At 42.3% G+C, this 115,343-nt stretch carries 107 protein-coding genes and 1 riboswitch (2 of these 108 running past the window's edge); of the genes, 36 read left to right on the forward strand and 71 right to left on the reverse strand.

Annotated features, from left to right (window positions below; all coding sequences use genetic code 11):
* The 6 genes in view from J0656_RS08790 to J0656_RS08815 are tightly spaced (at most 10 nt apart) and all read right to left on the reverse strand, a layout consistent with a single transcriptional unit that may run on beyond the window.
* Nucleotides 1-27 carry the 5' portion of a YdeI/OmpD-associated family protein gene (locus tag J0656_RS08790; protein WP_207032952.1) on the reverse strand. 543 nt of this gene lie to the left of the window's left edge, so 27 of the gene's 570 nt are visible here — the first part of the coding sequence; its start codon is at nt 25-27; its stop codon lies beyond the left edge, outside the window.
* Nucleotide 28: 1 nt separating this feature from the next.
* Nucleotides 29-1,642, reverse strand: coding sequence for a M1 family metallopeptidase (locus J0656_RS08795; protein WP_207032953.1), 1,614 nt, complete (start codon nt 1,640-1,642; stop codon nt 29-31).
* A 10-nt stretch (nt 1,643-1,652) separates the two neighbouring features.
* Nucleotides 1,653-2,984 (reverse strand): M28 family metallopeptidase, encoded by a 1,332-nt coding sequence (locus tag J0656_RS08800; protein WP_207032954.1) that lies wholly within the window; start codon nt 2,982-2,984, stop codon nt 1,653-1,655.
* Nucleotide 2,985: 1 nt separating this feature from the next.
* Entirely contained in the window at nt 2,986-3,603 is a 618-nt protein-coding gene (locus tag J0656_RS08805) for a TMEM175 family protein (protein ID WP_207032955.1), read from the reverse strand.
* A gap of 5 nt (nt 3,604-3,608) precedes the next feature.
* Entirely contained in the window at nt 3,609-5,132 is a 1,524-nt protein-coding gene (locus J0656_RS08810) for a nuclear transport factor 2 family protein (RefSeq protein WP_207032956.1), read from the reverse strand.
* Entirely contained in the window at nt 5,129-7,339 is a 2,211-nt protein-coding gene (locus J0656_RS08815) for a bifunctional alpha,alpha-trehalose-phosphate synthase (UDP-forming)/trehalose-phosphatase (protein WP_207032957.1), read from the reverse strand. Before J0656_RS08815 ends, J0656_RS08810 begins: the two co-directional genes overlap by 4 nt.
* A 103-nt stretch (nt 7,340-7,442) precedes the next feature.
* Between J0656_RS08815 and J0656_RS08820 the strand changes: the two genes are divergently transcribed.
* Complete coding sequence (locus tag J0656_RS08820; protein WP_207032958.1) at nt 7,443-9,242, forward strand: glycoside hydrolase family 15 protein; 1,800 nt, start codon at nt 7,443-7,445, stop codon at nt 9,240-9,242.
* Nucleotides 9,243-9,422: 180 nt separating this feature from the next.
* Here the strand turns inward: J0656_RS08820 and J0656_RS08825 are convergent, their stop codons facing one another.
* The 8 genes from J0656_RS08825 to purL form a co-directional block, all read right to left on the reverse strand.
* Nucleotides 9,423-11,234 carry an acyl-CoA dehydrogenase FadE gene (locus tag J0656_RS08825; RefSeq protein WP_207032960.1) on the reverse strand — a complete coding sequence of 604 codons (1,812 nt, stop codon included), beginning with the start codon at nt 11,232-11,234 and terminating at the stop codon, nt 9,423-9,425.
* Nucleotides 11,235-11,273: 39 nt separating this feature from the next.
* Nucleotides 11,274-11,630 (reverse strand): four helix bundle protein, encoded by a 357-nt coding sequence (locus tag J0656_RS08830; protein ID WP_207032962.1) that lies wholly within the window; start codon nt 11,628-11,630, stop codon nt 11,274-11,276.
* Between the two features lie 33 nt (nt 11,631-11,663).
* Complete coding sequence (locus tag J0656_RS08835) at nt 11,664-12,854, reverse strand: acetyl-CoA C-acyltransferase (RefSeq protein ID WP_207032964.1); 1,191 nt, start codon at nt 12,852-12,854, stop codon at nt 11,664-11,666.
* Nucleotides 12,855-12,932: 78 nt separating this feature from the next.
* Nucleotides 12,933-15,338 (reverse strand): 3-hydroxyacyl-CoA dehydrogenase/enoyl-CoA hydratase family protein, encoded by a 2,406-nt coding sequence (locus J0656_RS08840; protein WP_207032966.1) that lies wholly within the window; start codon nt 15,336-15,338, stop codon nt 12,933-12,935.
* Nucleotides 15,339-15,353: 15 nt separating this feature from the next.
* Nucleotides 15,354-15,803 carry a MarR family winged helix-turn-helix transcriptional regulator gene (locus J0656_RS08845; RefSeq protein ID WP_207032968.1) on the reverse strand — a complete coding sequence of 150 codons (450 nt, stop codon included), beginning with the start codon at nt 15,801-15,803 and terminating at the stop codon, nt 15,354-15,356.
* A 122-nt stretch (nt 15,804-15,925) separates the two neighbouring features.
* Complete coding sequence (locus J0656_RS08850; RefSeq protein WP_207032970.1) at nt 15,926-17,695, reverse strand: AMP-dependent synthetase/ligase; 1,770 nt, start codon at nt 17,693-17,695, stop codon at nt 15,926-15,928.
* 92 nt (nt 17,696-17,787) lie between these two features.
* Nucleotides 17,788-18,243: a GNAT family N-acetyltransferase gene (locus J0656_RS08855; RefSeq protein WP_207032978.1), complete on the reverse strand. Its 456-nt coding sequence runs from the start codon at nt 18,241-18,243 to the stop codon at nt 17,788-17,790.
* 1 nt (nt 18,244) lies between these two features.
* Nucleotides 18,245-21,913 (reverse strand): phosphoribosylformylglycinamidine synthase, encoded by a 3,669-nt coding sequence (purL, locus tag J0656_RS08860; protein ID WP_207032980.1) that lies wholly within the window; start codon nt 21,911-21,913, stop codon nt 18,245-18,247.
* A gap of 236 nt (nt 21,914-22,149) precedes the next feature.
* Between purL and J0656_RS08865 the strand changes: the two genes are divergently transcribed.
* Nucleotides 22,150-23,742, forward strand: coding sequence for an amidohydrolase (locus tag J0656_RS08865; RefSeq protein WP_207032982.1), 1,593 nt, complete (start codon nt 22,150-22,152; stop codon nt 23,740-23,742).
* 211 nt (nt 23,743-23,953) lie between these two features.
* Here J0656_RS08865 and J0656_RS08870 read toward each other — a convergent pair whose 3' ends face one another.
* From J0656_RS08870 to J0656_RS08880, 3 genes are all read right to left on the reverse strand, one after another.
* A complete protein-coding gene (locus J0656_RS08870) occupies nt 23,954-24,856 on the reverse strand; it encodes a helix-turn-helix domain-containing protein (RefSeq protein WP_176620306.1) in 903 nt (300 codons plus the stop codon).
* 53 nt (nt 24,857-24,909) lie between these two features.
* Nucleotides 24,910-25,752 (reverse strand): SDR family NAD(P)-dependent oxidoreductase, encoded by an 843-nt coding sequence (locus tag J0656_RS08875; RefSeq protein WP_176620305.1) that lies wholly within the window; start codon nt 25,750-25,752, stop codon nt 24,910-24,912.
* Between the two features lie 122 nt (nt 25,753-25,874).
* Complete coding sequence (locus J0656_RS08880) at nt 25,875-27,086, reverse strand: RsmB/NOP family class I SAM-dependent RNA methyltransferase (RefSeq protein WP_207033323.1); 1,212 nt, start codon at nt 27,084-27,086, stop codon at nt 25,875-25,877.
* 59 nt (nt 27,087-27,145) lie between these two features.
* Here J0656_RS08880 and J0656_RS08885 point away from each other — a divergent pair, with 59 nt between their 5' ends.
* On the forward strand, nt 27,146-28,177 hold the full coding sequence (locus tag J0656_RS08885) for a WD40/YVTN/BNR-like repeat-containing protein (RefSeq protein ID WP_207032983.1): 1,032 nt from the start codon (nt 27,146-27,148) through the stop codon (nt 28,175-28,177).
* Between the two features lie 43 nt (nt 28,178-28,220).
* Here the strand turns inward: J0656_RS08885 and J0656_RS08890 are convergent, their stop codons facing one another.
* The 4 genes from J0656_RS08890 to J0656_RS08905 are packed head-to-tail and all read right to left on the reverse strand — an operon-like array spanning nt 28,221 to nt 33,326.
* On the reverse strand, nt 28,221-30,047 hold the full coding sequence (locus tag J0656_RS08890; RefSeq protein ID WP_207032984.1) for an ABC transporter ATP-binding protein: 1,827 nt from the start codon (nt 30,045-30,047) through the stop codon (nt 28,221-28,223).
* 3 nt (nt 30,048-30,050) lie between these two features.
* Complete coding sequence (locus J0656_RS08895) at nt 30,051-31,757, reverse strand: phospho-sugar mutase (protein ID WP_207032985.1); 1,707 nt, start codon at nt 31,755-31,757, stop codon at nt 30,051-30,053.
* A 57-nt stretch (nt 31,758-31,814) separates the two neighbouring features.
* On the reverse strand, nt 31,815-32,762 hold the full coding sequence (locus J0656_RS08900; protein WP_207032986.1) for a glycosyltransferase family 2 protein: 948 nt from the start codon (nt 32,760-32,762) through the stop codon (nt 31,815-31,817).
* A 42-nt stretch (nt 32,763-32,804) separates the two neighbouring features.
* The gene (locus tag J0656_RS08905; RefSeq protein ID WP_207032987.1) at nt 32,805-33,326 is read right to left on the reverse strand and encodes a DUF4199 domain-containing protein; all 522 of its coding nucleotides are present in this window, start codon (nt 33,324-33,326) and stop codon (nt 32,805-32,807) included.
* A 160-nt stretch (nt 33,327-33,486) separates the two neighbouring features.
* On the opposite strand from J0656_RS08905, the gene J0656_RS08910 reads away from it, so the two are divergent.
* Entirely contained in the window at nt 33,487-33,759 is a 273-nt protein-coding gene (locus J0656_RS08910) for a type B 50S ribosomal protein L31 (protein WP_207032991.1), read from the forward strand.
* A gap of 81 nt (nt 33,760-33,840) precedes the next feature.
* Nucleotides 33,841-35,019 carry a GlmU family protein gene (locus J0656_RS08915; RefSeq protein WP_207032993.1) on the forward strand — a complete coding sequence of 393 codons (1,179 nt, stop codon included), beginning with the start codon at nt 33,841-33,843 and terminating at the stop codon, nt 35,017-35,019.
* A 61-nt stretch (nt 35,020-35,080) separates the two neighbouring features.
* Here J0656_RS08915 and J0656_RS08920 read toward each other — a convergent pair whose 3' ends face one another.
* From J0656_RS08920 to J0656_RS08960, 10 genes are all read right to left on the reverse strand, one after another.
* A complete protein-coding gene (locus tag J0656_RS08920) occupies nt 35,081-36,370 on the reverse strand; it encodes an amidohydrolase family protein (RefSeq protein WP_207032994.1) in 1,290 nt (429 codons plus the stop codon).
* Between the two features lie 245 nt (nt 36,371-36,615).
* A complete protein-coding gene (locus tag J0656_RS08925) occupies nt 36,616-37,362 on the reverse strand; it encodes a DUF6090 family protein (RefSeq protein WP_207033344.1) in 747 nt (248 codons plus the stop codon).
* 106 nt (nt 37,363-37,468) lie between these two features.
* Nucleotides 37,469-39,514, reverse strand: a complete 2,046-nt coding sequence (locus J0656_RS08930; RefSeq protein ID WP_207032995.1) for an amidohydrolase family protein — start codon at nt 39,512-39,514, stop codon at nt 37,469-37,471.
* Nucleotides 39,515-39,711: 197 nt separating this feature from the next.
* Entirely contained in the window at nt 39,712-40,539 is an 828-nt protein-coding gene (gene ygiD, locus J0656_RS08935; RefSeq protein ID WP_207032996.1) for a 4,5-DOPA-extradiol-dioxygenase, read from the reverse strand.
* 103 nt (nt 40,540-40,642) lie between these two features.
* The gene (locus J0656_RS08940) at nt 40,643-41,467 is read right to left on the reverse strand and encodes a helix-turn-helix domain-containing protein (RefSeq protein ID WP_207032997.1); all 825 of its coding nucleotides are present in this window, start codon (nt 41,465-41,467) and stop codon (nt 40,643-40,645) included.
* 68 nt (nt 41,468-41,535) lie between these two features.
* On the reverse strand, nt 41,536-41,670 hold the full coding sequence (locus J0656_RS20295; protein ID WP_262897073.1) for a hypothetical protein: 135 nt from the start codon (nt 41,668-41,670) through the stop codon (nt 41,536-41,538).
* An 8-nt stretch (nt 41,671-41,678) separates the two neighbouring features.
* Nucleotides 41,679-41,882 carry a hypothetical protein gene (locus J0656_RS08945; protein WP_207032998.1) on the reverse strand — a complete coding sequence of 68 codons (204 nt, stop codon included), beginning with the start codon at nt 41,880-41,882 and terminating at the stop codon, nt 41,679-41,681.
* Nucleotides 41,848-42,192, reverse strand: coding sequence for a hypothetical protein (locus J0656_RS08950; protein ID WP_207032999.1), 345 nt, complete (start codon nt 42,190-42,192; stop codon nt 41,848-41,850). The genes J0656_RS08945 and J0656_RS08950 overlap by 35 nt, the downstream gene beginning before the upstream one ends.
* A complete protein-coding gene (locus J0656_RS08955; protein WP_207033000.1) occupies nt 42,170-42,568 on the reverse strand; it encodes a hypothetical protein in 399 nt (132 codons plus the stop codon). The genes J0656_RS08950 and J0656_RS08955 overlap by 23 nt, the downstream gene beginning before the upstream one ends.
* A 285-nt stretch (nt 42,569-42,853) precedes the next feature.
* On the reverse strand, nt 42,854-44,152 hold the full coding sequence (locus J0656_RS08960; RefSeq protein ID WP_207033002.1) for an alpha-L-fucosidase: 1,299 nt from the start codon (nt 44,150-44,152) through the stop codon (nt 42,854-42,856).
* 301 nt (nt 44,153-44,453) lie between these two features.
* Here J0656_RS08960 and mtaB point away from each other — a divergent pair, with 301 nt between their 5' ends.
* Nucleotides 44,454-45,782 (forward strand): tRNA (N(6)-L-threonylcarbamoyladenosine(37)-C(2))-methylthiotransferase MtaB, encoded by a 1,329-nt coding sequence (gene mtaB, locus J0656_RS08965; RefSeq protein WP_207033003.1) that lies wholly within the window; start codon nt 44,454-44,456, stop codon nt 45,780-45,782.
* Nucleotides 45,783-45,833: 51 nt separating this feature from the next.
* Here mtaB and J0656_RS08970 read toward each other — a convergent pair whose 3' ends face one another.
* Nucleotides 45,834-46,127, reverse strand: a complete 294-nt coding sequence (locus tag J0656_RS08970) for a GNAT family N-acetyltransferase (RefSeq protein ID WP_207033004.1) — start codon at nt 46,125-46,127, stop codon at nt 45,834-45,836.
* A gap of 166 nt (nt 46,128-46,293) precedes the next feature.
* On the opposite strand from J0656_RS08970, the gene J0656_RS08975 reads away from it, so the two are divergent.
* Both J0656_RS08975 and J0656_RS08980 read left to right on the forward strand, forming a co-directional pair.
* Complete coding sequence (locus tag J0656_RS08975; RefSeq protein ID WP_207033005.1) at nt 46,294-46,956, forward strand: alpha/beta hydrolase; 663 nt, start codon at nt 46,294-46,296, stop codon at nt 46,954-46,956.
* 48 nt (nt 46,957-47,004) lie between these two features.
* A complete protein-coding gene (locus J0656_RS08980) occupies nt 47,005-47,973 on the forward strand; it encodes a lytic transglycosylase domain-containing protein (protein ID WP_207033006.1) in 969 nt (322 codons plus the stop codon).
* Between the two features lie 15 nt (nt 47,974-47,988).
* Here the strand turns inward: J0656_RS08980 and J0656_RS08985 are convergent, their stop codons facing one another.
* The 4 genes from J0656_RS08985 to J0656_RS09000 all read right to left on the reverse strand — a co-directional run bounded on the left by J0656_RS08985 (nt 47,989) and on the right by J0656_RS09000 (nt 50,488).
* Nucleotides 47,989-48,609: a hypothetical protein gene (locus J0656_RS08985; RefSeq protein WP_207033007.1), complete on the reverse strand. Its 621-nt coding sequence runs from the start codon at nt 48,607-48,609 to the stop codon at nt 47,989-47,991.
* A 227-nt stretch (nt 48,610-48,836) separates the two neighbouring features.
* Nucleotides 48,837-49,388 (reverse strand): peptidoglycan DD-metalloendopeptidase family protein, encoded by a 552-nt coding sequence (locus tag J0656_RS08990; RefSeq protein ID WP_207033008.1) that lies wholly within the window; start codon nt 49,386-49,388, stop codon nt 48,837-48,839.
* 242 nt (nt 49,389-49,630) lie between these two features.
* Nucleotides 49,631-50,155, reverse strand: coding sequence for a permease prefix domain 2-containing transporter (locus J0656_RS20145; RefSeq protein WP_237688898.1), 525 nt, complete (start codon nt 50,153-50,155; stop codon nt 49,631-49,633).
* Nucleotides 50,156-50,158: 3 nt separating this feature from the next.
* Nucleotides 50,159-50,488, reverse strand: a complete 330-nt coding sequence (locus tag J0656_RS09000) for a PadR family transcriptional regulator (RefSeq protein ID WP_207033009.1) — start codon at nt 50,486-50,488, stop codon at nt 50,159-50,161.
* A gap of 412 nt (nt 50,489-50,900) precedes the next feature.
* Between J0656_RS09000 and J0656_RS09005 the strand changes: the two genes are divergently transcribed.
* Nucleotides 50,901-51,956: an IS110 family RNA-guided transposase gene (locus J0656_RS09005; protein WP_207033010.1), complete on the forward strand. Its 1,056-nt coding sequence runs from the start codon at nt 50,901-50,903 to the stop codon at nt 51,954-51,956.
* Nucleotides 51,957-52,264: 308 nt separating this feature from the next.
* Here J0656_RS09005 and J0656_RS09010 read toward each other — a convergent pair whose 3' ends face one another.
* Together J0656_RS09010 and J0656_RS09015 are read right to left on the reverse strand one after the other, a co-directional pair.
* Nucleotides 52,265-53,161: an alpha/beta fold hydrolase gene (locus tag J0656_RS09010; protein WP_237688899.1), complete on the reverse strand. Its 897-nt coding sequence runs from the start codon at nt 53,159-53,161 to the stop codon at nt 52,265-52,267.
* A 192-nt stretch (nt 53,162-53,353) separates the two neighbouring features.
* On the reverse strand, nt 53,354-53,869 hold the full coding sequence (locus tag J0656_RS09015) for a DUF2892 domain-containing protein (protein WP_207033012.1): 516 nt from the start codon (nt 53,867-53,869) through the stop codon (nt 53,354-53,356).
* 167 nt (nt 53,870-54,036) lie between these two features.
* On the opposite strand from J0656_RS09015, the gene rpmH reads away from it, so the two are divergent.
* Both rpmH and carB read left to right on the forward strand, forming a co-directional pair.
* Nucleotides 54,037-54,195 carry a 50S ribosomal protein L34 gene (rpmH, locus tag J0656_RS09020; protein ID WP_072882462.1) on the forward strand — a complete coding sequence of 53 codons (159 nt, stop codon included), beginning with the start codon at nt 54,037-54,039 and terminating at the stop codon, nt 54,193-54,195.
* A 95-nt stretch (nt 54,196-54,290) separates the two neighbouring features.
* Nucleotides 54,291-57,143 (forward strand): carbamoyl-phosphate synthase large subunit, encoded by a 2,853-nt coding sequence (carB, locus tag J0656_RS09025; RefSeq protein ID WP_207033014.1) that lies wholly within the window; start codon nt 54,291-54,293, stop codon nt 57,141-57,143.
* Nucleotides 57,144-57,184: 41 nt separating this feature from the next.
* Here the strand turns inward: carB and J0656_RS09030 are convergent, their stop codons facing one another.
* The 3 genes from J0656_RS09030 to J0656_RS09040 all read right to left on the reverse strand — a co-directional run bounded on the left by J0656_RS09030 (nt 57,185) and on the right by J0656_RS09040 (nt 58,976).
* Entirely contained in the window at nt 57,185-57,772 is a 588-nt protein-coding gene (locus J0656_RS09030) for a hypothetical protein (RefSeq protein WP_207033015.1), read from the reverse strand.
* Nucleotides 57,773-57,885: 113 nt separating this feature from the next.
* Entirely contained in the window at nt 57,886-58,326 is a 441-nt protein-coding gene (locus J0656_RS09035; RefSeq protein WP_207033017.1) for a carboxymuconolactone decarboxylase family protein, read from the reverse strand.
* Between the two features lie 65 nt (nt 58,327-58,391).
* Complete coding sequence (locus J0656_RS09040; protein WP_237688900.1) at nt 58,392-58,976, reverse strand: Crp/Fnr family transcriptional regulator; 585 nt, start codon at nt 58,974-58,976, stop codon at nt 58,392-58,394.
* Nucleotides 58,977-59,222: 246 nt separating this feature from the next.
* On the opposite strand from J0656_RS09040, the gene J0656_RS09045 reads away from it, so the two are divergent.
* The 4 genes from J0656_RS09045 to J0656_RS09060 all read left to right on the forward strand — a co-directional run bounded on the left by J0656_RS09045 (nt 59,223) and on the right by J0656_RS09060 (nt 65,558).
* On the forward strand, nt 59,223-59,624 hold the full coding sequence (locus J0656_RS09045) for a hypothetical protein (protein ID WP_207033019.1): 402 nt from the start codon (nt 59,223-59,225) through the stop codon (nt 59,622-59,624).
* 141 nt (nt 59,625-59,765) lie between these two features.
* Nucleotides 59,766-60,848 carry an efflux RND transporter periplasmic adaptor subunit gene (locus tag J0656_RS09050; RefSeq protein ID WP_207033021.1) on the forward strand — a complete coding sequence of 361 codons (1,083 nt, stop codon included), beginning with the start codon at nt 59,766-59,768 and terminating at the stop codon, nt 60,846-60,848.
* Nucleotides 60,849-60,868: 20 nt separating this feature from the next.
* Complete coding sequence (locus J0656_RS09055) at nt 60,869-64,141, forward strand: efflux RND transporter permease subunit (RefSeq protein WP_207033023.1); 3,273 nt, start codon at nt 60,869-60,871, stop codon at nt 64,139-64,141.
* Nucleotides 64,131-65,558, forward strand: a complete 1,428-nt coding sequence (locus J0656_RS09060; protein ID WP_237688901.1) for a TolC family protein — start codon at nt 64,131-64,133, stop codon at nt 65,556-65,558. Before J0656_RS09055 ends, J0656_RS09060 begins: the two co-directional genes overlap by 11 nt.
* A gap of 99 nt (nt 65,559-65,657) precedes the next feature.
* Here J0656_RS09060 and J0656_RS09065 read toward each other — a convergent pair whose 3' ends face one another.
* The 10 genes from J0656_RS09065 to gndA form a co-directional block, all read right to left on the reverse strand.
* A complete protein-coding gene (locus J0656_RS09065) occupies nt 65,658-66,755 on the reverse strand; it encodes a serine hydrolase domain-containing protein (RefSeq protein ID WP_207033027.1) in 1,098 nt (365 codons plus the stop codon).
* A gap of 16 nt (nt 66,756-66,771) precedes the next feature.
* Entirely contained in the window at nt 66,772-67,692 is a 921-nt protein-coding gene (locus J0656_RS09070; RefSeq protein WP_207033028.1) for an amidohydrolase family protein, read from the reverse strand.
* 11 nt (nt 67,693-67,703) lie between these two features.
* Nucleotides 67,704-68,537: a helix-turn-helix domain-containing protein gene (locus J0656_RS09075; protein ID WP_207033029.1), complete on the reverse strand. Its 834-nt coding sequence runs from the start codon at nt 68,535-68,537 to the stop codon at nt 67,704-67,706.
* Between the two features lie 13 nt (nt 68,538-68,550).
* The gene (locus J0656_RS09080) at nt 68,551-69,081 is read right to left on the reverse strand and encodes a YybH family protein (RefSeq protein ID WP_207033030.1); all 531 of its coding nucleotides are present in this window, start codon (nt 69,079-69,081) and stop codon (nt 68,551-68,553) included.
* A 29-nt stretch (nt 69,082-69,110) separates the two neighbouring features.
* Nucleotides 69,111-70,145, reverse strand: coding sequence for an amidohydrolase family protein (locus J0656_RS09085; protein ID WP_207033031.1), 1,035 nt, complete (start codon nt 70,143-70,145; stop codon nt 69,111-69,113).
* 30 nt (nt 70,146-70,175) lie between these two features.
* Nucleotides 70,176-70,664: a YybH family protein gene (locus tag J0656_RS09090; protein ID WP_207033032.1), complete on the reverse strand. Its 489-nt coding sequence runs from the start codon at nt 70,662-70,664 to the stop codon at nt 70,176-70,178.
* A 10-nt stretch (nt 70,665-70,674) separates the two neighbouring features.
* Entirely contained in the window at nt 70,675-72,705 is a 2,031-nt protein-coding gene (locus J0656_RS09095) for a S9 family peptidase (RefSeq protein WP_207033033.1), read from the reverse strand.
* A gap of 75 nt (nt 72,706-72,780) precedes the next feature.
* On the reverse strand, nt 72,781-73,635 hold the full coding sequence (locus tag J0656_RS09100; protein ID WP_207033034.1) for a ChaN family lipoprotein: 855 nt from the start codon (nt 73,633-73,635) through the stop codon (nt 72,781-72,783).
* Nucleotides 73,632-74,147 carry a DinB family protein gene (locus J0656_RS09105; RefSeq protein ID WP_207033036.1) on the reverse strand — a complete coding sequence of 172 codons (516 nt, stop codon included), beginning with the start codon at nt 74,145-74,147 and terminating at the stop codon, nt 73,632-73,634. Before J0656_RS09105 ends, J0656_RS09100 begins: the two co-directional genes overlap by 4 nt.
* A 17-nt stretch (nt 74,148-74,164) precedes the next feature.
* Nucleotides 74,165-75,574, reverse strand: coding sequence for an NADP-dependent phosphogluconate dehydrogenase (gene gndA, locus J0656_RS09110; protein WP_207033037.1), 1,410 nt, complete (start codon nt 75,572-75,574; stop codon nt 74,165-74,167).
* 164 nt (nt 75,575-75,738) lie between these two features.
* Between gndA and zwf the strand changes: the two genes are divergently transcribed.
* On the forward strand, nt 75,739-77,271 hold the full coding sequence (zwf, locus tag J0656_RS09115; protein WP_207033038.1) for a glucose-6-phosphate dehydrogenase: 1,533 nt from the start codon (nt 75,739-75,741) through the stop codon (nt 77,269-77,271).
* 93 nt (nt 77,272-77,364) lie between these two features.
* Complete coding sequence (gene pgl / locus J0656_RS09120) at nt 77,365-78,090, forward strand: 6-phosphogluconolactonase (RefSeq protein ID WP_207033039.1); 726 nt, start codon at nt 77,365-77,367, stop codon at nt 78,088-78,090.
* Here the strand turns inward: pgl and J0656_RS09125 are convergent.
* The 6 genes from J0656_RS09125 to J0656_RS09150 form a co-directional block, all read right to left on the reverse strand.
* Nucleotides 78,071-78,616, reverse strand: coding sequence for an acyl-CoA thioesterase (locus J0656_RS09125; RefSeq protein ID WP_207033040.1), 546 nt, complete (start codon nt 78,614-78,616; stop codon nt 78,071-78,073). The genes pgl and J0656_RS09125 overlap by 20 nt on opposite strands.
* 83 nt (nt 78,617-78,699) lie before the next feature.
* Entirely contained in the window at nt 78,700-79,065 is a 366-nt protein-coding gene (locus tag J0656_RS09130; protein ID WP_207033041.1) for a DUF8785 domain-containing protein, read from the reverse strand.
* An 11-nt stretch (nt 79,066-79,076) separates the two neighbouring features.
* Nucleotides 79,077-80,390: a DNA recombination protein RmuC gene (locus J0656_RS09135; protein WP_207033042.1), complete on the reverse strand. Its 1,314-nt coding sequence runs from the start codon at nt 80,388-80,390 to the stop codon at nt 79,077-79,079.
* Nucleotides 80,391-80,536: 146 nt separating this feature from the next.
* Nucleotides 80,537-81,316 carry an ABC transporter ATP-binding protein gene (locus J0656_RS09140; RefSeq protein ID WP_207033043.1) on the reverse strand — a complete coding sequence of 260 codons (780 nt, stop codon included), beginning with the start codon at nt 81,314-81,316 and terminating at the stop codon, nt 80,537-80,539.
* A complete protein-coding gene (locus J0656_RS09145; protein ID WP_207033045.1) occupies nt 81,316-82,347 on the reverse strand; it encodes a FecCD family ABC transporter permease in 1,032 nt (343 codons plus the stop codon). Before J0656_RS09145 ends, J0656_RS09140 begins: the two co-directional genes overlap by 1 nt.
* Nucleotides 82,348-83,499: an ABC transporter substrate-binding protein gene (locus tag J0656_RS09150; RefSeq protein ID WP_207033046.1), complete on the reverse strand. Its 1,152-nt coding sequence runs from the start codon at nt 83,497-83,499 to the stop codon at nt 82,348-82,350.
* Nucleotides 83,500-83,683: 184 nt separating this feature from the next.
* Nucleotides 83,684-83,906, forward strand: a riboswitch (cobalamin riboswitch).
* 69 nt (nt 83,907-83,975) lie between these two features.
* Between J0656_RS09150 and J0656_RS09155 the strand changes: the two genes are divergently transcribed.
* The gene (locus tag J0656_RS09155; protein WP_207033047.1) at nt 83,976-85,838 is read left to right on the forward strand and encodes a TonB-dependent receptor plug domain-containing protein; all 1,863 of its coding nucleotides are present in this window, start codon (nt 83,976-83,978) and stop codon (nt 85,836-85,838) included.
* A 29-nt stretch (nt 85,839-85,867) separates the two neighbouring features.
* Here the strand turns inward: J0656_RS09155 and J0656_RS09160 are convergent, their stop codons facing one another.
* A complete protein-coding gene (locus J0656_RS09160) occupies nt 85,868-87,379 on the reverse strand; it encodes a GFO_1087 family putative carboxy terminal peptidase (RefSeq protein ID WP_207033048.1) in 1,512 nt (503 codons plus the stop codon).
* Nucleotides 87,380-87,589: 210 nt separating this feature from the next.
* On the opposite strand from J0656_RS09160, the gene J0656_RS09165 reads away from it, so the two are divergent.
* From J0656_RS09165 to J0656_RS09185, 5 genes are all read left to right on the forward strand, one after another.
* Complete coding sequence (locus tag J0656_RS09165; RefSeq protein ID WP_207033049.1) at nt 87,590-88,099, forward strand: GFO_1088 family ECF-type sigma factor; 510 nt, start codon at nt 87,590-87,592, stop codon at nt 88,097-88,099.
* Nucleotides 88,086-88,520: a PG0215 family putative anti-sigma factor gene (locus J0656_RS09170; protein WP_207033050.1), complete on the forward strand. Its 435-nt coding sequence runs from the start codon at nt 88,086-88,088 to the stop codon at nt 88,518-88,520. The genes J0656_RS09165 and J0656_RS09170 overlap by 14 nt, the downstream gene beginning before the upstream one ends.
* A gap of 13 nt (nt 88,521-88,533) precedes the next feature.
* Nucleotides 88,534-89,073, forward strand: a complete 540-nt coding sequence (locus tag J0656_RS09175; RefSeq protein WP_207033051.1) for a GFO_1090 family protein — start codon at nt 88,534-88,536, stop codon at nt 89,071-89,073.
* Nucleotides 89,074-89,186: 113 nt separating this feature from the next.
* The gene (locus J0656_RS09180; RefSeq protein WP_207033052.1) at nt 89,187-89,726 is read left to right on the forward strand and encodes a GFO_1091 family lipoprotein; all 540 of its coding nucleotides are present in this window, start codon (nt 89,187-89,189) and stop codon (nt 89,724-89,726) included.
* 137 nt (nt 89,727-89,863) lie between these two features.
* Nucleotides 89,864-90,679, forward strand: a complete 816-nt coding sequence (locus tag J0656_RS09185) for a mechanosensitive ion channel family protein (protein ID WP_207033053.1) — start codon at nt 89,864-89,866, stop codon at nt 90,677-90,679.
* A 33-nt stretch (nt 90,680-90,712) separates the two neighbouring features.
* Here the strand turns inward: J0656_RS09185 and purB are convergent, their stop codons facing one another.
* Both purB and J0656_RS09195 read right to left on the reverse strand, forming a co-directional pair.
* Nucleotides 90,713-92,056, reverse strand: a complete 1,344-nt coding sequence (gene purB / locus J0656_RS09190; protein WP_207033055.1) for an adenylosuccinate lyase — start codon at nt 92,054-92,056, stop codon at nt 90,713-90,715.
* Nucleotides 92,057-92,102: 46 nt separating this feature from the next.
* Complete coding sequence (locus J0656_RS09195; RefSeq protein ID WP_207033056.1) at nt 92,103-92,675, reverse strand: adenylosuccinate lyase; 573 nt, start codon at nt 92,673-92,675, stop codon at nt 92,103-92,105.
* A 35-nt stretch (nt 92,676-92,710) separates the two neighbouring features.
* On the opposite strand from J0656_RS09195, the gene J0656_RS09200 reads away from it, so the two are divergent.
* Nucleotides 92,711-93,163 carry a heme-binding domain-containing protein gene (locus tag J0656_RS09200; RefSeq protein ID WP_207033057.1) on the forward strand — a complete coding sequence of 151 codons (453 nt, stop codon included), beginning with the start codon at nt 92,711-92,713 and terminating at the stop codon, nt 93,161-93,163.
* Here J0656_RS09200 and J0656_RS09205 read toward each other — a convergent pair.
* The 5 genes from J0656_RS09205 to J0656_RS09225 form a co-directional block, all read right to left on the reverse strand.
* Nucleotides 93,153-93,845, reverse strand: coding sequence for an SIR2 family NAD-dependent protein deacylase (locus J0656_RS09205; protein ID WP_207033058.1), 693 nt, complete (start codon nt 93,843-93,845; stop codon nt 93,153-93,155). The genes J0656_RS09200 and J0656_RS09205 overlap by 11 nt on opposite strands.
* Before the next feature lie 7 nt (nt 93,846-93,852).
* A complete protein-coding gene (locus J0656_RS09210) occupies nt 93,853-94,608 on the reverse strand; it encodes a DJ-1/PfpI family protein (protein WP_207033059.1) in 756 nt (251 codons plus the stop codon).
* A gap of 96 nt (nt 94,609-94,704) precedes the next feature.
* Nucleotides 94,705-95,844, reverse strand: coding sequence for an amidohydrolase (locus tag J0656_RS09215; RefSeq protein WP_207033060.1), 1,140 nt, complete (start codon nt 95,842-95,844; stop codon nt 94,705-94,707).
* Between the two features lie 28 nt (nt 95,845-95,872).
* Nucleotides 95,873-96,880 carry a glycoside hydrolase family 43 protein gene (locus J0656_RS09220; protein WP_207033061.1) on the reverse strand — a complete coding sequence of 336 codons (1,008 nt, stop codon included), beginning with the start codon at nt 96,878-96,880 and terminating at the stop codon, nt 95,873-95,875.
* Between the two features lie 66 nt (nt 96,881-96,946).
* Nucleotides 96,947-98,629, reverse strand: a complete 1,683-nt coding sequence (locus J0656_RS09225) for a CocE/NonD family hydrolase (RefSeq protein WP_207033062.1) — start codon at nt 98,627-98,629, stop codon at nt 96,947-96,949.
* A gap of 94 nt (nt 98,630-98,723) precedes the next feature.
* Here J0656_RS09225 and J0656_RS09230 point away from each other — a divergent pair, with 94 nt between their 5' ends.
* The 3 genes from J0656_RS09230 to J0656_RS09240 are packed head-to-tail and all read left to right on the forward strand — an operon-like array spanning nt 98,724 to nt 100,333.
* Nucleotides 98,724-99,377 carry a TrmH family RNA methyltransferase gene (locus tag J0656_RS09230; protein WP_207033063.1) on the forward strand — a complete coding sequence of 218 codons (654 nt, stop codon included), beginning with the start codon at nt 98,724-98,726 and terminating at the stop codon, nt 99,375-99,377.
* A gap of 44 nt (nt 99,378-99,421) precedes the next feature.
* On the forward strand, nt 99,422-99,949 hold the full coding sequence (locus tag J0656_RS09235; protein WP_207033064.1) for an SRPBCC family protein: 528 nt from the start codon (nt 99,422-99,424) through the stop codon (nt 99,947-99,949).
* A gap of 3 nt (nt 99,950-99,952) precedes the next feature.
* The gene (locus J0656_RS09240) at nt 99,953-100,333 is read left to right on the forward strand and encodes a VOC family protein (protein ID WP_237688902.1); all 381 of its coding nucleotides are present in this window, start codon (nt 99,953-99,955) and stop codon (nt 100,331-100,333) included.
* Between the two features lie 3 nt (nt 100,334-100,336).
* On the opposite strand, the gene J0656_RS09245 is transcribed toward J0656_RS09240, so the two are convergent.
* From J0656_RS09245 to J0656_RS09260, 4 genes are all read right to left on the reverse strand, one after another.
* Nucleotides 100,337-102,019 (reverse strand): alpha-amylase family glycosyl hydrolase, encoded by a 1,683-nt coding sequence (locus tag J0656_RS09245; protein WP_207033066.1) that lies wholly within the window; start codon nt 102,017-102,019, stop codon nt 100,337-100,339.
* Nucleotides 102,020-102,118: 99 nt separating this feature from the next.
* Nucleotides 102,119-102,901, reverse strand: coding sequence for a carboxypeptidase-like regulatory domain-containing protein (locus J0656_RS09250; RefSeq protein WP_207033068.1), 783 nt, complete (start codon nt 102,899-102,901; stop codon nt 102,119-102,121).
* 75 nt (nt 102,902-102,976) lie between these two features.
* The gene (locus tag J0656_RS09255; RefSeq protein ID WP_207033070.1) at nt 102,977-104,734 is read right to left on the reverse strand and encodes a DEAD/DEAH box helicase; all 1,758 of its coding nucleotides are present in this window, start codon (nt 104,732-104,734) and stop codon (nt 102,977-102,979) included.
* A gap of 146 nt (nt 104,735-104,880) precedes the next feature.
* Nucleotides 104,881-105,462, reverse strand: coding sequence for a non-canonical purine NTP diphosphatase (locus J0656_RS09260; RefSeq protein ID WP_207033072.1), 582 nt, complete (start codon nt 105,460-105,462; stop codon nt 104,881-104,883).
* 61 nt (nt 105,463-105,523) lie between these two features.
* Here J0656_RS09260 and J0656_RS09265 point away from each other — a divergent pair, with 61 nt between their 5' ends.
* On the forward strand, nt 105,524-105,976 hold the full coding sequence (locus J0656_RS09265) for a methyltransferase family protein (protein ID WP_207033074.1): 453 nt from the start codon (nt 105,524-105,526) through the stop codon (nt 105,974-105,976).
* A gap of 158 nt (nt 105,977-106,134) precedes the next feature.
* On the forward strand, nt 106,135-108,027 hold the full coding sequence (gene serA, locus J0656_RS09270) for a phosphoglycerate dehydrogenase (RefSeq protein ID WP_207033076.1): 1,893 nt from the start codon (nt 106,135-106,137) through the stop codon (nt 108,025-108,027).
* Nucleotides 108,028-108,127: 100 nt separating this feature from the next.
* Here the strand turns inward: serA and rlmH are convergent, their stop codons facing one another.
* Entirely contained in the window at nt 108,128-108,601 is a 474-nt protein-coding gene (gene rlmH, locus J0656_RS09275; RefSeq protein ID WP_176620244.1) for a 23S rRNA (pseudouridine(1915)-N(3))-methyltransferase RlmH, read from the reverse strand.
* Nucleotides 108,602-108,693: 92 nt separating this feature from the next.
* Between rlmH and nadC the strand changes: the two genes are divergently transcribed.
* The 4 genes from nadC to priA are packed head-to-tail and all read left to right on the forward strand — an operon-like array spanning nt 108,694 to nt 113,419.
* A complete protein-coding gene (gene nadC, locus J0656_RS09280; protein WP_207033078.1) occupies nt 108,694-109,551 on the forward strand; it encodes a carboxylating nicotinate-nucleotide diphosphorylase in 858 nt (285 codons plus the stop codon).
* Nucleotides 109,552-110,532 carry a YihY/virulence factor BrkB family protein gene (locus J0656_RS09285; RefSeq protein WP_207033080.1) on the forward strand — a complete coding sequence of 327 codons (981 nt, stop codon included), beginning with the start codon at nt 109,552-109,554 and terminating at the stop codon, nt 110,530-110,532.
* Complete coding sequence (locus J0656_RS09290) at nt 110,507-110,956, forward strand: DUF2147 domain-containing protein (protein ID WP_176620241.1); 450 nt, start codon at nt 110,507-110,509, stop codon at nt 110,954-110,956. Before J0656_RS09285 ends, J0656_RS09290 begins: the two co-directional genes overlap by 26 nt.
* Before the next feature lie 3 nt (nt 110,957-110,959).
* Nucleotides 110,960-113,419 (forward strand): replication restart helicase PriA, encoded by a 2,460-nt coding sequence (gene priA, locus J0656_RS09295; protein ID WP_207033082.1) that lies wholly within the window; start codon nt 110,960-110,962, stop codon nt 113,417-113,419.
* On the opposite strand, the gene J0656_RS09300 is transcribed toward priA, so the two are convergent.
* A complete protein-coding gene (locus tag J0656_RS09300; protein ID WP_100818563.1) occupies nt 113,420-114,112 on the reverse strand; it encodes a LytR/AlgR family response regulator transcription factor in 693 nt (230 codons plus the stop codon).
* Between the two features lie 234 nt (nt 114,113-114,346).
* On the opposite strand from J0656_RS09300, the gene rpsF reads away from it, so the two are divergent.
* The 3 genes in view from rpsF to rplI are tightly spaced (at most 13 nt apart) and all read left to right on the forward strand, a layout consistent with a single transcriptional unit that may run on beyond the window.
* The gene (gene rpsF, locus J0656_RS09305; RefSeq protein WP_207033084.1) at nt 114,347-114,685 is read left to right on the forward strand and encodes a 30S ribosomal protein S6; all 339 of its coding nucleotides are present in this window, start codon (nt 114,347-114,349) and stop codon (nt 114,683-114,685) included.
* Between the two features lie 4 nt (nt 114,686-114,689).
* Nucleotides 114,690-114,986, forward strand: a complete 297-nt coding sequence (rpsR, locus tag J0656_RS09310) for a 30S ribosomal protein S18 (protein WP_106145737.1) — start codon at nt 114,690-114,692, stop codon at nt 114,984-114,986.
* A gap of 13 nt (nt 114,987-114,999) precedes the next feature.
* Nucleotides 115,000-115,343: the 5' portion of a 50S ribosomal protein L9 gene (gene rplI, locus J0656_RS09315; RefSeq protein WP_207033086.1), read on the forward strand. The gene runs 109 nt beyond the window's last position; only the first 344 of its 453 coding nucleotides appear in the window; it begins with the start codon at nt 115,000-115,002; its stop codon lies off the right edge, out of view.

Consider the following 115,343-nt stretch of genomic DNA (forward strand, 5'->3'; position numbering starts at 1 on the left):
AAAATAATGCTCCGGGTGCTTCTCCAAATCAGATTTTTTTGGTCTCTATGTAAAAGTTTTTATCGAAAACCACTTGGGTTCCATCTAATTTTTCGGTTTTCCATTCGGCACTTGGGAACAACCACTTCTCGGAACCATCAATAAATAGACGAACTGGCATGTCAAAATCTTGCAACACATCTGTGTATCGGAACTTAATCTCGTCTCCTTCCAACTTGTATTCCAAAGTGGGGATCATTGTGGTTCGGAGATATTGATTAAAGAATGCGGATAAATCTTTGCCCGTATGTTTGCTGAGATAACCCTCAATTTCTTTGGTGGTTACTGTTTTGTGATAGAAATCTTTGTTCAGTCCTCGTAAAATTTGACGCCATTTGTCATCATCCTCTACCAATTGGCGAAGTGTATGCAACATGTTGGCACCTTTATAATACATATCCCCAGAACCGGATTTGTTGACTCCGTAGGGTCCGATAATGGGACTGTCGTTCTGGATATTGCTTCGGGTTCCTACAACATAAGCTTCAGATGCTTTTGTACCAAAATGATAATCCAGATACAGGTTTTCCGAGTATGCTGTAAACCCTTCGTGAATCCACATGTCGGCAATGTCCTTGTAGGTGATATTGTTTGCAAACCATTCATGTCCCGCCTCGTGGATTATGATAAAATCAAACTGCAAACCCCAGCCAGTTCCAGACAGGTCCCTTCCCAAATATCCGTTCTCGAACTTGTTTCCGTAGGTAACGGAACTTTGGTGTTCCATGCCCAAATAAGGAACTTCCACGAGTTTAAAACCATCCTCGTAAAAAGGGTAGGGGCCAAACCAATACTCAAAAGCTTGCAGCATCATCGGGGCCTGTACAAACTGTTTTTTGGCCTTTTCCAAATTTTCAGGCAGTACATAATAATCCAATTTTAAAGGACCGTTCTCACCTTCGTAAACTTCATCAAAATGGACATAGTTTCCAATATTTACGTTTACACCATAATTGTTGATGGGGTTTTTTACTACCCAATTGTAGGTTTTGAATTCACCTATTTCCTCAACGCTTTCCAGCTGTCCGTTTGAAACATCCATTAGTTCTTTGGGAACGGTAACGCTGATGCGCATACTGTCCACTTCGTCGTACATATGGTCTTTGTTGGGCCACCAAACACTTGCTCCCAAACCTTGGCAGGATGTAGCTACAAAAGGATTGCCATTTTTATCCTGTTTCCAAGAAAAGCCACCGTCCCAAGGTGCACGTACGGCCTCTCGTGGTTGCCCCGAATATGTGATTTTAACTTCGTTGAATTCTCCCGGAACTTGTTTTTTCTTGAGTTTGATGAAATGTGCATTGCCCTCAGAAGTGAACTTCAATTTTTTTCCATCTTGCTCAATAGATTCAATCTTCATGGGTTCTTGAAGATCAATTTGAAGTACTTTGGCTTCTTTCAAAACTTTATACTTTACCACGTTGTAGCCCGAAATAAACTTCTTTGAAGGCTCGACCTTAACATTGAGGTCGTAGTGATTTAAGTCCCACCATTCCCGTTCGGGTGTAATACTGCCCCTTAAAGTATCTTGTCTTGTAAGTTCTTGGGCGTTAATGGACCATACCCCAAGTATAAAGGCAAAAAGAATTAAACTTTTTTTCATTGTTTTTTTGTTATCTGAATACTTTATTTGGAAAAACTACTGGACTTTCGTGTCCATCTTTACCTATGGACGCAACACCAAAAAAGAAATTGTCTATCACAACACCATCTAAGGTGTGTTCGGTTACATTGCCCACATATTTGTAGTTGTCCCAAGTAGGGGAGGTGGTATCTCTCCAATATATTTTATACCCTACGGCTCCCTCGACCTTGCTCCATCGAAGTTTTGCACTGGGTTCCACAATTCCACCGATTTCAACAGTTTCGGGAGCGGGTGGCGCCCATGCAATGGATGCAAGGGTAATGGCATTTACGGCGGTCAGCTTTTTGGCGTATTCAAAATTAACGTGCTCCAAAACGTCTCCGTAGGCAATGCCGTTTTCCTCGCGTATATCTTGATGTTGCTGTGTGTAGTTCTCATGGGCTTCCATAATTCGGATTCCAGCATATCCGGCGTCGTTGAACGGTCTATGGTGTCCACCTCTCCCGAACCTATCCAGTCGATAGATCATCATGGGATTCATTTCGGGCATATAGGTTTTGGTGGTTTCGTACACGTAGCGCGCCAACTGACGGGAAATCCCATCCACTTCGCCACCATAAAAACGTCTGGCCCTTCTTTCTTCCTCTGTTTCGGTTGGAGGCACAGGTTCGGAGAATATTCTAAAATCCCTATTACTCACAACGCCATCGACTCCTGTGATGTTTCCGATCATATCGTTGTTAAGAATGCCCACAATATCCCATCCCTGTTCTTTGGCGTAGGCCGCTAATCCCTTACCGCCATAAAGGCCCTGCTCTTCGCCCGAAAGTCCAACGTAAATGATACTGCTCTCGAACTTGTATTTGGATAACACACGGGATGCTTCAATGGTTCCTGCCATTCCGCTGGCATTGTCGTTGGCTCCAGGGGAATCCGAAGTATAGTTGGTAGGGTCGCTGACACGGGAATCAATATCCCCGCTCATGATTATAAAACGGTTGGGAAATTTGGTCCCTCGCTGGATGGCGACCACGTTCACAATTTCCACATCTTTTACGATTCGGGCATTGTCACCTTTCTCGATTAGATTTTTTTGATAAAAGACCTCTAAACAATTTCCACAATCGGAAGAAATTTTATCAAACTCTGACTTGATCCATCTTCTGGCGGCACCAATCCCTCTAGTCTGGGAAACCGTATCGCTCAAGGTATGTCTGGTTCCAAAATTGACCAAGGTGGTAACGTCAGATTCGATACGTTCCGACGAAACCGCATTGATAATGTCATAAATTCTGGTATCGGTTTGCGCATGAATTGTTGTAGTGAAAACCACAAATAGCAAGGAGAATATTTTTCTCATATTAAAAAGCGTTGGTTTTTTTCTGAAAATATGAAGCGTGAAAATAACAAAAAGGACCCAAAAGTACATACACAATGCCCGGAAGACCATAATATAATCCCAATTGGAGTTCTGCAATTACGATGGAAACAAGGGCAACAAGTACAAATAACCCAAAATGCCGGGCATAAAAAAGATGTGTCATATTGCTGTTGTTGGCTTTTTTGTAGACCCTTAAATACATAAGGGCATAGCATGTGAAGATGAGGAGAAATCCAAGACTGTACAGTTGGAACAATGAAGAAAATTCATCTGCATTGATCTGTAGTGCTCCCGTCCACGAATTGATCAAGGATTTTATGGGGAAAATGTAGTAGAGTATCAAAAACAGCAGAACTGCATTGAGGCCAATGATCATATTGTCCATATAATTGGTTCTTCGGAAAAAGTTATAGTGCACCGACCACAATCCAACCAAGGCAAAAAAACTGACACCAAAACTCAAAAACACCATCCAGTCCACTTGGAGTATGGAACTTTCTGCCTGGGTGCCCACCGAAACTACCAATAATGTGGCAGCAAAAGCAAAAACCCCATCGCTAAAAGCCTCAATTCTACTTCTATTATGGGGTAGCTTCATTTTGGTTATTGAATAAAGGTGACCTTGGTAATTTCTCCGTTCTTTACTTCGTAAATGGCAATGGCCCTTACCAAATTTCCATTTACGGTTACGGATTCATAATCTATGACTTTGTTTCCGATTACGATTCTGTTTACAATCTTACAGTTCAAATCCGGTGTGCTTCCAAAAAATGAGCTGTACTGTTGCTTTAGTTTTGAAACACCCTTTAAATTGAGTTTTTTGGGAAATTGATAGAGTTCAACATCTTGGGCATAAGTTTCAGAAAAAGCTTCGATATCTCTGTCGTTATATGCTTTCAGTTGTTCTTGTACAATACTTTCCGCATCGGTCAAGGGCCCATCGGGGAAAATAAATGTCATGGATGCGATAAGTCCATTTTCAATCTGGTAAATGGCCACTTGATGTCCTTCCCTGCCATCCACTTTGGTAATTTCCTCATCGATTACGGTGTTTCCCAAAATAATTCGATTGACCACTTCTACGCTCGATGATTCCACATTTTCAAAAAAGCGTTCGTAGTTCTCCTTCATCGTATCATTTCCCTGATACATTTTCTCATTCGGAAAACGTGTGACCAGCACATCCTCTGCAAAACAAGAGACAAAACCATCCAAATTTCGCTGATTAAAGTCCCTCACTTGCTTTTGAATGATCTTTGCTACGGATTCCTCCGCAACAAAAGCCAATCTTTTACGGTTTGGGCTGATGGCAATTCGGCTAATGTTATTGATTTCCTCCTGATCAAATTCAATGATGGGCTGCCATCCATCTTCCGAGCCAATATCCTTCGTTAAGAGCTTTTTGCCAGCTCCCGTAATGATGGTATTTTCATCCAACCAGCAAATATCTTCTTCTTTGCCATAGGTGTTGGTAATTTTTTTGGATTCGCCCGTTAAGGGGTCTAGGGAAAGAATTTCCCAGGCATTGTTCTTTTTGCCGATAAAACTGACCAGATCGCTATTGGGGATGTTGTGCAATGAACGCCCTACATTTTCGTAAACCGTATTTTGGGTGTTTTCTTCCAAGTCCAAGACCACGAGGTCCATGCGATTTTCAACCAATACCGTAGCCACCAATATATGATTGTCGAACCAAACGTGGTATCCTATCTTTAGGTCTGATATCGGTGTTGATTTGCTGGTTTCAACATCATATTCGTAAAGGCGTTGAAGACCGTCCACATCCAAGCGAATGGCAGAAATTGCCTTCTTTCCTGGAATCCGAAGAGGTGAGTATTCACTGCCCGCCGTAGTGTAGGTCAACCATGATGAAGTGCTTCCTTCATTGACATTAAATTGAAGAATGTCCGTTTGGTCTTCTCTGGTCGAAGCGAACAAAACACTGCCGTCGTCCCAAAAAGAAGGTTGATTGTCATATCCTGGGTTGTTGGAAATGTTTTTAGGGTTGGTCAAAAGGGGTTTTCCATTATTCAGTTCCAAATCAAAAAGATAGACCTCTGTTTCGGCCTGTGCCCATCCTTGGCCATAGGCCAACAGAAAGCAAATAATAAAAAACCTTTGTATCATGGTTTTGTAAAACGTTTTAAAAGCTGCCTTACCCTAGCGGTGTTTTCCACATGGTATTTGGCCTGTGTTTTTTTAAGTCCGACCTTAACGGTGATTGCCGAATCGGGTAGTTCTTGGAACATAAATTCATCGGTCCAATCATCGCCGATGGCAAAAACAAAGTCGTAATCATCTTCGCTTAACATACGAGTGGCAGCCCTTCCTTTGTTCACGTTGCTGCTCTTTATTTCCATGACCTTGTTTCCGTTCAATACACTAATATCGTCATTACCGATCAAACTACGCAACACTGTATTGAGCTCTGTGGCCCTTTTTGTTCCAAAATCGGGGTCGGTGTTGCGATAATGCCAAGCCAGTGAGTAGTTTTTTTCTTCGATGAACGATCCTGGGGTCCTGTCCACGAAGGATTCGAGCACTGGTCGGATTTTGTCCATCCATTCGCCCTTTACCTGTTCCAACATCTTAAAATCCTCTCCATTTCGGGAAATCCATACCCCGTGCTCCACGATCATGTTGTATTTTTTGGGCAAGAACCAACGTCCAAAGGTTTGTTTGTCCCTTCCGCTTATTAAAAACACGGTAGTATTTTCCTGGGCGTTCAGTTCGTCCAAGAGTTCGTAAAGTTCTTTATCAGGCGAGGCTTGTTGCGGATCTTTGTGGAATCCAGCGAGGGTCCCATCATAATCCAAGAACAACAACCGTTTTTTTGATTTTGCATAAGCTCCTTGGATGGACAATAATATTTCGGAGGACATTTTTTCGGAAATAAACGCTTTGCCCAGATCTCTTTTTTCTTTGAGGGCATTCATGAATTCATTGGCCCAAACCTCCACATTATAGCGTTCCAATCTTTTCTGTAAAAAGGTGTTTCGGGACACTTGCTCTTCCAAGGGCATGTTAAAGGCTCTCTTCAAAGTGTCCGCTTGTTGCTCAAAATTGTTCGGATTGATTAATAAAGCCTCGTTCATTTCATACGCCGAGCCTGCCATTTCGCTCAGGATAAGCACACCAGACTTGTCGGTACGTGTGGCGATGTATTCCTTGGCCACCAAGTTCATTCCATCTCGCAATGGGGTCAACCAGGCAATATCGCTGGAGGTGTATAGGTCGATCAAGCTTTCAAAGGGCAGGGAACGATAGAAATACCAAATGGGGGTCCAGTTTACCGTGGACAATTCCCCGTTGATTCGGCCTACCAATTCATCGACCTCTCTTTTTAATAATTGATATTGGGGCACGTTGGAACGCGAGGGCACGGCCAATATGATCAATCGTACCTTTTCTTTGTATTCTGGATATTTTTGAAGGAAATATTCAAATGCGTTGATACGCTTTGCAATTCCCTTACTATAGTCCAAACGGTCTATGGAAAGAATAAGCTTGGTATCGGGTGCGGATGCCTTGTGGTTGTCCAAACGGAGCTGTAAATCGCTTCGCTCGTCCTTACTTTTAGAGTCGTGCAACACGGCGGCATCCCTAAACTTTTTATAATCGATACCCATAGGGAACGAATCCACTTTAATAACCCTGTTGTCCAAATAAATCTCATTGAAGCTTACATCCAGTCCTATCAGTCTTCGTACAGAGCTCAAAAAATGTCTCTCGTAGTCGTAGGTATGAAAGCCGATAAGATCGGAACCCAACAGTCCTTCCAAAATCTCTTCACGCCAAGGAAGGGTTCGGAAAATTTCAAAAGAGGGGAAGGGAATATGTAAAAAGAAGCCAATAGTGGTATCGGGACGTTTTTCGCGCACCATTTGTGGAACGAGCATCAATTGGTAATCATGAATCCAAATGGTATCGTCCTCATCCGAATTTTCGATGATGGCATCGGCGAACTTTTGGTTTACTGATTTATAGGTGTCCCAATAATTCAGTTCAAATTCGGAATACTTCAAAAAGTAGTGGAACAAAGGCCATATGGTTCTATTACTGAAGCCGTAGTAAAACCCATCAATTTCATCGGCATTCAACTTTACTTTGGCGCAGCCATGCTCTTTTAGGGCCTTGTCTATATCATCTTCCAGTTCTTCTGGCGTTTCTTCGTCCGTTAGTCCAGACCAACCGATCCATAGACTTTCGCCTCCACTGTGCACAGATTTCATCCCTGTGGCCAAACCTCCAACACTTGGTATTGCATTGAGTTTTCCATTGCTAATTTGTAACTGAACGGGTAATCGATTTGAGATTATGATAGTTTTGCCCATAAAAGGATAATTTTTGACGTATTTTAATTTTTTGTTTCTTTAAAATTCGGGAAATTCGAGCGCAAAACCAATTCATTCTAACCCTTTTGAGAAATTTTGACCTATGGACAACTTGAATTACGGAATTATAGGAAATTGCAGGAGTGCGGCATTGATTTCCAAAGAAGGCTCCATGGATTGGTGCTGTTTGCCCCAATTTGACTCTACTTCAATATTTGCAAAATTGCTCGATGAGCAAAAAGGAGGCAGTTTTGAAATACGTCCAATAGGCGACTACAGCATTGAACAGGAATATTATCGCAATACCGCAATTTTGATTACTCGTTTTTCTGAAGGCGATAATGTGTTCGAGTTGCATGACTTTATGCCCCGTCACCATAAAATGAACGGAAGATACAAAGCGCAGCCCGAGATTATCCGTTACGTTAAATACATTTCGGGAACGCCAAAATTTTCGGTGATCTATAATCCCAAGTTGGAATATGGTTTGGGGGAGACCAAGCATTACATCAAGGAAGATTTTATCGCCAGCCTTACCCATAAATTAAAATATGACACCTTGTTTTTATACACTTCATTTGACAAGGAAGACATTCTGGAAGGCCATGAAATAACACTGAAGGAGGATGGTTACTTCCTGATTCGATATAATGAGAAGATATTAAAACCGACCACCGAAAAAATGGGGTTGGAACTGGAGCGCACGAAGGTGTACTGGTTGGATTGGTCCGCAAAGACACCCGATTATCAAAAGTTCAAGAACCAAATAATTCGTAGTGCCATTACGCTTAAAATGCTCACGTACGACAAGACTGGTGCCGTTTTGGCCGCTGCGACCACATCGCTTCCAGAGACCATTGGCGAGGTCAGGAACTGGGACTATCGTTTTTGTTGGATTCGGGATGCCTCCATGGTAATCAAGGTGGTATCCGAACTTGGGCATAAGAACTCGGCCAAGCGTTACCTGCAGTTTATTATTGATTTGATGCCCGACAAGGATGAGAAACTCCAGATCATGTATGGCATCAACAAGGAAAAAACATTGACGGAAAGGACTTTGAGCCATTTTGATGGATACAAAGGGTCTAAACCTGTTCGTGTGGGCAATGCGGCCTACAAGCAACGTCAGAATGATATTTATGGCATTTTGATGGATGTGATTTATGAGCAGTTGAAGAATTTCAGCAACGATATTGAAAATGTGGAGGAACTTTGGAGCATTACCAAAGGTATTGTTTGGATCGTAGGGAAGCACTGGGAAGAACCTGATAAAGGTATTTGGGAGTTCCGAGGCGAGGACAAGCACTTTACCTTCTCCAAAGTTCTGTGCTGGGTTGCCTTGGACAGGGCCATTAAGGTCGCGAACATGTTCGGGAAAACCAGAAAATTGGAGCGTTGGACGGCCCTTGAGCAGAAAATTAAGGATGATATCCACGAAAATGCATGGAACAGCGATATCAATGCTTTTGTACAGTCGTATGGATCCCGTCATTTGGATGCATCCGTACTGTTGATGGAACCTTATGGTTTTATCCATGCCCGTGATCCAAAATATGTGAGCACAGTAAAGGCCATAGAGGAAGGTTTGAGCAATGATGGTCTTTTGTACCGCTATAAAAACGAGGACGACTTCGGATTGCCATCATCGTCTTTCACCATTTGTACGTTCTGGTTTATCAATGCACTCTTCAAAATAGGGGAGGAAGAAAAGGCTTTGGAGCAGTTCGAGCGTTTATTGAGCTACAGCAACCATTTGGGATTGTTCAGCGAGGACATCGATTTTAAGACAAAGCGTTTGTTGGGCAATTTCCCACAAGCGTACTCGCATTTGGCACTCATTGAGTGCGCCATCAACTTTTCTTCCAAACAGAAGGACGAGCGCATATTGGAGTCCATCAAGTAAGCTGTATAAAGAACAATTGTCATCTCGAGCGCATTCGAGGGGTCCTTGGGAAATCGCAAGTTTGGTTTTGGTCTCGACTGCGCTCGACCTGACATAACTGTACCAAATAAAAAAGAATAAAAAACGCCCCGATCGGGGCGTTTTCAAATCCTAGAGGGTTGAACCCAGCAATTATTTGAATTAGTCAAAGGTATACCCGTTATCTGCGGCAACTTTGTCGGCAATTTGCGTTCTAAGTTTCACAACATTGGGTTGGTTTGTATACTTGGTGAAGCGTTTTAGGCCCATCAGCATCATTCGTTGTTCATCACCCTCGGCAAAGGAAACAATACCTTCCTTGGCTTTTTGCTGAATGATGTCGACCGTTCTGTACAAATACAATTTCGACATTGCGATTTGTGTAGCTTGTGCTTCTTCACCAAAGCGTTTTGCATTTTTCTCCGTTCTGAGGATAGCGGATTCTGCCATATAGATTTGAATCAAGATATCGGAAGCGGCCATCAGCAACATTTGATGTTCTTCCAAATCGGGACCAAATTTCTGAACAGCGCTACCAGCGACCATCAAGAATACTTTTTTCAATCGTGCGATCAAATCTTTTTCTTCTGAAAGCAGTTCCGAATAGTCTGGGGTGTCGAACGATGGAATTCCCATCAACTCTTCACCCACTTTTGTAGCAGGGCCCAAAAGGTCAACATGGCCCTTCATGGCTTTCTTCACCAACATGCCTACGGAAAGCATGCGGTTGATTTCGTTCGTTCCTTCGTAAATCCTTGAAATACGGGCATCTCTCCACGCAGATTCCATTGGGGTGTCGGCGCTAAAGCCCATTCCCCCGAACACTTGAATACCCTCATCGGTGGTGTGCTGAACGTGTTCGGAAACGGCTACCTTCAAAATGGAACATTCAATGGCATATTCCTCAACACCTTTCAACTCTGCTTCTTGGTGGGAATTACCACTTGCTTCGCGAATGGCAATTCTGTCCTCAATATTTTTTGCGGCACGATAACATGCTGCTTCATCCACATAGGCATTGGTGGCCATATCTGCAATTTTTGCTTTGATGGCACCGAAGTTTATGATAGGGGTCTTGAATTGGATGCGTTCGTTAGCGTATTTGGTCGCTTCGTTGATAACACGACGCTGAGCTTCCAAACAAGCTGCTGCCAATTTGATCCTGCCCACATTAAGGGCGTTCATGGCTATCTTGAATCCATTTCCTCTTTCGGAAAGCATGTTTTCAACGGGTACCTTGGTCTCATTGAAGAACACTTGGCGGGTAGAGGAGGAGTGGATACCCAATTTCTTTTCTTCGTCACCAAAACTGATTCCGTTTTCCTTGTCATTTTCAACAATAAAACCTGTAATGTTCTTATCGTCCTCAATCCTGGCAAAAACAATGAACAGATTGCAGAATCCAGCATTGGAAATCCACATTTTCTGCCCTGTGATGCTGTAATATTTGCCATCATCTGAAAGTACAGCCTTTGTTTTACCAGAATTGGCATCGGAACCAGCTCCTGGCTCTGTTAAGCAATAGGCTCCGAACCATTCGCCCGTGGCCAATCTGGGAACATATTTTTGCTTTTGCTCCTCGGTTCCGTAGAGTGTGATGGGCATGGTACCAATCCCTGTGTGCGCGCCGAACGCCGTACTGAATGAGCCAGTGGCGCCAGAAATGTAGTCGCAAACCAGCATGGTGGACACAAACCCCATTCCCATACCGCCATACGCTTCGGGTACCGCTACGCTCAATAAGCCGAGTTCGCCTGCCTTTCGCATGCATTCTTCGGTGTATGCATAGTCTTTTTTCTCAAAGCGTTCCCAATGGGCCCAAAGTTCGCGGTCTACGAATTCCTTGGTGCTTTCGCGCATCATTTTTTGTTCTTCGTTGAGGTCCTCAAGGGTAAATACATCCTCGCATTTGGTCTCCTTGACCAAGAATTGACCTCCTCTCAAAATTTCTTTGTTTGTAGTTTCTGTACTCATTTTTTATTGATTTAAGATTCAGGAGACAAGAATCAGGACTTATTTCAAACCATCTTGAAACCTTGAAATCATTTTCTGTAACTGTTGGATTTTTTGCTCTAAAAATTCAAATCTTTCATCGGAAATATATTGCTGGTTAAAGGCAACTATCAATTGTGTTTCCCACTCAAAACTTGAGCCTAGACTATCCTCTATATATTTATTAAAATGCTTATTTGATGATTTGCTAGTGCCTTCCGCAATATTTGAAGGAATTGAAACAGCACAACGAATCAATTGGGAGACTAGATTGAATTTTTCCATAGTAGGAAATTCTCTAATCATTTTATATGTTTCCTCAACTAAAACCATTCCTTCTTGCCAAATCTTAAGTTTTTTGAAATTATGTTTACCCATAGTCTTGATTCTTGCTTCTAAGAGTCCTGGTTCCTACGATAAAAACTCGAATATCCCCGCGGCACCTTGGCCTGTACCTACGCACATGGTCACCATGCCGTATTTGCCCTTCATGTCCCGCTTTCTCATTTCATCAAAAAGTTGAACGGACAATTTGGCCCCAGTACATCCAAGTGGATGCCCGAGCGCTATGGCTCCTCCGTTCACGTTGACGATGTCCTGATTCAATCCAAGCTCTCGAATAACAGCTATCGATTGCGATGCGAAGGCTTCGTTCAACTCGATGAGGTCTATTTGGTCCTGTTTCATCCCTGCTTGTTTTAGCGCTTTTGGAATGGCTTTTACAGGTCCAATCCCCATGATTCTTGGTTCCACACCTGCTGCGGCATAGTTGACCAATCTTGCAACGGGCTCCAAGTTCAATTCTTTGACCATTTCCTCGCTCATTACCATTACAAAGGCGGCGCCATCGCTCATTTGCGAAGAGTTACCTGCGGTTACGCTTCCTCCTTCGGCAAAAACTGGTCTTAACTTGTTCAACGTTGGGATGTTGGTTCCTTTTCTCGGACCTTCATCTTTTTTGACGGTGTATGTTTTGGTTTCTTTTTTTCCAGCTTCGTTCACAAACGTGTGTTCGACTTCAATGGGCACGATTTGATCTTGAAAACGACCTTCTTCTTGGGCCTTTAATGCTTTCATGTGGGAATTGAAGGCGAATTCATCTTGGTCCTCACGAGATACCTTGAATTGTTTGGCAACGGCTTCGGCGGTAAGCCCCATGCCCCAATAATAATCTTCGTGACCTTCTTTGGCCGTAGCGTAATCAGGAGTGGGTTTGTAGCCCCCCATGGGGATATAGCTCATGCTTTCGGCGCCGCCAGCAATGATGCAATCCGCCATTCCCGACTGTATTTTTGCCGTTGCAATCCCGATGGTTTCCAATCCTGATGCACAATAACGGTTTACCGTAACCCCAGGTACATCCTCAATGTTCAGACCCATTAAGGAAATCAGTCTTCCCATGTTCAAACCTTGTTCGGCTTCTGGCATGGCGTTCCCCACAATAACGTCGTCAATACGTTTTTTGTCCAGTTGGGGAAGCTCATTCATCATGTATTCGATGGTTTCCGCCGCCAGTTCATCTGGGCGCTTAAACCTAAACAGGCCTTTGGGCGCTTTGCCTACGGCTGTTCTGTATGCTTTTACTATGTATGCTGTTTTCATTTTTTCTTTTTGATTTTTAGATTCAAGAACCAAGAGTCAGGATTTTAGGTCTTGGCTCTTTTGTCTTGATTCTTGTTTCTAATTTCTCAATGGTTTCCCAGTCTTCAACATGTGTTGGATACGTTCCAGTGTCTTTCTCTCGGTACAAAGTGATAAGAATGCTTCGCGTTCCAAATCCAAAAGGTATTGTTCGGTTACCATTGTCGCTTCAGAAAGGTCCCCGCCCGCCATTACATAGGCCAGTTTGTCGGCAATCTTTTTGTCGTGTTCAGAAATGTAATGTCCAGCTTCCATAGAGTCCGTTCCTACCAAGAACATACCCAAAGCCTGTTTTCCAAGCACCTTAACATCCTTGCGTTTGACGGGTTTGGTATAGCCTGCGTCTGCCATCAGTTTGGCATACGCTTTCGCTGTTGCAATTTGACGGTCTTTGTTGACAACGACCACATCTTTTCCTTTTTGAAGGATACCTAAATCAAAGGCCTCATAAGCTGAAGTTGATACTTTGGCCATCCCGATGGTAAGGAAGTACTCTTGAAGCACGTTGAGCTCCACATCGTTTTTTCTGAAGGTATCGGAAGCCCGAAGCGCCATTTCCTTGGAACCGCCTCCGCCAGGAATCACACCTACGCCGAATTCAACCAAACCAATATAGGTTTCGGCCGCGGCCACCACCTTATCCGCATGTAGCGAAAGTTCGCAACCACCGCCCAAACACATACCATGCGGTGCAGAAACTGTTGGGATGGAGGAATATCGCATCCGCATCATGGTATCCTGGAACATTTTGATGGCCATGTTCAGCTCATCATATTCTTGTTCCACGGCCATCATAAAAATCATCCCGATATTGGCACCAACAGAGAAGTTGGCAGCTTGGTTACCAATAACCAATCCTGCAAAATCCTTTTCGGCCAGATCTACGGCTTTGTTCAAGCCAGCCAACACATCGCCCCCAATGGTGTTCATCTTGGATTGGAACTCACAGTTCAGGATTCCATCACCCAAATCTTCGATAACAACACCACTGTTTTTGAAGACTTCCTTGGTTTTTCTGATGTTGTCCAAAATAATGAACGCATCCTGGCCAGGAACTTTTTCCATGGTCTTTTTGGGAATGTCGTAGAAGTAGGTGTTGCCTTCCTTCACGGTGTAGAAGGAATCAATTCCCGCTTCTTTCATTTCGGATACCCAAGGAGCGGCTTCCAGACCTTCGGCCTTGATGAATTCAAGCCCTTTGTCGAGTCCTACGGCGTCCCAAATTTGGAACGGTCCATGTTCCCACCCGAAGCCAGCCTTCATGGCATCATCTATTTTGTACAATTCGTCCGTAATTTCGGGAATACGGTGGGTCACGTAGGCGAAAAGTGCTCCAAAGCTCTTTCTGTAGAATTCTCCTGCTTTGTCCTTACCGTCTACCAATACGGGGAAACGATCAATTACTTTATCAATGGTCTTGGTGAGCTCCAAAGTGGCAAACTTTGCACTTTTTTTGGAGCGGTAGTCCATGGTGTCCAAATCCAGTGTTAGGATTTCGCTCTTACCATCGTCTCCCTTGACTTTTTTGTAGAAGCCTTGTCCAGTTTTACTTCCCAACCATTTGTTATCCATCATGGTTTGTATGAAGTCGGGCAATTGGAACAGTTCATGACGTTCATCGTCCTTGCAGTTTTCACTGATTCCGTTGGCCACGTGTACAAGCGTGTCCAATCCAACCACATCCACCGTGCGGAAGGTGGCGGATTTCGGTCGTCCGATCACAGGTCCTGTCAACTTATCCACTTCTTCCACCGTCATACCCATTTCCTTGACCATGTGGAACAAGCTTTGTATGCTGAATATTCCGATACGGTTACCGATAAATGCGGGTGTGTCCTTGGCAACGACCGAGGTTTTCCCCAAGTATTGTTCACCATATCCATTCAAAAAGTCCAGAACCTCTTGGGAAGTTTTAGGACCAGGAATAATTTCGAATAGCTTTAAATATCGGGCTGGGTTAAAAAAGTGTGTTCCACAGAAATGTTTCTGGAAATCATCACTTCTTCCTTCGCTCATAAAGCGGATGGGAATCCCCGATGTGTTCGAAGTGATTAAAGTTCCAGGGGTACGGTGTTTGTCCAAATTCTCAAACACTTGTTTTTTGATGTCCAACCGTTCCACGACCACTTCAATGATCCAATCTACATCGGCCACTTTGGAAATATCATCTTCCATATTTCCAGTTGTGATGCGATCGGCAAAGCTTTTGTGATAAATAGGGGAGGGTTTGGATTTTAAGGCGGAAGCCAGTGATTCGTTCACCAAGCGATTGCGGACCGCTTTGTCCTCCAAGGTGAGTCCTTGCGCCTTTTCCTTATCGGTAAGTTCACGTGGGACTATATCCAATAATAGTACTTCGACCCCAATATTCGCAAAATGGCATGCAATGCCACTTCCCATAATTCCGGAACCGATTACGGCAACTTTGTTTATATGCCTTTTCATGTGCGGGTTTGTAATTTAATTATTAGTTGTTTTTGTATAGACTTTTTTGTCTGTAATAAGCTTATTGATGATGTCAATTATATTAAAGAAACCCACTAAATCTTCTTGCGTGGTATTTTCTTTGACCACTTCATTAAAACGCAGCACTACTTCTTTGGATTCTTCTCTTTTTTCCAAACCAAGTGGAGTCAAAAAGATTAGCACACCTCTGCCATCTTTTGGGTTACGTTTACGCTCTATATAGCCTCTTTCTTCAATATTCTTTAGTATTCTGGACAAACTTGTTGCTTCCATTCCCATTTTAGGTCCCAAAGTGGTACTCGGTGTACCTCCTTTTGGGGCGATGCTCAGTAAGGTAAATCCAATGGCCATTGTAAGCCCATAATTTTTAGCTTCCTCATTGTACATTTTGCTAACAGCTTGCCAGGTTGCCCTAAGGGCGTGATCAATGGTCAAATCTTTCATAGAACTTGTTTGGTATTCTCAAATATATAAAAATTTATTATGCATGCATAATAAATTTGGATTAATAATGGCGAAAAAAAAGCCTGCAATCTGCAGGCTCTTAATTTTTTTAAAGGAATGGATCAATGCCCATAAATATCATTGTACAAATCCAGATACATTTCCTTAACGGGTTTACGTTTTAGTTTCATGGTAGGGGTAAGGTGTCCGTCTTCCACACTCCACACATCTGGTGTAAGCCTGAACTGTTTTACCTTTTCCCATTTGGCAAATTCTTGGTTGGCCCAATCCACTTCCTCTTGCATGCGAGCGATTACCTTTTCGTTTTTCACCAATTCTTCATTGGAGCCTAAGTCGATTTTATGTCGTTTGGCCCATTCCTTAACGAACTCAAAGTTGGGCTGAATCAGAGCGGCGGGCATTTTTTCACCCTCGCCCACTACCATAATCTGCTCAATGAACCTTGATTGCTTAAAACGGTTCTCCAACAATTGAGGAGCCACATATTTTCCACCAGAAGTTTTGAACATTTCCTTTTTACGGTCGGTAATGCGCAAAAAGCCTTCGGCATCAATCTCACCGATATCCCCCGTATGGAAATAGGCCCCTGTCATTACCTCGGCTGTTTTTTCGGGGTCTTTGTAGTAGCCCATCATTACATTGGGACCTTTGCAAAGGATTTCTCCATCCTCGGCAATTTTCACTTCTACTTCATCAATCATTTTGCCTACGGTTCCGATTTTCCAACCTTTATTACGTTGGTCGTTCACAGCAATCACGGGAGAGGTCTCCGTAAGTCCATAACCTTCCATTACGGGCATATCTGCGGCCGCAAATACCCTGGCAAGTCTGGGCTGCAAAGCTGCACTGCCTGAGACCATCACGGACAAATTACCGCCCAAACCTTCTTTCCATTTGCTGAAAATAAGTTTTCTGGCCAGTCCAAGTTTTTGCTCGTACCACCAGCCGTTGGCCCCATAAGGTTCAAACTTGAGACCTACTTCCACGGCCCAGAAGAACAATTTCTTTTTGATGCCCGTTAAAAGCGCTCCCTTGGCAATTATGGCATCATATACTTTTTCCAATAGACGAGGTACCACCGTCATTACGGTAGGCTTGACCTCTTTGATATTATCACTGATTTTGTCCAATCCTTCAGCAAAATGGATTTCAACTCCGCAATATTGGTATAAATACAAAATCATGCGTTCAAAAATGTGGCACACGGGCAAGAAACTTAGTGCCACCCCTTCGGTTTCAAAAGGTACCCTCGGTTGACTGCACAATACGTTGGAAACGATGTTGTTGTGAGATAGCATCACCCCTTTTGGTCTTCCCGTGGTTCCAGAAGTATAGATCAGGGTTGCCAAGTCATCAGGTGTAACGCTTTCTTTTAATTTTTCAACTTCTTCTTGATTGGAGGTGTCAGCTCCCATTTCCAGGACCTCGCTCCAGTTTTTGCAATCACTGAGTTGATCAAAGGAAAAAACATCTTTTAAATTCTTGACCTTGGATTGGATGGCCTTGACCTTTTCAAACACCTCTTCGCAAGAGACAAAGCAAATCTTGGCTTCGGAGTGATTCAAAATGTATTCGTAATCCTCTTCTGCAATGGTCGGGTAAATAGGTACGTTCTGCGCCCCGATTTGGAGAATCCCGATATCAACAATGTTCCATTCCGTACGGTTGGTCATGGAAATCACCGCAATTTTATCATTGGGTTTGAACCCCATCCTGAGCAAGGCCCTGCTTATCGCATTCGCTTTGTCAATGTATTCCTTGGTGGATGTTGCTATCCACGTACCGTCACTTTTGGTGACCAATGATTTTTCTAACGGGTATTTTTCAAGCTGATAGTATGGGAAATCAAATAATCGGGTAACAGTTTGCATAGTAAGTTTTATGTAAAGCGATTGCAAATTAGGGAAAGAGAACCGTATTTTAAAACGAGTTATTCAAAAAAAAGCATAATTATTTGGTAATTTTATATAATATGCAATTTCATGCCTTCATGTGAATCTACAAATCCCAAAGTTTTATAAAACTTAAGTGCATCTGGTCGTTTTTTGTCCGTAGTCAGTTGTACCACATGTGCACCTCTTTCTTTTGACCTTTTGATGGCCCATTGGAACAATTGTTTGCCAACACCTTTGTTACGATGATTCTGATGAACCCTTACAGCTTCAATTTGAGCACGAATACCGCCTTGATAGGTCAAATATTGGATAAAACTCAGTTGCAGTGTACCAATGACTTGGTCGTGCTCATTTAAAATCACAACCAACTCTTGATTGGGGTCATTATCAATATTCTCAAATGCTGAATAATATTTTTCGGGAAGAGGTTCTTGAAAATCTTCCCGAAGTTTGCCCAACTCATCATTGGCAAGCATTTCCACGATAAGCGGTACATCTTCTATTTTAGCTTGCCTTATGATCATATTATTTGTTTTCCAACCATTCCCTAGCATTCACAAAGGCTTGTAACCAAGGCGATACCGCATCATTTCTATCCTTTGGATAGTGTGCCCAGTTCCATGGGAAGGTGGAGCGTTCAATGTGCGGCATGGTCACCAAGTGCCTACCTGTTTTGTCGCACAGCATAGCAGTGTTGTAATCACTTCCATTTGGATTGGCAGGATAACCTTCGTAACCATACTTGGCCACGATATTGTATTGGTCCTCGGTATGTGGCAGACTGAATTTACCCTCACCATGACTGATCCATACACCCAAGGTGGTCCCCGCCAAGTTGGACAACATCACGGAGTTGTTTTCCTGAATTTTCACAGAAGTAAAACCACTTTCGTGCTTGTGCGAATCGTTATACGTCATTCTGCCATGGGTGCCATGTTCTGGGTTGATAAGATCCAACTCCATGAACAACTGGCAACCGTTGCAAATCCCTACGGATAAGGTGTCTGGTCTGGCGAAGAAATCTTGCAGCGCTTTATTGGCCTTTTCGTTGTATTTAAAGGCACCTGCCCAACCTTTGGCACTGCCCAACACATCGGAGTTGGAGAAACCTCCCACCGCACCAATAAATTGGATGTCCTCCAAGGTTTCCCTTCCTGTAATGAGGTCGGTCATGTGCACATCTTTTACATCAAAACCAGCCAAGTACATCGCATTGGCCATTTCGCGCTCGGAATTACTTCCTTTTTCACGAAGTATGGCCGCTTTGGGTCTATCATTGCCTCTCGACTGTGCTCGAGGTGACAATTGACCATCAAAATTTTCGGGGAAAATATAGTTTAACTGCTGATTCTTGTAATTATCAAATCGGTTCTTGGCCAAACCATTGGCAGTTTGTTTGTTGTCCAATAGATAGGATGTCTTGAACCATGTATCTCGCAAGGATGCAATGTTCAATCCTATTTCAATGCCGTTGTTCTTGATTTTCAACGTGCTTTCTGAAGATGGACTACCGATTTTGGCAAATTCAATACCCGAAGCTTTCAATTCATTTTCTACTGAATCATCCTTGGCTTGGAATACCACACCAATATTTTCAGAGAACAATAGTTTGATGGTGTCCTGTTCGTTCAAACTGGACAGATCTAAGTTGGCACCCAAATCATTATCAGCAAAGCAAAGTTCCAAAAGTGTAGTGATCAAACCACCTGATGCCACATCGTGCCCCGCCAATAGCTGACCATCTTTGATGAGCTTTTGCAAGGTATTGAAAACGGTCTTGAAATAACCAGCATCCAAAACAGATGGGGCTTCATCGCCAATGCCGTTCAAAATTTGTGCAAAGGAAGAACCGCCCAATTTGTGGCCGTCTTTAGATAGGTTGATATAATAAATGTCCCCGCCGTCTTTCTGCAAAACAGGTTCCACCACTTGGTTGATGTTGTTGCAATTGCCTGCAGCTGAAATTATTACCGTTCCTGGGGACAATACGTCACCGTCCTTATATTTTTGTTTCATGGAAAGCGAATCCTTTCCTGTGGGCACGTTGATGCCCAATGCTATCGCAAATTCCGATAAGGACTCCACGGCCGAGTACAAACGCGCATCTTCACCTTCATTTCTGCAGGGCCACATCCAGTTGGCGGATAGGGATACGGATTTAAGTCCATCTTTTAATGGTGCCCAAACAATATTGGTCAAGGATTCCGCTACGCTGTTCCTGCTTCCTGCAACAGGGTCTATCAAAGCTGAAATAGGGGAGTGGCCAATACTGGTGGCGATGCCTTCTTTTCCTTTAAAATCGAGGGCCATCACACCGCAGTTGTTCAATGGCAATTGCAAGGGTCCTGCACATTGTTGCTTAGCTACGCGTCCTCCCACACAACGGTCCACTTTGTTGGTCAACCAATCCTTGCAGGCCACGGCCTCCAGTTGAAGCACTTGTTCCAGATAATCATGGAAATGCTCCAGGGAATAATTGAGGGCTGGATATTTTTGCTGGGCAGTCTTGTCCGCCATAATAGTTTTTGGAGAGCTTCCGAACATATCGGAAAGTTCCAGGTTCATTGGGGTTTCGCCAGTTTCACCAGAAGTAAATTTAAAGGTATGGTCGCCTGTAACTTCACCCACATTGTACATGGGGGAACGTTCACGAGCCGAGACCCGTTCCAATAGATCTAAATCTTTCTCACCGATTACCAATCCCATACGTTCTTGGGACTCGTTCCCGATCAATTCCTTTTTGGAAAGCGTAGGGTCGCCAACGGGCAATTTGTCGGTATCAATGGTACCTCCAGTTTCCTCGACCAATTCGGACAGACAATTAAGGTGTCCGCCAGCTCCGTGATCGTGAATGGAAACAATGGGGTTATCGTGACTTTCGAACAATCCGCGAACGGCGTTCGAAGCTCTTTTTTGCATTTCAGGGTTGGAACGCTGTACCGCATTCAATTCAATGGCAGAACTAAATTCCCCAGTATCTGCACTGGATACTGCGGCCCCGCCCATCCCGATACGGTAGTTGTCACCGCCCAGAACAACTATTCTGTCTCCCTTACTTGGCGTATCTTTCAAGGCTTGGTCGGTTTTTCCATAACCGATACCACCTGCCATCATAATCACTTTGTCGAAGCCCAATTTTCGTGCTTCTTCCTCATGCTCAAATGTCAAAACGGAACCAGCAATCAGGGGTTGACCGAATTTATTTCCAAAATCAGATGCACCGTTGGATGCTTTGATCAAAATATCCATCGGTGTTTGATACAACCAATCTCTTTCTTTCATGCCCTTTTCCCAAGGACGGTTTTCTTCCAATCGGGAATAAGAAGTCATGTAAACCGCGGTTCCTGCCAATGGCAAAGACCCTTTTCCGCCAGCCAATCGGTCACGAATCTCACCTCCAGAACCTGTTGCGGCGCCGTTAAAGGGCTCCACAGTGGTCGGGAAGTTATGGGTTTCCGCTTTTAGAGAAAGCACGGAATCAAACTCTTTTTCTTCATAAAAATCGGGCTTGTCCGCACTCTTGGGTGCAAACTGGATAGCCTTTGGACCCTTGATAAAGGCCACATTGTCCTTATATGCCGAAACAATATCGTTGGGGTTGGCCTCGGAGGTCTTTTTGATCAATTTGAATAAAGAAGAAGGTTTCTCTTCTCCATCAATCACAAAAGTGCCATTGAAAATTTTATGCCTGCAGTGCTCGGAATTAACTTGGCTGAAACCAAACACTTCGGAATCGGTCAATTTACGATTCATTTTTTTGGCAAGTCCTTCAAGATAGGCAACTTCTTCTTCGCTCAAGGCTAACCCTTCTTTTTCGTTGTAAGAAGCAATATCATCAATCTCCTTGATGGATTCTGGAACAATTTCAATAGTGAAAATATCCTGCCCCAGTGATGTATATTTCTGGGAAAGCATGGGGTCAAAATCAGTGAAATCCTCTGAAACAGCATGGAACTCCTCAATTCGGATAATTCCCGTGATGCCCATGTTTTGGGTAATTTCAGTGGCGTTTGTACTCCAAGGAGTAATCATTGCGGCCCGTGGCCCAACAAAAAAGGCGTCAAGTGACGCCGCTTCGATTTTAGGCTGGTTGCCAAACAACCAGATCAGTTTGTTAGTATCTTCCTGAGCGATTTCCTGAGCGGTTTGGACGGCAAAAACCTTGGTAGCCTTGTCCCCAAAAAAATGGATCATACAATCTTTGCGTTGAACGGTTTAAGAAAGTGCAAAAATACGATTTTACTGCGTAATTCATCCTACTGTAAAGCTGTTTTGTTAACGAAGTGTTGTTGATAGCATGGTTGTTTGAAAATTTAGCGATATAATTTTTATCAATTCACTAAAAGTCAAGCACAGAGGTGTGTAAAACTGAATCGATTGAAGTTGTTTCCTTATCTTAGAAGAATTATAGCTAACTCAAAACCAACCTTATGAAAACTACCAAAATCCTGTTGAGCGGGATTATGCTGTTCGCAGGCGTAGCCACTTCAACAGCGCAGAAAAAGTACTCCAAAAGTCAAATTAAAAAGTTTAAAGCCGAAGTAGAGGCCCTGGTCGAAGCCAATAAAAAGCAGACGCAGGTGATGGTCGACAAGATTTTCAGTTTTGCCGAACTGGGCTTTCAAGAAGAGGAAAGTTCCAAATACCTTACTGGAATTTTGGAAGATAACGGTTTTACGATTGAGCATTCCATTTCCAATATCCCGACCGCATGGTTTGCGACCTGGAGCAATGGGGAAGGACCTGTAATTGCCTTGGGAAGCGATGTGGATTGTATCCCGAAAGCATCACAAACACCAGGAGTGGCCTACCATAAACCTTTGGTTGAAGGTGCACCTGGACACGGTGAAGGGCACAATGCAGGCATCCCGTTGAACATTACTTCCGCCTTAGCCGTAAAAGAGGTGATGGAGAAAGAAGGTATTGGAGGTACCTTGATCCTTTGGCCTGGAATTGCCGAAGAGTTGGTGGCTGCCAAAGCGTGGTATGTCCGTGATGGTCTTTTTGATAAAATTGACATGTGCATTTTCACCCACGTGAGCAGCAATTTAAGTGTTTCTTGGGGACCGACCCGAGGAACTGGACTGATTTCCGTGGAATACATGTTTGAAGGCGAAGCGGCACATTCCGCAGGTGCTCCTTGGCGAGGTCGTAGTGCCCTTGATGCCGCAGAACTGATGAATGTAGGGTGGAACTACAAAAGGGAACATCAGCATCCATTAAAACGTTCCCACTCCATTTTTACCGATTCTGGAGATCAACCGAATGTGGTGCCGTCCAAGGCTGCGATTTGGTATTATTTTAGGGATATTACTTATGAAGGAATTATGGAAATGTACGCCGAGGCAAATGATATCGCAAAGGGCGCGGCCATGATGACCGGTACCACCATGACATCCAGAGTTTTGGGAACCGCTTGGCCAAGACATTATAACAAGGTGATTGCCGAAACCATGTACGAAAACATAAAAGAAGTTGGACTTCCAGAATGGACAGAGGCAGATCAAAAACTGGCCAAAGCGGTACAAACCGAAGTGAAATCACGGGAAATTGAAGGACTGCCCACGGAGCTTTCTGAAATTGGGTTGCCTGTTACAGAACCTGTTAGCGGAGGATCTGACGATATTGGTGATATCTCTTGGAAAGTGCCTACGGTAACCATGCGCTTCCCGTCCAACATTCCTGGACTGCCTGGACACCACTGGGCCAATGCCATTGCCATGGCAACGCCCATCGCCCATAAAGGGGCAACAGCAGGTGCCAAAGCCGAGGCTATGACCATTATGGATTTCTTGTTGAAACCAGAGTTGTTGACCCAAGCATGGGATTATTTCAACAATGAGCAGACCAAGGAAACCAAATATGAGCCGATGATCTCTGCGGAAGATATGCCTCCGACCTTCTTGAACAAGGACAAGCAAGATATGTTCCGACCCGCTTTGGAGGAGTTCTACTACGATGAAACCAAATACGATAGCTATTTGGAGCAGTTGGGTGTGGAATACCCTACGGTGAAACAATAATTAATTCTTTGTCAGTTCGAGCGGAGTCGAGAACCTAAAAACATCTCGACTGCGCTCGATGTGACAAATCCGGCAAATGGGACAAAATACAATCTTCAGTCTTTGCACTTCTTTATAATGACAGTTTAGAGCCATTGATTGATGTCATTCCTGCGAAAGGAGTTCAATACAAATTGTACAAATTTCTCGAACAGCATCCATTTTGGGGCAATTAATTGAACGAAGCCCTAAAAGCCATAGGGGATAGGTTGGTCTTTGTCTTGAAAAGTTTGCTGAAGGATTGTGAATGCTCAAATCCTAAAGTATAGGCTATCTCACCTATTGAAAGTTGTGTGGTGGATAATTTCTCTTTAGCTATCTCAATAAGTTTTTCGTGTATGTGTTGTTGGGTACTCAGGCCTGTTAGCACTTTTAGTAAGCTACTTAGGTAACTTGAAGAAACATGTAGGCTGTCGGCTATAAATTGGACGGACGGAATTCCTTTGTTGATGGCTTCTTCTCCGTTGAAATAGCTGTCGAGAAGATGCTCCAACCGAACCAAAATCTCGTGGTTATTGATTTTTCTGGTAAGAAATTGTCTTTGATAGTATCGTTCGGCATAATTGAGCAATAGTTCTATTTGTGCTATGATGATATTTTGACTGAACTTGTCGATATTGGACCTATACTCATGTTGAATATTTAGTAAAATGTCGGTTATGGTACGTTCTTCTTTGTCCGAAAGAAATAAGGCTTCGTTTATGGCATATCCAAAAAACTCATAGTTCTTAATGGTCTTGGCCAAGGGGGTGTTCCACAAAAAATCGGGATGAACCAACAATAGCCAACCTGAAGGCTTTTTCTCCGTCGGTAACATTTCAAACTGAAGAACCTGCCTTGGAGCTATAAAGGATAGTAGTCCCTCATCAAAATCAAACTCCTGCTGGCCGTATCTCACTTTGGCCTGTATATCACGTTTTAAACCAATGCTGTAAAAGCTTTGCATCCATGTAATTTGACTTTCTATGGTTTGATAATTAACCTGCCCATAGTCTATTAGGCTAATCAGAGGATGTTCTGGATTTGGTAGTGCACAAAACTTATGGAACTCGCTCAAGGTTTGAAATGTATTCATCTTCAATGCTAATTTAAGGGCAAGGCAGGACCTTGCCCGTTTTAAATTACAAACTAGTTTTTAAAATCGGTAGAATAGCTCAACTCTTTATTGGCTTCCAGTGCGTCTGCCAAGGTTTTCAACTTTTCATTTGCCATGCCATAAGCATCGCTCCCCAAAAACAAGTGTAAAGCTGGTTCTTCACTTTCTGCCATGGTTATTAGTGCTTCAGCAGCCTTTTCAGGATCTCCCAACTGGTTTCCGGCAATCTCTTCTTTGTGCATACGCTCAGATTCACGAGCTTGGGCATAAACGTCCATACGGTTACGTGCCAGTTTTAATGAATCGTCAGAAAGAAATTCAGTTCTAAAATAACCGGGATACACCAAAGTTGTTTTGATTCCGAACGGGCTTGCCTCCACCGATAAAGCCTCCGTAAGACCTACAACTGCAAATTTGGTCGCACAATAGATACCAAAACCGGGAAAACTTCCTACGATTCCTGCGACGGATGCAATATTGAAAATATGCCCCGATCCTTGCGACCTAAGTTGTGGCATGGATTTACGGATAACATTTAAAAGACCAAACACATTCACATCGAAATTCTGTCGTGCTTCCTCGTCTGAAATTTCTTCCAGTGTACCATTCTGTCCATAACCTGCATTGTTTACAATAACATCAAGCTGGCCAAAAGTTTCAATTGCTTTGGAAATACCATCTTCCACACTTTCCTCGTTCATAAGGTCCATTTGGATAGGTAGGAATCTTTTCGAACTACCGACAGCTTCGCTAAGATTTGCTAAACTTCTAGAGGTAGCTGCAACCGAATAACCTTGATGTAATAAGGTTTTCACCAAAACAAGCCCTAGCCCTTTTGATGCACCAGTGACCAACCATACTTTTTTTGTGTCCATTTTCTTAGAATTTTTGTTGTTATGAATTGACACAGCAAAGTTGCCCTTAGTAGAGGGAAGGTATGTAGCCTAATCTATGATTGTTGTAGTCTAAATCTGGTTGGGATATAAAAAGTAAACTTTTATTTCCTTTTTAGTAGCGCCATATAGAAGCCGTCAAAGCCAGTTTCAGAGGCAAAAACATTTCTTTCCCTGACAAATTCAAACTCTTTCCCATTTTCGGATGCCAAAAACGTTTTGACCTGTTCTGTATTTTCTTGGGGTAGGATAGAGCAGGTAGCATATACCATTTGTCCACCTTTTTTGACCATTTTACTATAATTCTGAAGGATATCTTGCTGAACTCCCATGATACGGTCCACAAATTCAGGCTCCAATTTCCATTTGGAGTCAGGATTTCGCTTGATTACCCCTAAACCAGAACATGGAGCATCGAGCAGAACCCTATCGGCGCTATTGTGCAGTTTTTTGATGACTTTGTTGGAGTCGATTACACGGGTTTCCACATTGTGGACCCCGTTGCGTCTTGCTCTCTTTTTGAGCTTTTTCAGTTTACTTTCATAAATATCCAAAGCGATCAGTTGTCCTTTGTTCTGCATTTGCGAAGCCAGGTGAAGGGATTTTCCACCCGCTCCTGCACAGGCATCCACCACGCGTTGCCCAGGTTCCACTTCCAAAAATGGGGCGACCAATTGTGAAGAGGCATCTTGTACTTCAAAAAGTCCGTCCTTAAATGCCTGTGTTACAAATACATTTTGGCGTTCCACAAGTTTCAGTGCATCAGGGTAGCCATCAATAAATTCTGTAGCGATATCTTCTTTGGCCAAAAACGATTTTAATTGGGGCTTAGGCACCTTGAGCGTGTTGGTCCTTAGAATTACATCTGCTTGCTTGTTTTGGGCAGCGATTTCTTTGGTCCAAAGTTCTGTTCCTAAAGATTTTTCACCTAGTTCATCCATCCAATCAGGAACGGATTCACGAATTTTTCGAATTTTGGATAGTTCATCGAACCTACCTTTAATGCGGCGTTCTGGTGTGCCTTCCAATTGTTTCCAATCCGGAATGCGAATACCTCTAAGAACGCACCAAACTCCGAACAAACGGAACAAATGTTCTCGGCTGTATGGTTCGTGGACCTCTGCAATTTCTGAATATAGGCGTTTCCATCGTACTATATCGTATGTGGTCTCGGCGATAAAGCCACGGTCTCGAGAGCCCCAACGCTTATCGTAGCGCAATACTTTTTCTATCACCTTATCGGCATATTCCCCTTCATTAAAAATCATGTGAAGGGCATCAATCACGGCAAATACCAAGTTCCTGTGTAAACGCATCATATAAAATAAGGTTGCAAAGGTATGATTTCTCCGTACTTTTGAAGAAAATAAATACGATGAGGTCGATTCTTTCCCTTTTAGCCGTTTTGGTTTTGTTTTCTTGTGCCCAAGAACCTAAAAAACAACCTTTTCAATCTGTAGCTGTGAGTCCTGTTTTTCAGGATTCGGTTAGTATTCGTGCGATTACATTTTTGGATGGTAGAACATTAGCGTTTGCAGGTAGCAATGGGATGTACGGTACGGTAGATGTAAGCTCCAATAAGGTAAGGGCCAGCACTCAATATTATGATTCCATCACACCAAGTTTTAGAGCGGTGGGTGGAACTTCGGAGGATTTCTTTATGCTCTCGGTTGAAAGTCCTGCGTTATTGTACAAAACTGGCGACCAAGGAAAAATGGAATTGGTGTATACCGAAGAGGGCGAAGGTGTGTTTTATGATTGTCTTGCCTTTTGGAACGATACCGAAGGTATTGCCGTTGGCGATACGGTGGAGGGTTGTCTCTCCATAATTATTACGAGGGATGGTGGAACCACTTGGACCAAATTGGCATGTTCGGATTTACCCAAAGGAATCGAGGGCGAGGGTGCCTTTGCGGCAAGTAATAGTAATATTGCCGTTCAGGGAAATAAAGTTTGGATAGGTACCACGGAGGGAAGAATTTATTTTTCTGCGGATAAAGGAGTTTCTTGGGACATTCAAGAGACCCCAATAATTTCAGACGAACCGACCCAAGGCATCTATTCCATGGACTTTTTTGAGGAAAGCATCGGGTTTGCCATTGGTGGTGATTACACGCAGCCCGATTCCAACAAAGCCAACAAAATAAAAACTGTTGATGGCGGTAAAACTTGGCAATTGATTGCCGATGGTCAGGAACCTGGGTATAAAAGTTGTGTGCAGTTTGTTCCCAATTCAGGTGGTGAAGCATTGGTGGCGGTCGGATTTACTGGAATCTCCTATTCTTCCGATGGGGGCGAGAGTTGGAATGCGTTGAGCGAGGAACCTTTCTTCACCATTCGCTTTTTGAATGATTCAACAGCCTTTGCAGCAGGGAGTAATAGGATAGCGAGATTGGATTTTAAATGATTTTTTAGGAGACAGGATTCCAACAATCCAAGAATCCATCTTTCTACGAAGAAAACGACTGCATCTCTACAAGTTTCTTGTAATTTTTGTCAGACTTCATCAGCTCTTCATGGGTGCCCTGTTCCACGATCTCGCCTTTGCTCATCACCACAATAGTGTCCGCATTTTGGATGGTGGATAAACGGTGCGCAATAACAATGGAAGTTCGGTTCTTCATCATTTTCTCCAACGCATCCTGTACCAATCTCTCGCTTTCGGTGTCGAGGGCAGAAGTGGCCTCGTCCAAAATCATTATCGGTGGATTTTTGAGCACCGCCCTAGCAATGGAAAGGCGTTGTTTTTGACCTCCACTCAATTTATTTCCGCTGTCGCCAATGTTGGTTTCATAGCCATTGGGCAAATCCATTATAAAATCGTGTGCGTTGGCTACTTTGGCGGCCTCCATAATTTCGTCCATCGTAGCATTTTCCTTTCCAAGCGCTATGTTGTTCTTTACGGTGTCGTTAAAAAGAATGGAGTCTTGCGTAACCAATCCCATGAGTCCACGTAGTGATTTCTTCGTGATGTTTTTGATGTTGGTCCCATCTATCAAAATCTCACCTTTGTTAACATCATAAAAACGTGTCACCAAATTTGCCACGGTACTTTTTCCACTACCGGACTGACCGACCAATGCCACTGTTTTGCCCTTGTCAACCTTTAGGTTTAAGGTTTTTAGCACATAATCATCTTCGTATTTAAAGCCAACCCCTTTTAGTTCAATACCTGTAGTAAAATCCGTTTTCTCTTCGGCACCTTCCATGTTTTTGATAGGGTTTTCCGATTCCAGTATCTCCAGAACCCGCTCAGCAGCGGAATTCCCTTTTTTAACGGCGTAAGAAGCTTTGCTGATGGCTTTGGCGGGTGTTAAAATATTGAACGCTAGACCCATATATGAGATGAATGAGGCAGCATCCAAAGTGCCCTCCAAGAGAACCATGCGCCCACCAAACCATAGTAGTACACCGAATACAACAATCCCGAGGAATTCACTGGTCGGTGATGATAGGTTTTGACGGTTCAAAAGTGAATTTGAAAACCTAAAAAAGCGAGATGTAGAATTCTTAAAGGTACCGTAGAATTTAGATTCTGCATTAAAGGCTTTGATGACACGAAGTCCACCCAATGTTTCTTCTACTATGGATAGAAATTCACCTTGTTCTTTTTGAACCCTGTCTGATTTTTTCTTTAAAGATTTCCCGATGCGTGAAATGATCATTCCTGCAATGGGAATAAAAATAAACACAAAAATGGTCAGTTTAACACTAATGATAAACATTACAATAATCGTGAAAAGAATGGTCAATGGCTCGCGAACTATCAACTCTAGAATGGAAAGGAAAGAGTGCTGTATTTCCAGAACATCTGACGTAATCCTTGCAATAACATCACCTTTCTTTTTTTCTGAAAAATAGGAGATAGGGAGATCCACGATTTTCTGGTACATCTTGTTGCGAATATCCTTGAGCACACCATTGCGCAAAAACGTGATGAAGTACATCGCCATATAATTGAAGATGTTCTTGAAGAGGAACAAAAATAAGATGAGGCCTACCGCCAACAAAAGCCCTTTCATGGGGTCTTCACCAGAGAATTGGGTCACTTGATAGTTCATATACCCCTCAAAATAATCTTTGAGCTTGCCAATGCCTTCATAGGTTGGCGGCTCGTTGATTTGCTTGGTCTTGTCAAAAAGAACGTTGAGCATTGGAATTAATGCGGCATAGGACAGCGCACTGAACAATGCATAAAGAATATTGAAAAAAATATTCAGAATACCGTATCTGCGATATGGTTTCGCAAACCGGAGAATCTTTTTAAAGTAGTTCATTCACTATAAATTCAGCTCGGATAGGATACCTTCTATTTTGGTTTCCAACTGCGAATTTACGGATTTATAATCCGCTGCCTTGTCCAATTTTGCATTTGTGCTGATGTAGAACTTCACTTTGGGTTCCGTTCCACTGGGTCGGGCTGCAATTCGGGTTCCGTCTTCTGTTTCGTAGATCAATACGTTCGATTTAGGTAAATGGAGCGTAAACTCTTCACCAGTCTGTACATTTTTAACGGTAGAGGTATTGTAATCTTCAATGTAAAGCAATTTGGAACCTTGCACGGTGTCGACCGGATTTTCTTTGAAATCCTTCAACATTTGTTTGATTTCCTCTGCTCCGCTCATCCCTTTTTTGGTGAGGGATATCAATTTTTCCTTGTAAAAACCGAATTCCACGTAGGCATCGATCAAATCTTTATAAAAAGAGCTTCCATTGGCCTTGGCGTTGGCCGCTATTTCGCAAGCCAATAGGGTAGAGGTGACCGCATCCTTGTCGCGGACAAAATCACCGACCATATATCCAAAGCTTTCTTCACCACCTCCAATAAAGGTAGAGCTAGGGAAGTCCTTTATCATTTTACCTATCCACTTAAAGCCTGTCAATGCTGTTTTGAATTCCACGCCGTATGATTTTGCCATTTGTTGCATCATGGGTGTGGAAACAATGGTTGTGGCGATAAATTCGTTGCCCTTAAATCCTTTTTCCTTGTACTGGTCCAAAAGAAACTTGGTCATGAGAACCATGGTCTGGTTCCCGTTCAGGAGTTCTATTTTGCCATCTAGATTGCGAACGGCAATACCTAAACGATCACTATCGGGGTCGGTACCCACTACCATATCGGCCCCTATTTCCTCTGCTTTGGCAATGGCGATGGACAATGCCTCGGGCTCTTCTGGGTTGGGGGATTCCACTGTTGGGAAATCACCATTGGGCTCTGCTTGCTCCTCTATGATGGTCACATTTTTGTAACCGGCTCTCTTCAAAACTTCAGGGATTGCGGTGATAGAAGTACCGTGCAAGGAAGTGAAGACGATTTTAAAATCATCTTTTCCCTTGGCATTGAAACTTCCATTTTTTACCGATGCTTCAAAAAAGGCTTCATCCACTTCACTATCAATAAAGTGTATCAGACTCTCATTCTTATCAAATTTGATGTCCTCAAAGGAAAGGGAGTTGATCTCTGCGATAATCTCGCCATCCTGAGGTGGGACAATCTGTCCGCCATCGGCCCAGTATACTTTGTATCCGTTGTATTCTGGTGGATTATGGGATGCAGTCAAGACAATTCCTGCATGGCAACCGATGTGTTTTACGGCAAAAGAAAGTTCCGGAGTTGTTCTTAAATCAGAAAATAGGTGAACCCTTATCCCATTAGCAGAGAAAACATCCGCTACCGTTTTGGCCAAGGTTTTGGAGTTATGTCTGCAATCATAGGCAATCACAACCCTGATATCGTCGTCGGTATACGATTTTTTAAGGTAATTACTGAGTCCTTGGGTGTTCTTGCCCAAGGTGTATTTATTGATTCTATTGGTTCCAACGCCCATAACACCACGCATGCCACCGGTACCGAACTCCAAATCCTTATAAAAACGTTCTTTAAGTTCTTCGGGGTCATTGTCTATCAAATGCTTGATTTCCTTTCTGGTGTCTTCATCAAAAAAATCAGTCAACCAAGATTGCGCTGTTTTGGTAATGGAATCCATAGTGTTTATCGTTGTTTAGTTGCTTAAAAATACAAACTTTAAAAGGTTTGTTGGTGCTCAAAGGTTAATTTTGTCGGAGATATTGTATCGGGTGTCATTTTTTCGGGAACGCACCATGATTTCTCCAAGAAAACCCGCCAAGAACAATTGGGTTCCGATAATCATTGCAGTCAATGAAATATAGAATTGGGGACGTTGGGTTATCAAGCGACCCAAAGGGTTTAAAAAGAGCTTGTCTATACCTAAATAAAGGGCGAATCCGAATCCTACCATAAACATAAGAACACCCCAAGCGCCAAAGAGGTGCATGGGCCTCCGTCCGAATTTGGATACAAACCAAATGGTGATCAGGTCCAAAAATCCGTTGATGAAACGCTCCGCTCCAAATTTTGTGGAGCCGTATTTTCTGGCTTGGTGCTGTACCACTTTTTCCGAAATATTGGAGAAACCTGCGTTTTTGGCCAAAACGGGAATGTATCGGTGCATTTCGCCCGAAACCTCGATGGTCTTTACTACTTTGTTGTCAAAAGCTTTTAGACCGCAATTAAAGTCGTGCAATTTTACCCCGGATGTTTTCCGAGCGGCCCAATTGAAGAGCTTTGACGGTATGTTTTTGGTGATGACGGAATCGTAGCGTTTCTTTTTCCAGCCCGATACTACATGGTACCTTTCTTGGGAGATCATTCGATACAGTTCGGGAATCTCTTCGGGATTGTCCTGGAGATCGGCATCCATGGTAATTACTACCTCACCTTCGGCAGTCTTAAAGCCGGCGTGGAGCGCTTGCGATTTTCCATAGTTCTTGAGGAAACGGATGCCTTTTACGTTTTTGTTGATGTTGGATAGTTCCAAAATGGTTTCCCAAGATGTGTCGGTACTGCCATCATCAATAAAAATAACCTCGTAAGAAAAATGATTGGATTGCATCACTTGTACAATCCAATCATGTAGTTCTTTAAGCGATTCTTGCTCGTTTAGTAAAGGAATTACAATGGAAATCTGCATTGTTCGATTCTGGAATTCCTTCCAAAAGTAGCATTTTTTGTTTTAGTAATCCGCTTTGGATTTTTTCAAGATCAAACCGGTAATCAAACCTAAAATCAGACCCAGTACCGTGTTCATGATCAAAATGACGGGATATTGGATCCACGCAAAACTTTTTTGCATTTCCACGCCTTGTTCCCATTGCTCCTCAGTCATATTGGGGTTTTGAGCCATAGCCTTTGGCTTGGCGATTTCCATGGCTTTGTCCATAAAGTCTGGCTCTATAAAGTTGGTGAGTACAAATTGATAGAGCAAAGTGATTATGGCACCTACCAGGGCAACCCCTACTCCTACTTTTAAAGCTTCCGAAATGGTCAAATACCCTCCGTTTGCTTTTTTAAACCCATTAACAGCGACAAAAATAATAGCTGCCAAGATGACAATAGAGATGACTACTACGGCCGTACTTGTCTCGTAGTGCATTTTTTGAGTGTAGAGCATTACGCCGAACACCACGGAAATTAGACCTAACAATAGTCCGTAGTTCAGTGCAAATTTTCCGGTTTTTGGTTGTTGTTCTTCCATGATTTTTAAAATTAGTGTTGCTTATAGAAGGTTAGTTATAGATTGCTTATTTTTGTTACATATAAATTTAACTTTATTTTTTTAGTGATTTTAAGTTGGAGGTCTCAAAGAAATCATTAAATTTGCACCCTGAAAATTCTGAGATTAAGCATTTAAGACGATGAGAAAAGATATACACCCAGAAAACTATAGATTGGTTGCTTTCAAAGACATGTCAAACGATGATGTGTTCCTTACCAAGTCCACTGCTGAAGCAAAAGAGACCATCGAGGTTGATGGTGTTGAATACCCTTTGGTAAAATTGGAAATTTCAAGAACTTCCCATCCATACTATACAGGTAAGACTAAATTGGTCGATACTGCTGGTAGAATTGACAAGTTCAAGAACAAATACAAGAAATTTAAGAAGGAAGATAAGGAGGAGGCCGAGTAGGTCTTACTTTTTAACGAAATATATGGACGCTCTCGATGCTTTTCGGGGGCGTTTTTTATTTTTGGTATTCAAAGCTGAGCTATGAACTATATCCTTTCCGACGGTAATCACCGTGAAGACCTGTTCCCATTTACATTTACCCGTCCAGTATCGGAGATTAGGGTTGGTATTTTGACAATTACCGAAAAATGGGGGAAATGGTTGAATGCATCTATGAGCCATCAAACGGAAGAGTATCTTTCGGAAAAGTACCCTTTGATGGCGGGTGAAGAAAACACCGTCATCAACAGTAGCTACTTACCAAACGAATATTTGGTTGAAGCCATCAAAAACCTAAAAATGGGCGAAGCTTTGATAGGGAGGGACGGCTATATCGCCTACGTAACCGAAAACTTGGAAATAAGCTTCGAAGAATCGGCATACACAGCTATTCCTTTTGATGATGAAGTACTGACCATAAAAAATACATGGGATATCTTTTCCCGAAATGCTGAAGCCCTTCAAGCGGATTTTGATTTAGTTACCAAAGGAAGAACAAGCCAGCCCATACCTGATACAAACCAAGTAAAGAATCCCGAGAACATTTTTATCGAAGAAGGCGCTTCGGTGGAGTTTTGCATTCTGAATGCTTCCACGGGCCCCATTTACATTGGTAAAAATGCCCTGATGATGGAAGGTTGTATGGTCCGTGGTGGATTGGCCCTTTGCGAAAGCGCCATTTTAAAAATGGGAGCAAAAATCTACGGTGCGGTTACTGCCGGACCAGGATGCAAGCTCGGCGGAGAGGTCAACAATGCCGTGCTGTTCGCCAATTCCAATAAAGGTCACGATGGTTTCTTGGGAAACTCCGTGCTAGGGGAGTGGTGCAACATTGGAGCAGATACCAACACCTCTAATTTGAAGAACAACTACGCAGAAGTTCGACTTTGGAACTACAAAACCGAGGGTTTTGCCAAAACAGGACTTCAATTTTGTGGACTCATGATGGGCGACCACAGCAAATGTGGTATTAATGTGATGTTCAATACAGGGACAGTGGTAGGGGTGAGCGCCAATATTTTTGGCAGTGGTTTCCCCAGAAACTTTATCCCCAGTTTTAGTTGGGGCGGTGCTACGGCCGGCTATACCACTTTTAGAACCAACAAGGCATTTGAGGTTGCCGAGGCCATGATGAAACGTCGTAATATGGAATTTAACGATACTGAGGCCAAGATTTTAGAGCATGTGTTTGAGTTTACACAACGATGGCGGAATTTTTAATTAAAGTGTAATTGCTTATTTTGATAGCGAAACATTTATCTTATTGTCTTGAATGGATGTATCAATCAGTATCATTCTTTACAATCTGCCCTTCTTTCATTACAAAAACCACGTTTTCAAGAGCTTTGATGTTTTCCAATGGATTTTCATCCAAAGCGATTATATCCGCGAAATACCCACTTTGAATAAGTCCGATTTTTTCTTTTCCGGACACAAGATTTCCTGGATGCATGGTTGCAGATTGCAATATTTGTAAATTGGTCATACCTGCCTCTTTATATGATTGGTAGGTCCTAACTGCAAGTTGTCCCCGTGTCAATTCATTATGGTGATAGTACATGTCCGATCCAAATGCAATTTTGACCCCTGCTTGCAACGCCCTTTGTATACGTTGCTGATACCTTCTAACGCCTATTCTGTCGGTGGGGACTAGATATGTTCCCTGATTAGCCATTACATCCAAAACCTCTTTGGAAATGGTATATCCGTGTTCTATGGAATTAACACCTGATTTAACCGCCAACATTGAAGGGTCATCTCCATGAGTGGCATGGGCTGCTACCTTAAGCCCAGCTCTGTTTGCTTCCCCAACAATCATATTCAACTCTTCTTGGCTCAACACAAGGGAATTGTTATTTACGATTACCTTGATACAATCCGCACCGTCATATATGGCTTGTCTGACTGCTTTGCGAGTGTCTTCGATACCGTTTATGGCAACATATTCCTTTGGAATGATTGCACTTTGTGCCTCGTACGCCATAGTAACAAATTGCCCCCCGATTGGAGATAGAGCTCGGGTTGATGCAAACATACGTGGTCCAACCGCCCAACCTTTATTTATTGCGTTACGTAAGGATATTGCGGCTCCCATCCCTGAGTTTCCTAAATCCCGAACGGTTGTAAAGCCTGCCATGAGCATTTCTCGAGCATTTTTGGCACCCAACAAAGCGCGGTCCCCCTCATTGCGCAACACGGTTTCTGCGATGGTATTGGAACCAGGAACTATATCAAGGTCGCGACGATATTCATGGCATAGATGGGTGTGGGCATCGACCAAACCAGGAATGATGTATTTATTCGAGACATCAATGATTTCAAGCCCGTCTGGAATTTTAAGGCCGTCACCGATTGTTTCAATTTTTCCGTTTCGAATGTATATGGCGGGATTACGTATGGTGGTACCACTTTCAACATCTATCATTGCTTTTGCCAGCAACACCATCGGTTTTTCAACGTTTTCAGTCACTTGGCCGTGCATATAGATACTTATAAAAAGAAGTATAAGGGTGGTTGGGAACAATCTGCGCGGGACTATTTGCAAAGAGCTTAAAAGAATGGGAGTTTTCATGGATTTTACACTTTATTTTATTTACTCATAAAACAGTGTAGTGTTACATGATTTAAAAAAAAAAAATGATTGTATTTCTGGTAGTTTATTTCAATTGCCGAACCATGGCAGAATTTCTAACTCGATTTACAAAAAGGAGTTTTTTTTTGCTTTGATTGATGCTGCTTTGGTCGGAGAGGGCGGAGGGAGGTTCTTAAGGTGCGAGAAAAAGAGTTATCGGGTTGTTGTATGAACATAAACTCTTATTATATATCCTCATACGTCTCACACTGTTCAATCATGGCAGTCAATCGTGCTTTGGCTTCTTGGTAAAAGCGCAACATAAATCCATTGATAAAAACCCGATTGGTAATGTAGTTTTCGAACTCTGGTTTATGCAGCAACTCCTCATTGTTCCTTTCAAATTTGGAGGGGCTTAGCTGGAATGGGTCGCCCGAAAACAAGTTACGGTTCAGGGAGTTGTGCAACAGATAATCAAAATAGGTACTGCCCCTGTCCACATAAAAGTCGCCCCAATCCAATAAATTGGCATAAAAGGTTTCCCATTCTATCAATAATACTTTCAGTTCCTCATTGGACAAGCTGGATAGCTTCCCAGAGTTTTTAATGTTGCCCAAGGTGTATAGGCTCGGGTCCCAAACAGACATTCGGGAGGTCATGCTCACCAGACTGTCCACAGCGGGTAAGGTGCCATATTGGTAATCAGGGCCTGTGTGTTCCAGTAAGGTGTTGCACGAATTAATAATTCCCTGAATGGCGGCAATATCGCCGTTGAGGGTACCGAGGTTTTTTTTGAACTCCAGTTTAAGGCTAGCAATAGTGGCTTTTTCTTCTTGGTACAATTTCCTGTTTTCGTTCCAATTGTTGATGCGAAGGGCAATCAATATCCCGATGACCACGAGAATAATTTCCCCGAGGGCATAAAGCAAGTATTTGCTGATTTTATTTTCGCCTAGTAAGCGCAACCGTATGGTACGAAAAAATCTAAACAAGACAAGAGGGGTTGGTTTCTCTAAAGATATGATTTTTATACAATTAGAGAATAAAAAATGGCCAACGCATTTGCATTGGCCATTAAGGAATTATTTGGGTCCGCTTTTATTCTTTTACTTCTGGCTTTTCGGTAAATGGGGTTATACCAAATGCAGGATACACCTCGGACGGGTAATAGAACGTACCCCCGCGTGATACCATGGAGATGGTCTTTATGGCCTTGATATCTTCCACAGGGTTGCCAGGAACCAAGAAGAAATCGGCCAGTTTGCCTTCTTCAATGCTTCCCAAGCTATCGTGGCCTAAATACTCGGCCATATCGTAGCTGGCCAATTTTAGTACTTCGGCAGGGGTGTAGCCCAATTGTTCGGTATAGAGTTCCAGTTCACGGTGTAGGTTAAAGGCTCCGCCCAAGTCGGTTCCGGGTACGATCAAGATGCCTTTGTCCTTCATCATTTTTAAGGTTTCCACGATTTTGTCGTAGGCTTCAAGGTAAGCCTTATCCTCTTCATCATCGGCAATCTGTGCCAAGGCCACTTTAAGACTACGTTGCTCATTGGGGGGCATATTCTCTACATAATCCAAAGCTCCAGGGGTCACCTCTCCGTTTCTGGAGAGCATCAACCGCTCGTGAATGGATAGGGTAGGATCCATGGCGGTTTCGTTGGCCACGAACAAATCCAAGGTTTCTTGCACCTTGTCGCTGTTCAAATCCAGCTCAGGGAAACGTTTCATGGCTGTTAAGCGCAAAAGGGTACGGGTATCTTCTTCAGGTTCGAGTACCCAACCCAACATGGTCTGGTTAATGTGGGTCATTTCGTCAAACCCTGCGCGTAGCATGGCATTTGCATTGGAGAATGCAGGCACGTGGCCTGCCACGAACAGGCCTTGGTCGTGTGCCTTTTTTACGATAGCTGGCGCCCAATCCCCGTTCATACTGTTGTAGAGTTTCACACCATAAAAACCTAAGCTGTCATATTTGTCCACAGCGGCCAAAGCTTCTTCTTCGGAGGCTACTAAAATACCGTTATTGGCATTGTATTCACTTTTCCCTTCTATAAAGCCCATTCGGGTCACCCGTGGACCGGCAAGCACTCCGCTCTCAATTTTTTCTACGAGTTTGGACAATACTTCATTATTGTTCCCCATATCACGGAACGAGGTAACACCTGCCAAAATATTCAATAGGGCACCATTGTCGCCGGTATGTGCATGCATCTCGTAAAGGCCGGGCACCAACGTCCCGCCATTACCTTCGATAACGACTTCGCCTTCTCCAGTGGCATCGGCAGCTTCAATGGCCGTAATTTTTTCACCTTCCACAACTATGGATACAGGTTCGGTCAGGGATAAGCTCTTTGGGTCAAAAACCTTTACATTTTTGATACGGACTTTTTTATCGTAGTTGTTGGCGTATTCTTTTTGCAATTTCTCGTAGCGCTCCGCAGAATAGTTTTCTGCCAATTCGCGTAACTCTTTTTCTTCGGCCTCGTAGCCCTCTCTTACCACAATGTATCTTGGGGAGATGTAGGCAAAGAAGCGGTTGCTGTCATCCATAATAAAGTATGATGGATTCATTTCGGCTCCAGAAATTGCGTAGGTGGTCAAGGTCATCTCGCCCTCTCCAGATAAATTCTGCACGGTAAGGTCTTCCATTTTGGTCAATGTAAGGTTGCCAGCCGGAAGCACGGGCAGCGTGTTCTCAGGGGCCTTCATCAATAGGCGGGCCGCTAGAACGGCCGAGTAAGGACTGCCAAATTGGTTCACGTAGAGCTGTGCAGCTTCCACGGAAGCATTTCCAGATCCGGTGGCGTCCGTCCAAGAAGCTTCATTGCCTTCAAGGGAAAACTTCTCGTCCACGGCATTGCCAAAAGTGGTGTTCCCGGTCACTGACCAGCTTATAGGGTAGCCTTCAGTGTTCAGCACAATGGTCTCCTTCATGGTCGGGCCACGGCCATTGTTTTTGTAATCGTAATCGATGTTGATGGTGTCGCCAGAAGTTTCGGCCTTTAAATAACCGACTTTGGTCTCGCCCATGATCACGGAATAGTTTTCTTCCCCTTGGTAATCGGCCAAGGAAGAGGTTGGTTCTGTTTTACAAGAATAGCCGGCCAAAATAATTAGGCCAGCCAGAATTAATCGTAGTTTCATCGGGTTGGTTTAAGTTAGACGTTGAAGTTAACGAATTTTGGCGGTTTATTTATCGATATGTTTGATAGATGTAAGAAACAAAAACCCCCAGTGCCACTGGTACGTTGGCAACTGGGGGTCCCATCATCAATCAAAGTAAAGAGGCAAATACTTTTAGGGGTTTCTATCCTATAATGGACTCTATTATTATTAAATCATTATTCAACTTTAATGGAAAGCATCCCGATTGAACCCCCAACGGTTTTATCGTTGAACAGGTCTATTGATTCTTTTTTGTCCTTCAACCCCAATACATAGATTAGGGGCAAATAGTGCTCGGGCGTAGGAATGGACAAGGCAAAACTGGTGCCTTGTTTTCCATAATCTATCAGTGCCTGATGATTACTATCCAGTATGAAGGATTTTATTTTTTCGTTGGCTTCTTCGGCCCAATCCCAAGCATAGGTATCGTTCAATTTATCCCACTTTACCTTGCGCAGGTTGTGCACTACGTTTCCGCTACCCACGATCAATACTCCTTTGTGCCTCAACGTTTCCAGTTGTTGGGCCAATTCGTAATGATATCTTGGAGGTTTTGTGTAATCCAAGCTCAGCTGTATTATGGGTACATCTGCATCGGGATACATATGCTTGATGACGCTCCATGCACCGTGGTCCAATCCCCAGTGAGTGTCCAGCTCCACATCGGTCTTGGTAATTATTTCCTTGGTAATTCTTGCCAATTCAGGACTTCCGGGAGCAGGGTATTGCACATCGAACAGCGCTGGTGGAAAACCACCAAAATCGTGAATTGTCGGAGGATTCTGCATCGCCGTTACCTTGGTGCCCTTGGTTTCCCAGTGTGCTGAAATACATAAGATTATTTTAGGCTTGATTACTTCCTCTCCCAATTTTCTGAAACAGGCAACAAACTCATTCTCCTCAATGGCGTTCATTGGGCTCCCATGCCCCAAAAACAAAACGGGCATTTTCTGCGTAAAAGGCAGACTTTGGTTAAGAGAGCGTAAAGTTTCTAAATCTGTCATCGGAGATACCTACATACCATGCTTTAGATGATATGTTTCTACCACAAAGGTTGGGTATATTTAGAAGTAGTGGGTAATACGTTTGGGAAGAAACGTTGTACTTTTAAGAAATGAGCTGTTTCATTTCCTTTCGGAAAATGGTTGGTGTGTAACCTGTTTTTCGTTTAAAGACCTTGGAAAAATAGGCTTTTTCGTTGTATCCGATCTCAAAACCAATTTCAGCAATGGTCTTATTACTGTTCACCAAAAGGTTTTTTGCTTCGTTCAACTTGCGGGTCTCAATAATTTCGCCGGCACTTTGCTGCATTACCTCCTGACATACAATATTAAGGTTGCGTTCGCTCATAAAAAGCTTTTCGGCATAGAAAGAAATTTTAACGTTCCGTCGGAAGTTATCTTCCAAAATGTGTAGAAAATGAGTATAGGTCTCCGAGGCGGAATTGGCCGAGTCTGACTGGATATTGGTGGGCCTTTCGTGGTTGATGATGGTAAGTAAGGTCATAAACAATTGTTTTATGACGATGAGCCCTGGATTGGGACGTTGGGTTTCGTCGTGCATCATTTGGCACAATACCATAAGCCTGTCAAAGCATTGGTCCCCGGGAAGCGTGACGTTGGCGCGATTATGAAAATAACCGTACATCTTAAAAATCACTTCCGACATAAATTCACTTCGGAAGCGGATAACCCAAAGATCGCACTCTCCTTGGTGTATTTGAGGGAGCAACAGGTGGGGCTTTCCCTTGGTCACGAAGCTAACAAACGGAGCATAGACCGTTTCGTCCTCAAAATCGATGAAATGGGAAATCTTTCCCTTGGCACCAATGATCAATTCTTCAAAATCGTGGACATGTGCTTCGATTTGTTTGTCTTCCAGAGCTTTGGCATCTTTGGTAGTGTACCTAAATATTTTGAAGAGTTGGTCCAAGGTCGAATCAATTTATCTTCGATTGAGAAAATAGCGTCTTACGAAGTTACATCAAAATGAAACAATCTTCATTCTATATTGGCCGTTGAAGGAGTGCTTTTGGGGGTAAGATCAAACTTTATCAATTGTGAATTGTAATCTATGGTAACTTTAAAGTGCTTTAACAGGGAACCGCCTATGGCTCCTTTCACAATTTTGTCCATAGAGTGTATCATGCTTTGTGTATCATGCTTTCGGACCAAATTTCATCCTTTCGTCTGGCAAAGAGCACAGGTCCTATTTCGTGCGTGCCTACTTTGACCACTGGCACTTCGATGATATCCCTGTCCAAATCCGAGGCGTGATATATTTTCCAATCGGGATGATTCTTTTTCCAACGCTCAAAGATTGAAGAAGCAATAAAGGAACCGCTCATGGGTCTCTGTTTGGGTGTTCAGTAATTTTTTGCCTTGATCGGAGAGCACAAAACTGGCTCCGGTATCAAAAAGTACGTCAATCGGTTCACCATCGACTATAATTTCCATGCTGGGATGCCCAAAAACAACTGAACCTTGTTCGTTCTTTTTTAATCCGATTTTTTGTACATCTGGATTTGATAGGTCTTTTGCTCCCAAAGGTGTATTGGTCCAAATCTCCTGATTGGGGTAATCTATGGTCCAGGATTTCCCCATAAAAAAGCCTTGTCCAAGAAAAGCATCCATTTCAGGAACTTTTTCTGATACCATTTTTAGCTCTCCATCCATTGGGAATTATTAAAAATGATTCTTTTACGGGGCTGAAAGGAGTGCGTACGATAAAGTTCCGCATAGGGTAGGGACGTGGTATGTCGGTGTTGTCCACGATATCATTGAACAGTACATAGTCAAAAGGCATCACTCCTTTTAAAAGTCCTGTTTTTACATACGGTTCTATATGCTCTTGTTCTGTGACTCTTGGTAGGACCATTGAAAACCCGCCACCGGTATCGCAATATGCCAGAATGGTATCGTTAGAAATTAAAGGAAGTTTGACGAAAAACCTGGAGCTGTCCATAAAAATCGATGGGAGTTTTTTGGGGATTCCCCGATTCTCAGGAATTTCAGCAAATTGTTTGACTTTCATAATATTTCCGTCCAATTTTTTGATGACTAAAAATTGGATGACCACAACTAATACTAAAAAACCTAGGATGACTAGAACTAATTTGATGCCCCTTTTCATTTTAAGTAAGTCTCTAAAAAAATTAAAATAGTAAAATTGTCAACGGGCTCTTGGCCGTGACGTATACACCCAAAGGTGTTAAAATGTAATGGGGTTACATTTGCGCAGTAAGGTCACTTATGAACTGACAGGTGCTAAAATAAACATAAAATTGGTTAGAACGACATTTTTAGGCTTTTCAAGGGTTTATTTTCGAGTTATTTCGATGACAAAATCAGCTTGGTCATAATCCCGTCCCTTTGGGAGCTGTACCAGTGTTCCAGAAGAAGTAGTCTCATGCTTCAATTTTTTCTTGGATTGAAAATTGATTACGCTTTTAATACTTCCCTCAATGGTCGGAAAAAAGAAGGTGTCGGTCTTCCAGTCCATAATATGAAGGTAGATTTTATCATCTTTATGGGTGGATACCCCCCAACTCTGTGGCGAAATGGGGCCTCCTCTAGTTCCATAAATGGTTTCACCGTAGGTATCTGTCCACTCACCAAGAACTTTTAAGGTCTCCACAAATTCTGGTTGAATCTTGCCATTGGGCATAGGACCTACATTGAGCAAAAAGTTGGAATTGTAGCCTGCTGCTTTCACCAAATACTGAATCAGTTCTTTGGAAGACTTGTATGCCTTGTCCTGTAAAGAAAAACCCCAACGGTGCGCCATGGTCTCTGCTGTTTCAAGAGGTAGCTTTCCAACGGTTGCTTCGGCGCTGTAACCACCTTTGTTTTCTCCGGGCAGATCACGTTCGAACATTTGAAAATCCTCTCCAGGGTTCGGGGCTTGGTGGTGGTTGCTGCCAATCATCGCCTGAGGCTGCAGTTCATGAATCAAATCATACGTTTTGCGAAGTTGCCAGTCGGCATCTTTCTTGTCCCACCAGCCATCAAACCAAATACCGCCTATTTCTCCGTAATTGGTCAAAAGTTCTGTAAGTTGGCCGTTCATGTAATCCAGATAGTTTTCCCAATCCCCTTTGTCTGGCCTTCCCGATTTATTGCCAGTATCCCCTCGCGGATAATAATCGGGGTGGTGCCAATCCAGTTGCGAGTAATATAGAAATAATTTTATGTTGTGTTTTTTACAGGCTTCTGCCATTTGTTTGATGATATCTTTTTGGTAGACAGTCCTGTCCATTATGTCCCAATCCGATATTTTACTGTCGAACATGGCAAAACCATCATGATGTTTGGTGGTTATGGTGATATATTTCATACCTGCTGATTTGGCCAACAATACCCACTCTTCGGCATCGAATTCGGTTGGATTGAAGAATGCGGGCAGTTTTTCATAAGTGTCCACATCAATGGACTGTGTTTCCATGACCCATTCGTGAACCCCCAAAACGGAATACACGCCCCAATGGATAAACATACCGAATTTGGCGTCTTGGAACCATTCCCGGTTCTCAAGATTCTCTGGACTGGGTTGGTATTCTTGCGCAAAGGATAGGTTGGTGAGTAGAGCCAACAAGATGAGGAGTGCTATTTTTTTCATTGTGTTGTTTTACGGTTGGTATGGACGAACAAGTTAATTAAAAGAAGTCAGAATTCAGTGGACAGGAGTCAGTAGGCAGTCAATAATTGACAATGAATATAAACAGTTGTCAATTGTTATTTCGCCCCATTTCGACTCCATTAAGAGACCGGTTCAGAATGACAACCTGAATAATCCAATGATTCCTTCACCCTTCACCTTTGACCTTTTTTCCCTTCACCATCAACCCCAACCATCCAATCATTTGCGATAACTCCCAACAAATCACTATCTTTGCGCCCCTTAAACATAAGGCGGGTATATGAACAAAAAAGTCGCATTTTACACATTGGGTTGTAAACTCAATTTCTCCGAAACTTCTACCATTGCAAGAGGTTTTGAAGAGGAGGAGTTTGAGCGTGTGGACTTTTCGGAGGAAGCAGATGTATATGTGATCAATACCTGTTCGGTAACTGAGAATGCCGATAAGCGTTTTAAAACCATCGTAAAACAGGCCCAAAAGGCCAATCCGGATGCTTTTGTGGCAGCCGTTGGTTGTTATGCCCAATTAAAGCCAGAAGAGCTTGCGGAAGTGGATGGCGTGGATTTGGTTCTGGGTGCAACCGAGAAATTCAAGATTACGGATTATTTGAACGATTTGACCAAAAATGATAAGGGTGAAGTACATTCCTGCGAAATCGAGGAGGCCGATTTTTATGTGGGCAGTTATGCCATCGGTGACCGTACCCGAGCATTTTTAAAGGTTCAAGATGGGTGCGATTACAAGTGTACGTACTGTACCATTCCCTTGGCCCGTGGTATTTCGCGTAGCGATACCTTGAGCAATGTACTGAAGAATGCCGAGGAAATTGCCTCACAGGACATTAAGGAAATCGTACTGACAGGCGTCAATATTGGCGATTATGGTAAAGGGGAGTTCGGCAACAAAAAGCACGAGCATACCTTTTTGGACTTGGTAAAAGCTTTGGACACGATAGAGGGCATCCATCGTCTTCGAATTTCTTCCATTGAACCCAACCTGTTAAAGAACGAAACCATAGATTTTGTGGCCCAGAGTAATTCTTTTGTGCCCCATTTTCACATACCCCTGCAAAGTGGAAGTGATGATATACTTAAAAAAATGCGCCGTCGTTACCTGTCCAATCTATATGTGGACCGAGTAAAGCGTATCAAGGAGGCAATGCCCAACGCCTGTATCGGGGTAGATGTGATTGTTGGCTTTCCAGGGGAGACCGAGGAGCATTTTTTGGAGACCTATCATTTCTTAAACGATTTGGATATTTCCTATTTACATGTGTTCACGTATTCCGAAAGGGATAATACGGTAGCAGCAGAAATGGGTGATGTGGTGCCCAAAAAAGTTCGGAGCAAGCGAAGTAAAATGCTTCGTGGATTATCGGCTAAAAAACGAAGGGCATTTTATGAGAGCCAATTGGGCACTGTACGAACTGTATTGTTTGAAGGTGAGAACAAAAAAGGTTACATCCACGGATTTACCGAAAACTACGTAAAGGTAAAAGCACCTTGGAACCCTGAATTGGTAAATACCTTGCATCAAGTGGAACTAACGGATATTGATACCGATGGATTGGTTCGATTTGAATTTGTTTCCAGTGAAGTGATGGCATAAAAAAACCTCCCGGTCAAGGAGGTTTACATGCTTTTCTGATGATTGGTTAGATCAGATACGGATACCAACTGGTAACATTTCCTTGTATTGCCTATTTTTTCTTAAAAAACCTGCAATCTGTGGACTTGTTGGAACAACTCTAAGGTTGTTTTCTTGGATTTCATTCAAAACAGCTTTAATGAAATCCTCTTTAAAGCCCTCATTTGTAATTTCTTCCGGAATAACCAGTTTTGTCAAAAATACTTTGCGCTCCTGTGAAGAGTACTCAATTTTGGCTAAATGCCCATTGACCGTAGTTTCAAATTGACGTAAGAAACTATTGTCAGTGATTTCCAATGGTGTCATATAGTACTTGTTTTTTTAAATGACTTGTAGAAAAACCCGAAACGGGTATTTCTAAATTCCCCCTGATTAAAAAAATGTGTTCATTAAGTGGGGTTGGCTGCAAAAGGGATACAAAATTAGTCAAAATATTGCTAATTTCCTAGTCCTTGTCGATATTTGGTGATATATGCCCGATATAAAAACCCATATTTACTTGATGCCAGGAATGGCAGCCAACCCTTCAATTTTTGAAGCGATCCATCTTCCGGAAGACAAATTTGTAATCCATACTTTGGAGTGGTTTTTGCCTGAAAGAGGCATGAGCCTGCACGAGTATGCCGAAAGGATGTGTGAAAAAGTCAAGGAACCCAACCCTGTTCTCTTGGGCGTTTCATTTGGTGGTATGTTGGTACAGGAAATGGCCAAAATTATCCAGGTAAAAAAAGTGATTGTGGTATCATCCGTAAAAAGTAAGCACGAGTTGCCCAAAAGAATGATTTTTGCGAAGTACACCAAAGTCCATAAACTGTTGCCTACCAGTTTGGTCAACAATGTGGAACTTTTGGCCAAGTATGCCTTTGGTGAATCTGTTACGAAAAGACTTCATTTATACGAGAAATATTTATCCATTCGAGACAAATATTATATTGACTGGTCCATCGACCAAATCGTTAATTGGCAGCAAGAAGCACCTCCATCAAACATAGTACATATTCAAGGGGAACGTGATGCCGTTTTTCCCTTGGTCAATATCAAGGACTGCATTGTAGTGAAAAATGGAACCCATACCATGATAATCCATCGAGCTAGATGGTTTAATGAGCATCTCCCCACAATTATTTTGGAATAATTTCGTCTTTATAATAGTATCTTTACGTTTAATAAAAATTGCGATGACATGAAACACTTAAAAAATATATTGGCATTTATTGGATTGATAGCTGTAGTGAGCACCTTGATTTTTGCCGTGCAGTCGGATGGAGTAGAGGAGAAGCCCGAAACAAAGGTGGTAGAACCGCAGGTTACAGATAAAAATGTGGCCGATACCTATCAAATTAGTGCCATTGAGATTCCCAAAGATTTAAATTTTGCAGGTGAAGCCGTACCACAGGAAGACCCTGAGATTATGGAGCGCGTAGATCGTGAATTCTTGGTGAATACATATTGGCAGTCCAATGCCTTATTGTTGATGAAGAGAGCCAACAAGTACTTTCCGATCATTGAGCCGATTTTGAAGAAGAACGGTATTCCTGATGATTTTAAATATTTGGCCGTTGCCGAGAGCGGATTGGAGAATGTTGTTTCGCCTGCTGGTGCCACAGGTTTTTGGCAGATAATGAAAGGCACGGGAAGAGAGTATGGTCTTGAAATAAACGATAATGTGGATGAACGCTACCATGTTGAAAAAGCTACCCAAGTGGCCTGCGATTATTTGAACAAATGGAAGGACCGTTTTGGAAGCTGGACCCTGACCGCGGCAGCTTACAATGCCGGACCCGCTGGAATCCAGAAATATATGGGCATTCAACAGGTGGATGATTATTATGATTTATTGTTGGGGCAGGAGACAGGACGCTATGTGTTCCGTATTTTGGCCATCAAAGAGATTATTTCCAATCGTGACAAATACGGTTTTCAATTGGAGGAAGATGATATGTACGAAAAAGTACCCACCTTTACGGTTGAGATAGATACCGCAGTGACTAATTGGGCAGATTTTGCAGAGCTTTACGAAATCAATTATAAAGTTTTAAAGCGCCATAACCCATGGTTGCGCGAACCACATTTGAACAATGCTTCACGTAAAAAGTACACTATTGAAATTCCGAACAAAGGATATTACCGAGTGGGGAGTACGGGGAGGTAAATAACATTGCGGCTCCTACTGAATTTTGAGCTTTAATGCGTCATAGGTATCGGTTCTTATACCAATTAGGCCATATTTGGTTTCCCCCTTTTCTATAACCGTACCGCTGATGTTGTATTCCAACAATTCGGCCTTTAGTTTTTTATTTGCTGAGCCTGCAGCTATCATATTTCCTCCAGCCAAACCGGGCCCCAATATTAGACCGATAGGTGTTGAACTTGTTTGCTCCGGTAAACCATAGGAATTAGTTTTTGTGGTATACAGGTTTAGAGGGGTCAAAAGCAAATACCATAAAAAGGAAGCAGGACTTTGCTTTAACGTTTTAAAGACTTTTTCATTTTCCATGATATAAACGCCATTTCCATTTTCGTATTCTAGTGTGACATCTTTACCAAAGATTAAATCCTGGTCAGAGTTATTGGTGATTTTAATCGCAACTAATTTGACCCCATTTTTTTCTTCTTTTTTCTCATATTTCTTGTCTAATAGATCGTATCTGTATTGGAGGGATATTCCATCATTTTCATTGGTTGATATGTAATTGATGCCTCTTGGTTGAATTGTTTTGTAGTTGGAAGCACATCCTGTCAAGTATAAAACAACAATAAAAAGAAGAGACGTTTTGATAAATTTCATGAAAGTATTGTATTAATTGGATTTGGCTACCGATTTCGAAAATTTGATACAGAGCAGCGAAGAAAAAGGAAAATAGAAAATTAAAGTATGTGCAATTGATGAATGGCCCATATGAATTGACGGATGCAATTTTATACTGTATATATTAATAAGGATAAAGCTGAATTTCAAAGACAGCTAATTAATGAGTGTGGAATACGGCAAGTAGGTTTTTGGCTATACCGTTTTTAATACCTGAACAAAAAATAAGGTGAAGGGAAGTAGGTTTCAACTTTTGGTAGTAATTGAGGAGAGACATAGCCCCAATCCGAGTAACCGGCATCCATAGCTGCTTGGGTTAGGATTTGTAAATGGACATGGCAAAACCAACCACCGCTATCTTTTTCCTGACCGATGTGAGCAAACTTTTGCCCCGCCGTGATTTTTTCTCCAACATGGACCAAGTGTGGAGTTTTTAAATGCCCGTACAAGGAATAAAAAACAACTTCATTAATGTTATGTTTTAGGATGATGTAGCCACCGTAATTGCCAACAGTGGTTTCTTTTCCTGTTTTATAGACTTCGGCGTCCAACGGGGAATACAATGGGGTATCAAAGGGAACGATGATATCCAGACCAAGATGATAAAACCGTTGCTCCTCGATAATATTGGGGTAGGCCCTTAATAGGCTTTTGCGCTCTTCCAAATACCTGCCAACACCCCATTGATGGGAAGATGCATGCAACTCACCAAAAACCATAGTATTAAATTCCTCGAAATCGAATAGGTTGTATTCCAAGATTTTTGGGTTGTTTGATGAAAAATCAAAGATGTAAGGCTTTCCTTTAAGGAAATCACCAAATAAAGGATAAACATCTACGCCATTAAGGCAGAGCGGATAGCACATAGTTGAAAAATAGCCTCAAAAATAACAACTATTCAGTGTGAAAGGATGGGTCGGGTCTGAATTATATTTAATTTTTAAGCAGGAGGTTTTGTGTCCATCAAATTATCATATGAAGCTATCTGTACTTTTATTCTTTAGCTGCCCGCAAATGGTGTCCCGAAGATGCCAACGGCAAGTTCAACCCAAACCATAAGTAATACCGCGAACAATGCAATCCCCAAGATAATTCGATATCGCAAGGTTTTTATTTTCCTTAAAATGAATTCAAGCACGAGTCCTGTGCCGATCAATAAAATACCTACAACGAGGAAATCAAAAATCGACCAATGTACCTCATTGGTAAAACCCATGGCGATAAGCGGGATGGACAGAATTGACAAGGCAACAGCCAAAATAGTGATAAGTCTTTTGTTTTGATGAGTAAGTTCCATAGTATCTGTATGTGTTAAATGATAAATATTCCCAATAATAGCTGGGCGAAATAAAAAGAGAACATCTTTTATGAAGAGTTTGTTTGCTTTTGCGTAACCGTTTTTTAAATAATAAGTATTGAACCGCTCCATTAAATCCCCTTCTATTTCTTCCCGAAAATCGGGATGGCAATACCAATTAAAGAATGCCAATGCAATTCGTAGCGGCTTATGTTCTTTTGGGTTCATTGCTTAAAAATTGAATGATAGCTTGGGTATGGCATTCCAAAGGGAATTTCTTTGGGCTTTTGTCAGGTCTAGTAATTCTTGACCCTCCGCGGTAATTTCATAGAGACGTTTTCGTTTTCCGCCGCGCTCATTGGTGGCATCACCAAGATCTGATTTCAACAAACCTTTCTTCTCTAGTCTTTTTAAAACGGTTTGTATTGCTCCCAAGCTGACATTCCGATCCAAGCGCTCTTCAATTTCTGAGATAATGGTTACGCTATAGGCATCACCGTTGAGTATGGCGACAACCAGTAAAACAATCTCCTCAAATTCCCCAAGTGTTGCTTTGTTCATTCGATTTATATTCACCACAAATGTAGTTAATATAGTTTAATAAACTACATTGTAGTTAAAATATTTCCCAAATCAGAAATATACTGCTTTGAGTTTGCTGGTTGAAAAATCAAAAATGTATGGTTCTCCTTTTAGGAAATCACCAAATAGGGGGTGAAGGGTAATATCGTTTAGGTTGAGGGGGAAATACATTATTGTAAGGTTAATTATTGAGCAATAATTTTTGGGGAGTTACACTTATCGGTATGAGTATATGAAAAGTAGGCGATTTCGAAGCACTAAACTTTCAGTTATGCACAAAGTTTGATACGAGCCAAAAGTCTTGATTTTATTACTATCTCGCCTATTTTTTATAGCATCTATGTAAAAGCAGCCTGTCGAGTATCTTTAAGATTCACCAAAATCAAAAGATATGAAAATACGACAAACTGCCCCACCCAAGTTATTCATTGGCATCGACATACACAAACGCAGTTGGAAGGTGCACTGTGCCACCGACCTGTCCATGGGCAGGACCTTTTCCATGTCCCCGGATCCCGAAGGGTTGAGGGAATATGTGGAGAGGCGCTTTCCGGGGCATGAAGTCTCCTCAGCCTATGAAGCGGGCTGTTGCGGTTATCGGGCCCATCGCTGTTTCGAGGGCTATGGCTGGTGCTCCCTGGTGGTGAACCCTGCGGACATATTCAGGAGGGGCAGGGAACGACACACGAATACCGACCGTATCGATGCGCAGTTGATCGCCCGGGAACTGAACGATGGACGTTTGGAAGGTATAGAGGTCCCCGATAGGTTCAGGGAGCAGTTGCGTAGTCTGTTCCGTCGCCGTAACGATCTGGTCAAGGACATGCGCCAGGTCAAGAGCTACATCAAGATGCAGTTGCTGTATTACGGCATAGAGGTTCCCGCAGCGTACGACAACGACCATTGGAGCCATGGTTTCAGGGACTGGCTCGATGGTCTGGAGTTTGAGTACGAATCGGGAAAAGAGGTCCTGCGCAGGCGTATGCGGAGCTTTCGTTTCATCGACCGGGAGTTCAGGGAAGTGTCCACCTTGCTCAGACGTCATACCAAGGAGCACTTTCAAAAAGATGACATGCTCTTGCGCAGCATACCGGGAATTGGGCCCATCGTGGCCAGTGGTATCCTGAGCGAGCTGGGGGACCTCCGCAGGTTCAACAACATCAAGCAACTGGCCGGATATGTGGGCCTTGCCCCGGGCATCTACCAAAGTGGCGACACCGTTCGCCACACGGGGGTGAGCATGCGTGCCCACCGATTGATAAGGAGCTATTTCATCGAGGCCTCCTGGCAGGCGATCAGGACGGACCCGGTAATGCAGGGATACTATCGCAGGCATCAGGGCAAGAACGTAAAATCGGTGATCGTCAAAGTGGCCCGTAAGCTATTGAACCGCACACTAGCGGTTGTAAAAACAGGGGTGCCCTATGAGATAGGGGTAGTGGAATAAGGAAATTTAAACTGATGTACAGAACATAACAAAGCTCAAAATGGAAGTAGAAAAGTTTGGATCACAGAACAATGTAGGTGACCTTGCCCATGGCAAGTATCACATCGGTTAGCAAGTGACCAGACTTATTATAGCTTATGATCATACAGATGCTGGTGAACACAGAAAAGAGTGTATCATATATAGGATGCCGAGCAAGTTATATTAAAAGAAAAAAGGTGGTTTAAGTAAAAAAGAAAATATTATTTAATTTTAGAGAACTGGACTAGGGCTTTTCATAGGATACATTGTTAGCAACTGGCTTATTTTTAATTTTCTATCAGCGTTTCTATTAATTCTACAAGCTTATTTGGTTGTTCTTCAGGTACATAATGTCCGCAAGAGCTTATAACTTCGTTTGTTACATTAGAGGCAATTTTCTCCATAGCTATGCCGACTTGATTTGCAACCGCATACTCTCCGCCAATCGCAAATACTGGAATAGTCAGTTTTGAATCAAATTTTTTGTTTTGTTCTGCACTTTCATTAAAGGCTCTATAATAATCAAACCCATTTTTCATTTTATCCTTTCCCTTATATGCTAAATAATAGTTTTGTAAATCTGTTTCGGAAATGGCTGTTTTAATAAATGATTTTTTTGAAAAATACCACGATAAGTATTCCTTTTCTTTCCCTTTGGTTAAAAATTCGGGGATTTCGTCTACCGAATGAAAGTAAAACTGCCAAATTTTGTTTGCGTTTTCGGGCTGAAAAAGTGAGGACGGAATAAGTCCTGGAATTCCTGCGTCAATAACGGTAAGTGTTTTTAATTTATTCTCAAAATTAATTGCGAATGGAACAGCTACCCAACTACCAATATCGTGACCAACCAGATGAAATTTTTGGATGTTTAAACTATCCACAAAACTGTTGATAATTGTTGCGATATTTTTAGTGTCATAATTTTCTACTTTATCACTATTTCCAAGTCCTGGCAAATCCACTGCAATTGTTCTATACTTTTTTGAGAGTGCTGGCATAATTTTTCTCCAAACAAAAGATGTTTGTGGCCATCCGTGTAGTAAGATAATAGTTTCGCCTTTGCCCTGTTCATAATAAGCTATTTTGCTGTTATTGATTATGATTGTTTTTTCAGGTGGCATTTGGGCTTCAATTTTTGATGTCATTAATGTAAAAAATAGTATTACTAATATTCGTATTTTCATTACTTTGTACGAGTGTTTTTGCTTGTTGCTAACTATTAAGCTAAACGTCGTTTTAATGACGCTTTAGCGACAGATAAGTGAAGTTAGATTTTTTCTGGTTAAAATTCCAGAGGAAATTGACCAATACCTCATTTGAATTGACGAATTGCCAATCCAACAGAAAAAGAAAAGAAAGATAAGGAGGGATAAAGATTAAATCTTCTTCATCTGCTGCTGCATCATCTTGATCTGGTCGGTAAGCATATTGTTCTTGTCCAATTTCTTGGCCTCGTTCAACAATTGGGTGGCCTCACGCTTTCTGCGTTTTTGCATGGCAATGCCCGCCAAGCTCAATTTGGCCATGGCCACGTCGTAATCCATAGTGAGACCATATTTTAGGGCCTTTTTAAAGTACTTCTCGGCCTGGGTCAGGTTTTTTTGTGAGTAAATGATACCGTGCAAATAGTTGTAGTAGCCCACCTGTTTTTTGATCAAAGCAGATTCTGGGTTCTTTATTTTATCAAGCCACCCTTGTACACCTTCCAAATCCTGTTTCCTCATTTTAAGAAAGGCCAAAAGGATAAATTCATTTCTAAAGTATAGGAAAATGAAAACCAGGGACAGCAAGATCAATGCAATTCCGTTGCCAATGTTGCCTTCCACAAACTGGTAAACGGCATAAGCGATAATGAGAACTGCAATAGCAAGCTTGATATTTTTATTGAACATTGCGTAGTATTTTTTACCTTTAGTTAAGCGCTGGCAAAAGTACTAAAAACTTAATTAAATATTTTAAGTTTGGGCTTGCCAAAGTAAAAAGTCTTTGTATATTTGCGCCCAGAATTTTTTAGGGAAGTTTAATTTCCCATCAACAAAATCCATAAAACAGTTCGGAAATGAAAAGAACGTATCAACCATCCAAAAGGAAGAGAAGAAACAAGCATGGTTTTAGGGAGCGCATGGCGACTGCCAATGGTAGAAAAGTTCTTGCGAGAAGAAGAGCCAAGGGAAGAAAAAGACTAACTGTTTCCTCTGAGCCAAGACATAAAAAATAATGATAGTATCCTATTATTTAAATTAAAGGTGTTACTTTTCTAGGTAACACCTTTTTTTTGACATATAAGCAAATAACGAGAAACCCCTAAAGAAAATGCCAAAAAGAAAAGATTTAAATTCCATTTTGATTATTGGTTCTGGTCCGATCATCATCGGTCAGGCATGTGAGTTCGATTATTCTGGTTCCCAAGCACTTCGCTCCCTTCGGGAAGATGGTATCGAAACAATTTTGATAAACAGTAATCCCGCCACAATTATGACGGACCCCGCCATGGCAGACCATGTTTATCTAAAACCATTGACTACCAAATCAATCATAGAAATTCTTCAAAAACACCCAAATATTGATGCGGTATTGCCAACGATGGGAGGACAAACGGCATTGAACCTTTGTATAGAAGCTGACGAAAAAGGTATTTGGGAAGACTTTGGAGTGGAGATCATAGGCGTGGATATCGATGCCATCAACATTACCGAAGATCGTGAGAAATTTAGGGAGCTCATGCTTAAAATTGGAATCGGAATGCCACCTCAAGCTTCCGCTACCTCATTCTTAAAAGGAAAGGAAATTGCCCAGGAGTTTGGTTTCCCCTTGGTGATTAGAGCATCGTTTACCCTTGGTGGGGCAGGAGCAGGTATCGTTTACGATCCAGAGCATTTTGATGATATGTTGAGCCATGGATTGGAAGTTTCTCCCATCCATGAGGTAATGATAGATAAGGCCTTGATGGGCTGGAAAGAATACGAGTTGGAGCTGTTACGTGACAAGAATGACAACGTTGTCATCATCTGTACCATTGAAAATATGGACCCGATGGGTATCCACACAGGAGATTCAATCACTGTTGCACCGGCTATGACCCTTTCGGACAGTACTTTCCAACGTATGAGGGATATGGCCATCCATATGATGCGAAGTATAGGGGACTTTGCTGGGGGATGTAACGTTCAGTTTGCCGTTAGCCCTGATGAAAAAGAAGATATTATCGCAATCGAGATTAACCCAAGGGTGTCCCGTTCGTCTGCATTGGCGTCCAAAGCAACAGGATATCCGATTGCGAAAATAGCGGCCAAATTGGCCATCGGTTATACTTTGGATGAGTTGGACAACCAGATAACTAAGTCCACTTCCGCCTTGTTTGAACCGACTTTGGACTACGTAATTGTAAAAATACCACGTTGGAACTTTGATAAATTCGAAGGTTCCGATAGAACTCTTGGACTTCAAATGAAATCCGTAGGAGAAGTGATGGGTATCGGAAGATCGTTCCAAGAAGCCTTGCACAAAGCCACGCAATCCCTCGAAATCAAACGAAATGGATTAGGCGCTGATGGAAAAGGGTATAAGGACTACGAAACCATTATCGAGAAATTAAGAGTACCAAGTTGGGATAGGGTTTTCGTGATCTACGATGCCATTCAACTTGGAATTCCATTAAAGCGCATTCACGAAATCACCAAAATAGATATGTGGTTCCTTAAACAATATGAGGAATTGCACTTCTTGGAAATGGAGATATCAAAATACACCATAGAAAGCTTACCAAAATCATTGCTGTTGGAAGCCAAACAAAAAGGTTTTGCGGACAGACAAATCGCTCATATGTTGGATTGTTGGGAGAGCGAAGTGCATACCAAGCGTATGGAATTGAACATCAATAGAGTGTATAAATTGGTTGATACCTGTGCCGCTGAATTTAAAGCGGTAACGCCATATTATTATTCCACTTTTGAGGAAGAGATAGAAACTGCCGACGGCGAACGCTACGTGGCCAACGATAGTGTGGTGACGGATAAGAAAAAAGTTGTGGTACTAGGTTCAGGTCCAAACCGAATTGGTCAGGGTATCGAGTTTGATTACTGCTGCGTACACGGTGTGTTGGCAGCGGCCGAATGCGGTTACGAAACCATTATGATCAACTGTAACCCGGAAACCGTTTCCACGGATTTTGATACGGCGGACAAACTATACTTTGAGCCTGTTTTCTGGGAGCACATATACGACATTATTCTTCACGAAAAGCCAGAAGGCGTCATTGTGCAGTTGGGAGGGCAAACCGCATTGAAATTGGCCGAAAAGCTGGATAAATACGGAATCAACATCATCGGAACCAGTTTCCAATCGTTGGATTTGGCAGAGGATAGGGGTAGTTTCTCCACTTTGTTAAAGAACAATGATATTCCGTACCCAAGATTCGGAGTAGCGGAAACAGCGGACGAAGCCTTGGATTTGGCAGATGAGCTTAAGTTCCCATTGTTGGTGAGACCATCTTATGTATTGGGCGGACAGGGAATGAAAATTGTGATCAACAAAGAAGAGTTGGAAGCCCATGTCGTGGATTTGTTGCGCAAGATACCAAACAACAAGTTGCTCTTGGACCATTATTTGGACGGCGCTATTGAAGCTGAAGCCGATGCCATTTGCGACGGGGAGGATGTATACATTATCGGAATCATGGAGCATATTGAACCTTGTGGAATCCATTCGGGAGACTCTAATGCAACTTTGCCACCGTTTAACTTGGGAGAGTTTGTTCTGCAACAGATAAAAGACCATACCAAGAAAATCGCCTTGGCGCTCAATACGGTTGGATTGATCAATATTCAGTTTGCGGTGAAGGATGATATTGTGTATATCATCGAGGCCAACCCACGGGCATCGCGTACGGTTCCATTTATTGCGAAGGCATACAAGGAACCTTACGTAAACTATGCGACCAAAGTAATGTTGGGGGAGAAAAAAGTGAAGGATTTTGAATTTAAACCCCATTTGGATGGATATGCCATCAAACAGCCCGTGTTCTCTTTCAACAAATTCCCTAATGTGAACAAAAACTTAGGTCCAGAGATGAAGAGTACCGGAGAGAGCATACTTTTTATTGATAGCCTAAAAGACGATGAGTTCTATAACTTGTATGCAAGAAGAAAAATGTACTTGAGCAAGTAATAGACTGTATCAAACACATTATAAGCCTTTAAAGCGGTTTCCTAATCAATAAGTTCAAAAGATTCGGCAATCGTTTTAAAGGTTTTTTTATGCTCCTCTTTTCTGTTTTTAACGGTCCAGGCCATTATCATATAAACCTTTTCACCACCATCAACAAAGGTTAGGAAATAGAAAATTTCATCCTCTACACCATTCACTTTGGCCTCTAGTTCCAAGAATTCTGCATCTAGCCCATTTATTTTAAAGGGTTTGGAATTGAATTTATTAATGATTTTCGTTGTTCTCGAAAGTATTTGAATCCGGGCATCCCTATAGTTCTGCAGTACGGAGAGCTCATCATCATACTGCTCTAAGTCCCTGTATACTTGCTCAAAACCTAATTTGGGTTCATCAATTATAAGCAGGTAAGCCTCATGGCGCAAGCTTTGATACTGCAAAGATGCTTCTTCGTTCAAACCAGTAGTGCCATTCATAAAACGAGGAATTTCTATTTGATACTCATTGTTGACCCCAACGGTGTTGAAATTTTCATCTTTTGGTTCGGAATCGTTTTCTTTTGCCTTGAAGTTTTTGCATGCAGAACAGAAAAGTATCGACAAAACAAATATGGAAGCAAATTTGGTTCTCATATAATGGTTTTAGAGGTATTTAGGACACACTAATATAGGATATATTTGTTTGATATGTGCTAAACAAACAGAGGCCCACAATGGGCCTCCTCTATATTATTTACCGAAAATACTTATTTCTGTATAGGTTTATGGGTGCTTATCGCAATACGGTTCCACGCATTTATGGTAACAATGGCCATTATAATTTGTGAAATGTAATTTTCATTGAACAGCTTGGTAGCTTTTTGGTACGTTTCGGTACTGAGCCCATTTTTATGTACTAAGGTAACTTCTTCCGTAGCCTTTAGGATTACCTTCTCTTCTTCAGAAAACAGGTCGGTTTCCCACCAAGCATCCAACAAAAATATCCGTGTAGGGTCTTCGCCCAGCGCTAAGGCATCTTTAGTATGCATGTTCAGGCAAAAGGAGCAACCGTTGATCTGCGAAGCCCTAATTTTTATCAATTCATAATGAATTTTGTCGAGTGGACTCTGTTGCAGATATTTTTCCAGGCCAAACAAGGCTTTAAAGGCCAACGGTTCCACCGCATCAATTTGAATTCTTTTTTCCATAATAATATCTTTTAGATTGATAATGCTAAGGTATTCCAGTTGGAAGGCAGAAAACTTAAACGGGTTTAAGAACGGTTCTTGGCCCGTATTTCACTCACATATTCAGGGGTCAAACCTAAAAAAGAAGCGATAAGATATTGAGGTACACGTTGGGCAAAATCTGGGAAATGCTCTGTAAAATGAAGATAAATTTCCTCTTTGGACAAATCATAGAGGTATTTGACCTTGATTAATGAGGCCCCATAAGCAATTTGATAAATGGTTCTAAAATAGCGCTCTAGCATTGGAAACTCCTCAAGTAATAGCTCTTGTTGTTCGCGGGAAATGGATAAAACCTGACTTTTTTCCGCAGCTTGTATGTTGAAATCCGTACTGCTGTGGTTTTGGAAAGCCAAAAAATCCGTCAGCCACCAACCCTCCAAGGCAAATTGAACAGTACGTTCCGTACCTTTTTCCGTAGTAAAATACATATGGAGACATCCCTTAACCACAAAATAATTGTAGTTGCATAGATTTCCAGCCTGCATCACCATTTCTTTCTTGTCCAACTTTAAAGTTTCAAAATAGGAAAGCATTTTTGGAAAATCGGTACTTTCAAAAGAAATATACTTTTTTAAGTGATGGTAAAAAGGGTGTTCGGTAGCTTTCAAAAGGAATGGTAAGTTTTGAATGTAAATTAATGCAAAAGATTCAACTTGGACGGTTTTTAGTTCAAATCATCAAGTGAAAAGTTATGTTTTCGAGGAAATTTTAAAAATACAAATTATCTAATTCTAATTTTTCACCAACGTTTACAAAATTTTTATCAAGAAAAATAGTCCACTAATCGATTTTAACCATAATTAACAATAACCATTTGTTGGATAACATTGGGTGACATAGCTTTGTTCCCCGAAATGAAAAAGGCATTTGCAAAATATCTGTTTCCGCTCTTTATTCTGCTATTAGGTGGATTCATTAATTTATATGCAGATTCGCAAGAAACTACAATTGCGGATAATGCCTGTTATCTTCAAAATTTAGAACAACAGCATTCCTCGGTTACTATCACCCCACTTCAATCTGGATTTGAAAAAAGGTATTGTGCTGAAATCGATATCGAAGAAAAAGATGAACGCGAGGAAGAAACGGCATCACATAGTTTTTTATTAGAACATGGCGGAATATATACTGCCAGTTTATTTGCCGCCTCCTGGGGGCAACTATTTTTGGAATCTAACTCCAATTTTGGGCTGGAACACCCAAAATCGTCTTCTCCCATAAAGAAGCATGTTAGATTTCAGGTATTCCGTATTTAGAATCTTTTTCTTGAAGCCCTACTTGGGCTTCGAAATCTTCGCAACCCTTTGGGTAACAATCAATAAACAAGGGCAGTTCCCTTTATGTGGATTCGGACCTCCCTTGACCATTTTCTAAACATTTTTTTAAACAGTAAAACTATGAGGAGATTTTCAATCTTCATCGGCTTGCTTGTAGCGGTATGCTATGTGAGCTGCGAATCCAAACAACACGAAAACAAGGAAGAAACCAAATATCTCGTGTCCAGTCCAATACAAATGGACACCTCAATTACCAAAGATTATGTATGTCAAATCCATTCCGTTAGGCACATAGAGCTAAGGGCCTTGGAAAAGGGTTACCTGCAACACATTTATGTAGATGAAGGCCAACACGTGAAAAAAGGCCAACGCATGTTTTATATTATGCCCAATGTGTACCAGGCCGATTTACAAAAAGCCAAAGCCGAGGCCGAGGTCGCCGAAATTGAATATAAGAATACCAAACTGTTGGCAGATGGCGATGTGGTATCTGCCAACGAACTTGCCATGGCCAAAGCAGAGTTTGATAAAGCAAAGGCCGAAGTGAGTCTGGCCGAGACCCATTTGGGGTTTACGGATATCCGCGCTCCATTTGACGGTATAATGGACCACCTTGAAGTAAGGGAAGGCAGTCTTCTGGACGAAGGAGAATTATTGACCAAACTATCCGATAATTCTAAAATGTGGGTGTATTTCAATGTGCCCGAAGCAGAGTACCTGGATTATATTACCAGTGCCAAAAAGAACGAGAAACAACAGGTGGAACTTTTAATGGCCAACAACAAAAAGTTCAATCAGCCTGGGGTGGTCGAGACCATTGAGGGAGAGTTCAACCACGAAACGGGAAACATTGCCTTTAGGGCTACATTTTCCAATCCCGATGGAATTTTAAGGCATGGTGAAACAGGTAGTATTTTAATGAGGGTTCCATTGGATGGGGCAATGCTCATACCGCAAAAGGCAACGTTCGAAGTGTTGGACAAGAAATTTGTTTTCGTAATAGATGAAAACGATACTGTACAACAAAGAGAAATTACCGTTGGTGCGGAGCTTCAACACTTGTTTGTAGTAGAAAAAGGTCTTTCAGTAAAGGATAAAGTCCTTTTGGAAGGTATCCGAATGGTGAGGAACGGCGAAAAAATTCATTACGAATTTGAAAAGCCCGAATCCGTGCTGTCGCACCTTGATTTGTATTCTGAGTAACAATCCCATAATCTTTTACAATGTTTAAAAAATTCATACACAGACCTGTATTGGCTATTGTGATTTCGGTCATAATTGTATTTACGGGACTGTTGGCCATAAAACAACTGCCCATATCGCAGTTTCCGCAAATTGCACCGACCACGGTCAATATTTTTATAGCTTACCCGGGTTCCAGCGCCGATGTGCTGGTGAAGTCTACCCTTATTCCTCTGGAAACCTCAATAAATGGGGTACAGGGTATGCGATATATTGCTTCCGACGCCACAAGTGCTGGTGAAGGAACTTTACGGGTCATTTTTGAACCGGGTACCGACCCCAATCAAGCAGTTGTTAGGGTTAAGACACGGGTAGACCAAGTAATGCCATTATTACCCGAACTTGTACAACGTGAAGGGGTCATTATAACTCCTGTTCAACCAAGTATGCTCATGTACGTTAACCTGTACAGCGATGCCGATGACAATGATGAGAAGTTTCTCTACAATTATGCTTATACCAAGATAATTCCAGAAATACAGCGGATCAATGGTATAGCAAGCGCCCAAATTTTGGGTAGCCGAAAGTTTGCCATGCGGGTTTGGTTAAAGCCGGACCGAATGCGTGCTTACGATGTTTCAGCGGAGGAAATCCTTACCGCAATGGAAGAGCAGAGTATTTTGGCCCGTCCTGGACGTTTGGGACGAAGTTCCGGAAAAAGGGCACAATCGCTGGAATATGTTCTGGTCTATCAAGATAGGTACAACGAACCCGAGCAGTACAAGGACATCATCATTAAAGCCAATGATGAGGGAGAAATGCTGAAACTTGGTGATGTTGCGGATGTGGAACTCGGAAGTGAGTTCTTCGATATTTATTCCAACTTGGATGGAGATCCCTCCGCTTCCATAGTTTTAAAGCAAACATTTGGCAGTAATGGTAGTGATGTGATCGATGCCGTAAAGGAAAAACTTGTAGAGCTTGAAGAGGAAATGCCGCCTGGGATTGATTACAAAATAAGTTATGACGTTTCCAATTTCCTTGATGCATCCATAGATCAAGTGTTGCATACCCTAAGGGATGCCTTTATTCTGGTTGCCGTGGTAGTGTTCCTCTTCTTGGGTGATTGGCGTTCTACTTTGATTCCAATCATTGCCGTGCCCGTATCCCTTATTGGGGCATTCTTTGTGATGCAACTCTTTGGATTGTCCATTAACCTGATTACCCTGTTTGCCCTGGTTTTGGCCATCGGTATTGTGGTGGATGATGCAATTGTGGTGGTAGAGGCCGTTCACATGAAGATGGAAAAAGAAAACCTGACGCCCTACAAGGCCTCTTATGAGGTTTTGGGAGAAATAGGTGGAGCAATTATCGCCATTACCATGGTGATGGTGTCCGTATTTATACCCATTTCCTTTATGACAGGACCTGTAGGTGTATTTTATAGACAGTTTTCAATCACCATGGCCGGGTCGATCATCATTTCCGCTGTGGTAGCACTTACCTTGACACCTGTGCTCTGCGCCATGATGCTGAAAAATAATCATGGTAAACCGAGACGTAAATCACCCATTAATCGATTTATAGATTGGTTCAATAGGAGGTTCGAAAAACTTACTGGAAGATACATCGGTGTACTGACCAAAATCGTAAACAGACGGGTTGTCACCTTTGGCGTTTTGATAGCTTTTTGTGCAGGTATATTCTTTACCAATCAAACGCTTCCAGCAGGATTTATCCCCAATGAAGATCAAGGAATGATCTATGCGATTATCCAAACGCCTCCGGGTGCTACGTTGGAAAGGACCAACGATGTCGCCAGAAAGCTTCAAGCAATCTGTGAAGAGACCGAAGGTGTGGAATCCGTTTCCTCCTTGGCAGGTTACGAGATAATGACCGAAGGTCGCGGTTCCAATGCGGGAACTTGTCTCATCAACCTAAAACCATGGTCGCAACGGGAACATTCCGTTCACGAGATTATGGAAGAATTGGAGGAAGAGACCAAAGACCTTGGCGCGGTCATCGAATATTTTGAGCCGCCAGCTGTGCCCGGGTTCGGGTCTTCGGGTGGTTTTTCCATGCGATTGTTGGATAAAACGGACGGAACGGATTATCATGAATTTGAGCGCATCAACAACGATTTTATGGATGCTTTGCGTGAACGCAAAGAGTTAAAGGGATTGTTTACGTTCTACGCTGCCAACTATCCGCAGTACGAGCTAAAAATCGACAACAAGGCTGCCATGCAGAAAGGGGTCTCCATAGGTAAGGCTATGGAAAACTTGAATATTCTCATCGGAAGTACCTACGAACAGGGCTTTATCCGATTCGGAAGGTTTTTTAAAGTGTACACACAAGCAGCTCCCGAATACCGAGCACTTCCATCTGATCTTGCAAAACTTTTTGTGAAAAATGAAGAAGGTGAGATGGTGCCCTATTCCGCATTCATGACTATGGAAAAACGATTGGGCCCCAATGAGATCACAAGGTACAACTTGTACAATTCTGCTGCCATTCGTGGTTTACCGGCCTCTGGGTTTACCAGTGGCGATGCCATTAAGGCCATCGAGGAAGTTGCCGAACAAACCTTGCCAAGAGGATATGATATCGCTTGGGAGGGACTATCGTATGACGAAGCACAGCGTGGAAATGAATCGCTATACATTTTTATAGTCGTACTCATCTTCGTGTACCTCGTTTTGGCCGCACAGTACGAAAGTTTCTTGTTGCCTTTAGCGGTTATCCTGTCGCTTCCCGTCGGTATTTTTGGTTCCTTTTTCCTCTTGAAGGCGATGGGGTTGGCCAATGATGTATATGCCCAGATCGGAATTATCATGTTGGTGGGATTGCTGGGTAAAAATGCCGTATTGATCGTAGAGTTTGCCGTACAAAAGCGTCGCGAAGGTTCTACCATACTCGATGCCGCCATTGAAGGTGCCAGACAGCGTTTCCGTCCAATTTTGATGACATCCTTTGCATTTATTGCCGGGTTGATACCCTTGGTAATTGCAACAGGAGCAGGTGCCATAGGAAATAAGACTATTGGTGGTTCTGCAATGGGAGGTATGATAGTGGGTACGCTTTTCGGTGTTTTGTTGATTCCTGGTCTATATTACGTTTTTGCAAAAATGGCCGATGGCAAGAGTTTAATCAAGGATCAACACGACGAACCCATGTCCGAAGAGTTTTTCCATAGGAACGATACGGTGTTCCGACTTAAGGCACGCCTGCGTCTGATGAATAAACGTTTGAAAAAAATGACGACTCCAAAAAATGGAAATAAGAATAAAAAAGGCAACCAAGATGAAGCATAGCAAATCACTTTTAGTTGGAATTATTATGATGGTGGGCCTATATTCCTGTGTACCCACTCGCGAGATAAGGGACGAGAACGTATCTGTCCCGGAGTCCTATCAAAATCAATATTCAGACACCACGAATACCGGTTTGGTAGAATGGAGGTCTTTCTTTAAAGACCCAAACCTTGTTGCTTTGATAGATTCGGCCTTGGTGAAAAACCAAGAGTTGAATATTATGCTGCAACAGGTCGATATGGCGAAGAACAGAATTCAGGCCAAGAAAGGTGAGTATTTGCCCTTCGTCAACCTTCAAGCTGGTGCCGAAGTTGAGAAAGTAGGGGAGTACACCCGAAATGGAGCCGTGGAGAAAAACCTTGAGGTGAAGGAAGGCGAAGAGTTCCCCGAACCCCTGACCAATTATATGGTCGGGGCCTTCGCCACATGGGAACTCGATGTCTGGAAGAAGCTCCGTAATGAGAAGAAAGCAGCTGTATATGAATATTTATCCAGTGTTGAAGGCAGGAATTTTATGGTGACCAATCTCGTTGCGGAAATCGCTGATTCATATTATGAATTGATGGCATTGGACAATCAAATGGCGATAATTGACCAAAACCTAGAGATTCAGCAGAATGCATTGCGTATGGTAAAATTGCAAAAGCAGGCCGCTCGTGCCACGGAATTGGCAGTGAAGCGTTTTCAGGCAGAGGTGATGAAAAACCAAAGCCATAAGTATGAGATTCAGCAGGAAATTGTGGAAGTGGAGAACCGATTGAATTTTTTGATTGGTCGTTCACCGCAGCATATCCAGCGGGCATCCGATAATTTTATCGATGCACCGATCGATACCATTTATGCCGGAATACCTTCCCAATTGTTGCAGAATCGTCCCGATGTACGTAGTGCTGAGTTTGAATTGGCAGCGGCCAAGTTGGATACAAAAGCTGCCAAAGCCAATTTCTATCCGCAATTTACCATTAAGGCAGGGTTGGGGTTGGAAGCTTTTGATACCAAATATTTGACCACTACGCCCGAATCCGTATTGTATTCGGCCATTGGTGATATGGTAGCTCCCTTGATCAACAGAAATGCAATAAAGGCACAGTATAAGAACGCTACTGCTCGACAGTTACAAGCGGTTTATGAGTATGAAAAGGCCATTTTGAACGCTTACATAGAAGTGGCCAACCAATTGTCCAACATCGACAACCTTAAAAAGAGCTATGATCTAAAAGAAGGTCAGGTACAAGCTTTAACGGAATCCATAGACCTCTCTACACGTTTGTTCCAATCTGCAAGGGTGGAATATATCGAAGTGCTTCTGGCACAGCGTGAGGCCTTGGAATCTCGAATGGAATTGGTGGAAACCAAAAAAGACCAGTTGTTGGCCCAGGTAAATATGTACCGCGCCTTGGGCGGCGGCTGGAATTAAGTCCCAAATCGATAGCTTTACCTGCTGTCTTGGCTATTGATTTACCCAAAAGGAAGCCCGGTTTACAATTGTAAATCGGGCTTCTGATTTTTTGATGGTTTATTTCGTAGCTATATCGTTCAGGGCTTGATAAAGCTCGAACAACACTGGATTTTTAAATTCATTGTTCCAAAGGACGACAATACGTTCGTTGTCAATAAAACGAAGTGCATAACTGGAGGTTCCAGCCGCAGCGCCACCATGACTGACCGTTGCAGCAAACTGATTTTCCATATACGGGAAATCGATCAGGCTAAAACCATAGCCGTATGGACTTTGGTGAGGCCCCCATCCGCTTTTAGCTTCTTCGGGCAGAGAATGGGGCTGAAATGCGAGAGCCCAAGACTGTTTTGAAATCAATTTATCCGTTCCTACGGCCATCATAAATTTGTGTAAGTCCTGCAAGGTGGTTTTTTCCCCACCAGGACCTGTAAAATCAAGTTCTTTTGCAGGTAGCAGTGGCTCGCCTGTTTCAAGATAATAAACGGGCATGCTTGGCCCATAAATCGGAGCGGACCAATATGTGTCCGACATATGCAGGGGCTTAAAGATTTTTTCCTGTAAAATGGCATTGTAATCATCCCCCAAATGAGCCATTATAATTTCAGAAAGAAGCACATATCCTGTATTGCTGTATAAAAAAGCTGTCCCAGGCTCGAAGGCCAACGCTGTTTTTGCAATTTTTTGCTCCAGAATACTCCTTTGGCTTTTTTGGTCGTGCTCCGCTTTCGCTCTTTCCTCATAAACTTGACTCGAGAACCCTGAACGATGGCTCAATAGATCATGTATGGTAATTTTATCGGCCATGTTATGCTTGAACCATGGAAGGTGTTTGGAGATTGGGTCTCTCAAAGACATTTTTTCTTCTTCGAGCAGTTGTAAGATCAATACGGCCGTAAACATTTTGCCCACGCTTGCATCCCAGAATCGCATTTTAGGGGAGTTGGGAATGTTCAGGCTACGGTCTGCCAATCCGAATGCTCCCTCGTAAATAACGGTTTCCCCCTCGGCGACCAATAGCGCACCGTGTGTTTTTCCTTCATCAAAAAGTTGTTTGGCAAAGGCCTCGATTTTGGGCGCATCCTCTTTGGTAAGTTGACCAAAACTTACGGACACGATAAAAAGACAATAAACACATATGAAATAGTTGACTCTCATCTTCAAGTTTAATGATTTATGGGTTCTTGTGATTGTCGATTTGTGTTTGGGACAGTCCCAAAAACTCAGCGGCATTGTCATAAAAAATATCCTCTTTTTGTTCCAGTGTCAGAAATTCTGCGGAATTGATGGCGTCCACCGCAATATCGATGGTCTCGGGCCAAACCATTTGATCGGTACCAAACATGATTCTGTTACCGAAACCTGAATCCACCAAACCTTTAATGAAGTTATGGAACTCCGCTTTGGGCAATACCCAGTCAATCGCGGCCACATCCAAATACAATTGCGGATGCATGTAAAGCATGGCTTTCATATCCTCCAAATAGGGCCATCCACCGTGCATTACATAAACCTTGAGGTTCGGATGGGCAACCAATACGTCCTCTAACTGTTTTGGGTTGGCATTTTTCACCCTGATTTCACTCATTCCCAAATGATAAAGTCCTCCAGGAGGTCCTCCTGGCATAATATGGAAGCCTACGGGCAGATTCGCTTTTTCGGCCAAATCGAACAAGGGTTCAAGTGAGGCATCATCTGCGGTAACACCGCCGTAAAACGGATTTAGTTCACCAATGGCTACCAATTCCCCTTTTTCGGCCATCGTTTTCAACTGTTCAAGAGGCATATTTCGTCCACTTACCAGAATACGTTCTGGATCGTCCTGTTTCCATAATTGCCCATCGGAGGTCAGCGCCAGCACAATGTTGTGCTCATCCATTTTTTTAAAGGTTTCCATCTTTAGCTGTTCGGGTGTTTTCACGCCCTTGTACATTTCATTTTTCAATGGATTTGGATGGTCCATACCGAACATCATACCGCCTAATTCTTGATTGTAGGCGTGCAGGTGCATATCTATTATGGGGCCTGTGTATTTTTGGGAGTGCAGGGTTCCCCAAAAGAAGAATAGTACCAACCCGATTAAAATTTTCTTCATGATTTGATGAACTAGTCGTTGAGTGCAACCAAGGTATCCAATTCAGAAATTATGTAATTGTAAAAATCCGAACTCTTTGATTTGAAACGTAAGAACTCGGAAGGGGAAATTCCGCCAAATTCCCTAAAATCTTTAATGAAATGTGCCTGGTCAAAATAACCGCATGCATAGGAAATCTCGGTCAAAGAGCTATTCGAATCGCTTGAAAGCAATTGAGCGGCCTTGTTGAAGCGAATGATCTTTCGGTAATATGCAGGACTCATTCCGATATGTTTTTTGAACAACTTTTGCAGTCCTCGATTGGAAATACAAAGGGACTGACTCAACGTATCAATGGAGATGGAGTTTTCCGAATTCAAAAGTTGCAGTGCGTAGGGGAGCCTGGGGTCAACTTCGGGAAATCCCATTTTTTTGCTGATGAATATTTCCAGCAAGGAAAACTTCTCTCCAATGGATTTGCATTCTCTAAGTTGATTGGAGACTCTTTTAATCTCGCTTGCAGGAAAAATGATATCCAACTCGCTCAACGTGTCCAGTAACTCAAAAGCGGGTATTTTTTTTAAATAGGAAAGGCCGTAGCTACTAAATTGAATGGTCATGAACTTCATTCCAGCATATGGTTTAAAGAACACCGTGGAGCTGCAGGAGGTATAAATGGAATGGGCCGATGAGGTTTTGTTTACAAGTATCTGCTCATCCAACGAAAACAGGATGTTTGTAGTGGCATTGGGGAAGATGGCCGTATGTCCCTCTACCATATCTTCATGAGTCAACTCCACATAGCTCATAAACTTTACGACCTGTGAAAGCGCTGGGTTTTTGGGTATGTGGAGTTGTTGGATCATATTGGATTATACGTTACTCTACCATGGTGGTATCTAGGGTCTGAGTAGGCATCGGTAATTCGGTGACGGGAGCGTCCCAGACCACTTTCCATTCCCCGTCCAATTTTTCCCAAAGCACCAAATAATTGCCTTCGTCTTCCATAGCGGGGATAGGAGAGGTTTCGTTTGGCGTAAAGGTCATGGTATATTTTCCGTATTCCATGGCCAAATCTCCACTGGCCTTCACTTCTTGCGTGTTAAGGTCGAATTCCCATGTTCCAAATTGAATGTGCTGTTTCCAAGCGGCTTTATAGTTCTCGACCCCGATAACAGCAGGTTGGTTGGGCATAAACTGGATACTGTTGTCGGCGAAATGTACGGCTGCTGAGTCGATCATGCCCGAGGCATAAAATCCTTCGATTTTCTCATTCTTTTCTTCAATGATTTTTTGAATTTCAGATGAATATGCTTTTCCCGACATTGGTTCAGGGGTGGGTTGCTCACAACTGGCGGCAAAAACAATCATCAGTAATGTGGTAATGCCAAATACGAATTGATGTTTCATAATGATATAGTTAATGGGTTATTTGATATTCAATCCTTGGGCAGCCTTAAAAATCTGGCTGCGTTGTTGTAAAAGATATCCGCTTTCTGTTCGTACGTCAGAAAATCGGCATCATTTATAATCGCGATGGATTCTTCTATCAATTCTGGCCAAATAATCATATCCGACCCGAACATGATGCGTTTGCCAAACCCAGCATCCACCAACTTTTTTAAATGGCTTTGGTAAAAATATTCTCTGGGGTAGCACCATTGTATGCCTCCCAAGTCTACATAAATTTGAGGGTAATGGTACATCATGGCAATAAGTTCGTCAATGAACGGTTCACCATAATGCGCTATGGATATTCGCATTTTAGGATAGCTTTTCAGCACTTCTTCCAGAAGCAATGGGTTGGAATGGGCAACTTGGTATTCTGGATTCAGAAATAAAGGCGTCCCTGGAAGACCACTTCCCATGTGAAGCAAAACGGGAACATCCATCTCTTCTGCCAATGCATAATAAGGAAACATTTTTGGGTCGTTGGGTGCAATACCACCATATTGATTGCTGATTTCGCCCAATACTTTCAGTCCTTCAGTTTCTACCAACGATTGCAAGCTGTCCACGGGAATATTGTCCCGATTGATTCGAAATTGGATTCCTCGGATAAACTGATCGGGAAAATGACCCATCAATTTTTTGGTTGCGGGAAGGCTACCGCTTGTTATGGCCGTAATCTTATATTTTTCGACCTGATTGCTCAGCCTTTCCACATACTCCTCATAGGTAACGGGAGACCAATAGGGGTTTTCGCAATCGGGATTTGCCGCTTTGCCCCAAAACACATCCCCAAAATCATTCTGGGGGTCAAAATGTTGAACAATGGTGGATAGGGGAGTGCACATCGCCATAGGTTCTGGCGACAGTTCATTTTCCTCCAATGCATGGAGGTGCATGTCGATTATTGGGCCTTGGTAGGCTTTTTGTTCACTTGATTCGCTCTTTTTGTTTGTACTGGGGGAACATCCTAAAAAACAAATACAAACTGCAAGAAACAGGTTGTTTTTCACAGATACTTTCATTGTCAGAATGTTTGTAAACAGGGGGTTAAATTATTCTATGACCAACGACGATGCAAGCTCCCTGAACAACTTCCATTCGCCATTTTTATCTTTTTTCATGATCACCAAAAAAGTGTCCTCCATTTCGTGGACAATTCCATTCACATCGGTATAATAAACAGAACTTACCCCAAAATCGTAGGCCATGGTATCCGATAATATCACGGTTTCCTTGGGGTTCATTTTTATACTGTCGTAACGGAATTTGTTTCCATGTTCTTCCCTTAGCTTCCGATAGGCAATCCAGTCTTCGCTCCCTGGGCCAATGGAAATCATATCATCCGTTGTGAACTTTCCCAGATCTCCGTACCGTTTTTCCTTTACTGTTTGTTCGAATGATTTTCGAACCTGCTCGATTTTCGCCAACTCTGCTTTCACATCAATTTCGAGGGTCTGTGCGGGCTCAACAACGACCTTGTTCTGTTTTTCTCCACAAGAAATCGTTGCGCATAGGAATAAAAGAACTATTGATTTTTTCATGGGTGTTTATTTACTCTCCCTCTTTGTACTTCTCAAACCATGCCAACACGGCAGCTATTTTGGCAATCAAATTACTCGGTTTGTTGGCAATACCGTGCGAAGCACCTGGAATACGGACCATGGCCGTTTCCACGTTCTCCAATTTTAACGCCGCATAAAACTGTTCCGATTCGGCAATGGGGGTTCGGTAATCTTCTTCACCTGTTAATAGCATGGTCGGGGTGGTCGCATTGCCCACGTAAGTAAGGGGGGAGCGTCTCATATAGTTTTCTGGGTCTTCCCAAGGCTTTTTTCCGAACCAATATTTGGAGAAAAATTGAACTCCATCGGCATAGAGCACAAAACTGGTCCAGTTGATGACAGGTTTGGCGACCACCGCAGCCTTAAATCTATCTGTTTTCCCAACAATCCAAGCGGTGAGTACACCACCACCTGAACCTCCAGTTACAAACAGGTTGTCTTCGTCCACGTAGCCTTTCTCCAAAAGGGCGTCTACGCCCGACATCAAATCTTCGTAATCGTGGTTGGGATAGTCATGATGTATCAGGTTTCCAAATTCCTCACCATAGCTGGTACTTCCGCGGGGATTGGTATAAAGTACCACATAACCCTCAGCTGCGTATGCTTGGATTTCAGCCGAATAGACCGCACCGTAGCTTGTAAAGGGACCACCGTGAATTTCTAAAATCATCGGATATTTTTTGGATGGATCAAAATCTGGGGGCGTTACCACCCAACCCTGTATTTTACGCTGATCATAGGAGGACTCCCACCACATTTCTTCGACTTTGCCCAATTTTTTGAAAGAGAACAAATCATCGTTCACTGCAGTCAAACGTTTTGAACTTTTGGTGTCTGCCACACCCAAATCCGAAGGATGACTTGTATCACCTAAGGTATAGGCAAACTTGTTATTGGTGGATGCGGAGAAACTTGCAGCATTATAGGGCCTTCCCAAGGATAGACCTCCCAATCCGTACGTAATATCGCTCACTTTTCCCGATAGCTCTATGGAGGCCAACTTGCCCATCCCTTTATCGGTATATATAAAATGAAGTCCATTGCCCTTACTGTTCCAAGCCATATCCTCTACATCTCTATCAAAATCCCCAGAAATCAGCTGGGAATCGGAACCATCGGCATTCATCACATACAATTGGGTGAGCTGGTAACCTTGCAAACGGTCATCGTAACCCAAATAAGCTATTTTGGAGCCGTCAGGAGACAGGATAGGGTTGGAGTCTGGACCATAGCGGTCGGTAAGCGGATTGGTTTCCCCAGTATTTACATTAATCGAGTAGATTTCACTATCTGCAGGTTCAAATTCTTCATCCTTGTGGAAGTTGGCACTAAAATATAAATGGGCGTTGTCGGTTGCCCAAATTGGCCCGCCATGATCAAACTCGGAAAAAGTGAGCTGCTTTGGGGTGCCTCCGCTTATTGGCAAAGTGAACAACTGTGAATTGCCTCCTTTGTAGTATCCTGCACCATCGCCGCGATAGTTCATTTTATCAATGTATTTGGGCGGTTCGTTCCATTTGGCACCTTCGGGCTTGCCAGGCATTTTTATGATGGATTTATTGGCTTCGGGCACAAACATGTTGAAGGCCACATGTGTATCGTCATGCGACCAAGAAACGGAACCTGGCGATTGTGGTGTGTTGGTCAGGGCCATCGTTTCCTTGGTATCCAACCACATCAGGTAGAGTTTCATTTTATCGTCCGCCATGTTGGACTTGAAAACTATCTTTTTGCCATCGTGCGACCATTTTGGGGCAAAATCATTCTGATTGCCCGTGGTCAACGGACGGTTGTTGGAACCATCAAAATTGATGATCCATAAGTTGGAAAGGTTTCGGTCCGTCATCACATCCTTAAAGTTCCGTACGTAGATGATTTTTGAGCCATCAGGAGAAATCTGGGGGTCCGAGACATATTCCATATTGAAGATGTCCAAAAGCTCCAGATTGGACTGTACTTGACCAAAGACTAAAGGGTTTATGGCCACAAGAAGCAGCAAAGTGATGCGTAATTTTTTCATGAGGTTGGTTATTTAGTTTCCTAAAAATAAGCAAATTATCCCATGCTGGGACATCCCGATGAAAAAGTAGGTGAATTAATAGGTAGTGGTCATGTCTTGGTCCACACAAATAATGAAATCGGCGATATTCTGGTTTTCCTGCTCTAAGGTGTGTACGTCTTCCTGCGTTACCGTGGACAAGGTAGCGTATTCCAAATTGGGCCGTTGTAATTTTAGATACCACAGGATACCCTCATAGTTGTTGGAATGGTATGCTCCATTATAATGCAGGAACAGGGCTCCCTCTTTATAGGTTTCAAGAATAAAATGGGCCATGGTGGCGTCTTTCAATGCTTGTGCCATTGCAAGTGAAGGTGTTGCATGTTCCCCCATCATTTTGAGCATGTTGCGATACCCAGGTAATTCGGGGTCGTAGGTTATGGGCAAGGGGGCAATCCATCTTTTTTCTTCTTGTGACAAGGTGTCCAGTGCTTGGAACCCCCCACCTTTATAGACCAAACTGGCATAGCGTCTTGGCACGTTGGATGCCACAAAAACCAAACTGCTATCCTTCGCAAAGTCCACCAAAGGGGCATAATCGGTCTTGTGGTTGTTCCATATCCTAGCGGTGGAATCCAAAGCCTTGTAGTCTATTTTGCCCGATAAATAATCGTTGAGTTCGTCTTGGTTGTCTGCTTCTATCATTTCAGCGCCCAGAATAAGCTGTCTTTGGCTATGAAGGTCGACTGTAAGCTCGTATTGTAGCCAATGCGCAATGGGATTATTGTGCAGCTCCCCGAACAGCACCATATCCTTTTTCTCCAAAGTATTCAGCATTTTTTTGTAGGAGACCTTTTTTCCTTTGGCGTTGTAGATTACATAGGGTTGTTTTTGAGCTGTTGCGGTCAAAAATGTCAACACGAAGGTGAATAGGAAGAGCGATTTTTTCATTTCCACCAGCCTTTATGTTTCCTCAAATAGACTATTTGCCCTAAGTGATAACCTGTATGGGCGCTCATGTTGATAATTTCCTCGCTCCACTCTTTTGTTTTGATGTCGTTCGATTTTTCAACGGAAACTTCCCACTCACTTTGTATGCTGTCCAATCGTTTCAATGTTTTGAGCCATTCCTCCTCAGTAGGGGTTTGAAAAGTATCTTCATTTACAACCTCTTGGTCTGGAATCTCCAAACCCTTGAACGACCTCAAATTCATTTCGTTCCAAAAAGCGATGTGGGAAATCAACTCGGCTATGGAATGATTGGTTGTACTGTCTTTCCAAATGGCTTGTTCATATGTCAAACCTTCAAGAGCAACACTTGTGGGAGCAAACCATTCCTCATTGGTGTGCGTATTTTGTAATTGAGCTTTTACCAAACGTTTTAATTCCTCGTCCTCTTTCTTTTGAGAGCAGGATAGAACAAATCCGATTAAAAAAAGAAACACCCAACTTTTTCCGGACATATGCTTTGCTGATTAATTTATCGTTCCCACTCCGTATGGAAAATACCTTCACGGTCCAAACGCTCGTACGTATGCGACCCAAAGTAGTCACGCTGTGCCTGTATCAAGTTCAATGGCAAACGACTACTGGTGTATGCATCAAAATAGGTGAGGGCATTGGACAATCCTGGCAATGGAATGCCATTCGCCGCCCCATAACTTACCAAATCCCTTGCGGCATCCACCGTGCTTTGCACTTTTTCCACAAAAGACGGGGAGAGCAATAGGTTCTGTAAATCCTTATCAGCTTGGTAGGCATCGGTAATATCGGCCAATAGCGCGGCTCGGATAATACAGCCAGCACGCCATATTTTGGCAATTTCGCCCAGCTCCAGTTCGTAACCGTACTCCTTGGAGGCATCGGCCAATTGGTGCATACCTTGTGCATAGGTGATGATGAAGGCAAAATAGAGTGCCTGCTCCGCTTTTTGGGTAAAATCATCTTTGTCCACGGCAGTTGGGGTAGGGCGGTCGTACAACGCGTCGGCTTTGATGCGTTCATCCTTTAGAGCGGATATTTCCCGCATGCTCACCGCAATATCAATGGTTGGAACGGGAATGCCGAGATCCATGGCGTTTTGTGAGGTCCATTTTCCAGTACCCTTCTGCTTGGCCTTGTCCAAAATCATATCGACAAGGTCGTTGTCCGTCAATTCATCTTTTTGTTCAAATATTTCGGAGGTGATTTCTACCAAAAAGGACTGTAGGCGACCTTCATTCCAGTCGGAATAGGTTTTGTGGAGCTCATTGTTGGTAAGTCCGCCCGCTTTTTTGAGCAGGTCGTAAATCTCGGAGGTCAACTGCATCAAACCGTATTCGATGCCATTGTGTACCATTTTTACGTAGTTCCCTGCCGATTTCGGGCCCAAATACGCCACGCAGGGTTCTCCTTCGTATTTGGCCGAAACAGCTTCAAAAATAGGCTTTACATGTTGGTAGGCTTCCTTGGATCCGCCTGGCATAATGCTTGGTCCTTTTCGGGCACCTTCGGCCCCGCCAGAGACACCAGCGCCAAAAAAGTTGATTCCTTTTTCTTTTAAATACGCTTCGCGACGGTCCGTATCGGTATAAAAGGAGTTTCCTCCATCAATAATAATATCGCCTTGGTCCAAATGCGGCAATAGCCCTTCGATTACGCTGTCCACTATTTTTCCGGCAGGTACCAGCAACATGATTTTTCTGGGAGTCGTCAACGACTCTACAAATGTTTTAACATCGGAAGTGGCGTTCACTTTGTCAGTATTGCCGCCTTCTTTGATCAATGCGCTTACTTTTTCTTCATCCAAATCATTTCCGAATGCTGTAAATCCGTTATCGGCAACATTCAAAATAAAATTACGTCCCATTACTCCAAGGCCCACAAGGCCAAAATCATACGTGTCTGCCATTCTAATTTTTTCTTCTTCTTAGGTGTTAAGACATCACTAAGGTTGATGTTTCTTGAATTACGAACCTAAAATAAACCTTATATTCGTGATGCTCAAAAATATTGACGTCATATTGAAATCAATGTGCCAATAGGAGTGTAAACTCGCCAGAAAACGAAAAAACTATGAAAAAGACCGATAATCAGATGCTCGTTATTTTTGGGGCATCGGGTGATTTGACTGCTAGAAAACTTATACCTTCCTTATTCAATCTATACTTGGCAAAACAACTGCCAGAAAATTTCGTGGTACTCGGTGTTAGCCGTAGCAACCTTTCCGATGAAGCTTTTCGTGACAGGGTGGTTTATGAAAGCAAGTATTTAAAGGAAAAGACCAAGAATTTGGATGACTCCAAGGTGAAAGGCTTTGCCGATAAGCTCTATTATGAGGATTTGGGCGACAGCTACGATACGGATTATGGCCCTTTGAGAAAACGGGTAGAGGCATTGAAAGAAAAACACGATACCTCGGGAAACATAATCTACTACCTTTCCACTCCGCCGACCTTGTACGAGACGGTTTCCCACAATCTTTCGGATGCGGGGATGAATACACAGAACAATGGATGGAAGCGCTTAATCGTGGAAAAACCATTTGGCTATAGCTTAGAGACGGCCCAAAAATTAAACAAAGGACTGCACAAATATTTTAAGGAGCATCAGATTTACCGAATAGATCATTACCTCGGAAAAGAGACCGTGCAGAACCTCTTGGTGACCCGATTCTCCAACAGCATTTTTGAACCGCTCTGGAACCGAAATTACATTCAGCGGGTCGAGGTGACCAATGCGGAAAGTGTTGGGGTGGAGAAGCGCGGTGGCTATTATGATAAATCCGGGGCCCTACGGGATATGTTCCAAAACCATTTGCTACAGATTGTTTCGTTGGTGGTGATGGAACCACCTATTGGAGCGGATGCGGAAGAAATCAGGAACGAAAAAGTGAAGGCCCTTAAATCGTTGCGTGTTATGACGGACGAGAAGGAGCTTTTTGACAATACCATTAGAGCACAATATGTTGCATCCAAAGTGGATGGCGAAGAGGTGAAAGGTTATCGCGAAGAGGATGGGGTCGACCCCAATTCTACCACGGAGACCTATGCTGCCATCAAATTTTATGTGGACAATTGGCGCTGGCACGGGGTTCCGTTTTATGTAAGAACTGCCAAACGGATGCCCACCAAGGTAACGGAAATTGTGATTCACTTTAAAAAACCGCACCATCAAATTTTTAAGGGTTCCGAAATGCAGGAAATGGACAATAAATTGATTATCCGCATACAACCTGATGAAGGTATTTTGATTAAGTTTGGTGTAAAAGTTCCCGGTCAAGGCTTTAAGGTGGAGCGGGCCAATTTGGATTTTTATTATGCCAACTTGGCCGAAACCTATGTGATGGAAGCCTATGAACGCTTGTTGTTGGATGCCATGCAAGGCGATGCCACCCTCTATGCGCGGGCCGATGAGGTGGAGGCTGCTTGGGAATTTGTGGACCCGATTTTGAACTACTGGAACAGTGGTGAAGATGTGCGAATGTACGGTTATGCCGCAGGAGCCTGGGGTCCTGAAAACGCAGATGATTTGATTGAGGATGATGGATATTGGAGAAACCCTTCGGAGAACTTGGCAGATGACCCTGGTTATTGTGTGATTTGCTAGTATTTAGGAGCCAGGAGTCAGGAGTCAGGAAAAAATATATCAGTTCGAGCGCCTGCGGCAGGCAGGCAGTCGAGAACAACTAATTAATTCAAAATGGATTTAAAAATATATAAGGATAAACAAGAGGTGGCTGAGCAATTTTCCAGCTATTTTGTAGATCAATTGAAAGATAAAGCTGCTTTTCATGTGGCATTGTCTGGAGGAAGCACCCCAAAAATCGTTTTTGATGTGTTGGCCGAGGATTTTTCGGATAAAGTGGATTGGAGCAAAGTACATTTTTATTGGGGCGACGAGCGTTGTGTGTCGCCTTCGGATGATGAGAGCAACTATAAAATGACGGTGGAGCACCTTTTTTCCAAGATTAATGTGCCCGAAGCTAACATCCATAGAATTTTGGGTGAAAAAGACCCCGTTAACGAGGCTATGCGCTATGGCAATCTTCTTGAAATAAATTTGGACAGGGTTGATGATGTACCTCAATTTGATTTGTTGATCTTGGGAATGGGCGATGATGGCCATACAGCCTCCATCTTCCCGCACGAAATCGATTTGTGGGATTCCGAGGAACATTGCGTAGTGGCAACGCACCCCGATTCAGGACAAAAACGGGTCTCTATAAACGGGAAAGTCATCAACACGTCCAAAGAAGTGGCTTTTTTGGTCACGGGAGCATCCAAAGCCGAAAAGGTGGAAGCGGTTATTGAAAAAACCGAAGGTTCCGATGCCTATCCTGCATCCTTGGTCAATCCAATATCAGGGAATTTAGTGTGGTTTTTGGATGAGGAGGCAGCAGCAAAACTTAATCAAAATCCATCTTAACGTTTTCGCCCTGTAAAAATTCCAAATACTCGTTTACTTTAAAGTTGTTGGACTCATATTTGCTATCCCGCTTAAAGGCGGATTGCTTACGCTCCTTGCTTCGTGCGAAACGACGAATATCCTGCTTGGTCTTTAGTATAAGCCCTGGAACTGTTTTGTTCTTTCCATCCTTTCCTTTGGCCACCATGGTAAAATAGGAGGAATTGCAATGTTTTACCTCTCCTGTGGTTATATTTTCCGATTCAACCCGTACGCCTACAACCATAGAAGTTTTCCCAGTATAGTTGATGGATGCTTTTAGTGTGGCCAGTTCACCCACTTCAATGGGGTTTAGAAAGTCCACCCGATTTACAGAAGCGGTCACACAATAACTTTGTGAATGTTTTGAGGCACAGGCAAAGGCTATTTGGTCCATAAGATTGAGAATGTGCCCACCGTGCACCTTGCCACCAAAATTGGAGTGGGAGGGCAGCATAAGTTCGGTGATGGAAACCCTACTTTCTCGGGATGATTTGAATTTTTTCATATGTTGTTGGGGTTTTTCATATATCTATTTCCTGGGAGGGAAATTGTTTTCCCCTCTTTTTAGAGGGACTAGGGGTGTGTTATCTAATTCCTAAAAATCGGTGATTTTTCAGACTTTACTTCTGTGATAAAATATTTGGTGTCGCCCAACCAGAAAAAGGTGGCGTAGCGCTCTTTGTAGGTGACCTTGATGTACTGCCCCTGGAATTCCTTCATTTTCTCCACAATTTCCTTTTCACTGTCCTCCACGGAGAACGAAAACACATTGGTGCCAGATAGCCCTTGGCTGATCTGTCCTTCCCATGTCTTGACCAAAACCCCTTTTCTACTGAATTTAATGAGTTCCCCAGAACGATAACCCTCACTGTAGGGCACATAATAGATAAAGGCAAAATACCCTGCAAAACCAACTAGAATGGCAGCGATAAAAATGATCAGGAATTTTTTCATGGTAGTATTTTCTAATTGAGTTCTTCAAAATCGTCATCCAATGCACGTTTGAGCAATTTATCGTCTATGCTCTTACTGGCCTTGGCTCCCAAGGATTTAAGTTTTTCAACTCGTTTGATCAAGTTGCCGCGCCCTGTTAGCTTTTTCATTGTGCTTTGATAGGTGTTTTGTACTGTTCCAATCTGATTGCCGATCTTCAAAAGCTCATCGGTTAAATTGGTAAAGGAATCGTACAGTTTGCCCGCCTCAGTGGCAATTTCAATGGCAAATCGCTTTTGTTTGTCGTTTTTCCAGAGATTGTCAACCAACTTTAAGGCAGCCAAAAGCGTAGATGGGGTAACAATGATCACGTCTTTTACAAATGCATCTTCGTACAAATTGGGCTCAAATGCCGAGGCAATCGCAAAAGCAGGCTCCGTTGGTATGAACATAAAGACCGTATCTGGGCTTTCGTCAATCAAGAGTTGATAGTTCTTCTTGCTCAACTCCTCTATATGTCTTTTAATGGAATCTATATGTTGTTTCAGGTAGATTTCCCGTTGTTTTTCATCTTCATCGGATACGTATCGTTCAAAATGAACAATGGAAACCTTGCTGTCCACAATCATTTTTTTGCCGTCTGGTAAATGGATCAGCACATCGGTCTGGTACCTTTTCCCTTCCTCGTCCTTAAAACTGTCCTGTAGTGTATATTCACGGTCTTTGGTAAGGCCAGATTTCTCTAAAATACGTGTCAAAATCACCTCGCCCCAGTTCCCTTGCATTTTGCTATCACCTTTTAAAGCTTTGGTCAAGTTCTCCGCCTCTTGAGTAATTTTAAGGTTTTGACTGCGTAAATCCAACAATTGTTGTTTTAAAGCAGCGTGCAGACCAAAATTTTCCTGCTGGGATTTCACTACTTTTTCCTCAAACTCCTTGATTTTTTTATTGAGCGGGTCCAGTATGTTGTCGATATTTTCTTTGTTGCTCTTTGTGAACTTTTCGCTTTTCTCGTCAAGAATCTTATTGGCCATGTTTTCAAATTCTTTGGTGAATTTCTCTTGAAGTTTTTCCAGTTCCTGTTTTTGCTCCAAGAGTTTTTCTTCCAGATTGTCCGATTTGGATTCTTCTTTGGCCAGAGCGATTTCAATTTCAGATTTCCTGCTTTGAATCTCTTTTATTTCCTCTTTCAGTGAGGACTCTGTTTTTCTAAATTCGATTTCCTTGCTTTCCCAAACACTCTCTGTTGACTTGGTCTTTAGTTTTTGAATGTACACCCCCACAAAGAGACCTATGCCCAATGTGATGATGAATCCTATAATGATGTAGATAAGTTCTGCGCCCATTAAAAAATTTCTGAAGGATAAAGATAACGGATTATAAAGATAAAAATGCCATTTCAGTGAAAGCAGAAATCCACAATATTGTTCATTAAATTAGGTGTGCCAACTGCAATTCGACTACGCTCAGTGCCCGTTGGAGCGCAGAGATTTTACTTATTCACTTTAAAAGAACCCGTTTTAGCATCAAACTGCACCATTTCCGAAGGGAATAATTTGTCGAAGTGTTTTTCTTCGATGAGTTGACAAGGGTCTCCGAAGGGGTGGTTCTTTCCGTCCAAGATCAATATGCGGTCGCATAACTGAATGGCCAGTTCAATTTCGTGCGTGGTGAACAGGATGGTTTTTTGTTTATCGTGCGCCAATGCTTGCAGCATTTTTAAAATCTGCACTTTGTGATAGAGGTCCAAATGCGTGGTGGGTTCATCCAAGAGGATCAACGAAGTGTCCTGGGCCATGGCCCGCGCCACCAACACCCGTTGTAACTGACCATCACTGAGTTCGTGGCATTTGTTGTTACGGAGATCGTTCAGCAAAAAGGAATCCAAACTTGTCTGAATCTGTTGCTTATCTTCCTGTGTCAATGTACCGAGCCAGTTGGTGTAAGGCTGTCGTCCAAGGGCAATCAATTCCTGAACCGTGAGATTTTTGGAAGCGGGTTGTTCCGTTAATACCACACTGAGCTCTTTGGAGAGTGCAGTTGAGGTATATTTTTCGAGCGGTTCATCATTCAACAAGATAGTGCCAGAAAGTTTTGCTTGAAATCCGCCCAAAGTGCGCAGCAAGGTAGATTTTCCGATACCGTTAATGCCCACAATACCACAGAGCATTCCAGCTTCCAAATCAAAATTGATGTTTTGTGCTATGGTTTTGGAACCGTACCCAATGGACAAATCGGCAATGGACAATATGTTTTTCTCCGTTTTCACCATCAGAACATCATTTTACGTTTGCGGACCAAGAGCCATATTACCACAGGAGCCCCCACCAATGATGTAATGGCGTTTATGGGCAACACGCTGGCAGAATTGGGCAGTTGCGCCAAGGTGTCGCACAACAGCATTAGAATGGCACCGCACAGCATCACGGCGGGAATCAACACTTTGTGTTCCATGGTATCGAAAATCTGTCTGGTCAAATGGGGAACGGCCAAACCTACAAAAGCAATGGGTCCTGCAAATGCGGTGATTCCGCCAGCCAACAATCCAGTCGCGATTATAATGGTCATTCTAGATTTTTTCAAGGAGACCCCCAAACTTCGTGCATAGTTTTCGCCCAAAAGAAAGGCATTCAACGATTTTATCGAGACAATACTCAGTAAAACGCCGACAGCTACGATGCTTCCCAACAAAAACAATTGATTTATGGATAGATTGCCCACGCTTCCGAAGGACCAAAAATTAAACCGTTGCAAATCCTCTGCACTGGAAAAATAGGCCAGAACGCTCACAATCGCAGAAGTGATGCTTCCGAACATTAATCCAATAATGAGTAAGGCCATAGTGTCCTTTACCCGTTGGGCCACGATCATTACTATCAAAAGCACCAAAAAACTACCAAAACTTGAGGCGATGGATAGGGTTATATCACCCAAAAATGATAGGGAGGTGTACCCTGCCAAAATGGATGTACCCATTAAGAGTAAGGCAGCGCCCAAACTGGCTCCCGAACTGATACCCAATACAAAAGGGCCTGCCAAGGGATTTCTGAACAGGGTTTGCATCAAAAGTCCGCTCAAAGCGAGTCCAGCACCCACCAAAATAGAGGTGAATGCCTTTGGTACCCGATAATCCCAGATAATATACTCCCACGAAGCAATTTCAGGACTTTCCCCGAACAGGGTAGACAACATATCGGCAAAAGGTATGGTAACCGACCCCGAACTGATGTTCAAAAGCCACGAACACAGCAAGGCGAGCACCATCAGTAAAAACGAAAACCGATATGTTCGACCTCCTTGCATTTATTGTAACGGTTTGATGAATTGAAGTTTGTGTTGCGGCAATAGTTCGGGATGTAGTATTTTGATGAGGTCTTTCAACACCAGATCGGGCCTATGTGGGGCCGATTCATAAAAAATGAGCCCTCCCGTTTCGCCTTTGTCAATGGCATTGGAAAACACATTTTTGATTTTGAAAGCATCAAACTGTTGATGGTGTGGATTGGCTTCGGCCAATTCGGTATACGTGGTTTCAGCTGACGGATTGAACCAATATTCGGCGTCTTGGGCTTTTTCTAAAACCGATTCCAGACTGAGTCCTATGCTGCCCGTTTCGTTGTTATCGGCCCAAAGATAATCGGCATTGGCATCCTCCAGAAACTTGGCCATCCAGCTTTTCCCGCCTGCTACGTACCATACGTCTTTGTACAGTCCGCCTGTTAAAACCGTGGGTTTGGTCTTTGCTTTTTGGGCCAATTCCTTGGCTTGTAGGTAGGAAGATTCAACTTCTGCAAAAATACTATCGCCCAAGGCCTCTTTTTGAAAGAAAGGTGCAAAGAACTTGATCCATTCCGCTTTTCCCAAAGGGGTGTGTTCTACCCAATCGCCGTTGTAGACCACGGGCGTCCCTGCTTTTTTGATAATGTCGTACGCCTTGTTTTCATTGTTGATGCTAAACCCGACAATAAGCTCTGGATTCATGGCGAGCACCATTTCAGTGTTAAGCATGTCGTTCATGCCCAGATTTTGGATTTGCCCGTTTTCCACCAGTTTTCGCGCCTCTGGGGAAGAAATGTAATCCGTATTGGGAAAACCGATCACGGTATTGAGTTCGCCCAATTGTTTTAGGGGCTCAATGTGGGTGGTGGAGGTAAGCACCACTTTTTCAACAGGAGTGCCGATAATGGCATCGTAGGCATCTCTTGGAAAGGACATTGCTATCAATTTTTCCTTCGGAACCAGGGCGTAGGTAAAATTGTCGGCTCCTGGCCACGCGGAGGTGACTTCAACAAGGGTTATATCGCCTTCTTTTTTTACCGTGAAGCCCTTTGCATACGTAATGTTCGATGCTGTTTCTTGAATTTGAACAGGTTGCTGCTTTTTTTCTTGTTTACAACCCGTCAGCGCTACCAGAAGCAATGCCAGTAGTAGAATCAATCGATGTTTTTGTGCCATGGGTCAAAAGTAAGATTATTTAAGTATTTATGGAGTTTAAGGAACCTGATGATTAAAGTCAAAATTGTCATGTCGATCGGAGTCGAGACATTTTAGACCCTTCGACAGCTCCTTCGACTGCGCTCAGGATGACGGACGAAAAATCATTGTAAAGAATCGTACAAAAGATTAAACAGATTGATTAGCTTTGGCCCCGAATTTTGGTTCGCACGGAGTTTCCGTGGGATTAAAAGGGAATCCAGTGCAAAACTGGAGCTGTTCCCGCAACTGTAAATGTACGCCAAATCAGTTTTGGCACCTCTAAATGAGGGTGTTGTTTACTACATACCCACTGTCCATTTTTTTTGGATGGGAAGGGCGAACAACATTACATAAGCCAGGAGACCTGCCAAATTCAAACAAACAATGTTAAACTTTCGGGATAAAAGTTTACGTATGCATCACATACTATTCTCCCGTTTATTCAATTAAACGAAATGAAAAAAAATCATTTATGGTTGATTACCGCCCTATTGGCGGGCAAGGGAATTTTTGCGCAAAATGTACAGCAAGATTCACTTAAAGTGCAACAACTGGACGAGGTTGTTGTAAGCGATTCAAAGTTTGAGTTGAAAAGAGAAAACTCTGGAAAAACAGTGATCAAGATCGCTGCTGAAGAAATGCAGCGCAACCAGGGCAGGACGGTTGCGGAAATCATCAACACCAAAAGCGGTATCGAGATTGCAGGTAGCCGCGGTCGTGATGGGGATGTGCTTGGGGTGTATGCGCGTGGTGGCCGTGGACGTCAGGTTTTGATCATTATCGATGGTGTTCGTGTGCAGGATCCATCTACATTTTCTGCAGAGTACGATCTTCGCTTGCTTTCGCCCAATACCATCGAATCCATTGAGATCATTAAAGGAGCGGCAAGTACGCTTTATGGAACCAATGCGGTAACGGCCGTAATCAATATCACAACGAAAAAGAGCTCCGAAAAGAAGATTGCAGGAAATTTTGAAACGAGCGTAGGGACCAATCAAACAGCCGATGACCAGAATTATAATATCGGGAGCATTCAAAATTCTGCGAATGTGAACGGTACTTTGGGCAAGTTCAATTATGGGGTCGATTTTTCCAACCGATATAAGAGTGGGCTCTCTGCCGCGGTGACGCCAGAGAACGAAGAGGACATTTTTTCCCATTACAGCACCAATCTAAAGCTAGGGTATCAGTTTTCGGAAAGTTTTGGGGTTCAGGTTTATGGTAATCAGACCAAGTTCAAGAATGAATATGATGCTTCAATGGCCGAAGCTGATAATTTGGGTGAAAATGAGCAGCAACGCGTAGGTCTGTCATCAGAATTTGACTATGGAAAAGGTTCGGTGCACCTGAATGCAGCTTTCACCGATTATGAATCCGTGGCCAACGACACCTTTGGTGAAAGTATGACCGAAGGAAGTAATTGGGTGTTGGACGTGTACAACAAATACGTTTTTGCCGAAAAGTTCCACACGGTACTTGGGGTGAATTATATAAAGGATGAAGCGATTTTTACAGAGGAAGTGGATTTTACCATTGTTGACCCTTATGCCAATGTGGTCTATGTTTCGGATTTTGGATTGAATTTGAATGCGGGCGCCAGACTGAACAATCACTCCGAATATGGAAACCATTTTGTGTATAATGTGAATCCATCATTTGTGTTTGATACTGAAGAGGGATATGTAAAATTGATGGGGTCGTATGCTACATCGTACATCACACCGAATCTAACGCAATTGTTCGGTGCTTTCGGCGGGAATCCAGAATTGGAGCCTGAAGAAAACGCTACCATTGAAGGAGGTATTGAATTTAAACTCGATAATACTTTCCGAATCAGTACGGTTTATTTTGATAGAAACGAGACGAATGCCATTGGTTACGATGCCAATTTTATGAGCATCAATGTGGCGGATGAAATCGATGCCAACGGAGTAGAGGTGGAGGCTACGTGGTTGCCCTTGAGTAATTTTAGTGTCAACGCCAATTATACCTTCACGGAACGAAAGGGCGACAATGCCATCCGTATTCCCAAGCACAAGGCGAATGTGTCTTTGTGGTATCAATTCTGTGAGAGTACCGATGCGTCATTGACCTACGCTTACACTGGTGAACGTTTTGATACGGATTTTGCTACGTTCTCGGATATTGCCTTGGAACCATTTTCACTGTTGAACTTTTCCATTAGGCACGAACTGATTAAGAATAAAGTGAATGTATTCTTGAATGCGGATAATTTGCTGAACGAAGATTATAGGGAGTTGCTCGGATTCACGACCCGAGGACGAAACTTTAGGGTTGGACTCAACCTGAACCTTTAAAAAAGAAAAGCGGCCAATTGGCCGCTTTTTTAATACTTGTTAAATTTCAATGGCTTGTCCAAATACATATTGTCTTTCACGGGAGTGTGCAACCTAGAAGAGGTAAAAGACTCAGCAGGCATTTCCACAGTAAAGTCGATTTTCGCAGAACCACCTGAAATTTCTTGAAGGGCACGGGCCAAGAGCGGCTCGTTTACATCACCCAAAACACCAAGGTTGGTCAAATCTTCACCAAGGGTAATATCTGGAACCAAACCACTGGTGTAATCGTAGAATCCATCTGCATTCTCGTTGCGCCCAACAAGGGGTTGTATTCCCCAACTATTGTTTGGATTAATGTCACCTTCTCTACTGGAAGAATAAAGAAAAGGGAGGTCTTGGTCTGGATCATCGACCAATGTAATGGAAAATTCATTTTTTCCGCGAGTGGTTGTACCAATGTGGATAACATCTATATAAGGTTCAAGGCCGTTCATGACCAATTCGCTTGCCGAAGCAGAACCATTTGTTGCAATAACAAATACTCTATTCAAGTTTAATGAGTTTATAGGGCTGTTAGCAGGAGGCGGAGTGTTGCTTTCAAAATAGTCGGTGAGGGAAGCATCGCTAAATGCTGCTTGGACTTTTGAGTTCCAACGTTGCCTAATATAAACTTCTTGTGTTTTGGTACCATAGATCATACTGGCCAAAAGGCGAGAAGTGTTTACATTGCCACCAGGATTGTAACGCATGTCCAACACCAACTCTGTAGCTCCATCCGTCTTAAATTTTGCAAAAGCATCATTCAAATCTTCATTAAAACTGCTTAAAAAGCGATTGTACATCAAATAAGCAACCTTAGTGCCGTTCACATCCAGAGTTTCCGCAATCAAGATAGGATCTTCTATTTGGTTCTCTATTTTGGTAAGTTGAACTTCTTTATCATTGTTGGAAATAGTTTCGTTTTCAACGGTGGCCATGCCCAAGGTATATGTGCTGTTGTTGCCAAATAAGAGTTCGGTGTAGTTGCTATCTGTCAATTGAATGCCATCTACCCTAGTAAAAAAATCACCTCTTTGTATATCTTTTGTTGATGCATTTGAACCGGGCCAAACGTAAAGTACGTAGCCAAAGACATCGTTGGTGTTTCCAATATAAGACAATCTAAATTCCAGGCCATTACTTTGAGAAATACCAGAGAGGCTGTTTACAAGTTCTTTATAATCTTCGTTAGCAAAACTGAATCGGTCTATGGCAGTTTCTTCCCCAACTATTCTCTCATGATCATTACATATACTGTAGTAAAAATTCTCTGGGTCGGGATAAGATTCCAAAAAAGCTGTGTATTCGGCATTGGTAGAGAACCTATCATCAGCAAGATCGGGAACATCACCCTGCCAAAAATACCAAAGGTTCATGGCCTTCCACATAAAATTTTGGGCAGCCACATCTGCAGTTGGGTCCGGGTCGGGGGTTGGACCAGGTTTAATGCCGTTGTCGTCATTGCTACAGGATGCCAGCAACAAGGACAATCCTAAAAACAGGAAAGAATACTTTTTCATAGCTTAATTTTTACTGAATTCACTCAAATTTTGTTCCAAGTTGATTATTGGTGTAGGTTGGATTGAGTAGTATCACATGGATAACCATGTAAATTTACCCTGCAAAATAGGGCTATATAAGGAGATGGCAAATTTTTTGTAACAAATTTCGATATGTATCGTCGTGATAGTGTAGACCGATAATTAACAGACTGAACAACAAAACAACCAATGAAACAAACAGAATTCTTAAATGTGGTTTTACCATTTCAGGATAAACTGTACAGGCTCGCAAAACGCCTGTTGGTTTCCAGGGAAGAAGCGGAGGATGCCACTCAAGAAATTTTGTTGAAGTTATGGTCGAAGAACGAGTCGATGGAGAAGTACAAAAACGTAGAAGCTTTTGCCATGACCATGACCAAAAACTTTTGCTTGGACCGTTTAAAGTCCAAACAAGCGGGAAACCTAAAATTGGTTCACAGCAACTATAGCGACGAAAACACCTCCTTGCAAAAACAGTTGGAGGCCGAGGACAGTGTAAGTTGGATGGAACGTATAATGGAAGACCTGCCAGAACAACAAAAAATGATATTGCAGCTACGGGATGTAGAGCAATACGAGTTCGATGAGATATGCGAGCTATTGGACATGAAACCCACTGCGGTGCGCGTAGCACTGTCGAGGGCCAGAAAAACAGTACGAGAAGAATTAATAAAAAAACACAACTATGGAATTGGGTAACATAGAAAAGATATTGGAAAAGTATTTCGAGGCCACTGCAACAGTGGGCGAAGAAAGAACATTAAGGGAGTATTTTTCACAAGATGAGGTAGCCCCTCACTTGGAGCAGTACAAACCTATGTTCAACTACTTTTCCATGGCCAAGGAAGAAAAGTACACCAAGCAGGTACCATTAAAACCTAGAGTAAACTATTACAAGTGGCTATCCGTTGCAGCAGCAGTAGTTTTGACCTTTGGCATTTATTTTGGAAGTCAGTATCAAGAAGAACAGCGCTTGGAACAAGAAAAGGCGGAGTACGCCTACGAAGAAACCAAAAAGGCCTTTGAGCTCTTGGCGGAAAATTTTAACAAAGGCACGGAAAAAGTGGCCTATCTAAAAGAGTTTGAAGAAGCAAAACAAAAAATTTACAACAACAATTAAAAAACGTATCAACATGAAAAAGTATATTTTAATCACAGTAATGGCTTTATTGCCTTTGGCAGGGTTTTCACAATCACTTTTTGATAAGTTTGAGGACCTCGACGATGTAACATCCGTAGTGGTGAACAAAAGTATGTTCAATCTGCTCGCAAAAATCGATGTGGAGGTGGATGATCCAGAAGCACGGGATTTTATGGATATTGCCAGCAGCCTAAAAAGCCTAAAGGTGTTTACCACCGAGAACAAGAAAATCGGGGAAGACATGAAATCCTCTGTGGACAGCTACCTAAAATCTTCCAAAATGGAAGAGCTGATGAGGGTAAAGGACAAGGATGCCAACGTAAAGTTCTACATCAAAGAAGGTAGGGATTCCGACCACGTGAGCGAGCTGCTTATGTTCGTTACCGGAATAAACAACGTTGAGGCCAATGGGCATAAATTTGAGACCGTGATTTTATCCCTTACCGGAGATATTGACCTGAACAAAATAAGTTCCTTGACCAAAAAAATGAATTTGCCCGAAGAACTCAACGAAGCTGGCAAGAAGAACTAATCACACTTCGGTTGACAATAATCGGAAGGGAATTGTAACAAAACACAGAAACTCCCAACTTATTATTGTCAATCGATTTTTAGATTTCAAAATCAATCAAAAAAATAGAAAAGATGAAACACATTATTAAAACCGTATTGTTAGCCGGAGCAGTGCTTCTGGCTTCCTGTGCTTCGCAGCCAAGTCTGCAGGAGTATTACGTGGACAACTCGGAGAACCCCAATTTTTTATCCATAGATGTACCTGCCAGTATTCTTAAAATGGACGGGATAGATTTGAACCCGACACAAAAAGAAGCCATTGAATCCTTGAGAAAATTCAACTTATTGGCCTTCAAGAAGAATGCCGATAATGAAGCAGAGTACGAAATTGAAAAGAAAAGAGTTCGAGAGATCCTAAAAGGTGATGACTTTGTGGAACTGATGAAAATCAATTCAAAATACGGAAAAGGAGTCATTAAATATTTGGGCGATGAAGACGCTATCGATGAAGTGATCATTTATGGAGATAGTGAGGATAAAGGCTTTGCCTTGGTAAGAGTACTTGGCAAGAATATGAACCCCGCCCACATTGTCCAATTAATGCAGGCCATCCAAAAATCCGATTACAAAGGTGAGGGACTTGGCGAAATCGGGGACTTTTTAAAGGGCTAAGACCAATCATCATAACTTCAATTAAGGGCGACATTTGTCGTCCTTTTTGTTTTTGGAATGTTTTGAACGAATAAATGAGTGACCTAGTTTAGTATCTTAGTGTCTCATTATAAGAAAACTAACAAAACCAAAACATCATGGAGAAAGCACAAGAATGGTTCGATTATGGGGTTGAACTGGCAAAGGATTTTGGCCCAAAACTGGTAACGGCACTCCTCATTTATCTCGTAGGAATGTGGGTGGTAAAAAAGATAGTTGGGGGAACCCGCACAGTAATGTCCAAAAGTAAGTACGATCAGTCTCTTCAAAAATTCCTACTTAACTTATTTTCTTGGGCCTTAAAAATTTTTCTGATCATAATCGTGATCTCCCGCTTGGGAGTCGATGTCACTACCTTTGCTGCGGTAATCGCTGCGGCCGGCCTTGCCGTGGGACTTGCTCTTCAAGGGTCGCTCTCCAATTTTGCCGGCGGAGTCCTCATCATGATTTTTAAACCCTATAAAATTGATGATCTTATTGAAGCACAGGGTGTTTTGGGCAAGGTAAAGGGCATCGAAATATTTACGACCAAATTGGTAACACCGCAAAACAGACTGGCCATTGTGCCGAACGGGGCCATGGCCAACGGGAACATCATCAATTATACCGCCGAAGGCAAGATAAGGGTGGACACGGTCATAGGTGTGGGATACGGCGAGGATATCAAAAAGACAAAGGAGGTATTGCTAAAGGTGTTGACCTCCAACGACAAAGTACTCACGGACCCTGCGCCCTCGGTAAACGTGATGGAATTGGCTGACAGCTCAGTGAATTTTGCCGTTCGTCCCTTTTGCAAGCCAGAAGATTATTGGGATGTGTATTTCGCCACCCACGAAAATTGTAAAATCGCTCTTGACGAAGCTGGAATCGAAATCCCTTATCCGCACAGAGTTCAGATACAAAAAGAAAGCTGAAAAAGAGTATTGCTTAAAACTTGTTCAAAAAACCTAAACCCCGGTGTAATTCGCTGGGGTTATTTGTTTCAGTTCAGTTTTGATGGCATCCGAAACCTTCAAAGTTTCAATAAAATCGGCAATGGATTTCTGGTTGATTTTCTCGTTGGTACGTGTCAAACCTTTCAAAGCTTCATATGGGTTGGGATAGCCTTCCCTTCTTAAAATTGTCTGGATAGCTTCCGCAACAACGGCCCAATTGTCCTCCAGATCCTGTTCAAACTTGGCTTGGTTCAGCACCAACTTGTTCAAACCCTTTAAAGTGGATTGAAACCCGACAATGGTATGTGCAAAGGGTACTCCCACATTCCTTAAAACGGTACTGTCCGTTAGGTCACGCTGCAAACGGGAAATGGGCAATTTTGCCGATAAATGCTCAAAAATTGCATTGGCCAAGCCTAAATTTCCTTCAGAGTTCTCAAAATCGATGGGGTTTACCTTGTGCGGCATGGCAGATGAACCGACTTCCCCTTTTTTGATTTTCTGTTTAAAGTAGTCCATAGAGATATAGGTCCACATATCTCTGTTCAGGTCTATCAAAATGGTGTTGATACGTTTGAGGCAATCAAACAAAGCAGCCATATGGTCATAATGCTCAATTTGAGTGGTCGGGAATGAATGGTGCAGGCCTAGCTTTTCTTGTACAAACTGTTTTCCAAATGCCCTCCAATCATTGGTTGGGTAAGCTACTTTATGGGCATTATAATTTCCGGTTGCACCCCCAAATTTTGCAGCACTGGGTATATCGTTCAATAAATTGAACTGCTCCTTAAATCGCTCCACAAAAACATCGATTTCCTTGCCCAAACGGGTAGGGGATGCCGGCTGACCGTGTGTTCTGGCCAACATGGGGATATTTTCCCATTCCGTGGTAAGTGCTTTTAATTTTTCAAATACGTCCAAATAAGATGGAATGTAAACATCGTTTATGGCCTCTTTAATGGAAAGTGGTATTGCTGTGTTGTTGATATCTTGTGAAGTCAATCCAAAATGGATGAACTCTTTGTACTTTTGAAGATCTAAAGCATCAAACTTTTGCTTGATGAAGTATTCCACCGCTTTTACATCGTGATTGGTAGTTTTTTCAATATTCTTGATCGCCTGCGCATCTTCCGTAGAAAATTCTTGATAGATTTTCTGTAACTCAGGGAACAAAGCTGTGTTGAAATCGGCCAGTTGAGGTAAAGGAATCTCGCAAAGCGCTATAAAATACTCAATCTCTACCAGTACACGGTATTTGATAAGGGCTTCTTCCGAAAAATAGTCTTTTAAGGCTTTGGTCTTGTTTCTATATCTACCGTCGATCGGCGAAATGGCGTTTAGTGGTGTCAGCGACATGGTCCAGAAAATTTTGAAAGGGTCAAAGATACTTAAACGTTGCGGTTTAGACACCCAAACCGGTCAACTTATCCAGAGTTTTTTTTGCACGGTTCTGGTATCCTGTTGTCCCCGAAGCATAGCTTTCTTCCAGAACCAGTTTAAGTTCGGGATGGACCCAATCAAATTTTAGCCCCAGATAGTAAAGACTGGTCATGGCAAAAACCTTGGGCGCCACATTCATGGGGCCGATGAGCCAATCAAAACAAGCGGTAACCATGCTCTCCAAATGTTTATCCTTTACATTTTTAACAAAAAGCGGGTGCTTTTTCCTAAAATACGCTTCGCAGACCATTTCACATACATGGGCAATGGGCCTAATACAGGATTCGGACTTTAATTTGGCCAATCCATTTGTAAACTCATCAATAAAGGGGATTAGAAAAACAAGTTGCTTCCGCATCAAGTGGTCAAAGGTCCAACTCGCATTGAACTTACCCTCTTTGTCTTCAATCAAAACCTTCTGATAAAGCACCTGTGCCAACAAGGGCTCATCTTCCAATTGAAGCACCAAGCCATCTATCTGGGATTTTGATATCCTACCGGAATCAAGTGCGGTATAAAGCTGTTCTTCTGTCACAAAAAATCAATACATTTATGTAAATCCAAGGAAAAATGAAAATAGTAAAAAAAATAGCAATTGTCCTCTTGATCGTATTGATCGGGATGCAATTTTACCGTCCCGAAAAGAATAAGGCCGAAGGTGATTATGTGGCTGCTTTTGAAGCTGAGACCCAACCCTCCGTTGAGGTAAAACAAATTTTAAAGACCGCCTGCTACGATTGCCACAGTGCCAATACGGAGTATCCTTGGTACAACAACATAGCTCCGGTTTCCTACTGGTTGGCCGATCATATCGAGGACGGAAAGCGACATTTGAATTTTTCCGATTGGGAAAATTATGATTCTAAAAAGAAAGATCACAAACTTGAAGAAGTAATCGAAGAGGTGAAAGAAGGCAAAATGCCCTTGAATGAGTACACATGGACCCATGCCGACGCTAATTTGTCCGAAGACCAGATAAGTGCATTGTTGGCCTGGGCAAACAATGCCAGAGCTAATTATTAATTAACTGTTCAACCAGTTCAGGAGTCCCTTCCGAAGCAGTTTTTGGGATAATACTGAGGTTTTTAAAATCGGACTGTTTAATGTTGGGCCGTGGATCTATAAAATAAATAGGTGTATCCTCCGGAGTATAGTGAATCAAACTTGCTGCGGGGTAAACTTGCATAGACGTTCCCACAATAATCAAAATGTCCGCTTGTTGGGTAATCTCGGCAGCAGTTTTCAACATCGGCACCATTTCGCCAAACCATACAATATGGGGGCGTAATTGATGTCCGTTTTCGTCGGTATCGCCTAGAATCAAATTTTTTTTCCAGTCCAAAATATGATTTTCGTCTACGGTACTCCGCACTTTAAAAAGTTCACCGTGCAAATGGACCACATGGGAGCTACCGGCCTGTTCGTGCAGGTTGTCCACATTTTGGGTGATGATGCTCACATCGAACGCCTGTTCCAGCTCAGCCAGTGCCAAATGGCCTTTGTTGGGCGAAACATTCAATAATTGTCGTCTTCGTTGGTTGTAAAATTCGAGTACCAGTTCCGGGTTTTTGGCAAATCCTTGTGGAGAGGCTACTTGCATTACATCATGGCCTTCCCACAGACCATTTTCATCACGAAAGGTCTTAAGCCCACTTTCGGCGCTCATTCCAGCTCCGGTAAGTACTACAATTTTTTGTTTGGGCATAATTAAATTATTGTCTGTTCCAGTTTTTAAGACGGTCCAAATACAGATAACTCTCGACAAAATCACGATGCTCACTACTTGTCATGGTTTCCAGTAGATTCAACGCGGATATATAACTTGCCAAGTTCCCATTGGAGGAGTAAAACTTACCATCTTTCACAAAAGTTACCAAACTATCGTCCTGAACTTTTAAGTTGGGATAATCCTTTTGTAACTGTTCACCGCCACCTATCCAAGTTACAATTTTCTTGCCGTCCGCAATTCCAGACTTACCAATCAGCTGTGCGCCGGCACAATTACTTACCGTGTATTGGGTTTCTTCATTTTTTCTTTTGATGAATTCCACGATTTTATCGTTGTGTACCTGCGCATACATATCGTAAGCACTGGGAACAAACAATGCAGTCAATTTGGGGCAATTGTCAAAAGTGTAATCGGGAACAAAATGCATGCCTTCTTCAGTGGTTATCGGGTTTTCTGTCTCTGCTATTGTGATCACGTTAAAAAGTTGTTCTCCATCCGCCGACGGTTTTGCAAATACGTCAGAGGTTGCCACAACTTCGCTTTGAAGTACTCCGTTATACATTAAAAGTCCGATTGTAGGCAAGTTTTCCTTGAATGGCTTTAAGTGTTTGGTCAATGTATCCGATTGGATTCCGGAGGACTGATTTTCGGATAGGTCACCTTTAACTGAGTTTTCGGACTTATTGGTATTACAGCTAGAAAGTAAAACAATGAGCAACAGAACCAGAGGAGTTTTCATATCTCTATTTTGATTGGGTTAAATTTATCTTTCACAAAGCTACCTCTCAAAAGCGGAATAAAAATTAAACTGGTTTAAGAAGATTTTTTAAAAGGGTCATCTTTCTATAAGTATATCCAAGATTATACTCTTGAACATGGAAACTCCAGTTGAAAGTAGTTCATCGGGGAAATCATAATCAGCATTGTGCAGAGCGGGTGTAGAAACTCCTGAACCTATGCCGAACATTACGGTTTTGTAGGATTTGGAAAACCAACCAAAATCTTCCCCAAATTTGAACGGCGTTTTTCTTTGGATTATGGACAAATTATTTGCCTCTGCTGCTTGTCGGACAAATGCATTACTTTCACTATCAACAGAACTGGCCGGAAAATGTTCCAACCATTCCAGTTCATACCGTAGTTTGTGCTCATGGCTTATCTTCTCCACCAGCTTGATGAGTTTTGATTTCACCCCATCCATTTTAGCTGTGCTCCATGTCCGAAGTGTATAGTGCATCTCTCCGTTCGCAGGAGAGACTCCATAGGATTTTTGCCCCATGTTGATATGTATCGGGGTTAAAAGGGCAAAACTGGAATCGGATGGCTCTGGAACGTTGAGTTCCGATATTTTTTGGATGATTTCAGAAAGACCCAAGGCGGGATTGATTCCATTTTCAGGTTCCGAGGCGTGGGATTCCTTTCCTCTAACCTTGATGATGACACTCTGAACTTCCGCAGAAAACCCATTGTCCATTAAAATGATGCTGTGCATTGGCTCTTTGGGAATATTGTGAAGCGCAAAAACGTAGTCGGGCCGTATTTTTTTGAATTTTTCATCCTCCATGACCCGTTTGGCACCCTCACCTGTTTCTTCGGCAGGCTGAAACAGCAGTACGACCGTGCCGCAAGCCAAAGGTTTACGTTCTAACCACGGTGCAAGACTGGCAATAATCGCCATATGCCCGTCGTGACCGCATTTATGGGATATTCCTTTTTTGGTGGATTTGTGGTTGAAGAAATTGGTTTCCTGTATCGGCAGGGCATCAAGTTCGCAACGAATTGCAACCGTAGGGCCTTTTTTTGAAAATCTGTATACTGCTGCCAAGCCAGCGCCACCAATTCCTTCGATAATTTCCGTGGGATGATATGGTGCCAAAAAGTTTTTTATCAATCCGGCTGTGCCATATTCCTGATTGGATATATCGGGATTTGCATGTAACAGGTGCCGTAGATCCAGTATATCTTTTTCAATCATTTGCTGAGTATTCGCGGGTTGTCCAAAATTATTCTCCCCCGATCCCTTCAAAAGTCATGATCACCGGTTTTATGGTCCCATCTGGATTAAATTCCATCTTGTCCATACAGGTTACACGATGGTCACGGTCTTTATTGGGAATGGGCCTGCGGTGATAAACTATGATCCACTCATCCGTGCCCGGTTTATTGATCACGGAATGATGCCCTGCACCCGTGGCGATATCTCCTTCCTTTGATTCCAAGATGGTGCCGATACGATTGTAGGGCCCTGTTGGCTCATCTGACATGGCGTAGGCTACTTTGTAACTTCCATCGGTCCAGTTTCCTTCGGACCACATAAAATAATAGATGCCGTTCCGTAAAAACATGAACGGACCTTCTACATAACCTTCCGGGGTAACTTCTTTGAACAAACTGCCATCTTCCCATGGCTCAAAGCCCGTAAAATCCTCATTGAGCTTCCCCAAGTTGCAATGGCTCCATCCACCGTAGAAGAAATAATGAGTGCCGTCCACATCTTTAAAAACAAATTGGTCAATAGGTTGTGCATCGTTATAGAAGTCGGAAATCAATGGCTCGCCCAAGCAATCTTCAAAGGGTCCACCTGGATTGTCTGCTACAGCCACACCAATGCCCCCATAATGATTGATGTCGTTATTTGGGTCGTAGGAACTTCTTCCGGGCCGTTGAATGTCGTTGGCACCAAAAAACAGGTAATACTTATTGTCTTTTTCAATAATGGAAGGTGCCCAAAGAGCCTGCCTTAACCATTTGATTTTGGTCGTGTCCAAAATACGCTCGTGCTTTTCCCAATTTACCAAATCCTTGGATGAAAAGGCATCAAAATGAAGTTGCTTATCATAATCATCCGAAAAGGTCGGGTAAACCCAATAGGTGTCCCCAAATACGATTCCTTCGGGGTCGGCATACCAGCCATCAAAAATGGGGTTGTTTCCTTTTTGTTCTTGATTTTGTGCTGTTATTGGCAAGGTTAATACAGCAAGGAGTGTGGTTAGAATAATTCTGAGGTGCATGGGTGTTTTTTAATTTTTATAAGTATTACTAGTGATTTTATAGCTTTTCGTTTGTTAACTGGGTCGTTAATGATTTTTCCATACAGGTAGTTTTATGTAACTATCGTTGTGCCAATCTATTTGCAATGGCTCATGGGCATCTTTTATGGTTTCTTCGAAAACAGGTTTGCCAGAACCGTAGTTTATAATCTCAAAAGGATGCTTGTTAATATTAAGCAATATAACAAGTTGACTGCCTTCACCAATTTTTTTACTTACAAATCGTGTATTTTCAAAAGCAATAGTTTCTTTTTGGTAGGGAGTCAAAAGATTCCTTTTTGTTGGATCTAGGGAATAACTTGCCCTACCGACATACCGCGTAATAAAAAAGTAATTACCATCAGGCTTCAGCTCGTACAGGGCCAAAGAAACATCCATATCCTTCTTATTTATGGTTACGGACAAGTTTCCGCTAAATGAGCCATTTATGGAAAATTCTGTTTCAAAAGGTAAGGTTTTGAAGATAAGTCCCCCGCTTGCATCAAGAGAATCAAAAATAATTTGAGGCATGTAATAGTTATTTTGATTTTCTCTATCGGCAAAGTCCACGGTTTGTTTTTTGAATGACTTCTTCTGTGGTTTCTGGGTCTTCAAAGAAGCATCATCCAAATAAAGGGTCAGGGTATCGTTGTTTATTTTTCCCAAGGAAGGAGCATGTTTCCAAAGATTGGTTTCCATTACCTGATAGTTTACCTTGTCCTTTAAAATTTCTGGTTTGGTTTTGTCCTTTAAAATATAATCCAGCCAGCTATATGCCAATTCCATCATATTGATGTTGGCCACGCTATCGATTTCATAGCCCATCAGGTCTTGGGATGGTTTTCGTTGACCGCCCCAATGATCATATGGGCCTATCACTAAATAATGTTCAGGATTTTTATCGTACTTGTTATGATTTTTAAAATACTGGAGTGCCCCGATTTGTGAGTCATCATAGTAGCCGGTTGTCGTTAAAATGGGTATGTCTATATTGGCATATTCTTCTGGCGTAGGTACCATGGATTGCCAGTACTCATCGTATGCTGGGTGTGATAACCACTTTTGAAAGATAAAATTTCTATATCCGGCCAAGCTGTCCATGCTTTTAAAAGCAATGCCGTTTTCAAACCATTCAAAAGGCAGACTTCTTCTTATAGGCTCTTTTTTGTAGATATTGGCATGGGGCCAGTAGAGGCCTAAATTCATTTGTACGTTGTTCTCCATGGGAGTGTCGTAACCAGGCATCACAGCTACTTGTGGAACAATGGTTTTTAGTGCAGGGTGGGGGTTCTTCATGGCTGCCCACTGCGAAAAACCGGTGTAGCTTCCGCCATACATTCCAACATCTCCATTGCACCACGGTTGCTTGCTTATCCACTCAATGATGTCATAAATATCTGTAGCTTCATGTTCATAAGGCGCATAATTCTTTAAATCGGTCCTTATTCCACGTGCATAGGCAATAACACCAACATATTCCTTGTCCGCAGATAGTTTGGCAAAGTATTGGTCCGATTCCCCTTGGTGATAAGTGGTATAAAATAGTATTACGGGCAGAGGCGTCTTGTTCTTTTTGTTTTGGACTATTGTTGCAGAAATATCAATATTGTCACGTGTTGGTATGGATACGCTGTCCTGAATACTGTAAATATTGTCGTTTTGTATCGAATTTTGGGCAAATGTTGCGGAGAAACCGCAAAGGAGAATCAGGATAAATATGAGTTTTCTCATTAAGTTTTTAATGCTTGTCAATTAATGGCAGAACCTAAGATAGCAATTCCATCTTTCAGGAAATAGAAATTCCAATTTTTCCTATCTTGGTTTTATGTTTGATGATGATTTGTTGACATATCTGGAATCTTACCTTACAGAAGAACGTAAACAACGTTTTTTGGATGTTCTTCAACAACGAACCAGGCATATTACCATTGCTATTGAAGATGTGTATCAACTGCACAATACCAGTGCGATTCTACGTAGTTGCGATGCCTTTGGAGTGCAGGACCTTCATGTGATAGAAAACCGTTTTGGTAAACGTTTGGACAAGAATATTGCCATGGGTGCTGAACAATGGGTGGACGTGTACCGCTACAAAAATGTGGCTGATTGCATTTCCAAATTGAGGGAAGATGGTTATCAAATAATCGCTACTACACCTCACAACGATTCCACTCTGTTGCCCGACTTTTCGCCTTTGGAGAAGTCCGCCATTTTTTTTGGTACGGAGAGAAAGGGACTGTCCAACGAGGTAATGGAGCAAGCAGATGGTTTTCTTAAAATACCGATGGTCGGCTTTTCCGAAAGTTTGAATGTTTCCGTATCCGCAGCTATCATCATACAGCAATTGGCCCAAAAAGTGCGCGACTCTCAGGTTGAATGGCAATTATCTGATATAGAGATGCTTGAAAAACGGTTGGATTGGACCAAAAAATCCATTAAAAACGTGGATGGTATCATTAAAAGGTATCTTGTCAAGTAAATAATTTTTGTATTTTTAACTGTTAATCAATCAATTACACAGTTATGCTAATACTTTATATTGTCTTGGCAATAGCCGCGCTTCTTCTTTTGCTGGCCGCCATTGCACCAAAAAATTATAATGTTTCCCGTTCCATCGAAATTAAACGGCCCAAAGGTGTTGTTTTTGAATACCTCAAATTCTTGAAAAATCAAGATGAGTGGTCCCCGTGGGCCAAACGTGATCCGAACATGGAAAAAAAGTTTACCGGCACGGATGGCGAGGTGGGGGGCATTAATTATTGGAAAGGTAATAAACAGGTGGGCGAAGGGGAGCAGGAGATTACCAAAATCGTTGAAGGTAAACGTATTGAAAGTGAACTTAGGTTTTTAAAACCTTTTAAATCCACTTCGGATGCATATTTAGAAACCATTGAGGTCGGAAGTGATAGAACCAAAGTAATTTGGGGATTCTCGGGAAAGAATGTATTCCCAATGAGTATAATGATGCTGTTCATGAGCATGGACAAAGCTGTTGGAAAGGATTTTGAAGAGGGTCTGGCTAGTTTGAAGGAAATTCTAGAAAATAATTAAGCGATGGATTATAATATGGTTGGCTGGTTCGAGATACCCGTAGCGGATATGGACCGTGCAAAAAAGTTTTATGAAGCTGTTTTTCAGATTGAAATAAGTTTAGAGGATTTTGGGGGAACCCAAATGGGATGGTTTCCTGCGGATCATGGAAAGCCTGGGGCTGCAGGTTCTTTGATTCAAAATAAGGATTGGTACAAGCCCAGTGAAACTGATGGGGTGATGGTTTACTTCAATAGTTTGGACGTTCAAAATGAACTAGGCCGTATTGAGTCAAATGGAGGGAAAATCATTCAATCCAAGACACAAATAAGGCCTGATATAGGGTATATGGCGGTTTTTCTGGATTCTGAGGGAAATCGGATTGCTCTGCATTCCAGACAATAAGGTCTATTCCACAAGTTCCAAAAGGGCGATATCGAAATCATTGTCCAAAATCACTTTTCCATTGGCCACAACGACCTGGGTTTCGGAATAGGTGTCGTACAACGTGGTACCATCGCCAAAGAATCCTTTGACCCAAAGCGATTTTTTGCCTTTAGGCAAATCCAACCCGACAACCACCTTATCACGGTAATCTCCGTTTTCGTATGTTCTGGAAAATACATAGGGTGATTTGGCCAAACGTTTGTGCTTGCCTGCACCGATGGCAGGATGATTGGCCCTGAACTGCCCAAGTTTTTGCCAGTGTTTGTGTATTTTTTGCGTTTCCGGCAAGCTGTCCAAATCTTCCCAGTTCATAAACGACCTGAGTGTTGCGTCGCCTTCAGCTCCTTCAATGGTAAGGCTTCTAGAGGTTTCGTCACCGTAATACACTTGCGAAGCCCCGGGGGTCAACAGCAATACATTTGCGGAACGATATGGTTTGGAGCGATTTTTATCATAAGGGGAGCCATCGTCATGTGAGGTCAAATAATTGAGTACACTTTTATCCTGTAATTTGGTATGCAGCAATTTGCTATATTTCGTGAAAATGCTCTCATAATCATTGTCCGCATCATGCTTTAGCTCAAAGTTGATAAGACTTTTGAATCCATAATCAAAGAAATCCACTTTCTTGTCACCAAAATCAAAATCCCTTCCACTGGATATGCCATAATTATAGACTTCCCCGACCATGTAAAAAGGATTGTCGTCCAATACGCTGTTTTCATGTTTCTTTTTCCACATTTCAAAAGTGTAGTCCGCTTCTTTATGGAGGTCGGTCCAAGCATTTTCGTTGACATGTTTTACAGTATCCACCCTAAAACCGTCAACACCAAATTCGTTGATGTAATCGGTTAGCCATTTAATAATGTAGTAGCGGGGTGCCCTTGGGTAGCCTGTGCGTTCAAAAAACAACTGGAGTTCGTCGAGTTCCTTGCTCAAACGGCCCTCATCTTTCCATTTTGCCAAAAGTGCATCGGGCAGTTCTACGGGTTTGTCGGATTCGGTAAGAATATCGGGTAAGTTTGCCACTAGCGTACATTCCGTAGTATTTTCATAGGTTGTAAACTCACAAGTTGGTCCAGTTCTTACCCAATCGTCTGGCCAAACAGGGTCTTTGTCCGTAACGGGTCCGGTATGGTTGAGAACTACGTCCAAAATTACTCGAATTCCTTTACTATGTGCTGTTTTTACAAGTTTGGAAAGGTCGCTTTTAGTTCCAAAATTAGGGTCTATAGCGGTCCAGTCCTTGGTCCAATACCCATGATAACCATAGGTTTTTCCTGTTCCCTCGTCTGTTCCGCCATGAATTTGCTCTACTATCGGGGTGAACCATATGGCATTGATTCCCAAATCGGTAAAATACCCCTCTTCTATCTTTTTTGTGATTCCTTGAATATCGCCTCCTTCAAACCCTCTTAGTACGGCAGTCTCTTCAGTTCGGTCAAAGTTGATATCGTTGTTGGGATTTCCATTGTTGAAGCGATCGGTCAACAAGAAGTAAATATTGGCACCTTCCCAAACAAACGGAACCTCCTTTTTAGGGGTTTCCGCCACAACTACCTGCGTCACTTCCTGTTCTTTTTTAACTTTTTTGCAGCCAATAAATAAGGGTATCGAAAACAAAACAACAAGGAGTTTTTTCATGAATTGGGAATTTGTTTAAAGCTATAAAATGCCTTGGTAAATATAAAATTTATTTATATCCGTTTTAAACAATCCCGAAAGCTATTCTTATCGTACTATTTATTGGGTGCGGTTGAGTACTTTATATTCTTCGTAACAACTGGAAATTGCATCCAATATCTGAAGGTCATTAGCTGTTTTAATGAAGGATTTTGAGTAGTTACAGTTGTTGAGGATGTCCTCTATGTCCACTTTTTCCAATTGAAGGAGCTCGGTCAAGGTTTCCCTATCAAATTTTGAAGCCAAAAGGTCCCTGATATTATCATCTTCCTTGATTTGACGAAGCTTACGCATCTGCCTTGGCTTTTTACCGAAAAGATTCCGTAGCAAATCGGCAGGGTTCAAAATGGCCCCGAGTACTTTGGTGACTGCACTTGGGCTTTTATTACCGGCTTCGTAACTTGTGTTCAATCCGGAGATGCTATATTGATATGCATTGTTCACCGGAAGGTTCTTTACATCAATTTCGAGGTATCCTGTAAGCTGATATGGTGTTACCACAACCTCTTCCAAGGCATAGGCAAGTTCGGTCAATGCAATTTCGGTATCTCCAAATCGGAACATATCGTTGGTGACCCTCACTTTTTGGGTCTTAAAACCAAGATAGGAAAAGTACAGTGTATCGTTCACCGCAGCAGGAATGGTAAACTTACCATCTTGATTGGTAATGGTCCCCTTAACCTGATTAAGATTGACTACGTGAACACTCTCCAAGGGATATTCCGTTTGGGCATTAATCACCGTAGCCGTAAAATCCTTTACTTCTTGGGATTCTCCACTATCGGTTTGTGAAAAACCGAGCAAAGGAAATAGGGACAATAGTATAAGTAGTACTCTTCTCATGCAATCTTTGTAGGTATAAAAATACTAAACAAAGAAAAATAAACAGGAGGGACTTATCATTTAATATAGAATTAACTAATAAAAGCCCTGCTTTTTCTTACCTCCTTTTTTGCCGTAACCTCCTTTTTTTCCTCCTTTATATGACTTGTTGCCACCTCTTCGGTTTCCGCCACCGCCTTTATTGCCTCGACGTTTTTTCCCACCTTTTCCACCGCCACCGGCGCCTGGATTCTTGGAAACTTCCACGTTTATGAAGCGTCCTTCCAATTTAAAATCGGTAAAGGTTTGAAGGATGAATTCAGTGAGTTGGGCATCGGTATTAAAAAAGGAGAAAGAATCTTTGGTGTCCACATTGTAGACGTCTTCTTTTTCCAAGTTCAAGGTGTCTCTGAGGAAATCCTTCAGGCTCATCCAATCATAACCATCGCGTTCCCCAACATTGATAAAGTATCGTACGGAACCTTCCGTGGGTATATCACCTTTGGATGCACCATTTCCTCTTTCAGCATCTTGACTGTTGAGGTCTTTGGTCTTGCTATAATAATTGTAGAATTGGGTGAATTCTACTGAAAATATCTTCTTGATCAGCTCTTCCCGATCAACTCCTTCAAGTACATCGTTTATAGCAGGCAAATAGCTGTCGATTTCTGCGTTTACCTTGGTTTCTTTTATCTTATTGGCCAAGTGGTACAATTGAATCTCGCAGATTTCAATGCCGTCAGGAATCTTTTTGGAAATAAAATCTTGCTGTATTTTTTTCTCAATGGCCTTGATCTTCCTTAACTCTGAACGAGTGATAATAACCATGGAAATTCCGGATTTTCCGGCACGTCCAGTACGACCACTTCGGTGAGTATAGGTCTCGATTTCATCGGGCAATTGATAGTTGATTACGTGGGTTACATCGTCCACATCGATACCACGGGCAGCCACATCGGTAGCTACCAACATCTGTACTTGTTTTTTACGGAACGAATTCATGACCAAATCACGCTGATTCTGGCTCAAATCACCATGTAGCGCACCGGCATTGTATCCATCTTCAATCAATTTTTCTGCCACACGTTGTGTATCTCTTTTGGTTCTACAGAACACTACAGAAAAGATACCTGGGTTGGCATCGGCCAAACGTTTAAGGGCAGCGTAACGGTCACGTCCACCTACTACATAATATTCATGTTGTACCGTAGAGGCGCCTGCATTTTTGGAACCAACAGTAATCTCTACTGGGTTTTGCATGAACTTTTTGGCAATGGTAGCCACTTCTTTCGGCATAGTTGCCGAGAACAGCCATGTAAACTTTTCTTTGGGAGTATTGGACAAAATGTCCTTGATATCTTCATAGAAGCCCATGTTCAACATTTCATCGGCTTCGTCCAGTACGCAATAGTCAATTTTGGAGATGTCCACCATGTTTCGGCCGATCATGTCCTTCATACGACCGGGAGTGGCAACAACAATCTGCGCCCCTCTTTTTATCTGTCTGGCCTGGTCGGTAATGCTGGCACCACCATAAATGGCAACAACATTGATTCCTTTTACGTATTTGGAATAAAGTTTTAATTCGTTGGTGATCTGTAAACAGAGTTCCCGAGTAGGGGAGAGAATCAATCCTTGGGTGGTTCTACTGTCGTGTTGGATTTTTTGAATCATCGGAAATCCAAAGGCAGCGGTTTTACCTGTTCCTGTTTGTGCCAAGGCAACCAAATCGGTTTCTTGCTCCAATAAAATTGGGATTGATTTTTCTTGTACTTCAGAGGGGGATTCAAATCCAAGGTCGGAAATAGCATCCAATAGGGGTTTGTCCAACCCCAAGGCTTCAAATTTTGTCATAGCGGTGTAAATACCTTAAATCGCAAATATGTTTGTGTTGTATAGAGCGATTTTTAGTATTTCCCGTTCAAGCCCATCACAACACCTTGCCCATACCGGCGGCGTTAATAAAGCGGCAAAGGTACACTTATTTTGATCGGTGCAAGCTAAGTTGCCTTCTTTTTTAAAAATCCCACCAATTTTTGTATGGCCCTACCTCGGTGACTAATAGCGTTTTTGGTCTCTGGAGGCAGCTCACCAAAGGTTTTGTTGTATCCATCAGGTCTAAAAATTGGGTCGTAGCCAAAACCTCCTTTTCCATGCTGTTTGGTGGTAATTTGTCCCTCAACAATGCCATCGAAAGTGAAACTTTCGCCTTTTAGGTTTAAATGTACCACGGTTTTAAAGTGTGCTGACCGGTCAGTACCCCCCTCCAGTTCGGATAATAATTTAGACATATTGTCCCCAGCATTCTTTTGTTCTCCGGCATATCTAGCGGAATAGACTCCGGGCGCTCCGTCCAAAGCGTCTACAAGCAAACCCGTATCATCCGAAAAGCAATCCAACCCATAGGTTTGGGTTACAAAATCCGCCTTGATTTTGGCGTTTTCTTCAAGGGTATCACCGGTTTCTGGAATTTCATCAAAGCATTCAATATCCTTTAAGGACAACAATTCAATATTTTCAGGAAGTAATTGCTGAACTTCCTTTAGCTTGTTGTCGTTATGTGTGGCAAAAACTAGTTTCAAATCAAAAAAGGGTTCTATTTGAGATTCAAAAGTAGTAATTTCGGGGTTTAACCAAGTTTATATGAAAATGAAAGTGCCCCCAGCTTTGGTGATGTTGGTTTTTGGAGTTTTGATGTATGTTTTGGACAGGTTTCTGCCAGTAGGTGAGTTCGATTTTTTCGGGAAACATTGGCTAATATGGTTTTTGTTCGGTCTTGGCAGCTTGGTAATCTTGATTTCCGTAATCCAATTTTTGATACAAAAAACTACAACGGACCCATTGAATCCTAATAAAGCATCCAAATTGGTAACCAATGGCATCTACAATTTTACCCGTAATCCCATGTATTTGGGGATGTTACTTTTTTTATTGGCCTATGGTCTCAATCTGGGAAACGCCTTTAATACTTTAGTTGCGGCGGGATTTGTTTCCTATATGAACCATTTCCAGATTAAACCCGAAGAGGAGGCTCTTAAAAAAATATTCGGTCAAGAATATAATATCTATTGCAAGCTCACAAGACGTTGGTTTTAAGAAAGGGAAATTGAAAAATTCACTTTTTTGGGTGCTATTTAAAACAAATCGTAATGGTTTTTTGATTTATCTGTAAATGTGTAAGGTTTTTGGCATCTTCCGATTATAAGGATGGAATTAATGTTTAATTTTACACTTTAATTTTTTTGAAACGACCCATGGTAGAGACAGGACGCAAATATGTGTTCGATTTTGACAGTACGCTCACACGTGTTGAGGCGTTGGATGTTTTAGCTGAAATGACCCTGCAAGGCAATCCAAAAAGGAACGAGATCGTGGCGGAAATCCAAAAAATCACCAATTTAGGGATTGATGGGGATATTTCTTTCACGGAATCCTTGGAACGAAGAATTCGTTTGTTGAGCGCCAACAAGAGCGATTTGGAGAACTTGGTAAAAGAGCTCCGACAAAAAATCTCAAAATCGATTGAAGCCAATAAACAATTTTTTCACGAGTTCTCAGAGGATATTTATGTGATTTCCTGCGGTTTCAAGGAATTTATAGACCCAATAGTTGAAGAATACAACATTCCATCCGAAAGGGTGTATGCCAACACATTTAAGTTTGATACCGATGGAAACATTATCGGTTTTGACGAAACAAATGTTCTGGCGGCCCACAACGGAAAAATAGAATGCTTAAAAAACTTGGATTTGGATGGCGAGGTCCAAGTAATAGGGGACGGTTATAGCGATTATGTAATGCGCGAGGCCGGAATTGCCCATAAATTTTTCGCCTACACCGAGAATGTGCATCGCGAAAAGGCGGCCAACAATGCCGATCACGTGACACCGAATTTAGATGAATTTTTATATATAAACGATTTGCCAAGAAACTTATCATACCCCAAGAACAGAATCAAGATCCTTTTACTGGAAAATGTTCATACTGCAGCTTTTGACAATCTTTCGGAAGAAGGATTTTCAGTAGAGTTGATCAAAACCAGTCTTTCCGAAGATGAACTTATTGAGCGTATCAAAGGCGTACATGTGCTTGGAATCAGGTCCAAAACACAGGTGACCCAAAAAGTTTTGGATGCGGCCGATAAATTATTGGTGGTAGGTGCATTTTGCATCGGAACTACCCAAATAGACTTGGAATACAGTAAGAAAAAAGGGGTTGTGGTCTTCAATGCCCCATATAGCAACACCCGTTCCGTAGTGGAGCTTGCGATAGGGCAGATTATTATGTTGATGCGTAGTATTTTCCCAAGAAGCACGGAAATCCATAATGGAGAGTGGAACAAGACCGCTGCTGGATCGCAAGAGGTTCGCGGAAAAAACCTAGGTATTGTAGGTTATGGCAACATTGGTAAACAGATGTCCGTTTTGGCCGAGGCCATGGGGATGAAGGTGTATTATTACGATGTCGACGATCAGTTGGCCATTGGTAATGCCGTTAAATGCAATACATTGGAAGACTTGCTGAATGTTTCAGATGTGGTCACCTTACATGTTGATGACAATAAGGCCAATAAAAACTTTATTGGAGAGCGCGAGATCAACCAAATGAAGGATGGTGCAAAGCTCATTAACCTGTCTAGAGGTTTCGTTGTTGATATTGACGCTCTGGCATCTGCCTTAAAAAGCGGGAAATTGGGAGGAGCTGCTGTAGATGTTTATCCTTCCGAGCCACGTAGCAACGGAGAATTTCAAACCCCGTTACAAGGACTTTCCAATGTTATTCTTACACCGCATATTGGTGGTAGTACCGAGGAAGCTCAACGCGACATTGCGGATTTTGTGCCAAATAAGATCATGGATTATATCAATACGGGAAATACGGTGGATGCCGTTAACTTCCCGAATATACGTTTGCCTAAACAGAACAAAGCTCATCGTTTCTTGCACATTCATAGAAATGTTCCGGGAATCATGGCCAAGATCAATGAAATATTGGCACAATACGGGCTGAACATTTCTGGTCAGTACCTTTCTACCGATAGCGAAGTGGGTTATGTGATCACTGATTTGGACAAGGAATACGACAAGGATGTGATCAAGGCGCTCAAGAAAATTGAGAACACAATCAAGTTTAGGGTGCTTTACTAGTTTCTTAGGCATAAGACATAAGAGTCAAGATGTAATGATCAAATAATCAGGAAAAAGTCTTTTGTCTTGTCTCTTAAAGCGTAGCGGTCTTTTATCCAATTCATTGATGATGATACGGTTCGTTCCTGAGAATAGTAAACCCTCTATAAATCTGTTCCACTATGAACAATCGCACCATTTGGTGAGAGAAGGTCATTTTAGATAAACTTATCTTGCCAGAACTTTTTGCGTAAACGGCATCACTAAAACCGTAAGGGCCGCCGATTGCCAAAACTAGGTTTTTAATGCCGCTGTTCATTTTTTTCTGTAAAAACTGGGCAAAGTCCACAGAGGTATATTGCTTGCCCTTCTCGTCTAGAAGAATTAGGGTGTCCGTAGGTTGAAGCTGAGTTAGAATAAGTTCGCCCTCCTTATCCTTTTGCTGTGCTTCGGAGAGGTTTTTACGGTTTTTGATGTCCGGAATTACCTCCATCTGAAACTTGATGTAATGCTTTAGCCGTTTCTCGTAAATGGCTATAAGTTCTTCAAGTTCAGACTTGTCGGTTTTTCCAATGGCAATCAAAGTAATCTGCATGCCCAAAAATAAACGTTTCAGCTTAAATTATGGGCACATAAGTCATGGACAACGAACAATGTTTTTACTATTTTCGTTAAAAGCTCAATAGGATGATTTCCGAAGAACAATTTCAAAACGAACTGGATTTGATCATTGCCAATGCCGTAAGAGAGGACGTTGGTGATGGCGACCATAGCTCTTTATCCTGTATTCCTGCGTCAGCTCAAGGAAGAGCAAAACTTCTTGTAAAGGATGAGGGCATTATCGCAGGTGTTGCATTTGCCAAACAAGTATTCAATTATGTCGACCCAAACCTTACTATGGAAATTTTGATGGAGGACGGGGCCCAGGTTAAATATGGAGATATTGTTTTTTATGTAGAAGGCAGCTCCCAAAGTATTTTAAAGGCGGAACGGCTCGTGCTCAACGCTATGCAACGTATGAGCGCAATTGCCACCAAGACCCAAGATTTTGTGTCCCTTCTGGACGGTACCGATACCAAGATTTTGGATACCCGAAAAACAACTCCGGGCATACGTGCCCTGGAAAAATGGGCCGTTAAGATAGGAGGTGGCGAAAACCACAGGTTTGCCCTTTATGACATGGTCATGCTCAAGGACAATCATATTGATTTTGCAGGAGGAATCACAAAAGCCATTCAAAAAACACAGGATTATTTAGAGAAAAAGGGGAAAAACCTAAAAATTATAGTAGAAGCTAGAAATCTGGATGAAGTTGATGAAATATTGAAGTCCAATGGTGTTTACCGTATCCTTTTGGATAATTTTGATTATGACGAAACCCGAGAAGCCGTCAAAAGAATAGGGGATAGGTGCCTCACTGAATCTTCGGGGGGAATAACCGAGGACACGATTCGAAAATATGCCGAATGTGGCGTGGATTATATTTCCTCGGGTGCGCTCACCCATTCCGTTTATAATATGGATTTAAGCTTAAAAGCCGTTTAAATGTCAGCAGGCATCGAAGAGCAGTTAGAAAAAATACCTGTCATTAATTGGATTGTCCGATTGATGAAAAAAATAAAGCTCAAAGCTTTTGAAGGACTCTCTTTGTATGATTTGATTGAAATGTACTTACTAGGGATTGTTAAGGGGACTCTTTCATCCAGGGCCAGTTCCATAGCATTTAGCCTGTTTTTGGCTTTATTTCCACTACTCATTTTTTTGGTGACCTTGATTCCTTTTATAATTCCTTATGTAAGTGTCGGCAATGAGAATTTTGATGCCCAGTTTTTGGATTTCTTGGAATCCTTTCTCCCATCCGCGACTAGTGAATACTTTGGAGAGATTTATCAACAAATAAAGGACCAAAAACAGGGAGGATTGCTGTCATCCGCCTTTATTTTGTCCATTTTTTTGGTGGCCAATGGTGTAAACGCCATTTTTGGCGGGTTCGAGAACTCGTACCACGTAGAGCTTACGCGTAACTTTTTTCGTCAATACGCCTACGCACTCATGGTGGGTTTGATTCTTTCCGTTTTATTGATTGTTGGAGCCGTTGCCTTCGTGTATTTTGAGTTCTACATTGTGGAGTACACCAGCGAGTATCTGGGCAAGACCTTGGGTTACGATGTGGAAAAGGGGGATACGGTCGGAATACAACTGGCCAAAGTGATGTTTTTCTTGTTCCTCTCCTATTTGACCACCGCAATATTGTACTATTTTGGAACTGCAGAGGGAAGAAATGCCCGTTTTTTTTCAGCAGGAGCCTTGATGACAACTCTTTTGTTCCTCCTTACATCGTATCTTTTCGGTATCTACGTGGATAAATTTGCACGATATAATGAACTTTATGGTGCATTGGGCGGATTATTGATTTTAATGGTGTTTATTTGGTTAAATTCCAATATCTTATTATTGGGTTTTGAACTGAATGCAACCTTGAACTCACTAAAAAAGCGACATGAAAAGCAAAAGAATGAAGAGTAAATGGATATGCGGAGTGTGTTTTTTGCTCTGTCAGATAACATGGTCGCAAAGTGTTTTTGGTAAATGGAAGACTATTGATGACCGTAACGGTGTGGAAAAGGCCGTTATTGAAATTTACAAGGAAGACGGTATGTTGCACGCCAAAGTGATAGAAATCCTAGAGGACGGAAAAAAAGGGGCACTGTGCACCAAATGTGATGGCGACAAAAAGAACAAGCCCATTCTTGGTATGAAGATCATGGACGATTTCGAGGAACACAAAGACGGTGTTTACAAAGGCGATAGCTTGTTTGACCCCGAGCAAGCCATGACTTTTAGAGGAAAGGTCTGGCTGGACGAGGAGAATAAAAACCGATTGAAGGTCAGAGGATATTTAGCATTTCTGCACAGGACCCAAACATGGCATAGGGTAGAAGAGAATTAATGTATGGATTATTTTTTGGATGTTGTTCTTCCCATTCCTTTGGAAAGACTCTTCACGTATAAAATTTCGCAGGCCGAAGCAGATTTTATAGAAGAGGGAATGCGCGTTGCCGTTCCCTTTGGTAAATCAAAGATATATACTGCATTGGCCTATAGGGTGCACCAAAATGCTCCCGAGGCCTACGAACCCAAAGAAATTTATCAAATTCTTGATGAGCAACCTGTTGTGACCCAAATACAGTTGAAGCATTGGGAATGGGTGGCCAAATATTACATGTGTACTTTGGGAGAAGTCATCCGAAGTGCGCTGCCAAGTGTTTTTATGTTAGAAAGCGAAACGCTGGTTTTGCCCAACAAAAATACAGATGTAGACGAAGCAGAGCTTTCGGATGATGAGTTTTTGATATTTGAGGCATTGCAGCATCAATCCGCATTAAAAATTTCCGAGGTCAGTGACATTGTTGATAGGAAAAATGTATTGAAGCTTATCAATACGCTTGTCCATAAAGGAGTTGTGCTTCAAAAAGAAGAGCTGTACGAACAATACAAGCCCAAACTGGTCCGCTACGTTAAGCTATCCGACCAATATGAGGACGAGCAGCAACTGGCAGAATTGTTGAATGAACTTACCAGGGCACCCAAGCAAAGCCAAGTGGTGCTTTCCCTTTTTCAGCTGAAATCCAAAAAAAGCAACAAACCTATCGCTCTTGCCGAATTGGAAGAGGCGAGTGGAGCCTCACGTGCGGTGATAAAAGCACTTATAGATAAAAATATCTTGGAGGAATACCACATCCGAAAGGATAGGGTCGACTTTGATGAACGTTCCGAAGCATCCAAACATGTAGATTTGAACGAATATCAGCATCAGGCTTTGGAAGCTATCAATATTGGCTTTACGGAGAAAAAACCTGTTTTGTTGCATGGAGTTACATCATCGGGGAAAACAGAAGTTTACGTAAAACTCATTCAAAAATGTCTGGATGAAGGTAAGCAAGCGCTGTATCTGCTCCCAGAAATCGCATTGACTTCACAATTAATCAATAGGCTGCGGCTTTATTTTGGACACCAAGTAGCCGTTTATCATTCAAAATATAGTGTTCACGAGAGGGTAGAGGTGTGGAACAATGTCCTAAAGAGCGCAGAAAAGGCGCAAATTGTAATTGGCGCACGTTCGTCCTTATTTCTTCCGTTCATCAATTTGGGTCTGGTAGTAGTGGATGAGGAGCACGAAAATTCCTTTAAACAATTTGATCCTGCTCCTCGTTATCATGCCAGGGATGCCGCTGTTGTATTGGCTTCTCTCCATAAGGCAAATATTGTGTTGGGCTCTGCTACGCCTAGTATTGAGAGCATGTTCAATTCCAAGACAGGGAAATATGGTTATGCGGGCATATCGCATAGGTATGGAGATGTGTTGATGCCAGATATCAATTTGGTGGATATCAAAGAAGCCACACGTAAACGCCGAATGAAAGGACATTTTTCAGAAATTTTGATCAAGGCCATTACCGAAGCTTTGGAAGAAGGGGAGCAAATCATTCTTTTTCAAAATAGGAGAGGATACGCACCGGTTGTGGAATGCACTACTTGTGGCCATGTAGCACAATGTCCTAACTGTGACGTAAGTCTAACGTATCATCAACACAGAAATCAACTGCGCTGTCATTATTGTGGTTATCACATGGCCTTGCAACAGGCCTGTTTGGCCTGCGGGAGTCCTACTTTGGACAACAAGGGATTTGGTACGGAACAGATTCAACAGGAATTAGGGCAGTTGTTTCCCGATGTTTCGGTGGGGCGGATGGATTTGGACACCACACGTGGCAAGTACGCTTATGAAAAAATTATTTCATCTTTTGAAAATCAGGAGATGGATATTTTGGTGGGCACACAAATGGTAACCAAGGGACTGGATTTTAGAAATGTGAGCTTGGTAGGTATCATGAATGCTGATTCCATGCTCAATTTTCCTGATTTCAGGGCCCATGAACGCAGTTTTCAAATGTTGACACAGGTGGCCGGTAGGGCAGGGCGTACCCAAAAACGAGGTAAAGTGCTTATTCAGACCTATAATCCGTATCATCAGATTCTACAGCAGGTGACCACGAACAATTACGATAAAATGTTCGAGGAACAGTTTTATGAGCGTGAGCAGTTTAAATACCCACCTTTGGTAAGGCTGATTAAAGTTACGCTAAAGGATAAGGATTTCAATAAATTGAACGAGGCTGCTGATTGGTTGGCCGGTTCGCTGCGCAATGTGCTCGGCCACAACATTCTTGGTCCCGAGTACCCACCCGTTGCTCGAATCCGAAGAGACTACCTGAAAAATATAATGATCAAGATTCCTCACAAACAACCATTGGCACAAACAAAAAATAGCATTAAAAGAATTGAAAAATCCTTTAATGCTATTTCCAAGTATAAAAGTGTAAGACTGGTCTACAATGTGGACCACATATAATTATACGTTGGCCAGCGCTTCCGCCAGTTCTGTCTTTTTGTTTCTACTTAATGGAATCTGTCTGCCCCCTACTTCAACATTTTTACTGTTGAATTTCTCGATCTTCTCCAGATTCACAATGTAAGATTTATGGATACGTAGAAATTTTTCGGCAGGCAATTGCTTTTCGAAAGATTTCATAGTGGAAAGGATTACAATATTGGCTTCATCTGTCACCAATTTGATGTAGTCACCCAACGCTTCTATCCATTTAATATCGTTTAAGATAACCTTACGTTTTTTAAGGTTGCTCTTTACAAAGATGTGTTCCTCGTCCTCATCTACTCTGTTCATTTGCTCGTATTTGGCAACAGCTCTTTTTACGGAAGCTTCAAAACGGGCCAAAGTAATAGGTTTGTGAAGGTAATCGGTTACATCGTAGTCAAATGCTTTAAGTGCATAATCAGGTTTTCCTGTGATAAGGATTACCTGTGGTGGGTTCTCTAGGGCCTCTAATAGGTCAAAACCACTGATAATCGGCATTTCAACATCTAAAAAAATGAGGTCGATTTCGTGGTTTTTAAGGCCATTTTTGGCTTCAATGGCATTGCTGTATTCAGCAACCAAAGCTAGGTGTGGATGATTGTTGACCAATTTCGCAACGGCCATGCGCTGCATGGAAGAATCGTCTACAATTATACTTTTTAATTTCATGAATGGGGTGATTTGTAGGGTTTTAAATCATCGGCAAATTACATAAAAAACACGTTTAGGAGCAACAAAAGATGTAAACATGGTCTATTTTGTTGTGTAAATTGCCATATGTGTTATTTAGGTTTAAAAGGTTTTTACTGTTGATAACTCATGTACTTAAACGAAGTTTTTTTACTTTTCTTGCAGGGTGAAAGAAATATTATTAATTTTGCGCTCCTTTAAAAATATATTATAATGAACCATTACGAAACTGTTTTCATTTTGAATCCCGTTCTGTCTGAGACACAGATAGAGGAAACAGTCAAGAAATTCGAGGATTTCTTGATTAAGAATGGTGCCAAAATGGTCTCCAAAGAAGATTGGGGACTTAAAAAATTGGCCTATCCCATTCAGCACAAGAAAAGTGGTTTTTACCACTTGTTCGAATTCCAAGCGCCAGGTGAGGCAATCAGCCCTTACGAGTTGGAATTTAGAAGAGATGAGCGCATTATGCGTTTCCTGACCGTTAAATTGGACAAGCATGCAATTGCTTGGGCGGAGAAAAGAAGAAACAAACTAAAAGCAAAGGCATAAGGGTATGGCATCTATTGAGCAACAAGCAAAAGCAAAAAAAGACGGGGAAATCAGGTATTTGACCCCGCTTAACATTGAGACCAACAAGCAAAAGAAGTATTGTAGGTTCAAAAAATCAGGTATCAAATATATTGATTACAAAGATCCTGATTTCTTGATGAAGTTAGTGAACGAGCAAGGTAAATTGCTTCCAAGAAGACTAACAGGTACTTCCTTGAAATACCAAAGAAAAGTGGCGCAGGCCGTAAAACGTGCCCGTCACCTAGCGTTAATGCCGTATGTTGGCGATATGTTGAAATAAAAAACACCAGAGAATGGAACTTATTCTAAAAGAAGATGTACAGAATTTGGGATTTAAGGATGATATCGTTACCGTAAAGAATGGTTACGGCAGAAACTTCCTTATCCCTCAAGGTTTGGCCGATTTGGCTACACCTTCTGCCAAAAAAGTTTTGGCCGAGAACCTTAAGCAAAGAGCTCACAAGGAGAAAAAAGTTATAGACGAGGCTACTAAGGTTGCCGATGCTTTGAAGCAATTGGAAATTAAAATTGCTGCAAAAGCTGGTGCCGGAGATAAATTGTTCGGTTCTGTAACCAATATCGACCTTGCTGCTGCCTTGGATAAAGAAGGACACCAAATTGATAGGAAATTCATCAA

The organism is Flagellimonas aurea, assembly GCF_017313785.1.
Classification (GTDB): domain Bacteria; phylum Bacteroidota; class Bacteroidia; order Flavobacteriales; family Flavobacteriaceae; genus Flagellimonas; species Flagellimonas aurea.

Bases quoted from the DNA above. Each gene is read 5' to 3' on its own strand.
- J0656_RS08870 (WP_176620306.1), bottom strand. From the start codon at position 24,856: ATGAATACATTTCAAACCTTGAGCGAGTTCCATAAGTTTTGTGCACTA.
- J0656_RS09235 (WP_207033064.1), top strand. From the start codon at position 99,422: ATGCTAATACTTTATATTGTCTTGGCAATAGCCGCGCTTCTTCTTTTG.
- J0656_RS08945 (WP_207032998.1), bottom strand. From the start codon at position 41,882: ATGAGCGGTTCCTTTATTGCTTCTTCAATCTTTGAGCGTTGGAAAAAG.
- J0656_RS09225 (WP_207033062.1), bottom strand. From the start codon at position 98,629: ATGAGAAAACTCATATTTATCCTGATTCTCCTTTGCGGTTTCTCCGCA.
- purL (WP_207032980.1), bottom strand. From the start codon at position 21,913: ATGATCCATTTTTTTGGGGACAAGGCTACCAAGGTTTTTGCCGTCCAA.
- J0656_RS09080 (WP_207033030.1), bottom strand. From the start codon at position 69,081: ATGAAACATCAATTCGTATTTGGCATTACCACATTACTGATGATTGTT.
- J0656_RS08915 (WP_207032993.1), top strand. From the start codon at position 33,841: ATGAACTATATCCTTTCCGACGGTAATCACCGTGAAGACCTGTTCCCA.
- J0656_RS09130 (WP_207033041.1), bottom strand. From the start codon at position 79,065: ATGAAAAAATTCCTGATCATTTTTATCGCTGCCATTCTAGTTGGTTTT.
- J0656_RS08795 (WP_207032953.1), bottom strand. From the start codon at position 1,642: ATGAAAAAAAGTTTAATTCTTTTTGCCTTTATACTTGGGGTATGGTCC.
- mtaB (WP_207033003.1), top strand. From the start codon at position 44,454: ATGAACAAAAAAGTCGCATTTTACACATTGGGTTGTAAACTCAATTTC.
- J0656_RS08960 (WP_207033002.1), bottom strand. From the start codon at position 44,152: ATGAAAAAAATAGCACTCCTCATCTTGTTGGCTCTACTCACCAACCTA.
- J0656_RS09240 (WP_237688902.1), top strand. From the start codon at position 99,953: ATGGATTATAATATGGTTGGCTGGTTCGAGATACCCGTAGCGGATATG.
- J0656_RS09065 (WP_207033027.1), bottom strand. From the start codon at position 66,755: ATGAGAGTCAACTATTTCATATGTGTTTATTGTCTTTTTATCGTGTCC.
- J0656_RS20295 (WP_262897073.1), bottom strand. From the start codon at position 41,670: ATGGACAAAATTGTGAAAGGAGCCATAGGCGGTTCCCTGTTAAAGCAC.
- J0656_RS09045 (WP_207033019.1), top strand. From the start codon at position 59,223: ATGAAAAAGGCATTTGCAAAATATCTGTTTCCGCTCTTTATTCTGCTA.
- serA (WP_207033076.1), top strand. From the start codon at position 106,135: ATGGTAGAGACAGGACGCAAATATGTGTTCGATTTTGACAGTACGCTC.
- J0656_RS08900 (WP_207032986.1), bottom strand. From the start codon at position 32,762: ATGCAGATTTCCATTGTAATTCCTTTACTAAACGAGCAAGAATCGCTT.
- J0656_RS08885 (WP_207032983.1), top strand. From the start codon at position 27,146: ATGAGGTCGATTCTTTCCCTTTTAGCCGTTTTGGTTTTGTTTTCTTGT.
- J0656_RS08895 (WP_207032985.1), bottom strand. From the start codon at position 31,757: ATGGATTCCATTACCAAAACAGCGCAATCTTGGTTGACTGATTTTTTT.
- J0656_RS09005 (WP_207033010.1), top strand. From the start codon at position 50,901: ATGAAAATACGACAAACTGCCCCACCCAAGTTATTCATTGGCATCGAC.
- J0656_RS09135 (WP_207033042.1), bottom strand. From the start codon at position 80,390: ATGGGCGCAGAACTTATCTACATCATTATAGGATTCATCATCACATTG.
- J0656_RS09300 (WP_100818563.1), bottom strand. From the start codon at position 114,112: ATGAAATTAAAAAGTATAATTGTAGACGATTCTTCCATGCAGCGCATG.
- J0656_RS09000 (WP_207033009.1), bottom strand. From the start codon at position 50,488: ATGAACAAAGCAACACTTGGGGAATTTGAGGAGATTGTTTTACTGGTT.
- J0656_RS09185 (WP_207033053.1), top strand. From the start codon at position 89,864: ATGGAGAAAGCACAAGAATGGTTCGATTATGGGGTTGAACTGGCAAAG.
- J0656_RS08970 (WP_207033004.1), bottom strand. From the start codon at position 46,127: ATGACACCATTGGAAATCACTGACAATAGTTTCTTACGTCAATTTGAA.
- J0656_RS09290 (WP_176620241.1), top strand. From the start codon at position 110,507: ATGAAAAGCAAAAGAATGAAGAGTAAATGGATATGCGGAGTGTGTTTT.
- J0656_RS08920 (WP_207032994.1), bottom strand. From the start codon at position 36,370: ATGAAAACTCCCATTCTTTTAAGCTCTTTGCAAATAGTCCCGCGCAGA.
- J0656_RS09105 (WP_207033036.1), bottom strand. From the start codon at position 74,147: ATGTCCGGAAAAAGTTGGGTGTTTCTTTTTTTAATCGGATTTGTTCTA.
- J0656_RS09150 (WP_207033046.1), bottom strand. From the start codon at position 83,499: ATGGCACAAAAACATCGATTGATTCTACTACTGGCATTGCTTCTGGTA.
- carB (WP_207033014.1), top strand. From the start codon at position 54,291: ATGCCAAAAAGAAAAGATTTAAATTCCATTTTGATTATTGGTTCTGGT.
- J0656_RS08890 (WP_207032984.1), bottom strand. From the start codon at position 30,047: ATGAACTACTTTAAAAAGATTCTCCGGTTTGCGAAACCATATCGCAGA.
- J0656_RS08825 (WP_207032960.1), bottom strand. From the start codon at position 11,234: ATGAGTACAGAAACTACAAACAAAGAAATTTTGAGAGGAGGTCAATTC.
- J0656_RS08840 (WP_207032966.1), bottom strand. From the start codon at position 15,338: ATGAAAAGGCATATAAACAAAGTTGCCGTAATCGGTTCCGGAATTATG.
- J0656_RS09220 (WP_207033061.1), bottom strand. From the start codon at position 96,880: ATGCACCTCAGAATTATTCTAACCACACTCCTTGCTGTATTAACCTTG.
- J0656_RS09250 (WP_207033068.1), bottom strand. From the start codon at position 102,901: ATGAGAAGAGTACTACTTATACTATTGTCCCTATTTCCTTTGCTCGGT.
- J0656_RS08980 (WP_207033006.1), top strand. From the start codon at position 47,005: ATGAAACACTTAAAAAATATATTGGCATTTATTGGATTGATAGCTGTA.
- gndA (WP_207033037.1), bottom strand. From the start codon at position 75,574: ATGGCAGACACGTATGATTTTGGCCTTGTGGGCCTTGGAGTAATGGGA.
- J0656_RS09100 (WP_207033034.1), bottom strand. From the start codon at position 73,635: ATGAAAAAATCGCTCTTCCTATTCACCTTCGTGTTGACATTTTTGACC.
- J0656_RS09050 (WP_207033021.1), top strand. From the start codon at position 59,766: ATGAGGAGATTTTCAATCTTCATCGGCTTGCTTGTAGCGGTATGCTAT.
- J0656_RS09170 (WP_207033050.1), top strand. From the start codon at position 88,086: ATGGAATTGGGTAACATAGAAAAGATATTGGAAAAGTATTTCGAGGCC.
- J0656_RS08800 (WP_207032954.1), bottom strand. From the start codon at position 2,984: ATGAGAAAAATATTCTCCTTGCTATTTGTGGTTTTCACTACAACAATT.
- J0656_RS09085 (WP_207033031.1), bottom strand. From the start codon at position 70,145: ATGAAAGTATCTGTGAAAAACAACCTGTTTCTTGCAGTTTGTATTTGT.
- J0656_RS08835 (WP_207032964.1), bottom strand. From the start codon at position 12,854: ATGAAAACAGCATACATAGTAAAAGCATACAGAACAGCCGTAGGCAAA.
- J0656_RS09030 (WP_207033015.1), bottom strand. From the start codon at position 57,772: ATGAGAACCAAATTTGCTTCCATATTTGTTTTGTCGATACTTTTCTGT.
- J0656_RS08955 (WP_207033000.1), bottom strand. From the start codon at position 42,568: ATGAAAGTCAAACAATTTGCTGAAATTCCTGAGAATCGGGGAATCCCC.
- pgl (WP_207033039.1), top strand. From the start codon at position 77,365: ATGGATTTAAAAATATATAAGGATAAACAAGAGGTGGCTGAGCAATTT.
- J0656_RS09155 (WP_207033047.1), top strand. From the start codon at position 83,976: ATGAAAAAAAATCATTTATGGTTGATTACCGCCCTATTGGCGGGCAAG.
- J0656_RS08950 (WP_207032999.1), bottom strand. From the start codon at position 42,192: ATGGTATCAGAAAAAGTTCCTGAAATGGATGCTTTTCTTGGACAAGGC.
- J0656_RS09165 (WP_207033049.1), top strand. From the start codon at position 87,590: ATGAAACAAACAGAATTCTTAAATGTGGTTTTACCATTTCAGGATAAA.
- J0656_RS08855 (WP_207032978.1), bottom strand. From the start codon at position 18,243: ATGATCATAAGGCAAGCTAAAATAGAAGATGTACCGCTTATCGTGGAA.
- J0656_RS08845 (WP_207032968.1), bottom strand. From the start codon at position 15,803: ATGAAAGATTTGACCATTGATCACGCCCTTAGGGCAACCTGGCAAGCT.
- J0656_RS09285 (WP_207033080.1), top strand. From the start codon at position 109,552: ATGTCAGCAGGCATCGAAGAGCAGTTAGAAAAAATACCTGTCATTAAT.
- rpsF (WP_207033084.1), top strand. From the start codon at position 114,347: ATGAACCATTACGAAACTGTTTTCATTTTGAATCCCGTTCTGTCTGAG.
- purB (WP_207033055.1), bottom strand. From the start codon at position 92,056: ATGTCGCTGACACCACTAAACGCCATTTCGCCGATCGACGGTAGATAT.
- J0656_RS09245 (WP_207033066.1), bottom strand. From the start codon at position 102,019: ATGAAAAAACTCCTTGTTGTTTTGTTTTCGATACCCTTATTTATTGGC.
- J0656_RS08820 (WP_207032958.1), top strand. From the start codon at position 7,443: ATGGACAACTTGAATTACGGAATTATAGGAAATTGCAGGAGTGCGGCA.
- J0656_RS09230 (WP_207033063.1), top strand. From the start codon at position 98,724: ATGTTTGATGATGATTTGTTGACATATCTGGAATCTTACCTTACAGAA.
- rpmH (WP_072882462.1), top strand. From the start codon at position 54,037: ATGAAAAGAACGTATCAACCATCCAAAAGGAAGAGAAGAAACAAGCAT.
- J0656_RS08810 (WP_207032956.1), bottom strand. From the start codon at position 5,132: ATGATACAAAGGTTTTTTATTATTTGCTTTCTGTTGGCCTATGGCCAA.
- rlmH (WP_176620244.1), bottom strand. From the start codon at position 108,601: ATGCAGATTACTTTGATTGCCATTGGAAAAACCGACAAGTCTGAACTT.
- J0656_RS09255 (WP_207033070.1), bottom strand. From the start codon at position 104,734: ATGACAAAATTTGAAGCCTTGGGGTTGGACAAACCCCTATTGGATGCT.
- J0656_RS08865 (WP_207032982.1), top strand. From the start codon at position 22,150: ATGAAAACTACCAAAATCCTGTTGAGCGGGATTATGCTGTTCGCAGGC.
- J0656_RS08815 (WP_207032957.1), bottom strand. From the start codon at position 7,339: ATGGGCAAAACTATCATAATCTCAAATCGATTACCCGTTCAGTTACAA.
- priA (WP_207033082.1), top strand. From the start codon at position 110,960: ATGGATTATTTTTTGGATGTTGTTCTTCCCATTCCTTTGGAAAGACTC.
- J0656_RS09095 (WP_207033033.1), bottom strand. From the start codon at position 72,705: ATGAAAAAATTACGCATCACTTTGCTGCTTCTTGTGGCCATAAACCCT.
- J0656_RS08985 (WP_207033007.1), bottom strand. From the start codon at position 48,609: ATGAAATTTATCAAAACGTCTCTTCTTTTTATTGTTGTTTTATACTTG.
- J0656_RS09210 (WP_207033059.1), bottom strand. From the start codon at position 94,608: ATGAAAACTCCTCTGGTTCTGTTGCTCATTGTTTTACTTTCTAGCTGT.
- J0656_RS09160 (WP_207033048.1), bottom strand. From the start codon at position 87,379: ATGAAAAAGTATTCTTTCCTGTTTTTAGGATTGTCCTTGTTGCTGGCA.
- J0656_RS09175 (WP_207033051.1), top strand. From the start codon at position 88,534: ATGAAAAAGTATATTTTAATCACAGTAATGGCTTTATTGCCTTTGGCA.
- J0656_RS09090 (WP_207033032.1), bottom strand. From the start codon at position 70,664: ATGAAAAAATCAATAGTTCTTTTATTCCTATGCGCAACGATTTCTTGT.
- J0656_RS08850 (WP_207032970.1), bottom strand. From the start codon at position 17,695: ATGCAAACTGTTACCCGATTATTTGATTTCCCATACTATCAGCTTGAA.
- J0656_RS09140 (WP_207033043.1), bottom strand. From the start codon at position 81,316: ATGGTGAAAACGGAGAAAAACATATTGTCCATTGCCGATTTGTCCATT.
- J0656_RS08905 (WP_207032987.1), bottom strand. From the start codon at position 33,326: ATGGAAGAACAACAACCAAAAACCGGAAAATTTGCACTGAACTACGGA.
- J0656_RS08930 (WP_207032995.1), bottom strand. From the start codon at position 39,514: ATGAAACTACGATTAATTCTGGCTGGCCTAATTATTTTGGCCGGCTAT.
- J0656_RS08975 (WP_207033005.1), top strand. From the start codon at position 46,294: ATGCCCGATATAAAAACCCATATTTACTTGATGCCAGGAATGGCAGCC.
- J0656_RS08880 (WP_207033323.1), bottom strand. From the start codon at position 27,086: ATGCGTTTACACAGGAACTTGGTATTTGCCGTGATTGATGCCCTTCAC.
- J0656_RS20145 (WP_237688898.1), bottom strand. From the start codon at position 50,155: ATGAACCCAAAAGAACATAAGCCGCTACGAATTGCATTGGCATTCTTT.
- J0656_RS08910 (WP_207032991.1), top strand. From the start codon at position 33,487: ATGAGAAAAGATATACACCCAGAAAACTATAGATTGGTTGCTTTCAAA.
- ygiD (WP_207032996.1), bottom strand. From the start codon at position 40,539: ATGACAGATTTAGAAACTTTACGCTCTCTTAACCAAAGTCTGCCTTTT.
- J0656_RS09015 (WP_207033012.1), bottom strand. From the start codon at position 53,869: ATGTTCAATAAAAATATCAAGCTTGCTATTGCAGTTCTCATTATCGCT.
- J0656_RS09075 (WP_207033029.1), bottom strand. From the start codon at position 68,537: ATGATCCAACAACTCCACATACCCAAAAACCCAGCGCTTTCACAGGTC.
- J0656_RS09070 (WP_207033028.1), bottom strand. From the start codon at position 67,692: ATGAAGAAAATTTTAATCGGGTTGGTACTATTCTTCTTTTGGGGAACC.
- J0656_RS09265 (WP_207033074.1), top strand. From the start codon at position 105,524: ATGAAAATGAAAGTGCCCCCAGCTTTGGTGATGTTGGTTTTTGGAGTT.
- J0656_RS09200 (WP_207033057.1), top strand. From the start codon at position 92,711: ATGAAAATAGTAAAAAAAATAGCAATTGTCCTCTTGATCGTATTGATC.
- J0656_RS09145 (WP_207033045.1), bottom strand. From the start codon at position 82,347: ATGCAAGGAGGTCGAACATATCGGTTTTCGTTTTTACTGATGGTGCTC.
- J0656_RS08830 (WP_207032962.1), bottom strand. From the start codon at position 11,630: ATGGGTAAACATAATTTCAAAAAACTTAAGATTTGGCAAGAAGGAATG.
- rpsR (WP_106145737.1), top strand. From the start codon at position 114,690: ATGGCATCTATTGAGCAACAAGCAAAAGCAAAAAAAGACGGGGAAATC.
- J0656_RS09205 (WP_207033058.1), bottom strand. From the start codon at position 93,845: ATGCCCAAACAAAAAATTGTAGTACTTACCGGAGCTGGAATGAGCGCC.
- J0656_RS09010 (WP_237688899.1), bottom strand. From the start codon at position 53,161: ATGAAAATACGAATATTAGTAATACTATTTTTTACATTAATGACATCA.
- J0656_RS08805 (WP_207032955.1), bottom strand. From the start codon at position 3,603: ATGAAGCTACCCCATAATAGAAGTAGAATTGAGGCTTTTAGCGATGGG.
- J0656_RS09035 (WP_207033017.1), bottom strand. From the start codon at position 58,326: ATGGAAAAAAGAATTCAAATTGATGCGGTGGAACCGTTGGCCTTTAAA.
- J0656_RS09125 (WP_207033040.1), bottom strand. From the start codon at position 78,616: ATGAAAAAATTCAAATCATCCCGAGAAAGTAGGGTTTCCATCACCGAA.
- J0656_RS09060 (WP_237688901.1), top strand. From the start codon at position 64,131: ATGAAGCATAGCAAATCACTTTTAGTTGGAATTATTATGATGGTGGGC.
- J0656_RS08875 (WP_176620305.1), bottom strand. From the start codon at position 25,752: ATGGACACAAAAAAAGTATGGTTGGTCACTGGTGCATCAAAAGGGCTA.
- zwf (WP_207033038.1), top strand. From the start codon at position 75,739: ATGAAAAAGACCGATAATCAGATGCTCGTTATTTTTGGGGCATCGGGT.
- J0656_RS09180 (WP_207033052.1), top strand. From the start codon at position 89,187: ATGAAACACATTATTAAAACCGTATTGTTAGCCGGAGCAGTGCTTCTG.
- nadC (WP_207033078.1), top strand. From the start codon at position 108,694: ATGATTTCCGAAGAACAATTTCAAAACGAACTGGATTTGATCATTGCC.
- J0656_RS09215 (WP_207033060.1), bottom strand. From the start codon at position 95,844: ATGATTGAAAAAGATATACTGGATCTACGGCACCTGTTACATGCAAAT.
- J0656_RS09055 (WP_207033023.1), top strand. From the start codon at position 60,869: ATGTTTAAAAAATTCATACACAGACCTGTATTGGCTATTGTGATTTCG.